The organism is Phaeobacter sp. A36a-5a (genome assembly GCF_037911135.1).
GTDB lineage: Bacteria > Pseudomonadota > Alphaproteobacteria > Rhodobacterales > Rhodobacteraceae > Phaeobacter > Phaeobacter bryozoorum.
Genome location: NZ_JBBLYU010000002.1, coordinates 451756 through 562084 on the forward strand (window position 1 = coordinate 451756; position 110329 = coordinate 562084).

Here is a 110329-nt window from a genome sequence, read left to right on the forward strand (position 1 = left end):
TCACCGGCAGAGGGCGCGCGGGGTTGGCGGCATCTTCATGGATGACCGCAATAGCGGCGACTGGGAGGCGGATTTCGCCCTGACGCAGGATATTGGCCGCGCCTTCCTTCCTGCCTATCTGCCGTTGGTCGAAAAACGCAGGCCGATGGCATTTGGCGCAGCGGAGAAAGACGTCCAGCTGGTCCATCGCGGCCTCTATGCCGAGTATAATCTGGTCTATGACCGCGGCACCAAATTCGGCCTGGAAACCGGCCATGACGCCAATGCCGTCCTGATGAGCCTGCCGCCGATGGCGAAATGGGTCTGATCAAGGCGCGCGATCTCCTGCTGATGGCGCGGGCGCGCTGTCTTGATCATTGCTCTGAACGGGCTGGCGGGCTTTACTGAACCAAAGCGAAAATCGCAGAGATCGGGCAGGTCGGGATGAGCAGATTTTGGTGGGTGCTTGCAGGGATGATGGTCCTTGCCGCTTGTAGCGGCCGAACAACACCGGTTGCGCCACCGACACCGCCAATAGGCCAGCCGGTGCAGCCCGGAGAAACCACCGCCAGCCTTGCCGCGGCGCGGGCGCGGCTGATCACCCACCCTAAATTCGCCGACAGCGATCCGCACCCCTGGGACGGGCGCACGCCATGGTCGTACCCCATCCATGGCATCGACGTCTCACGCTGGCAAGGGGACATCGACTGGCGCCGGGTTCGGGCTGCCGGCATCAGCTTTGCCTATCTGAAGGCAACAGAAGGCGGTGATCTCACCGATCCGAAATTCCGCGATCACTGGCGTTCCGCACGACAGGCGGGCGTCAAACGCGGCGCCTATCATTACTTCTACTTCTGCCGCCCGGCGGCGGAACAGGCGCGCTGGTTCATCCGTCATGTCCCCCGCGACAGCGCGGCCCTGCCGCATGTGCTGGACATGGAGTGGACGCCGCATTCTCGCACCTGCACCAAACGTCCCTCCGGCGCCAAGGTGCGGGCGGAGGCAAAGCGGTTTCTGGACCTTCTGGAAGCGCATTATGGCCAGCGGCCTGTGCTCTACACGACGGTGGATTTCTACCGTGAGACCAGCATCGGCCGCCTGCGGGATACTGAGTTCTGGTTGCGCTCGGTCGCGGATCACCCGCATGTCACCTATCCCGGTGCGCTCTGGCGGTTCTGGCAATATACCGGCACCGGACGCGTGCCCGGGATCACTGGCAACGTCGACCTCAACGTCTTTGGCGGCGGGCCAGAGCGTTGGCTGCGCTGGTCGGGACAAATCTGAGCCGCACCGGTCGGGCCATCTTCTGGCTCAAAAGATCCCGGAGCGCGAGGCAGCGCCTCGCATTCTACTGCCGATCCTGGTGCTTCCAGTCGAAAAAGCCCGCTCCGGCCTGCGCCAGAAGTTTCGCGGCCATCTCGCGGCCCAGCTCCGCACCATCTTCGAGCGCACAGGTCTGATCGTCATTGATCGCTTCCGATCCGTCAGGGCGCAGGACTTCGCCGCGCAGCCTCAGGCTGTTGCCCTCCAACGTCGCAAGACCAGCGATCGGGGTCTCGCAAGAGCCATCCAGCGCGGCAAGAAATGCGCGCTCGGCGGTCAGGCGCAGCCCGGTCTCGCGGTCATGCAGAGCTGCCAGCATATCTCCGATACGGCTGTCGCCCTGCCGGCGCTCAATGCCAATGGCACCTTGGGCGACGGCGGGCAGCATGTCTTCTGGGGGGATGGCGGTTGCCGGAACCTGATCGGCGCCAAGACGGTTGAGCCCGGCCATCGCCAGAAAGGTGCATTCGGCCACACCATCGCGCAGTTTGGTCAGCCGTGTCTGCACATTGCCACGAAATTCCACGACCTTGAGATCGGGACGCCGATGCAGAAGCTGTGCGCGCCGCCGCAGTGAGGAGGTGCCGACAACGGCGCCTTCGCGCAGCTCCGCGATGGATGAGACATTGGCGCAGATGAAAGCATCACGCACGTCTTCACGCGGCAGATAGGTGTCCAGCAGCAACCCCGCAGGCTGCGCTACGGGCATGTCCTTCATGGAATGCACTGCAATGTCGATGGCACCGGACAGCAGGTCCTCTTCGATCTCCTTCGTGAACAGCCCCTTGCCACCCAATGTCTTCAGCGGTTTATCTGCCGCGATCAGCGCCTGATTGTCACCGCTGGTCTTGATCACGACAATGTCGAATGCGTCCTGTGGCAGATCGAAGGCGGCCATGAGCCGGGCGCGGGTTTCATGGGCCTGGGCCAGCGCCAAAGGCGAACCGCGGGTGCCGATTTTCAGGGGCGAAGCGGGGGAGGGGAGATCGATCTGTGTCATATATCGACCCTTAATCGCGACATAATGCCATGACAAGCACCGGTCCTGCTGCCCTTGACAATTTGCCGCCAAGGCTAGACCTCAGATGCAACACAGATATGAGGGTGATCATGGCCGAACAGAAGAAGCTGCTGCGCGCATTGGCGGGCGAGACACAGGATGTGCCGCCGATCTGGATGATGCGCCAGGCGGGCCGCTATTTGCCCGAGTACCGCGCCACCAGGGCTGAGGCCGGCGACTTTCTGTCGCTCTGCTATAATCCAGAACTGGCGACTGAGGTGACGCTGCAGCCGATCCGTCGCTACGGTTTCGATGCAGCGATTCTGTTTGCCGATATCCTCTTGGTGCCGCAGGCACTCGGGGCTGATCTTTGGTTCGTGACCGGCGAGGGGCCGCGCCTGTCGACGGTCACAACGGAGAGCGATTTTGCCAAGTTGGGACCGGTCAGCGACATCCATGAGACGCTGAACCCGATCTATGAAACCGTGCGGCTGCTCTCGGCTGCCTTGCCCCGCGAAACCACGCTGATCGGCTTTGCCGGAGCGCCCTGGACCGTCGCGACCTATATGATCGCGGGACGCGGCACGCCGGATCAGGGGCCTGCGCATCTGCTGCGTCAGGAAAACAATTCGCTGTTTGAGGCGCTGCTGGACCGTATCACTGAGGCGACGATCGAATATCTCTCGATGCAGATCAAAGCCGGTGCTGAAGTGGTCAAGATCTTTGACAGCTGGGCAGGATCGCTCAGTGGCGAGGCGTTTGAGAAATACGCATTGGCTCCCTGCCGCCAGATCACTGCCGCGCTGAAACAGCGCCATCCCGAAATTCCGGTGATCGGTTTCCCGCGTGAGGCGGGGGAAAAATATGTCGGTTTTGCCAGGGCGACGGGTGTCGATTGTGTGGCGCTTGATAACTCCGTTGACCCCGAATGGGCGGCGGCCAATGTGCAGGTTGACGGCTGTGTTCAGGGCAATCTTGCCTCGCGCCATATGGTGACGGGGGGGCAGGAGCTGATTGATGACACCCACCGTATCGTCAAAGCTTTCGGCAAGGGGCCGCATATCTTTAACCTCGGCCACGGGATCACCCCGGATGCCGATCCGGACAATGTGCAACGGATGATCGACGCGGTGCGCGGCAGCTGACCGGGCCGAACAGAGCTGTCCGGCGATCATGTTCGTCTTGCGCGCTGAGGCCAATTGCGGCATCAGCGCGTTTTCCACTCACGCCGAAAGGGCAAGTCGATGGATTACAAGAAATCTGGAGCCCCCAGAATGGGCAAAAACAGCCCGCGTCATCAGGAGCATAATGCCAAGGGCAGCGCCAAGAACCCCTATGGTGCGCGCGAAACCAAAGCCGAACTCCTGGCGCGGATGAAAGCAGCGGCGGAGAAGGCCAAGAAAGACAGCTGATCCTAGCGCTGCCGTTGCCTCAGCTTCGCCAGTATCTCGGAATTGTGCTGGCCACGTGCCGGGGCCGGTGGGACCTCCCAGCTGTCCTGACCAGAGAACCGTGGCGCCGCAGCGGCCTGGAGGCCATTCTCAGCTGTTACCCAGGTCCTGCGCTGGTTCATCGGATGTGCCTCTGCCTCGATGGGTGACAATACCGGTGCCACGCAGGCGTCGCTGCCCTTGAATAGCCTGTCCCAGTGGTCGCGCGGCTGCGCGGCAAAGATACCGGCCAGCCTTGCGCCCAGCACCGGCCAGAGGCTTTTGTCGTGCTGCCGGGCGAATTGGGCATCCTCGCTCAGATCGAGGCGCGACAGAAACTCGGCGTAAAACTGTGGTTCCAGACATTGCACGCTGATGTACCCGCCATCGGCGCAGACATAACAGCGGCTCCAATGCGGCCCATCCAGCAGGCTTTTCCCACGCAGGCTGCTGAACTGTCCGGCCTGCTGCAATGTCATCAACAGGTTCATCATATGGGCCGAGCCATCGTAGATCGCGGCATCGACGACGCATCCGGCTGGCGTGTCGCCGTGACGGGTTTCGCGCCTTACCAGCGCTGCCAGAATACCCGCGACCAGATAAAGCGCGCCACCGCCGATATCGCCCACCAAAGTCGCCGGTGGCTGGGGAGGGGTGCCGGGCGTTGCATCATACCAAAGCGCCCCGGACAGCGCGATATAGTTTAGGTCGTGACCGGCGGTTTCGGCCAAAGGGCTATCCTGCCCCCATCCGGTCATACGCCCATAAATGAGGTCGGGGTTGCGGGCGTGACATGTGATCGGCCCCAGCCCCAGCCGCTCCATAACACCGGGTCGAAAGCCCTCGACCAGCGCATCGGCAGTCTCGACGAGATGCAGCAGCGTTTCGACGTCAGCCGGCGATTTCAGATCCAGCGTGATGGAGCGTTTGCCGCGATCAATGATCGGATGTGCAGGCATCAAACCCGCACCCTCGGCTTTGCGGTGAACGCATATGACATCCGCACCCAGATCCGCCAGCATCATCGCGGCGAAGGGCGCAGGGCCCAGCCCTTCGATCTCGATTACACGAATTCCTGTCAGCATGGCGGGCCTCCTGTCGGGTAATGTCGGATGATGTCGCGACCTTGCTGTCAGCCTAGCGGCTTTCTGCCCGGCCCCAAGAAGACCGTTGCGGCACATCCCGAATACTGCTGTTTTCGGATCAGATTTTTCTGAAGAAAGCGCTTGAAGCTCCAGCTGCTGTAGCAATTACATAAGCAGCCGACACGATGTGATGACAAAAAAGGTGACATTGGAATGGCTAGGGATGCGATTGAGCAGCTGGAGTGGCGGGTAACCGGAATGGACTGTGGGTCCTGCGCGACCAAGGTGCGTGGCGCGGTTGAGCGACTGCCGGGTGTCAGCGGCGTCGAGGTCGCCATGATGTCGGAGCGGCTGCGCCTGGAGCTTGATCCACGCCAAGGCTCGGTGATGGCCGTCGAGAAGGCGGTGCGCGGGCTGGGGTTTGGTGTCACGGCAAGCAGCACTGCACCAGCTGGCACCTCTGCGCCCTGCTGTGGCGGCGTACAGCACGCCGATGCCGCCGATGCAGTGGTCCCGCCTTGGTATCACAGTGCCAAGGGGCAATTACTGCTGGTGACGGGGCTGCTGTTGGCGCTGGCTTGGAGCATTAAGCTGCTGGCATCGCCTACGGTTGGTCTCTGGGCGTTCATGCTGGCGACCCTGATCGGAGTGGCTCCTGTGGCGCGGCGTGCCTTTGCGATGCTGCGGGCGGGGATGCCCTTTACCATTGAAATGCTGATGTCGATCGCAGCGATTGGCGCCCTGTTTATCGGTGCTGCCGAAGAGGCGGCACTGGTGGTGTTTCTCTTTGCCGTGGGTGAGATGCTCGAAGGCCTGGCTGCCAACAAGGCGCGGGATGGTATCCGGGCGCTTGCGGATTTGGTGCCAAAGACGGCGCTGCTTGAAGGTGGTGACACCCTGGAGGAGATCGCCGCAGATCGCCTGCGGGAGGGGCAGATTGTCGTGGTGCGCCCAGGTGACCGCGTGCCTGCGGATGGCGAAGTGATCAACGGTATCTCGGGCGTCGACGAAAGTCCGGTGACGGGCGAGAGCGTGCCCAGCCTCAAGGAACCGGGATCCGAAGTCTTTGCCGGATCAATCAACACCCAGGCGGTGCTGCGGGTGCGGGTGACCCGCGCCGCAGCCAACAACACCATTTCGCGGATTATCCGGCTGGTGGAAGAGGCAGAAAGCGCCCGTGCGCCGACAGAGCGTTTCATCGACCGCTTCAGCCGGATCTATATGCCGATCATCGTGGGTATCGCGCTGCTGGTCGCATTGGTGCCGCCGCTGGTCTTCGCGATGGATTGGGACACATGGATCTACCGCGCCCTTGCCCTGTTGTTGATCGGGTGTCCCTGTGCCCTGGTGATCAGCGTACCCGCCGCCATCGCTTCGGCGCTGTCGTCCGGTGCGCGCCATGGTCTGCTTCTGAAAGGGGGCGCAGTGATCGAGGCCGCCGCCCGCACCACCGAAGTTGCATTCGACAAGACAGGCACGCTGACCCGTGGGCGACCTCAGGTCACGGATATCGTTGTGGTTCAGGGCAGTGAGGGCAGCGTTCTGCAACTCGCCGCAGCGGTCGAGCGGGAGTCGAGCCACCCTCTGGCCGAGGCGATCTATGCTCGAGCTGTCGAAGCCGGGGTAGATATTCCGCCGGTGCAGGAAGCCCACGCGGTGCCGGGGAAGGGGGCCTCTGCCAAGCTCGGGTCGGTTGTCATCACCGTCGGATCGCCGCGCTTTGCCGCAGAAACAGGTGTGATGGCGCAGGCTTCCATGGTGCAGGCTGCCGAGCTTGAAGCCGAGGGGAAGACCGTTGTCGCCCTGTTCAGCGACGAGGTTCTATATGGATTGATCGCGCTCAGGGACGAGCCGCGCGAAGATGCGGTGGAAGCGATGCGCGCGCTCCGACAGATGGGGATCACCGCAACGATGCTGACAGGGGACAATGCCCGCACGGCAGCCGCCATCGCCGGCCAGCTGGGGATTGATCACCGTGCAGAGCTGATGCCGCAGGACAAGGTAGCGGCCCTGCAAGAGCTGACACAGCGCGGTCAGGTCATGATGGTCGGCGATGGGATCAATGATGCGCCCGCGCTTGCGACAGCGCAGGTTGGTGTCGCGATGGGGTCTGGCACGGATGTGGCCCTTGAGACCGCAGATGCCGCGATCCTGCGCAACCGGGTCAGCGATGTGATCGGCATTATTCGCCTGTCGCGCGCCACTTTGACGAATATTCGCCAGAACGTTGCCGTGGCACTGGGGCTGAAAGGCGTGTTTCTCGTGACATCGGTTCTGGGGATCACGGGCCTGTGGATCGCGATTCTGGCCGACACTGGCGCCACGGTCCTGGTGACGCTTAATGCGCTGCGGCTGCTGTCTTTCAGACCCTCGCCAACGTCGAAGGAGAGCTAAGCACAGGCGTGGGCGACAGGCGCCGACTGAGGGAGAGATCAATAATGCGGAGGACGTTCGTCGCCAATGACAACCCCGCCGCCACCGTCCTGCTCGCGTGAAGCTTCCCGCTGAAACAGCATGGCGACACGATGGGTCAGCCGGTCAATCTCGGATTGCTGCCGGTTGACCACATCGCTCAGCTCATCGACGGTGCGCGTCAGGTGGGCGATCTGTTCTTCGAGATGTTGCATCGGTTTCTCCCTTCGGGTCTGCCGCTGTCATAGGGGCAGTTGCGTGCAGGGTCCATGCTCGGTTGTGCCAACGCCGCCGCTTTGGGTTGCATGGAGATCAGGCAACAACGGCACGGCCATAGGGCCTGCGCGCTCTGCCGCCTTGCTGTTGGGCCGCCCTTGGGCTAGACCGCCGGGCGAGTATCTGACCCATTTGACACCCCGAGGAGGCCAAGATGGCCAAAGTCAAGAAACAGCCCCGCCCCAAGGCGATCACGCCGAAGGGCTTCCGTGACTATTTCGGCGAAGAGGTGAGCCAGCGCAGCGAGATGTTGCGGGCCATTGCGGGTGTCTATCATCATTACGGGTTTGATGCGCTGGAGTCTTCGGCGGTGGAAACAGTCGAGGCACTGGGCAAGTTTCTGCCCGATGTCGATCGCCCGAACGAGGGTGTCTTTGCCTGGCAGGAATATGACGAAAGCGGCAACGGCGACTGGATGGCGCTGCGCTACGACCTGACCGCTCCGCTGGCACGGGTCTATGCCCAGCACCGCAATGATCTGCCGACGCCTTACCGCCGCTATGCGATGGGGCCGGTCTGGCGCAACGAGAAACCGGGTCCGGGCCGCTATCGCCAGTTCTACCAGTGCGACGCGGATACCGTTGGAACCGCCTCCATGGCCGCCGATGCCGAGATCTGCGCGATGTTGTCCGACACGCTGGAAACCGTCGGCATTCCGCGCGGTGACTATCTGGTGCGTGTGAATAACCGCAAGGTGTTGAATGGCGTGCTTGAGGCGATGGGCCTTGAGGCGGGCGACAGCAAACGCGACGACGTGCTGCGCACCATCGACAAATTCGACAAGGTGGGCGAGGCTGGTGTCCGCGAGCTGCTGACCAAGGGGCGTCTTGATGCCTCCGGCGCCTTCATTGACGGGGTTGGCCTGTCGGATGACCAAGCGGCGCCGGTGCTGGCGTTCCTGACCTCCAAGGGCGCTGACGCCGCCAAGACCCTTGCCAACCTGCGCGCCGCCATTGGGGGTAGTGCGATTGGCGCGGAGGGGGTCGCCGAGCTGGAGCAGATCGGCGACCTGCTGGCCGCTGGTGGGTATGGCGCCGACCGCATCGATATCGACCCTTCGGTCGTGCGTGGCCTCGGCTATTATACCGGCCCGGTTTACGAGGCCGAACTCACCTTCGAGATTCTGGATGAGAAGGGCCGTAAACGGCAGTTCGGCTCGGTTTCGGGCGGTGGGCGTTACGACGATCTGGTGAAGCGCTTCACGGGTCAGGAAGTCCCGGCGACCGGCGTCTCCATCGGTGTTGACCGGCTCTTGGCCGCGCTGCGCGAGAAAGGCCGGATCGAGGCAAAGACCACCGGTCCCGTTGTGGTGACGGTGATGGATAAGGCGCGTATGGCGGATTACCAGACCATGGTGGCCGAGCTGCGCAATGCAGGCATCCGGGCTGAGGTCTATCTTGGCAATCCCAAGAACTTCGGCAACCAGCTGAAATACGCGGACAAGCGCAACTCGCCCATAGCGGTGATCGAAGGCGGTGAGGAAAAAGATCGCGGTGTGGTGCAGATCAAGGATTTGATCCTCGGCGCGCAGATTGCCGAGAACGCCACCCTCGAAGAGTGGAAAGAGCGTCCGAGCCAGTTTGAGGTGCCACGCGGTGATCTGGTCGCCAAGGTGCGCGAAATCCTTGCAGGGCAGGGCTGAACGATGGGGGATCGTCTGAGCGCTCTGTCGCTGGCCGCGCGGCTGCGCATGAGTTTCGAGGCCGCCGGGGCAAGGGTGGTCGAGCCGCCATTTCTACAGCCTGCCGAAACGCTGCTGGATCTATATGGCGAGGACATTCGCGCCCGTGCCTATGTGACCTCCGATGCGCTGCGCGGGGAACAGATGCTGCGCCCCGATTTCACCGTGCCGGTGGTGCAGATGCACATGAGCCATGGCGCCGAACCGGCGCGTTACACCTATGCGGGCGATGTGTTCCGCCGTCAGGAACATGACGAGGATCGCGCCAATGAATATCTTCAGGTTGGCTATGAGGTATTCGAACGCAACGATGCCGCCGGTTCTGATGCTGAAGTTTTTGCGCTGATTGCGCTCCAGCTTCGTGATTTGCCGGTGCGTGCGGCTACAGGAGATATCGGTATCCTGATGGCTGCGGTGGAGGGGCTCAACACCACCAGGCTGCGCAAGGCTGCGCTCATGCGCCACATCTGGCGGCCGCGCCGGTTCCGGGCGATGCTTGACCAGTTTGCTGGCCGCGTCCCTGTCGCCGAAAGCCGTCGCAAGCTGTTGTCGACCGAAGGCGTTCTGACCGGGCAAGTGCCTGCGATTGGCAAACGCCGCCCGGCGGAGGTGGATGCGCGCGTCGATGCATTGCGTGCGGATGCAGCCGCCCCGCCGATTGCAGAGAACGAGCTGGCCGCGCTTGAGGCGCTGATGGCGGTGCGGGAGACTATCCCCTATGCCTCGGAACAGCTGCGCGATATCGCCGTGGATCTGCCAGCGATCAACCCGGCGCTTGACCGGCTGGACGCCCGGACAGCCGCGATGAAAGCCCGAGGCATCGATGTGGACAGCCTTGATTTCGAAGCCTCCTACGGGCGGACATCAATGGAGTATTACGATGGTTTCGTGTTCGGGTTTTACGCCGATGCGCGACCCGATCTGCCGGTGATTGCCAGCGGCGGTCGCTATGACGCGCTGACACGGCAGCTGGGGCAGGGAGCAGAGATCCCCGCCGTCGGCGGCGTCGTTCGTCCTGATCTGATGCTGCTCTTGGAAGGGGCACAATCATGAGCCTGAAGCTTGGTGTGCCGTCCAAGGGACGGCTGATGGAAAAGACCTTCGAATGGTTTGCCAAACGCGGTATCATCCTGTCGCGTACCGGGTCGGATCGTGAATATGCCGGTGCGGTTGATGGGATCGACGGCATTGATCTGGTGCTGCTGTCTGCCGGTGAGATGCCGCGCGAACTCGCAGCGGGGCGGATTCACCTGGGCGTCACCGGTACTGATCTGGTGCAGGAAAAACTACCGCTCTGGGAACAGCAGGTCGAAGAGATTGCAGGCCTCGGCTTTGGTCACGCTGACCTGATCCTTGCTGTGCCGCAGATCTGGGTGGATGTCGAGACCATCGACGATCTGGACGCGGTCGCAGCGGCGTTTCGGGCCAAACACGGCCATCGGTTGCGGATCGCCACGAAATACCATCGCCTGGTACGGGAATTCCTGATGGATGCCGGTGTCGCGGACTATCAGCTGGTTGATAGCCAGGGCGCGACCGAAGGGACCGTCAAGAACGAGACCGCCGAAATGGTCGCAGACATCACATCAACTGGGGAGACCCTGCGGGCAAACCATCTGAAGCTGATGTCCGACGGGCTGATCCTGCGGTCGCAGGCAACACTTTGGCGCAGCCGCGTGGCGAAATACAGCGCTGGTGAAAAAGCGTCTCTGAGCGAGCTTCTGAAACGTCTGCACGGTTGATTGCGGCACGCCAACGTCGGCGGGCCTATCGGCGGGTTAGAGCCACATGTCTGCACATGCCTCCGAGAGGCCGCCCGCGCACCCCGTGGCGGCCTCTCTGTTCTTTTGTGGTGAGGGTTCGGTTAGGATCGCTTACCGGCGGCGCGACGGCTTGCGCGCCATTGGATCACGCAGATGTGCATCTCCCGCGAGCGGCGCCGCCAACCGCTCATTTGAAAATCTTCTGTCGGCCTCTACCTGAATACCTTGGGCACGGGGGGCGAGGGCCTGTTTGCGTGATCTCAGTATTGTGCATCTCGCCTCTCTTGGTCCGATCAACAGGGAGAGACCGATATGATATCAACCAAAGCCGCTGCCAAAGCGGCACTCACCGCTATTCCGCTGCTTTTAGCTGCCAGCCCGGCGGCACTCGCCCAGGACACCAGCATGAGCTTCTTCGTGACCAGCGTCGGTTCGGGAAAAGGCGGCAATCTGGGTGGGCTTGAGGGTGCCGACGCCCATTGCACCAATCTCGCCGAGGCGGCAGGCGTCACTGGCAAAACCTGGCGCGCCTATCTCAGTACCCAGGAAGAGGGCAAGCGTGGTATCTCGGCACGTGACCGGATCGGAAGCGGCCCCTGGCATAACGCCAAAGGGGTGCAGATTGCCGCCAACCTCGATGAGCTGCACCTCAATCCGAATATCGTCAAATCCACAGGGCTGGATGAAAACGGCAATCTGGTGAACGGGCGTGGTGACAAGCCAAATGTTCATGACCTGCTGACAGGGACCATGGCTGACGGCACGGCCTATTTCCCGTGGATGGAAGGCGACAAAACCTGCAGCAACTGGACCAGCTCCGGCGAGGGCAGTGCAACGGTTGGGCATCATGACCGGCATGGTGGCGGCAATACATCTTGGAATGCGGCGCATGACTCGCGCGGCTGCTCGATGGAGGCGCTTGCGATGACCGGAGGAGCCGGCCTCTTCATGTGTTTTGCGACAAACGGCGGCTGACCTGTTCAGACCCAGCCCGAAAAACATAAAAGGCGCCCCAGGGCGCCTTTATATTTGGTCGGAGCGAGAGGATTCGAACCTCCGGCCCCTGCCTCCCGAAGACAGTGCTCTACCAGGCTGAGCTACGCTCCGACCGTGGCGCGGAATTACACGGCAGCGGCTGGATATGCAAGCCCTATTCCGCCGGTTTCTCCGGGCTTTGCCGTTTCAGCATGAGCGACACATTGGTGCCGCCAGCCGTGTACCCACGGGTCCGGGTGCGCAGAACCGGGGTGTTGTCCGAACGCCCGCCAAACGCTTCGCGCAACACGATGAAAATACCGCTGGCAATAATGATCGCGGCACCGACCAGTGTCATCAAGTCGACCTTTTCATTGAACAGAACCACGCTGAATATCGTTGCCCAGATGATCTGTGAATATTGCATGGGGGCGACAATCGCCGCCTCGCCAATGGTATAGGCGCTGACCGTCAGCAGGGTCGCGCAAAACCCGAACAGAGCGACGACCGCGATCCCGCTGAAGGTCACGCCATCCATGGGGACGTAGACCAGCGGCAGAGCCAGGCCCATAACCGCAAAGGTCATCAGCATCGGGTAGATCATCAATACCACCCGGCGTTCGTCGGCGCTGATTTTACGCAGTACAACCGATTGGAAGGCCGCACAGAGTGCGGCGAAGAGCGCCGCCGCATGACCGAGGCCAAAGCTGGTCGCACCGGGGCGCAAAACCACCATTACGCCGATGAACCCGACCACAACGGCCGCCAGCCGTGGCAAGCCGACACGTTCGCCCAGAATCGGGATCGACAGCAGTGTAATCAGAAGCGGCGTGGCAAATAGCAGGGCATAGGTCTCGGCGAGCGGCAGCTCTGAAAACGCATAAAAGGCGCTGGCCGGAATCACCGCCATCGTCGCCGACCGTGCCGTCATCCACCAGGGGTGGACCGGTCGCAGGTGGCCTTGGGTTGCATCCTTGACCAGCATCAGTACCAGCAGCGGAAATGACAGAAGACTGCTGAAGAACACCAGCTGAATCGGCGACACATCTGCGCCAAGCACCTTTACCACCACGTCGTGGGTTGAAAATATCGCATAGGCCAAAAGAGCAAGCAGGGCGGCTTTTATGTTCATGGGACAATCCGACTAAGCGCAACAGGGCGGGGGAGCTTTTGCACTATAGCGCTAACATTATCAGGAAAATACTAAAACCCGTTCGCGCGCATGGAACCGCACGCCCTAGGTTCGCCGGCCTCCTGCACCGCGGATATGAAGGTCCGGCGAGGGCTGGCTACGGTGCTGCGAGGGCCCGATATGGCCCTCGCGCTGATCAATGGACCGAAACCTTACAGGCTCGCGTCGAGCGCGCCGATGATCGCATCGCCCATGTCCGAGGTGCTGATCGGCGATACGCCTTCTTCGCCCAGCAGGTCGGCGGTGCGGTGGCCATCAGCGAGAACTTTTTCGACCGCCGCTTCAAGACGATCAGCCTCGGCGCCCTGATCAAAGCTGTAGCGCAGCGCCATGGCAAAGCTGAGGATACAGGCGATCGGGTTGGCCTTGCCCTGGCCCGCGATATCCGGGGCGGAGCCATGAACCGGCTCATAAAGCGCTTTTGGACGGCCATTGGCCATCGGTGCGCCAAGGGACGCAGAGGGCAACATGCCCAGGCTGCCGGTCAGCATAGCAGCACAGTCGGACAGGATGTCACCGAACAGGTTATCGGTCAGGATCACGTCAAACTGCTTGGGTGCGCGCACCAGCTGCATGGCGCCATTATCGGCATACATGTGGGACAGCTCGACCTCGGGATAGTCCGCAGCAACGCGGGTCACCACCTCGCGCCACAGGATGCCGGATTCCATCACGTTGGCTTTTTCCATCGAGCAGAGTTTCTTGTTCCGGCGCATCGCCAGTTCGAACGCAGAGCGGGCGGCGCGCTCGATCTCCGACTCCGTATAGCGCTGGGTATTGATGCCGACACGCTCATTGCCCTCTTCGAAGATGCCGCGCGGCTCGCCGAAATAGACGCCGGAGGTCAGTTCGCGCACGATCATGATATCGAGACCCGCGACGATATCCTTCTTCAGCGAGGAGAAATCCGCCAGCGCGTCAAAGCACTGCGCCGGGCGCAGGTTGGAGTAGAGATCCATCTCCTTGCGCAGGCGCAGCAGCCCACGCTCCGGCTTCACAGAGAAGTCGAGATCGTCGTATTTCGGGCCACCCACGGCGCCCAGCAGGACAGCGTCGACCTCTTGCGCCTTTGCCATGGTCTCATCCGCCAGCGGTTTGCCGTGCACGTCATAGGCGGCACCACCGACCAGATCCTCGCTCACATCGAACTGTAGATCGCGCTTTTCGCCATACCAGGTAATGACCTTGCGGACCTCGGCCATGACTTCGGGGCCGATCCCGTCGCCGGGCAGAATCAGAATCGATGGGTTGGACATAGGGATACTCCTTGAAAGCTTGCAGCCGGGGGTAACGGCACATCGCCCGTGGGTCAATGTTCCGGGCGCATATAGCGCGCCATCGCTTTGTTTTTATGGCTGAGAGGGCGGTTCCTGCGCCATCTTGTTGCCGTGACCTTAGTTCTGGATTTGCAAATCTGTCCAGACCAGAGCGTGACGGCTGGCTGGGCGCTCAGAACCGCTATAGCGCTCCGCGATGTCTTCGGCCCATATCAGTCCCGAGGCGACGACCTGCGCAGACTGTGACGGGAGGATGTAGTCTACGCGCATACGGCCGGATCTGCCCCAGTTTACGGTTTCCGCGCCTCCGGTCTGATCCACCGGGCGCGGGTCCTGTAGTCTTGGGTCGCGGAGCAGATCTGCAATGGCCTGCCGATAGCCAGCCCCCCGGTCGGGATCAAGGTTCGCACCGCCCGCGATAACCCAGGGTTCGGCGGGAACGGGGCCAAGCCGGCCATCCAGCAACACCTGCCAGAGCCGGATCTCATCCCGGTTGCGCAACGCGTTACGACCCTCAGGGCCGTCAAACAGCGGCGGTGTCGCCTGAAAGGTCAGGACAGACAGTTCAGAACCATCGGGCAACAGGATCGGGACGATCCAATGGCCGGTGCTTGGCAGGCGCTGGATCGCTAGCGCCTGTGGGCTGGGAAACGGACGACCATCGGGGTGGGCAGGAAGGATGGCTCCGGGAAGATCCCGCCACAGCAGATCGGAGAGATCGCGCGCCTTGGCATGCAGGATAGGAAACCGCGACAGCAACGCAAGCCCGCCCTGTCCGGTGAACCGGCCATAGCCCTGCGCATCCCGGGCGGTCGAAGGCTCCCCGTCTCCGTCCATGTCCAGCCCGGTGTGCAACCCGCTATTGGGACGTGGGGCATAGATGTGATCATAGCGGGGCAGGCGTTTGTCCAGCTGATCGCGCAGTTCGGCGATGGCGTGACCATCGTGATCCCAATCAATGCCCTGCAACAGCAGGATATCAGCCTCTGCCGCACTTAGGCTGTCCAGAATGGCGGTGATTTGTGGATCTTCGCCGCGGCGTAGATCGCGCAGCAATAAACCCGGCCCCTTGCGCGACAGCTCGGTGTTGAAACTGGCGATACGGATCAGTGGCTTGACCTGGGGCTGGGCATGACAAATCAGCGGAAAGAGGGCGGCCAACAGCAGGGTGGCCAGCGCTCTCATGCGGTCTGCAACGCCTCGGAACTGGCGTATGCAGCGCGGCGCTTCTGTGCGATCAGGTCGGAGACGCGCAGCATCGCAAGACCGCGCATCACCATGGAGGCAGGCACAAACGCCCAGGCGGCGACGACCCAGACCAGCGTCTGCGGGGCGGACAAAAGACCGGGATCGACCAGGCCCGAGGCCAGTTTCACAACGGCCGGAAGCGCAAAGGGAAAAAGCACCCCGCCAACAATATTGATGCGCGCATCCCGTTGCAGTCGTTCGACCACATCGCCGCCGGTTGTCGGGTCAAAGAGCGGCAGATTTGTCCAGACGTTGAATGGCCCATTGCCGAGCGGCCAGTCATAAAGCCGGATCGCCAAAGCAAAACCAGTGATCGCAAGCAGTGCAACGATATAGGTCAGCGCTGCCGCTGCCATCACCCGGGTCACCAGTTCAGGCTCCACATGGGCTGGCATCATCAACCCGATAAGCTGGACGGGGGAAAAGGCAAAATCCAGCGTAGTTCCTAACCAGGAGGCCAGCCCATGCACCAGCGACGTCAGGGCTGTTGCCTCGATCGGGTGGCGCGCCAGCAGACTGACCAGGATGACAATCAGCGCCAAGGCGATAAACCGCATTCGGTTCAGCGGCGGGGCTTCGCGAAACTCGACGAAACTGGGGTAGCTTGAGAAATATTCGGCAAAAGTCAGCGCCGCTGCGAGGATCGCAAGAAGGGCAATCACCTCCGGTGATCTGGTTGCCGTATCCGGCAACAACAGCGATGGCATTGCGATCAACAATGCAACAAAGATGCCGCGGATGGCCGCGCCTGTAATCCGTGCAATCACGCTTCGATCCCTTCAAACTGGACTGGCCGGTGCATTGCCGTGCCGTTGTTCCAACTTGATGCTCGGAGTCGTTTCTTGGTGAAACGTTGTTGCCGAGCGCTGCCTCATTTCTGCCTTATTTCTGCCTGTCAGCGGGAATTTGCTCAAGTTTGATGACGTGATTTGGGATCCTTCCGTGTACTTTGGGTTGCAGACTGGTGCCGGTTTGCATCAGTTGCATATCTTGAGTTGCAATGAAAACAACGGCTTATCGACTTCTTCACAAGATATTGTGGAATGTCAGCCGTAAAGGGCTAGCAGAATCGTTTCACGGGACGAGGGGACGCAGCTCAGTCCAGTCAGCGCACTGACAACCGCCGCACCGATCTGACCGGGGGAGCCATGACCAGCGAGATTGCCGCACGTTACACCAGATTCGCGCAGGTGGAGGCTGCAGGTCAGTCGCTGATTTACGAACGGCTTGCATTGCAGGTGGCCCGCTCGCCGCGCTGTCTGGCGTTCCTGTCAGCGCTCCCTGCGGATCGCCAGCAACCGAATCTGCTGTTCGCGGCACTGCGTTCGGTTACAGGCGATATCCCATGCGATGACCGGCTGGATAGGGCAATCCACGAGCAGGGGGATGATATCGCAGCCGTGATGCTGTGCCGGACAACCCAGACGAACGAGCCGGGACGCTGTGCGGTCCTGTTGCCCGTATTGGCCCAGATCACGGGACCGATTGCCCTGATTGAGGTCGGAGCATCCGCAGGGCTTTGTCTGTTGCCGGACTACTATGGCTATGATTGGGAAGGTTATCAGCTGCCGCCGTCGCAGCAAATCGGGGTTCGTGCCCCTGTGATGATCTGCAATGCGTCACCCGGTACACCTTTGCCGCGGGCGCATCCCGAAATCATCTGGCGCGCGGGGCTGGATCTGAACCCGCTTGATGTCAATTGCGAGGCGGATGTCCGCTGGCTCGAACACCTGATATGGCCCGAACATCAGTCGCGCCTCGACAGGCTGCGCGCCGCTATCGCCGTCGCCAGGAAGGCTCCTCCGTCGATTGTCGCCGGGGATCTGACCCAGGATCTGCCTGCTCTAATTGCCAAGGCACCTTCCGAGGCGACGGTTGTCGTCTTTCATACAGCGGTGGTGACTTATGTTGCCGATCAGGGCCAGCGCGACGCCTTCGCGGAAATGATGTTGAACAGCGGGGCGATCTGGATCAGCAACGAGGGTACGCGGGTCTTCCCGCAGTTTGCGGACCGTGCGGGACCGGTGCGGGACAATATGTTTCTGCTGACGCAGAATGGCCATCCGCTGGCCTGGACCGGCCCGCATGGCCAGGCGATCGAGTGGCTGCCAGAAAATCGTTGAAACCTCGAGTTTGCCGATTTTCGCCCGCGATCCGCCTCATTGAAAAAGCCGCCCATGCGGGGCGGCTTTTCTGTGCATAGTCGGTTTGAACCGTCGGGTCAGACCCAGGGGCGCTCCTGCGCGGCCTTGTCTTCAAAGCTGGCGATGGACGCGGATTTTTCCAAGGTCAGGCCGATATCATCCAGCCCGTTCAGCAGACAGTGCTTGCGGTGACCGTCGACTTCAAATGCGACGACTTCGCCGTCGGAGGTGGTGATTTCCTGTGCTTCCAGATCCACGGTCATACGGGCATTCTCACCCTTCTCCGCGTCCTTCATCAGCAGATCAACCTGCTCCTGCGGCAATACGATGGGCAGGATCCCGTTTTTGAAGCAGTTGTTGTAGAAGATGTCCGCAAAGGAGGTCGAGATCACGCATTTGATACCGAAATCCTTGATCGCCCAGGGCGCATGTTCGCGCGAGGAGCCACATCCAAAATTGTCGCCTGCAACCAGAATCTCGGCGTTGCGATACTGCGGCTTGTTCAGCACGAAATCCGCAATCTCAGACCCATCGCGGTTGTAGCGCATCTCATCGAACAGATTCTTGCCAAACCCGGTGCGCTGAATGGACTTCAGAAACACCTTCGGGATGATCATGTCGGTGTCGATATTGACGAGCGGCATCGGTGCGGCGACGCCGGTGAGTTTTTGAAACTTATCCATTGGGCGTATTCCTTACATCAGCTCGCGAATATCGGTCAGCTTGCCGGTCAGCGCGGCAGCGGCAGCCATGGCAGGCGACACCAGATGGGTGCGGCCCTTGTAGCCCTGACGCCCCTCGAAGTTGCGGTTCGAAGTGGCGGCGCAACGCTCGCCCTCGGACAGCTGATCGGGGTTCATCGCCAGACACATGGAACACCCCGCAAGGCGCCATTCAAACCCGGCCTCGGCAAAGATCTCGGCCAGGCCTTCCTCCTCGGCCTGAGCGCGGACCAGACCGGAACCCGGTACGATCATCGCACGCATGCCTTCCTTGATCTTCTTGCCCTTCACCACCTCAGCAACAGCGCGCAGATCTTCGATGCGGCCATTGGTGCAGGAGCCGATGAACACGGTGTCGATTTCGATGTCAGTGAGCTTCTGGCCGGGGGTCAGCCCCATGTATTCGATCGAGCGGCGCGCGGCTTCAACCTTGCCGCCCTCGAAATCCTCGGGGTTCGGCACCACGCCGGTGATCGGCAGCACGTCCTCAGGGCTGGTGCCCCAGGTCACAACCGGCTCGATATCTTCGCCCTTCAGGGTGACGACCTTGTTGAAATGAGCGCCCTCGTCGGTGTAAAGCGTCTTCCACCAGTTCAGCGCCGCTTCCCACTGAGCGCCCTTCGGGGCGTGCGGGCGACCTTTGACATAGTCAAAGGTGGTCTCGTCCGGTGCGATGAGGCCTGCGCGAGCGCCGCCTTCGATTGCCATGTTGCAGACGGTCATGCGGCCTTCCATCGACAGGTCGCGGATCGCTTCACCGCAGTATTCGATGACATAGCCGGTGCCGCCGGCGGTGCCGGTCTCGCCGATCACCGCCAGGGTGATGTCCTTGGCAGTCACACCCGGCTTCAGCTTGCCGGTGATCTCCACCTTCATGTTCTTGGACTTTTTCTGGATCAGCGTCTGGGTGGCCAGCACATGCTCCACCTCGGAGGTGCCGATGCCATGTGCCAGCGCGCCGAAGGCACCGTGGGTGGCGGTGTGGCTGTCGCCGCAGACCACGGTCATGCCGGGCAGGGTCCAACCCTGTTCCGGGCCAACGATATGCACGATGCCCTGGCGAATGTCATCCACCGGGTAGTAATGCACGCCGAATTCGCGGGCGTTCTTGTCGAGCGCCTCGACCTGGATGCGGCTTTCCTCGTTTTCGATGCCTTTGGCACGGTCGAGCGTGGTCGGCACGTTATGGTCCGGCACCGCGATGGTCTTCTCGGGCGCGTGCACCTTGCGGCCCGCCAGGCGCAGGCCTTCGAACGCCTGCGGGCTGGTCACTTCGTGAACCAGGTGGCGGTCGATATAGAGCAGGCAGGTGCCATCCTCTGCTTCATGCGCGACATGCGCATCCCAGATTTTATCGTAGAGCGTCTTGGGGGACATGAGTCCTCTCCCGTAGTTTTTGGAATGTAGCTGGCAAAAGGGCTTGGCGGCAGCCTTATAGCCGCGCCAGAACCGTGCGGGCGGCGCCAAAGAACCGTTCGCGCAGGCGCGCGCGGTCTTGCAGTTCGATATGATGGGCCAAAACGAGCGTCATGAGCGCTGGGATACCGCGCTACGCCACGGCAATCAAGATTCGTTCTGAGCGGTCAGCCCGTCATGACCGCGCCATTCGCCCGGCGCGCGTCGTGCCAATGGCGGTTAATGAAGCTACTGTCGCCGGGTGGGCGGACCTACCGCGTTGCAAAAACAACCAAATCTTTGACAGGCCTGGCCGCGACCCCTTGCTTTTGGCAGGTCTCTATCGGCATCCTGAAAAGCAGGAGGCGCGTCATGGAAGAACTGGAACTGCCAGCAACGGTGGTCACGCTTTGGGATCAGATCCTGCATGTCGTGGAGTTGGGGCTGACGCCCGGCTGGCGGCAGTATCAGATCGCCATCATCATATGTCTCTTCATCGTCGCCTATGTTCTGAGGCTCGTGACGCAGCCGGGCTGGGACCGCTGGGCCAGATCCAGAAGCGGCTGGCCCAAGTGGCGCTTGCGGGTTCTGGTGCAGGTACTGCGGCGCATCACCCTGATTTACTTCGTTATTCTTTGCTGGGGCACCTATGTCGTCATGCAGCAGATGACCTGGCCCTCGCGAAGTTACCTGATCGGTGTTGCGGCAACGCTGGGGGTGGCCTGGCTGATGATCGGGTTTCTGGCCCGATTCGTGCATAACCGGACATTGCGCCGTCTGGTGACATGGTCGCTGTGGATCTACGCCACGCTGGTCGCGCTCAACCTTGTCGATGACGTGGCGCAGTTCCTCGATGGGGTCGCGCTGGATATCGGGTCCATGCACCTGTCGTTGCTTGCGGTCCTGAAAGCCTGTGTTCTGGGGGCGGTGCTGCTGACGATGGCGCGGCTCGGGACGCAGGCCGCAGCCGGTGGCTTGCGCCGGAACGAGGATATCTCGCCGTCGATGCAGGTCCTGATGGGCAAGGCTGTGCAGGTTGTGCTCTATGGTTTGGCTTTGCTGTTCAGCATTCGCGCCATCGGATTCGATCTTACCGGGCTTGCAGTCCTGTCCGGCGCGATCGGTGTCGGTATCGGGTTCGGCCTGCAAAAAGTAGTGTCGAACCTGGTCTCGGGAATCATTATCCTGATGGACCGGTCGATCAAACCGGGTGATGTGATTTCGCTGGGCGAGACCTTTGGCTGGATCAATGCGCTTGGCGCCCGTTACGTATCCGTGGTGACCCGCGACGGGCGTGAATATCTGATCCCGAACGAGGATTTTATCACCAGCCAGGTGGTCAACTGGTCCCATTCGGACCGATTCGTACGGCTCGATCTGAATTTTGGCACCGGTTACAATGATGACCCGCATGAGGTGCGCCGCGTCGCCATCGAGGCCACAAAAACGGTGGGTCGGGTGCTCAGCGGTGGCAAGCGTGCCCCCGTCTGCCACATCGTCGGCTTTGGCGACAGCAGCGTGGATTACGTCCTGCGTTTCTGGATCAGCGATCCGACCGGCGGTCTGACGAATATTCGCGGCAATGTCTATCTGGCGCTCTGGGACGCCTTTAAAGGCGCAGGAATCTCCATACCTTTCCCACAACGGGAAGTGCGCGTCCTGAACGACGCACTGCCGGTCGCAATGCAGGATACGGAGGCACGGCGGGGCGGCGGCACAGTGGATGGTTCGGGGGCAGGCCCAGAAGCCGCCGCGCGGCCAATTCAGGACTGACATCACCCGGCCGCCCGACCATGCGTTTCGCGCTGCTTTCACGCCTGCACAAGACGCATAGCCGCCGACCATCAAGCTTCATTGAAAAACCGCTTGTAGCTTGCTACATTAACTCAACCCCAGCGCCGGGGGACCGGCGGCGCGCTACAAGGAGGACAATGTCCTGTCACCCGAACCTCAGGCGGCCCCAGATGCTGGTCGCGGAGTGGCCGTAATGGCTACCACATCACAGCCAACCAGCGACGAGCTGCTGGCGCGTGTTCTTTCCTCGCTGAATGACGACAAGGCCGAAGATGTTGTGCAGATCGACCTGCGCGGCAAAACGGCTATTGGCGACCATATGGTCATCGCCTCGGGTCGCTCGACCCGTCAGGTGGCGTCGATGGCTGAAAAGCTGGCCGACCGCCTGAAGCAAGACTATGGCATGGTCTGCAAGGTCGAAGGCAAGGACACCGGCGACTGGGTGCTGATCGATACCGGCGATATCATCGTCCATCTGTTCCGCCCGGAAGTGCGCGAATTCTATCAGCTCGAAAAAATGTGGCTGCCCGCAGGCACGTCACCAGCCCAGAGCGAGAACTGATCCAGCGACGGGATCCGGTTCCAAGAGATCGGTCCGCGCAGCTCGTCCTTTGCGTCTGGCGCGGACCCGTATCGAAAGTTCCTCATGCGACTCCATTTCTGTGTGGTCGGGCGCCTCAGGGCCAGCCCGGAAAAGCAGCTGATCGACGATTATTTCGAGCGTTTTGACCGTACCGGTCGTGCGCTGGGTCTGGGTCCCTGCCGGATCGTTGAAGTTGAGGACAAGAAAAACGCAGGCATGGCCGCTGAGGCGGAACTGCTGCGCAAGGCAATCCCCAAGGGGGCTGTCATCTGCGTGTTGGACGAGCGTGGCAAGCTGCTCAGCTCGCCGGATTTCTCCAAACGTCTGTCTGATTGGCGCGATACCGGCCGTCAGGATGTTGCCTTTGTGATCGGCGGGGCGGACGGCATTGATCCGAGCCTGCGCGCCGAAGCCGATTTTTCAATTTCATTGGGCAAGATGGTCTGGCCGCATATGCTGGTGCGGGTGCTGCTGGCAGAACAGGTCTATCGTGCCGCAACCATACTGGCGGGCAGCCCCTATCACCGGGTTTAGCAGGCGCAGAGCGTCTGGTGCGCAGGCACCGGCCACCGCGCGGTGTTCAGCATGAGGTGCAGGTCAGGCGGAGCGTATATGTTGTCTCAGCCCAGCCGTCGACATTGCAGCGCGCCTGAATGAGGACGCTGTCCAGCCCGTCTGGTATCGCCACACCGGCCAGTGATCTGGTGAATGGCTGTTCGTTGACATGCGGATGCGCCAGTTCCCTCAGGCCAAGCACATTCCCGTCTATATCGAGCACCCGCCAGCCGTCGGCATAGTGACCCCAGCCGGTATCGGGGTGGCGCAGGGTGACGCTGATGCGCCAGCTGCCAGCTGTTTGCTGCGCGGCAGCATCAGTTATTTGCGGATCATCGGCCAGCGCCGACGCAGGCAGGCTTACCGCCACGAGCAAGGCGAAGAGTTTTGTCATGGCGCAAGTATAGGTCCGAAGCCTGCCGCGGTAATGTCACAACTCTGTGTTGGCAGCGGATCCTGAGGGTTCGTTTAAGGGTGGGGTCGCGTTTGCCGGGACCCGCTGCAGAATCTGGCGGGACTGCGAGGCAAATTCCCGCCGATAAAGCACCGCAAAGGTCACGATTGTCGCCGCAACCAGCGCCCATGGTCCGATCAGCCATGCGACGGCGGCGAGCGCGAAATAGGTGGACCGCATGGCGCGGTTGAAACTGCGCGCGGCCGTGATGCTCAGGTCTGCTGCCTGTCGCGCGCGGGGATAGGCACGGGGGTCGGCGTCGGTATTGGGCACAGCGGCCATCAGCACAAAACAATAGCCGAACAGACGATGCGCCCAGACATATTTCAGGAACGCATTGGACAACAGCAACAGCACCAACAGGATTTTGACTTCCCAGACAAAGGCAGGCGCGCTCTCCAGACTGAGATCCTGCGCCACACCGGCCAGTTGATCGGTATTGCCGATCAGTGCCAGTCCTCCGCCGATGGCGATCATCGAGGCAGAGGCAAAGAACGCGCTGCCTTGTCGCAGATTTGCGATCAGCTGGGCGTCAAAGATGCGGGGATCACGCTGCACCATCTGATTCATCCAGGCATGGCGGAACTCGGCCATCAGGCCAGAGACCGAGGGATGCTCCGAAGTGGCGTGTTCAATGCGCCAGCCGATGCCGATCCAGCAGAGCATCAACAACAGGCAGGCCGCCAGATCTAGGGGCGAAAACAGGGCGATACGGTCAAGCAGTGTCATGGCTCGACCCTACCTCCGGAACTCGGGGCTTGCCAGATTGGATAATTGGTAATATTAGTTTACCAAATTTAGCAATCCACAGGAGAGCCCCATGGAGATGCCAGCCCCGGATCAGACCGTCCTGTCGCGCAAGGCTGAACTTGTTTCGCGTCTTTCTGCCGTGCTGCCTGCGGATGCGCTGGTCGAAGATCCCGCAGAGACGCGGGCCTACGAATGTGATGCGCTGACCGCCTACAAATGCCCGCCGATGCTGGTGGTGCTGCCGCGGAGCACGCAAGAGGTCTCGGATGTGCTGCGGATCTGCCACGAGGCAGGCGTGCCGGTGGTCCCGCGCGGGGCCGGGACGTCGCTGGCCGGCGGGGCGCTGCCAACGGCCGATTGTGTCCTTCTGGGCGTCGCGCGGATGAACGCGGTGCTGGAAACGGATTACGACAACCGCATTATCCGGGTGCAAACCGGCCGCACCAACCTGAGTGTTTCGGGCGCGGTGGAGGAACAGGATTTCTTCTATGCTCCTGATCCGTCCTCGCAGCTGGCCTGCGCCATCGCCGGCAATATCGCGATGAACTCCGGTGGCGCGCATTGTCTCAAATACGGTGTGACCACCAACAACCTCATGGGTGTCACCATGGTGATGATGGATGGCACCGTGGTCGAGATCGGCGGCGCCCATCTGGATGCGGGCGGGCTGGATCTGCTGGGGGTGATCTGCGGCAGCGAAGGGCAGCTGGGCGTGGTGACCGAGGCGACCCTGCGGATCCTGCGCAAACCCGAAGGCGCGCGCCCGGTGCTGATCGGTTATGACAGCAACGAGGTGGCGGGGGCCTGCGTCAGCGATATCATCAGGGCAGGGGTTCTGCCGGTTGCGATCGAATTCATGGACCGGCCCTGCATCGAGGCCTGCGAGGCCTTTGCCAAGGCGGGTTACCCGATGTGCGAGGCGCTGTTGATCATCGAGGTCGAAGGCAGCGATGCGGAAATTGACCTCCAGCTGAGCCTGATCACCGAGATAGCCCGTTCGCACAATCCGGTGGAGCTGCGCGAGGCGCGTGACAGCGACGAGGCCGCGCGGATCTGGCTGGGCCGAAAATCGGCCTTCGGGGCGATGGGGCAGATCAACGACTATATGTGTCTGGATGGCACGATCCCTGTCACCGCGCTGCCGCTTGTCCTGCGCCGCATTGGGGAAATGAGCCGGGAGTTCGGACTGGACGTCGCCAATGTGTTCCATGCGGGCGATGGCAATATGCACCCGCTGATCCTGTTCGATGCCAACAAGCCCGGCGATCTGGAGACCTGCGAAGCCTTTGGCGCCGAAATCCTGAAGCTCTGTGTGGAGGTGGGCGGATGCCTCACCGGAGAGCATGGCGTGGGGATCGAAAAGCGCGATCTGATGCTGCATCAATACCGGCCCGCCGATATCGAGGCGCAGCTGCGGGTGAAAGATGTGTTCGATCCGAAATGGCTGCTCAACCCGGCGAAAGTGTTCCCGCTGTCCACAACGCAAAGCAGACGCGCGCCCGCAATCGCGGCTCAGTAACAGATGGTAGTCGACAGGCCCCGATGCGGGCATGTTGCGGGGGCCTTGCCCCCACACCCCCAGAGTATTTTTGAAAAGGTGAAATCATGACACCTCAGAGTGAGGCCGAACTGGCCGAGATTATTGCGGGGGCCAAGGGGCCTTTGAGTATCCGAGGCGGCGGCACCCGCGGTATCGCCGACAACGGCGCGCCGCTGTCGGTCGCGGGGTTGAGCGGTGTCACCCTTTACGAGCCGGGAGCGTTGACGCTTGTTGTGCAGGCGGGCACACCGGTTGAGGAGGTGAAGCAGATCCTGGCAGGTGAAAACCAGCGCCTCGCCTTTGAGCCGATGGACCATCGCGGACTGCTTGGAACCGATGGCGCGCCCACTATGGGCGGTGTGTTTGCCGCCAATATCTCCGGTCCCCGCCGCATCCAATGTGGTGCGGCGCGCGATTTCCTGTTGGGGGTGCGGTTTGTGGACGGCCGCGGTGACGTGCTTAGCAACGGTGGCCGGGTCATGAAGAATGTCACCGGCTATGATCTGGTCAAGCTGATGGCCGGTGCCCATGGCACTCTGGGTGTGCTGAGTGAGCTGTCGTTGAAAGTCCTGCCCAAGGCTGAAGCCTGCGGAACCGTAGCGGTTGACGTCGCCGATCTGGCAACAGCAGTGGCGGCCATGTCGGTTGCGCTGGGCTCTCCTTATGATGTGACCGGGGCCGCCTATGATCCGGATGCGCGAAGGGCCTATATCCGGCTTGAGGGGTTTGAGGCCTCCGTTGCCTACCGTGCCGAAGCCCTGGCGAAGGAGTTGGCTGGATTTGGCGCCCCGGAGATCTCTCTTGGTGAGAGCACCGCATTGTGGGAGGGGGTTCGCGATGTGGCAGCTTTCCACGACAAACCGGGCGATGTCTGGCGTATTTCGGTGAAACCCTCCGACGCGGTGGCGCTGGCGCCCGCACTGCGGGCGGAGGCTTTGCAGTTTGACTGGGGCGGCGGGCTGATCTGGGCGCTGGTGCCCGAGGGGACTGACCTGCGGGCGCGGATCGGCGTGCCAGGCCATGCAACGCTGGTGCGGGCGTCTGCTCAAACCCGGCAGCAGCTGGGACAATTTCATCCGCAACCTGCCACGCTTGGCGCGATATCTGCGGGGCTGCGCCAGCAGTTCGATCCGCGCGGCATTCTTAATCCGGGACTGATGGGGTAGATCATGCAAACCACGTTTACCGAAGAGCAACTGCGCGATCCCGGCACCCAGCGGGCCAATGAGATTCTGCGGACCTGTGTGCACTGCGGCTTTTGCACGGCAACCTGCCCGACCTATCAGGTTCTCGGCGATGAGTTGGACAGCCCGCGCGGACGGATCTATCTGATCAAGGACATGCTGGAGAACGAGCGCAAGCCCGACGCCAAGACGGTGAAGCACATCGACCGCTGCCTGTCCTGCCTCGCCTGCATGTCGACCTGCCCGTCGGGTGTGCATTACATGCATCTCGTCGATCACGCCCGTGCCTATATCGAAAAACACTATGACCGGCCCTGGAGCGATCGTGCCCTGCGCTGGCTGCTGGCGCGGATTCTGCCCTATCCCGGCCGCTTCCGGCTGGCGCTCGTCGGGGCGAAGCTGGCACGGCCGTTTCGTGCATTTGTGCCTGACGCGCGATTGCGGGCGATGCTGGACATGGCGCCGAAGCGCATTCCGCCGGTCAGCCGCAACGATGATCCGCAGCGATTTGCACCAATTGGACCGCGCAAGAAACGCGTGGCCCTGATGACCGGGTGCGCGCAGAAGGCGCTCAACACCGATATCAATGATGCCACGATCCGCCTGTTACGCCGTCTCGGCTGCGAGGTTGTCGTCGCCGAAGGGGCGGGGTGCTGCGGGGCGCTGACACATCATATGGGTCGCGAAGACGAAAGCCATGCCACCGCTGCCAAGAACATCCGCGCCTGGTGCACAGAGATGGACTGGAAGGGCCTCGATGCGATTGTGATCAACACCTCCGGTTGCGGCACGACGGTGAAAGACTACGGGCATATGTTCCGAAATGATCCTCTGGCGGCAGATGCGGCGCGGGTGTCGGCCATTGCCATGGACATATCGGAACTGCTGATGCAGCTGGAACTGCCAGAAGGTGAGGACAAGCAGCTGACCGTGGCCTATCACGCGGCCTGTTCACTGCAACATGGCCAGCAGATCAAAACCCACCCCAAGACCCTTCTGAAGCGGGCAGGTTTCTCTATTGTTGAACCGGCGGATCCACATCTGTGCTGCGGGTCGGCCGGAACCTACAATCTGATGCAGCCGGAAATTTCGGCAGAGCTGAAGGCGCGTAAGGTCAAGACGCTTGAGGCGAAGAAACCGGACCTCATCGCGGCCGGGAATATTGGCTGCATGATGCAGATCGGATCGGGTACCGAGCTGCCTATCGTGCACACTGTTGAGCTGTTGGACTGGGCGACAGGCGGCCCCAAGCCGCGCGCGCTCCAGCTGGGCGGTAGCGTCACTGACACACGGGCCGGTGAGATCCCGATCTTGCGCTGACGCGGTCGGCAAGAAGCCGCCGCAGGCGCTAAACTGCCCGGGTGCATTCCACGTCCGCTTGCCGTAATTTTGCCCCAAGCAGTGCTTACCCTCGGAAGCGAGCGATTGGGACATGGGGCGGCGAAATGATGAGCGCGGGAATACGGATCAGGCAGCTGGTGCTGTCGCTCGCAGCTGCGCTGTCGAGCTTAGCTGTGCCCTCGGCAACGCTAGCCGATGACAGCCGTCTCCAGCGCCTCGAAACCACAGAGGCGGGCCGTGACTGGCAGGCGGTTGGTCGGCTGGACGTCAATGGCGAAGGGTTCTGTACCGGTGCGCTGATCGCGCCGGATCTGGTGCTGACGGCAGCGCATTGCCTCTATGATCGCGACAGCCGCACCCGGATCGAGCCGCAGACCATCGAATTTCTAGCCGGGTGGCGCAATGGTCGGGCCTCGGCCTACCGCAGCGTGCGTCAGGCGGTGATCCATCCAAGCTACATCTACGATGGCAAGGTGTCGACCGACAGGGTGCGCAACGATATCGCACTCCTGCAGCTGCAGAGACCGATCCGCAACACCACTGTGACCCCGTTTGAAACCGATCAGCGCCCGGAGAAAGGCGCCCGGATTGGCGTTGTCTCTTATGCGCATGACCGATCGGAGGCGCCGTCGCTTCAGGATGTCTGTGCCGTGATGGCCCGGCAGGAGGGGGTGCTGGTGATGTCCTGCGATGTGGACTACGGCTCCTCCGGTGCGCCGGTGTTTTCCTTTGATGCCGGTCGGCCCAAGATCGTGTCGGTCGTCTCTGCCAAGGCCGAGGTCTCAGGCCAGCAGGTTGCGCTCGGGGCCGCCCTGGCTGAGGAGCTGGCGCTGTTGCGCGCGCAGCTGGCCGGAAGCCGGATCGGTGGCCAGATGCCGCCCGGTGTCGGGCGTGTAACTGTGGGCGAACGGGGTACGACCTCAGGGGCCAAGTTCATCAAGCAATGAGATTTCGCGCCGCTGGCCGCAGCCGGTCGGTAGATCGGCGGTTCAGGCGCATTTCGGCGGCTGTCGGCAACCGGATGAAAGCTGAGAAATTTGTGCGCCCCAGAGGGTGGACGCCCTCTTGAACCGGCAATTCCAGTCCTTATCTCAGTGCTGTTCGGATCGCCGATGAACGGGGTCCGACGCTTCAGACGCCCGTCCCGATTGGGAGGGCAGGTTGAAATCGCTCACTGATGAGGATGACACATGCGTAGTTTTGATTTTGCACCGCTGCACCGGGCCACCATTGGCTTTGACCAGATCGCCGACCTGATGGATCGTGCACTCAGCTCTGATGTCGCGCAGCCGAGCTATCCCCCTTACAATATCGAAAAAACCGCCGCTGATGCCTATCGGATCTCGATTGCCGTTGCGGGCTTCTCCGAAGCCGATCTGGGTGTCGAGGTGAAGGAAAACGCGCTCGTCGTTTCGGCCAAGAAATCCGAGGATGACAGCGACCGCACCTACCTGCATCGCGGTATCGCGACCCGCGCGTTTGAGCGCCGGTTCACCTTGGCCGACCACGTGCGCGTCACCGGCGCCAGCCACTCCGACGGGATGCTGCATATCGACCTGCAGCGCGAGGTGCCCGAGGCGCTGAAACCGCGCCGGATCGAGATCACCTCGAACAAGACCCGCGAATTGGACGCCAAACCGGTCAACTGATCCGCGCTGATCGCTGAGTTCGGTCAATCCAGAAACACAACAGCCCCCCGGATCCGCCGGGGGGCTGTTTGATTTTGTGTCGGGAGTCGGCTCAGTTCACCTTGAGCTGGCTGACCATCCCGATAGAGAAGAACATCGTCTCGCCGGAGGCATCATCGACGCCGTCGTTGTCCGTCACGACAAAGCCTTCTCCCTCGGCAGTGATCGCGAGGCCTTCGACCTTGTCCAGCACGTAGCCACCGGTTGCGGTCAGATCGGGCAGCAGATCGCGGACCAGCTCCTTGCTGACAACCGGCAGATCGCCGCCCAGCGGCGCAGGCTGCATCTCAGCCAGCGGAATGCGGTAGATCTTCTTGGTGATGGCGCGGAAATCATGCTGGTTGTCGCGTTCGATCACATAGACATAATCGCCATGCGCCACGATCTCCGACAGGCCGGTCCAGCCGGTCTGCGGCTCAGCCTTGGGATAATGGACCGCCCCCCATTCCTTGGTTTCCAGATTGTAGGCCACAAGTTTGACGTGGTTCTTGGGATCGTCTTTCCACTCGCGCTGAACCGCCATCCAGAGCGTCTCGCCGATCCTGGTGATGCCTTCAAAGCCAAAGCGTTTTTCAACCGCCATCAGTTCGGCGGGCAGACCGATTTCACCCGTCTTTGCCTTTATCAGACCATCCTTGGAGACGTGATAGATCGCGTGCGGGATGACGCGATCACTGCGGCCTTCGGAGGCCACGTAAAAGCCGCCTGCGCCGTCAAGCGTAATGCCTTCCAGATCCAGTTTCTGGGCGGGGTTGCCGTCCTGCCGATGGATGCGGATCACATCGACGATGCGGGCCGGTGTCTGGCTGGGGTCAATCTTGAAGATCGAGGGCTGGAAGCCATAGAAACTGTCGTTGACCGCGTAGATCATGCCATCGGCATCCGCGACCATGCCCGATAGCGCGCCCCAGCCGATCAGTTCATCCGCCCCGGCAGAGGTCAGATGCGGATAGACCGGCGCGCCATCCTGTAGCGCGTACATCATCACGTGGGCGCGGGGGCCCTTGTCGTCGATCAGGTCCTTTTCATTGGCGGAGACCAGCAGATTGCGCTCAGGCAGTACAGCGTAGCCTTCCGGGCCGACGCCCGAGGGCAAGAGCTGTGTCAGCACCGGGTTGGCCAGATCGCTGACATCGTAGACGCCGACAACAGACGCCCGCTCAGCCCCGACAAATACATAGGGTGTGCCGTCGAACTCCGCGAAGATCACGCTTTCGGGTTCCACTCCTTTGGCGTCAGAGCGTTTGTCAGGGTAGTGGCCGATCTGCACGATTGCATGTTCGAAGGAAGTGCCACTGTCATAGACGACGGTGCCGTCCTTGTTAAAGATCGTCCAGCCACGCGATCCGCCCTGATAGTCGCCTTCGTTTGCGGTGGCGAAATGGGCGTCATCAATCCAGGTCACCGCATCCGGTTCGCGCAGGCGACCCGTCTGGTTCTCCTCAAAAATCAGTGCACCGCGTTCGTCCGTGGCGTCGATACCCTCCAGATCGACAGCCCCTGCCGAGAAATGGTTCACGATCTCGCCGTCCCTGGAGACGATCACCAGATGATTGTTCTCCTGAAGGGTGACGACGGTTTCCCCCAGCCCATTCACAGAGACATACTCTGGTTCCGGGTCCTCGCCTGCGATGTCAGCAAGGCCTGTCAGGCTCACCATCTTCATCGACGCGCAATCAAGGCCTCCCTCGGTGGTATTCACCAGCACCAGATTGCCCGCAGGCATCTGCGGCAGCATACCATCATTCAGATCCTCGTCCCGCTCGTTTTCGATCGCCACGGCGAGGAAGGCGCCATCCTTGGACTTGGCGAGTGAATCCGGCTGACCACCCAGGTCGCAGGATCCGGTTTCAGCGCCTGTTTCCGTGTCAAAGGATGTCAGCAGACCCGAGGGCTGCGTGTAGCTCTCAGAGGTGTTCACGCCCACATAGGCCGTGCTGCCAACAACCGCGACCGATGTCGGCTCACCCGGCAGGGCGATATTGCCCTTGGGGGACGGATTGGACGGGTCGGTGATATCAATCAGCCCCAGCGCGCCCAGCGGGCTGTCGGTATAGACCAGCGTCATGCCATCCGCTGTGACGTCGATGATCTCGGGCGAGGTCTCGCGCGTCTGATCCTCACCGGCGGCCATATTCTGGACAACGGGAAAGGCCGCGACGCGGTTAAAGGATTTCTCTGCCTGGGCGACACCAGCGGTGAGGGCCAGCACAGAAGTCAGGCACATGAGGCGCGGAAACATCTGCTACTCCGAAAGTTGGACAATTGACTGCCCATGCTCCTGCCCGTTCTGCCTAACGGGAATGTGACGGTTCGATGTAGTTTTGATGATGCAAGAAGGCCCCGACAGCGATCTGTCGGGGCCCTATGTTGCGGATCAGACCGACATGCAGATGTATTTCATCTCCAGATAGTCCTCAATGCCATGGTGGCTGCCCTCTCGGCCCAGCCCCGATTGCTTGACGCCGCCAAACGGCGCCACCTCGGTCGAGATGATGCCGGTGTTAACGCCGACAATCCCGTATTCGAGCGCTTCGGCCACCTTGTAGACCCGGCTCAGATCCTTGGCATAGAAATAGGAGGCAAGGCCAAAGATGGTATCATTGGCCATCTCGATCACGTCGTCCTCGGTCTCGAATTTAAACAGAGGTGCCATCGGGCCAAAGGTTTCGTCCTGAGAGAACACCATATCCTGTGTGGCGCCGGTGATGATCGTCGGCTCAAAGAAGGTGCCGCCCAGCTCCGAAGGATTGCCGCCCAGGATCACCTCTGCGCCTTTCTCCTTGGCATCGGCAATATGTGCCTGCACTTTTTCAACAGCTTTCTGGTTGATCAGCGGCCCGAACTGTGTGCCCTCTGTCAGGCCATCACCAACCGTCATCTTGGCCACGGCCTCCTTCAGCTTGGCAGCAAAGGCGTCATAGACACCGGCCTGCACGTAGATCCGGTTGGCACAGACACAGGTCTGGCCGTTGTTGCGGAATTTGCACATGATCGCGCCTTCGACAGCCGCGTCGAGATCGGCATCGTCAAACACGATAAATGGCGCGTTGCCGCCCAGTTCCATCGAACATTTCATGACGGTATCTGCCGCCTGCCGCATCAGGATACGACCAACCTCGGTGGAGCCGGTAAAGGTCAGCTTGCGCACGGCTTTGTTCTCGCAGAACTCCTTGCCGGTCTCAGACGCATTGGAGGAGGGGACGACATTGAACACACCAGCAGGAATGCCGGCGCGCTCCGCCAGAACCGCCAGAGCGGTCGCCGACAGCGGGGTCAGCTCGGCGGGGCGGGAGACAAAGGCGCAGCCAGCCGCCAGCGCCGGGCCCGCCTTGCGGGTGATCATCGCATTGGGAAAATTCCACGGCGTGATGGAGGCTGCAACGCCGATCGGCTGTTTCAGAACGGTGATGCGCTTGTCACGCTGGTGGCCCGGAATAGTCTCGCCATAGATGCGTTTGGCTTCCTCGGCGAAAAACTCGATGAACGATGCGCCATAGGCGATTTCGCCGCGCGATTCCGCCAGAGGCTTGCCCATCTCGGCGGTCAGGATCACCGCCAGATCCTCCTGGTTTGCCATCATCAGGTCGAACCATTTGCGCAGCACGCCCGCGCGCTCCTTGCCGGTCCATTTGGCCCAGTCCTTCTGCGCGGCCTCTGCCTGGGCGATGGCGCCTGCCACCTGGCTGCGGCTGACATCGGCCACCTGCGCGATCACATCGCCACGGGCCGGGTTGATCACGTCGAAGGTGCCGTCGTCGCCATCAACGAACTGGCCGCCGATATAGGCCCGGCTTTCCAGCAGGCTGGGGTCTTTGAGCAGGGATTTCAGATCTGTAGTCGCGTCAAGCATGGCTTGCCTCCCGGATGTCGTTTGCTGGGAATGGAAATCAGCTGTCACTTGATATGTCCAGAAAGAGTGATGAGTCCAGAATTTGATCAAATATACCGGCGGTATGTGGCTCGCTATTGCGCCGCCGGTTGCCGTGGGCCGTTTGACATGTCCGACCCAAGGTAGTCAGGTAGGGCAAATACCAAAAAAGGGGAGGTCCGGCATGGAACTGGACGACGCATATTCCAACGGGGCCTATATTGAGAACGCTGAAAGCTATCCGCCACGCTGGGCGGCCTCGGCCGAGGATTTCCGCAACGCCATGCGGGAGCGGTCGCGTATTGACGTCTCCTATGGGGACAGCGAACGCCAGAAATATGACCTGTTCTTCCCGAAAGGAGAGAGCAGGGGTCTCCTTGTCTTTGTCCATGGCGGCTATTGGCTCGCCTTTGACAAATCCAGCTGGTCCCATCTTGCGGTCGGGGCGCTGGCCCATGGCTACGCTGTCGCCATGCCCTCTTATGACCTCTGCCCCGAGGTGCGCATTGCCGATATCACCCGCCAGATTGCGGCGGCGGTGACGGCCATTGCAGCAGAGGTGCCCGGCCCGATCTCGCTGGCCGGGCATTCGGCCGGGGGGCATCTGGTGGCGCGGATGCTGGACAGGGCGCTGCTGCCCGCCGAGGTGGGGGAGCGCATCCAGACGGTTGTGCCGATTTCGCCTCTTGCGGATCTGAGACCGCTTCTGCGGACCTCAATGAACGACAAGTTCAAGATGGAGGCAGCCAGTGCGGCGGCGGAAAGCCCGGTGGATATGCAGGACCGCTATCGGGCGGAGGTCACCGTCTGGGTTGGCGGTGAAGAACGCCCGGCGTTTCTGGATCAGGCGGTCTGGCTCACCGAAGCCTGGGACGCAGATCACGTGATCGCCTTCGGCAAGCACCATTTCAACGTGGTCGAACCGCTGGCCGATCCTGAAAGCGATCTGGTGAAGCTGCTGACCAGGTAGCCGATCCGAAAGATCGCGATAACCGGGCCGCAGAAATTTGCGGCCCTTATCTTTCCAGGGGGCGTTTCGGCAGCCCGTGTTGAGGTCGCTTTTGGGCGATAGCTGGTGATTTCGAACCAGCGCCGTGGTGGCGCTCGGCCTATCGTGGTGTCACGGGTAAGGCGATGGCGTCGCCGCATGCACAGCATATTGCCCATGATTGATCTCAAAAAACACGTCCTGAACGCCGGGACCTTTCTTGTAAGATGGAAGGGTCGACTATGACTTCACGTCCTGAAATGTATCGTTTTCACAATGGTGAAAAGGCACCGCTGCAATTTGCCGTCTCCGAATATGAGACGCGGATCGCAGGCCTGCGCAAGATCATGGCAGACACTGGTGTGTCCGCCGCGGTCTTCACCTCGATGCACAACATCTCCTACTACTCTGGCTTCACCTATTGCGCCTTTGGCCGCGCTTACGGCCTGGTAGTGACCGCAAGCGAAGCCGTGACCATCTCGGCAGGTATCGACGCGGGCCAGCCCTGGCGTCGTTCGTTCTGCGACAACATCACCTATACCGACTGGCAGCGTGACAATTTCTGGCGTGCCATCAAATCGGTAAGCGGCGAGGGCGTGGTGGTCGGCTATGAGAGCGACCACCTGACCCTGCTGCAGAAGGCCAAGCTGGAGGGCTTCCTGAAGCCGTCACAGCTGGTGGACCTTTATGAGCCGACCATGCGCCAGCGGATGGGCAAATCCGCAGCTGAACTGGAGATGATCCGGGCCGGTGCTGCGGTGGCGGACGTCGGCGGCTTTGCCATCCGCGACGCGGTCAGGGAAGGTGCGCGGGAGATTGACGTGGCGATGGCGGGCCGTGACGCGATGGAGCTGGAGATTGCCAAGCGTTTCCCGGATGCCGAATACCGCGATACCTGGGTCTGGTTCCAGTCCGGCATCAACACCGATGGCGCCCATAACCCGGTGACCGGCCGCACCCTGCAGCGCGGAGATATACTTTCCCTGAATACTTTCCCGATGATTTCAGGATATTACACCGCGCTGGAGCGGACCATGTTTGTAAAGGAGGTGGATGCCGACTCGCTGCGCATCTGGGAGGCCAATGTGGCGGCTCATGAGCTGGGCATCTCGCTCTTGAAACCGGGGGCAAGCTGTGCGGAGATCACTCATCAGATCAATGCCTTCTTTGAGGAGCAGGACCTGCTGCAATACCGCACCTTCGGCTATGGTCACTCGTTCGGCGTCCTGTCGCACTACTATGGTCGCGAGGCCGGGCTGGAGCTGCGCGAGGACATCGACACGGTGCTGGAGCCGGGCATGGTGATTTCTATGGAGCCGATGCTGACCATCGCCGACGGCCAGCCCGGCGCCGGCGGCTACCGTGAGCATGACATCCTGATCATCCACGAGGACGGCAACGAGAACATCACCAAATACCCCTACGGGCCGGAGTTCAACGTCGTCGGCTGACCCCGGCGCTGGATGGGCTGAAATATTATCGGCAGGCGAGTGCTCCCGCCTGCTCCCCGCCTCCCGAAGGGAGGCCGTCCCAGTTGGGCGTGGCACCGTGCAAGGCACGGTGCCACATCGCACTTCCGAAGGTCTCCCCCGATCTGCGAGCGGCGGGGTGCCGCGCGTCTTCGCTGCGGGTGTCGGATGATCCTGCCGTCAGACCGGACCGGTGTGTCGCAAAGATTGCGCTGGCGTCCGGCATGAGGCATATGTGCGCTAAGGCGACATCTGATCCAGCGATCACGCCCGGTTCCCGGCTTATGCGGGGCTGCGGTGGATCCCGGTCGTGAACAAGGACATATCACAGCCATGCACCACCCCCCGGAGAAGCGAAAATCCGAATATGCGCTGATCCAGCTGTTGCCGAACATGATGACCATCGCGGCCATCTGTGCGGGGCTGTCTGCGATCCGCTTTGGGGTGCAGGGCAACTACACGCTGGCGGTTCAGCTGATCCTGGCGGCTGCGATCCTTGACGGGTTTGACGGGCGTCTGGCGCGTATCCTGCGCAGCGACAGCAAGATGGGCGCTGAGCTCGATTCGCTGGCGGATTTCCTCAACTTCGGCGTCGCCTCACCGCTGGTGATCTACTATTGGGCATTGCAGGATATGCGCGGCCTCGGCTGGCTCGCGGTGCTGGTGTTCTCGGTCTGCTGCGTGGTGCGTCTGGCGCGCTTTAATGTCTCCACCAAGTCCGAGCAGAAAGTCACCGCAAAAAGCGTCTATTTCGAAGGCGTCCCATCTCCGGCGGGGGCGCTCCTGGCCATGCTGCCGATGTTCATCTCATTTGCCTTCGCCGACGCGCCGGTGGTCCCGGACATTCTGATTTGCCTTCACATGGTTGTCATTGGATTGCTTATGATCAGCCATGTGCCAACCTGGTCGCTGAAGGCTGTCAAAATTTCGCGCGAAAACGTGAAGTACTTCTTGGTCGGTTTTGCCTTTGCGGGGGCAGCCGTCCTGATTTACGCATGGATTACGTTGGTGATCCTGTGCCTTGGGTATGCCGCGATGGTGGCCTGGGGATTGGTTAAGAGGAAAACGCCGGAGACCGGCGCATAAAAGAGTAAGGGTGGAGAATTGGATATAAAGGCTGTTGAAACGTCGTATGCCCGTTGGGCGCCCGTTTATGACAAGACCTTCGGGGCGATCACCAATGTCGGCCGCCGCCGCGCTGTTGGGTACGTCAACGAACATCGCAGCGGTCGGGTTCTGGAGGTGGGCGTTGGCACCGGCCTCTCTCTGCCGCTCTACAAATCCCACCTGAAAGTCACCGGTATCGACTTCAGCGAAGACATGCTGCGCAAGGCGAAAAAACGTGTCGCCGAAAACAAGCTGCATCATGTCGAGGCACTGCGTCAGATGGATGCGCGCGCGCTCGATTTCCCCGATGCCACCTTCGACACCGTTTCTGCCATGCATGTCCTGTCGGTTGTGCCCGATCCAGAGAAGGTGATGGGCGAGATTGCCCGTGTCCTCAAACCCGGGGGCAAGGTTGTCATCACCAATCATTTTCTGCGCGAACAGGGGGTGCTGGCCTTCATTGAACGGGTTTCGGCGCCCTTTGCCAATGTGCTGGGCTGGCATTCGGATTTTGAACTCGACACGATCCTCGGTGAAGATCATCTGTCCGTGGAGCATCATCAGCCCTTGCCGCCCTTTGGCCTGATGACGTTTCTGGTGCTGTCCAAAATTCAGTCCGTCTGAGCCGCCGTGCCGCACGGTGGGGGCGTCATCTGACGGCAAAGACCGATCGGGGAGCCGGTCGGTCTTTTCATTGCGGGGTGGCTCTGCAAAACTATCGCCAACCGGCCTGATGTCTGGTGCCTGATGACGGCACGGCAGTCGGGTTTTCTTTATCCGGGGGATGTAAATTATGTTCACATTCCCCATATGACACATAAGGCATTGCAGAAAGGGCACTTTATGAGCCAATCACAATTTGACGAGATGGTACGCGCCTCCCAGGACAAGGTGCGCGAGTCGCAATCCAAGATCGAGGCGCTGACCTCGCGCATCGAGGTGGCGCGTAGCAAGATCGAGGCGGGCGAGGATGCCAGCATCGACATCGAAAACGCGACGCTGGAGGATGTTCACGCCCACACTGAGGTGATGAACGCCAATATCGCCGAGCTGATCATGGGCCTCGACGATGTGACAACAGCCTTCTCCAGAGATTTCGACGAGATGCGCTCGAAAACCGGCTGGGAGAGCTTTGTCGGCTTCTTCTCCAAGGGCAAATCGGACTCGATGCGCCAGGAGCGGATGCGCACCGCCAGTATCGACGACAAGCTTCAGGATCTGATCGCCAAATCCGACGTCATCGTGAAACTCTTGGAGGGCCAGCTGGCCACTCTGGAAGAGCAGCGCGAGAAGGTACAGGTGAACCTCTCGGCCACTCTGGACGACCGCGAGTTGACGGTGCAGGAGTTGGAAGGCGTGCGTGCAGAGATTGTGGCGCTGGACCCGCAGATCATCGAGCTTGAGAACAAAATCTCTGTTGAGCAGGACGCTGCGGCACGCACCAAGCTGGAGACAGAGTTGGCGGAGATCAACGCAAAATACAACGCGATGGTGCAGGACGAGCAGGTAAAACTGGCGAAATCCCAGACGCTGGAGCGCTATATCGAGAAGGGCAAGACCTGGGTCGACTCCCTGCAAAACCAGGCAGCGACGCAGATGGTGCTGATCAACAAGCTGCAGACGGACACCCAGCAGCGGGTGGTGCTGTATGACGCGCTGACCAAATCGCTGAAGACCGCACAGCAGCAGGATGTGGCGCACCGGATCAACGAGATCGGCGTGCAGACCGACAAGGAAGCCCAGACCGCGATGGCCGCAATCGGCACCGCCACCAACCAGAAGATGGCTGACATGCTGGAAAGCCACGAGGACAACATGGTGTTTGCCCGCGACGTGCTGGAGAAGAAGGCGAAGGCCGATGAACGCTTTGCTCGCCGGTTTGCGGCGATTGTCGAGAAGCACGACAAGAACCTGTATGGGGGGTGATGTACCGAAGACGGTCTCTGCTAGGTGATGCCAGACCGGGTTCCCGGGAAACGCGGCTGAAAAAGCGATTTCTGATCAGCGCCGTCGTGACCGGTTTTGCTGCGGCGTGCTTCTTTCTCGTTGGTTTCATCCGATTTGGAAGCTGGAGCCTTTGGTTAACTATTGGCCTATTGGGGTCTTTGGAGCTGTTGCGGGGAATAAGGTATCTGCTGCGAGTGTTCAGCTTTTGGATGCCGGGCCTGTCTATTTGGTACGCGCGATATGAAAGTTGGATGGATGAAAAGATTCAGCCGTGAGTTTCATGATAGAGGACTGAGCGCGGCAGCGGGTGGGGGCGTAGCGCCCGCCGTTTTGCCCGGGGCAAACCTTCGGTTTGATGGGGGCGGCCGGGCGCTGTCCGCGCCGCAAGCGGTATGTCCGGAAAGGGTGTGCGCATGACCGATCCCTCGCATGATCACGCCGGCCTCAGCGATACCTTCGCCTCACGCCGGTATTTCAAGAAGTTCGAGACCATTATCCGGCACCTAACCCGGGTGTCGGCAGCGATGCAGGCGGAGGGGCGGCTATCGAAATCCGATGTGAAGGTGCTGACCGCCTACCTGATGCGGCTGAACTTCACCTTCCGCGCGCTGTCGATGAAATACCTGATGGCGGGGCGCGACACGGGCCGCTTTTTTGGTAGCCTGGCGATGGACAAGCGCGACAGCGGATTTCCCGTCGCCGCCGAGTTGATGACCATGGCCAATGACGCCCAGCAGGCGGAGCGGCACCTGGCCAATATGGCCAGTGAGGCGCAGCTGAAAGACGATATGGTGCGCACCATCATCTCGGAGCGCACAACGCCATCAAAACTGCAATTCGCTCTGTCGCAACGGCTTTATTATCAGGAGCTCATGAAGGGGCAGCTGTTCTGGACCCAAAATGATCCGGTCTGCGAATGGCTGGAAAACCTTGGCCCGCGCCGTCGGCGCTTCCTCTTGCATTGGGCAGCCTACGACAGCCAGGTGAACCTGCCGGCGATCTACCTGATGGAGCTGGAGGACAGCGGCAAGGTGGCCCTGCCGAAGGACGAACGGCGCTGGCCCGAGGTGCAGGCGCATCTGATGGCGCAGGCCTTGGCGGGGCTGAAGCTGGTGACCATTGCCAAGGGGTTTGATGAGGATTTCGACGACCTCCACCCCAAGCATCTGCGCCGCTACCACGTCGGGCCGATGTATTCCTCTGCCTATACCGAACAGTCAGGCCCGCTGCACCGGGTGCTGGAGGAGGCGGAGGCGCCCGCGGGCCAGGACTGGGCCTTGGCCTGGACGCTGGAGGAGCTGGAGAGCGAAGACGTGCGCGAGGAGCGCGCGGGCTGGTTCGGCACCGTGGAGCGGGAGATCTTTGCGCTTGACCCCTTTGGCGGGCGCGGCGCGGATACCGGCGCGACCCGCACCCAGCGCGCCATCATCCTGCCGCAGCGCCCGTTCCAGGTGCTGGCAGAGCTGGATCCGCCGGGATTTTCCGACGTGCAGAAGTTTGTGGTGAGCGACACTGGGCAGGTGCTGCGGTATTGACGCCTGCGCGTGTCGCTGGGGCGGGAGCCTCCGGCGGGGATATTTTATGGCCAGAAGAAGCGCGGGTTGGATTTTATGCCCGCAAGCGACGGATTGAGAGGGTGAGATGAGCATTTCAGGCAATCAGATGGAACTGCGGGAAGAGGATATCCGCAAGCATTACGCGGCTGCGGCAGCGATGCTGGAGGGGTTTGACCACACCCCGCGCATTGCCAAGCCTGCGATCGAGGGCAAGGCGCCGGAGCGCTCAGCCGGGATTGGCACGCGGCGGCGTTTCCGCTCCACCACGCCGGGGCTGGTCACACGCTCCACCGCGCGCCCTGAGGGTGTGCATCTGATTGCCCGCATCGAGGCGGCGGATGACGATGATCCGCTGACCTCGCCGCTGCAGGCGACCTTGCAGCACGCCTTGCGCCGGGCGCTGGCGGTCTCATTGGCGATGGGGGAGGCCTATGCGGATGTGTCCGGATTGGCGGAACTGAAGCGGGCCAATCTGGCGGGGTCGCTGGACGCGGCGCGCAAGGGGGAGTTCACCGAACTGCTGGCCGCCGAGGCGCTGATTGCGGCACATGTCTTTGCCAATGCCGCGGCCTATCTGCTGGCACCGCACGGGTCCGAGGCGCAGGCCGAGGTGGGCGAGGCGGAGGAGCTTTTGACCGATAATGCGCCGCAGGCTTTGCACGGGGCGCTGTGGGAGCTGGACCAGAAGCTGGCGCTGCACGCGCCCGATGATGCGCATCTGATTGCGGCCACGGCGGCTTATGCCGAGCAGCTGATGGAGAAGGCCGCCCTGCGGGCGCAGAACGCGCCGCGGCTGGGGGCCTTTACCGCTGCCGCCTGGCGGGTGGAGGCGGATGACCTGACCCTCAGCGGCTTTGAGCCTGCGGCCAAGGCGAAATCCACCACGCTCACCATGGCGTTCAAGAAACCTCATGAGGTGGTCGGCAACCATATCGCCAAATACCAGGCGATGCGGCTGGCGAAGATGCTGATGGCCTATGATTTCACCCGCCGCCTGAACCCCTTTGCTGAAATGGGCGGGTTCATCTTCACCTTCATGGGCGACGGCAAGCCGGGGACCGGTAAGACGACCCTGATCCAGATGATGGCCGGTCTGATCCATGAGTATTGCCAGAATGCGGGCTATGCCTTCCGCTACCAGAACTTTGGCATCGACAATATCGACAGCTATCAGGGCAAGTCAGGGCAGAACGCCAAATCCTTCATCCAGAATGTGATCGACCCGCATGTCATCGGCTTTGGCACCATCGACGACATCGACCAGATCGCAGGCAAGCGCGGCGACCGGCAGTCCAGCGCGGGCCAGCAGGAGGTGACGGCGGTGTTCATGGAGGCCTTTGCCGGCGCCAATACCGTGGTGCGCGGCAACTGCACCTTTGGCATGTTCTCCAACTACCCGGAAAATGTGGACGACGCCCTGCGGCAGCGGGCCGGCGCGCGGTTCCTGGTGGACGGGCCGCAGACGCGGGAGGATTACATCGACATCCTGACCCTTCTGATGGGCAAGAACCATGCGATCCCGCTGGGCGAGCATGATCTGTACGGTGCGCAGGAGATCAAGAAGGCGGTCGCGCGGTCGTTCGAGGCGCACAACCGCCCGCAGGAGCCGGGGCTGATGGAGGTCTTTGGCCGGGTGCATGACCAGATCGGCGAATTGGACAGCCTTGCCAAGCTGGGCACCTATCTGAAGGCCATCCAGCAGGCCGATGAGCGGTTTACCGGCCGCGCTATCAAGAACATCACCGATGCGGTCAAGGTCCGGGCGATGGATTTCGAGCTGCCGGACGACTGGATGGAGAATCCGGAGCTGTTCCTGTTCAAGGATTACGAGACCAAATCCGCGATGATTGGTGAACTGCGGGTGCCGATCACAGTCGACATGGTGGTGCAGGAGATCAACCGCTACGCCGACAGCGAGTTCCGCTATGCTGACAAGTCGGATGAGGTGGCGATTGAGAACATGGTGCGCGATTTCGGGCGGCAGGAAGAGGCCAAGCGGCGGTATCTGGAGGGGAAGGGGTGAACTACGCTTCATTGTTATTGGCGATGGGGCTGGGACGCTCGTGCCTATCGCAACTTGGTTCCTGGTGCCTGCCGTGAGGCAGCAGCTGGTGGTGCATGGACTGCTGTCAGCTTTGCTGGTGCCTGCTGTTGTTCTGATCGGCCTATCTGGTCTGCAATGGTCTGGAAGTTTGTCGACCGACAGCGCGCCTTTGTGGCCAATGGCAGTGAAAGCCTCCGCCTATGCGTCCCCGGTGGTTATTGCTGTGATAGTCAGAGCACACAGAAAAGGTCGAAGTTCGTGACAGTTGAGCACAACATGAGGGCAGAGCCTGTCCGCGGGCGGAAGCGGAGCGCCCGCCCGTTTTGCCGGAGGCAAACCTTCGGTTTGACGGGGCGGATGGGCGCAGCCCGAGCCGTAAGCGCCTCGGGCGGGGAGATTTTACAGAGTTTCAGGAGGTTTCCAAGTGATTGAGTGGGCTGCAAATCACTGGCGCTCGATTCGAAGCGGTTTGAAAAGTGACCGTCCAATGGACGTGGGTAAGGCGATCACAAAGGCTTTTCTGACGTTGGTGGCCGCATTGGCTCTGTTGCCGCAATTTACGAGTGACGGTGGTTGGCAGTTGCGCGTCTGGGCGTTGATCACGTCTCCGCCAAATGAGATTGGTGATACCTTTGCCGGCATTGCCGGAGTCCTTGCCTTCTTGTGGATCATTATAACAGTCTGGTTGCAGAGCCAAGAATTGGCAGCGCAACGAGAGGAGCTTGCCGCTACACGGTCTGAACTAAAGCTGGCTCGCGAAGCTCAAGAACAGCAAGTCGCAGTGATGAAAGAGCAGGCTGAAGTCTTTCGTGGCGAACAAGCACAACGCCGGGAGCATCGTGCTAAGGAACTCTTGGAACGGCGTCTTGAGCATATCGAAGCTATTATGAAAAGAGGCTCAGATCTCCATTTGATCTTTGGTCTACGAAAAAACGGGAACTCTCAACCAGAGAGGGTCGACTTGTCTAGCGGGCTGACGAGTGAGATCAACACCGATGTTTTTCTCAGCCGTGTGATTGAGCGTTTCTTGCAAGCCTCGAGACACTGGCGAGGGCAGGTAGCCAATGGTTGGGAAGTTACCAACCGGAAGTTTGAGAAAAGCCGCTTCGACAAAATGGCAGAACTTCTAGCTCGGGTTGTTGAGGATTCAGCAAACTTATCCGAGGCTGAGCAAGAACGTTTGCAGGCAATGCAGTTGGACCAGTTTTTAGTGGAAATAAAGTGGATGTACTATGGGGAGGCCACCCAATGAAACGCCTCATCCAAAACGGCCTGATGTTCGGCAATCTCTTCCATGTGGCCTCGCCCGCGCTGGTGGAGCGTTATAACCGCGCGCTGAAGCATCTGACCGGCAAGACAACGGCTTTGACGGATTTCCACGTCGATATCTCTGGCTACTCGCCGGAGGTGGGTGATGAGCTGGGCGATAATCACTATCTGAACCATGCGGGCGTCAACCGGCAGTTCATCCTGCTCAGCACCGAACAGAAGCGCTGCCCGCTCCTGAATGTGAAATTCTCCACCAGCCGGGACATTCTGCGCCGGTTCATTGCCGCCAATGAAAGCCAGCTTTTTGCACTGACGGCCACGGATGCGGTGGCGGGCGAGCTGGTGAATTCGGTCTTCGAGGTCACGACCCCGGCCAAATTGTTCGATATCCGTCAGGTGCGGATCGAGGCCGACACCACGCGGGCCACGCTGCGGCAGGCGGATCGGCTGGCGGAGCTGGTGGAGCGGTTCAAGAGTGAGGAAGACGGCTGGTTCGATGACGCGCTGATCGCCGAGATGATCGAGACGGCGGAAAAAACCGGCGATGTCACCCGCAACCCGGTGCGGCTGAAGCATGAGGTGTTTGAGCAGCAGAATTTCTGGACCGCGCATTTCGGCGGGCTTTACGTGTTTCAGAGGGTGGAGCACCCGGCGGTGATCGCCAGCGGCGCCAAGCCCGAGGGCGTGCCGCTGGACCATGTGTTCGACCTTGGCCAGAAGAACGCCATTGCCAAGTTTCTGGAGCTGAACGGGCTGGTGGAGCCGATCATCCGCGCACGCGGCGTCGATGGCGCGGCCATCCTGCGCCAGAAGATGGGATTTCTGGCGATCAGTGTTCTGGCGGATAAGGGCATGGACCTCTCGGGCCTGTCGCGCAGCGATCTGCGGCGGCTGGCAGCGCGTCACGCCAGTGATCTGCCTGCGGAGTTCGAGGGCATGGCGGCCATGGTCCGCTGGGCAGATAGCGGCGGCGCATGGCCCCTGATCAAATCGGACCATCCCGCCTATTTCTATTGCCTGCGGGCAACCAATACGCCGGATCGCGATCTGGTCAACATGCTGCTGGCAGAGCTGACCCCGCTGGATTTCCGCCAGCTATTCATCTGCCACAAGGAGGCGTTCTATCAGCAGTATCGCGGCTGGCCAGAGAACAAGAAGGATCACGTCGTGACCTTCCTTGCGCGGGAATATGCCGTGGACAAGGCCGGCGCGCGGGCTGCTCTCTTTGGCCATGAGCCGGATATGAGCGGTCGCAGCCCTGCGGTCGAGGCCCGCCGTCGGGGGGGCGAGCAGGCGCCTTCCCCGGATCGTCTGGTCGAGCGGGTCGGCCCCTGGGGGGTGGTAGGTCGCCGGGGCAATACGCGGGGGCGGCGCTGATGTTTGCCTTCATTCGCCTGATGGCGATCCTTCTTGTGGTGCTGACGGTGATCTATGCCCTGGTGTCGCTCTACTCGCGCGAGGTACGCCGGGCCAAGCTGAAACGCCGCTGGACCGAGAAGGGGTTGACCGGAGACCGTTCCGCCTTCATCCAGCGCGGGCTGCACCAATATGACCGCTCGCTGCGGCGCAGGCTGATCCTGCTGGTCTATATCGTGCCGCTGGGGGCCATTGGGCTTCTGGTTTATGTCATGAATTTCATGTGAGGTCGCTGATGCGTTACGTAAAATGGGTGTTCATTCTCACCTTCTGGCTGCTGGCGGGGGCCTTTCTGCATTACACGCTGCCGCAGAACGACGTGGTGCGCGTGGTCAAGACAGAGGTGCGCCGGGTCGATTTCGGCGAGAACTCGATCTTCTGGGCACAGCAGGATACCGCGCAGGAAAGCGCGACCAGCGTCAACCGCGACGTGCGTTTTGTCGAGGCTTTCTTTCCCAATGGTCGCCCCATCGTCTATCGCAACGAGGACACCGGCTGGGGCTGGCCGCCGTATTTCAAGCTGGATAGCTCCAATCTTCAGGCCGAGCTGACCGATCTCGCGTCCACCAAATCAGACCCGCAGTGGGTGCTGGTCCGCCACTATGGCTGGCGCAATGAATTCCTGTCGATCTTTCCCAACGCGGTTGCGGTCAAACCGGTTGACGGCCCGGATCATACCCAGGTGAACTGGTTCAACATCATCTTCCTCACGCTGCTGGCAGCGGTGGTCTGGGCGATATATGTGCGCTGGCGCCGTTTCCGCCGGGCGCGCATCGACCCGATGGTCGAGAATGTCGAAGACAGCCTTTATGCTGCCGGCGATGCGCTGTCGGAACGCCGTGGCCGGTTGCGCCGCTGGCTGGACAGCTGGAAGCAGAAATAGCGCAGGACAAGCGGGGCTGCCGACTGCGCAGCCCCAGATGGCCCCCTAGTCAGAGAACAGATGCTCGGTCCGGGCAAGGCTCAATGCGGCGTCATGGTCCAGCGCCAGAAACGGCATCAGCTGTTCGGCGATCTGCTCGTCACTGTCGCTTTCGCGGATCAGGCTGAGGTGATCAAATCCCACATCGCGGATGCGGTCGGATTCATGCTGGATATCGTTGCGGATCGTCGGCAGCAGCCGCTCCAGTGCGGCGGCTGAGGTTTGTTGACCGGCCAGACCAATGCGTTCGGCATGACCGGTGAGATAATCGTCGCTCAGGTAGCATTCGATCTGTAGCAGACGTGTCACCGCCCGGTCCGCGCAGAAATCCTGCATCAGCTCCAACGCCGAAGGGTCAAGGCAGATCACCAGCCGGTCGGTCTCATAATAGTCAAACAGCATCCGAACCAGCGCGCGGCGGTGGCGGGTGCGTTTCCATAATGTCGCCTCGATACCGCCGAGGTCGGGCATCTCGGTGCCTTCTTCGTCAAACAGATAGGCGAGCGCCGGGATGTTGCTGACCTCACGCAGCCGCTCGATCAGGCGTTTGGCCACATGCCATTTCTTGCAGGTGATGATCAGCAATTCGCGGTTGCGCCCGAGCGTGCTTTCGGTTTCCCAGAAACGGGGGGCAAAGCGCAGCCCGTTGCGTCCGCGTTTGGTCAGAAACTCATAGAGGTTACGACCCTCGTTGGAGATCTGAAACTCAACCCCCTGTGCGGCATAAAGCGCGCCGAGCCGGGATTTCAGCTCCTGTGCCTCGGGGCTGATCTTGCGGGCAAAGAGAAAATCCTGCCCCATCAGCATGTCGTAATGGTCGTTGTAGAACTGGACCGGCATTCCGTAGTCAGAGAACATCAGCAATGTCAGCGTGCGGCTCTCGATCTCCCTGGCGGGAACCAGATGGCGCACCAGGGTCTGAAAGAAGGTCTCATCCGGGATCCAGGTGGTGCGAAAGAACCGCAGCACATCGCGGCGGTCCTTCAGGAACGCCAGGATCCATTCCACGGTGCGGCGGCGCAGGCACCACCACTGGCTGCCGATCTGGATCTGCATATCCTCGGGCAGGACGCGCGTCAGGCCCAGCCGTTTCTGCACCATGTGGCTCAGATCAAAGAGGCGTTTGTTCCTGCGTTCGTTGAAGATATGGCGATAGATCAGCCGGTCTTCCTTCATGCCGGTCTTGATCCAGTCGCTTTCAAAAAAATCGAAGCTCTCGATGTAATCGCAATCCTGCGCGTCCAGCAGCTGGCGCGCGTATTCGGCCGTCTTGATCGCCATGCAGTCGCCGGACACCATGTAGAAATGCGTCGCCCGAGGGAAGGTGGCGACGGCGCTTTCAAGCGCGTGGAGCGTCGCCTGAACCAGAGACCATTCGCCCCAGCCGCATTTGACCCGCTTGCGGGCAAAGCAGACATTCGGGTTGTCCTTCAGCGCGGCTCGGATCTGCTGGAAATCACGCGTCGGAGACCGGCCATCGAAGTGGATCGCCATGTAATCCCCGGCGGCAGTCAGTTGCTCTGCCTGCTGGATAATCGCCTCCGGGTCCTTATGGCACAGCAGAACATATGCGATTTTTGCCATGACGACGCCCCGGGGTCTTATTTTGATTGATTGTTTCCTTGATACTGACGAATTCTCACTGAATAAACCGCATTATTTAGCTTTTAACGACTAGGCTGGCAGATGGCGCCTATTGCAGCGCATCGGACTGGGAGAGCAAGAATGGGATTTCCGGGCACTTGGATGACAGAGAGCGAAAGCGTGGTCTACCGCGTGGTGCCCAAATGTGCCTGCTCGACCATTGGTCAGATCATGTATTACTCAGATCATGGCCGGTTCTTCGATGGCGATATCCATGATGCCACCAGCGGGCTGCATAAATGGGCTCTGCTGGACAGCCAGCCGCTGATTACCGGCAATGTGCAGTCGCAGAAATCCTATGCGTTCACCTGCGTGCGCAACCCTTACACGCGCGTGCTGAGTTCCTTCTTCGACAAGATTTGCGGCATCCAGCGCAATGGCAAACGCTACCGGGGCAATCTGGTGCCGCAGCTCACCTATGACTACGGGATCGAAGTGGGCGGTGACGATGGCAAGCAGCCCTTTGACCAGATCAAGAGCTTTCGCCGTTTCCTGCTGTTTGTCCGCGACACGGTGAAGTTTCGCCGCCCGATGGATCCCGATATCCACTGGTCCGCAACCTCGGGCCATGTTTCCACCTTCATCTGCAACGGCGGGCGCTACGACAAGGTGATCTGGACCGAAGCCTTCAATGAGGGCATGCAGGATGTACTGGACGCCATCGAGACGCCGCATCAGGTCGATCTGGCGCAGATCCCGCGCTTCAACGAAAGCGAAGGTCACGGTCCCAAGCGGGCTCATCCGGTCGAGGAGTACTTTGACGATCTGTCGATGCATCTGGTCTATGAGATCTACAAGCGCGATTTCGAGGTGTTCAAATACGATTTTGAAAACCCCGCCAACAAGATGCCCATCGGCGAGATCGACCTCGATGAGGTGCATGCCAAACTGGGCGAGTAAGTCACACCCGACCATCAGCTCCCGCCCGAGCTGCAATCATTGGTATGATCTTGTCCCGGTTGGGCGTGGCGCCGCTTGCGCGGCGCGCCTCCGGCGGGAGTATTTCGGGAAGGGTGAGGGGTTTTGTGCCTTATGGGCGGGTCGTGGACCCCAGATCTTGCAGCTGGGCTTGCAATCCGGTTGGAAACAACTCAATCCCGCCAGTCTCCAGCGCATCGGGATGCACCCATCTGGCAATAGATTTCAGGCCGTTGTCTTCGTAGAACTCAATCGTATCGCCTGCCAGATGCCGGGTCTCTGGCCAGGTGACCTGCGCGGCGAAGATGATTTCATGGCCGGTCTGGCCTTCGTGCCGATAGATGTTTTCCAGCACCACCGGCGCGCCGATGATGGTGATTTCCACAGCGAGCTCCTCCTGAAACTCCCGTCGCAGCGCCTGTTGCCAGGTTTCACCAAATTCAACGGTGCCACCCAAGGGGCGGACGCCTTTGGTCCGGCCGCTGTCATCGGGCACCTCCGCCGCGAGGAAACGGCCATCGCGCCAGGGCAGACCAATGGTTTTCACGCGAATGGACTGGGCCGGGCGCCAAATGGTCATGTCGGATCTCCTGCGGTGCCGCGGTGGGTCGAGTAGGGCTGGATCTCTATGAAAGAAAAAGCCCCGACATCCAAGATGCCGGGGTCTTCAAAAGCGGACTCACTGACAGCGCTGATTATTCGTCGTCGGGCAGGGCGCGCACGGCGCCTTTTGCGGCGGAGGTGGCCAGCAGGGCATAGGCCTTGAGCGCGGTGGAGACCTTGCGTTTGCGCGGCTTCACCGGTTTCCAGCCTGCTGCGTCCTGGGCGGCGCGCCGTGTCGCCAGCTCCTCGTCGGAGACCGCCAGGTGGATGGAGCGGTTGGGGATGTCGATCTCGATGGTATCCCCCTGCTGAACCAACCCGATGGTGCCGCCTTCAGCTGCCTCAGGCGAGACATGGCCGATCGACAGCCCGGAGGTGCCGCCGGAAAAACGCCCGTCGGTCAGAAGCGCGCAGGCTTTGCCCAGCCCTTTTGATTTCAGATAGGAGGTCGGGTAGAGCATTTCCTGCATCCCCGGACCGCCGCGCGGGCCCTCATAGCGGATCACCACCACGTCACCCTCCTTGACCTTGCCGGTCAGGATGTCGTTCACCGCCTGATCCTGGCTTTCGCAGACATAGGCCGAACCGGTGAATTTCAGGATGTTTTCATCCACCCCTGCGGTTTTCACGATGCAGCCGTCGCGGGCGATATTGCCAAACAGCACCGCCAGACCGCCGTCCTGGCTGAAGGCATGTTCCTTGGAGCGGATCACCCCGCCTGCACGGTCGGTGTCCAGCTCCTTGTAGCGGTTGGACTGCGAAAACGCTTCGGTGGTGCGCACGCCGCCGGGGGCGGCCTTGAACAGCTCTTCGGCCTCGGGGTTGTTGGCAACCTTGATGTCCCATTTGGCGATTGCCTCGCCCATGGAGCTGGAGTGGACGGTGGCGCAATGGTCATGCAACAGTCCCGCGCGGCTGAGTTCACCCAGGATGGAGAAGATGCCACCGGCGCGGTGGACGTCTTCCATATGAACGTTTTCGGTGTTCGGTGCGACCTTGCACAGGCACGGCACCTTGCGCGACAGGCGGTCCATATCGGTCATGGTGAAATCGACCTTGCCTTCATTGGCGATGGCCAGGAGGTGCAGCACCGTATTGGTCGACCCTCCCATGGCGATATCGAGGCTCATGGCGTTTTCAAACGCATCAAAGGTGGCGATTTCGCGCGGCAGCAGGCCTTTCTCCTCGCCCACGTAGTGGCGCTTGGTGATGTCGACGATCTTGCGGCCCGCCTCAAGGAACAGGTGTTTGCGGTCGGCGTGGGTGGCCAGTGTCGAGCCATTGCCCGGCAGCGCCAGACCCAGCGCCTCGGCCAGACAGTTCATCGAGTTGGCGGTGAACATGCCGGAGCAGGAGCCGCAGGTGGGGCAGGCGTTTTCCTCGATATGCTGCACCTGCTCATCGGTGAGGTTCTCGTTGGCCGCCGCAACCATCGCATCGACGAGGTCGATCTTCTTGGCGTCGAGATCGGCAATGTCGATCTTGCCCGCTTCCATCGGTCCACCGGAAACGAAGATCGCCGGGATATTCAGCCGCATCGCTGCCATCAGCATGCCGGGAGTGATCTTGTCGCAGTTGGAGATGCAGACCATGGCGTCGGCGCAATGGGCGTTGACCATATATTCGACGGAATCCGCGATCACCTCGCGCGAGGGCAGCGAGTAGAGCATCCCGTCATGGCCCATGGCGATACCGTCATCCACCGCGATGGTGTTGAACTCCTTGGCGACGCCGCCGGCCGCCTCGACCTCGCGGGCGACCATCTGGCCCAGATCCTTGAGGTGGACGTGGCCGGGTACGAACTGGGTAAAGGAGTTGACGATGGCGATGATCGGCTTGCCGAAATCATCGTCCTTCATCCCTGTGGCGCGCCACAATCCGCGTGCGCCCGCCATATTGCGGCCATGGGTGGAAGTTCTGGATCGGTACATTGGCATCTGGCTGGTTCCCTTGTCTTTGCCCCTCAGGGACACGATTTACGCAACAAAGGCAACATGTCGGGGCGGTCTTCGGTAATTATCTGGTGGTTTCTGCCGGTTTTCGCCGGCTTTGGCGGGGCGGAGTGGCGAACCGGGCGGTCAGGATCGGCATCCGGGACATCAGCGACAGGCCGAGGCTGTTGAGCCCCATGCCCACACCGATGCCCATAACCAAGACCAGAATCCAGCTGTCGGCCTGCGCCAGACTGGCGCCGGGGGCGTCGCTGGCCTGAGCGATGATCACGACAGATCCGGTGTAGCCCAGCAGCACGGCAACAGCGCCGGCAACACTATGCGACAGTTTCAAGGGGCTGAGCATCCGGGTTTTCCTGAGCTGGCGGATCCGCTAGAGATCGCAGGTCTGTGCGTTATAGCGCACAGTAGCGTTTGTGCGTTATAACGCACAAGAGGTTTTTGAAGCGCGGCATGAACCAATCCGCATCAGGCGGACCAGCAACGGGCAGCAGGCATGAGCGAAGATAGCATCACTCTGAATTTGCGGGACATTCGCCAGGGCGCAGGGCTAAGCCTGTCACGGGCTGCCGAGGTCACCGGCGTCAGCAAGGCGATGCTGGGCCAGATCGAGCGCGGCGAATCAAGCCCGACGATTGCCACCCTGTGGAAAATTGCCAAGGGGTTTCATCTGCCGCTCAGCGCGCTGATCGGCGAGGCGGCAGCCCCGGATCTGGCCGCCAGCGGCGAGCGGCTGTTCCGCTCGGTCCAGTTTCCCGGTTCGATCGCGGTGAAGATGGTGTTTCCCTTTGATCCCGCGCTTGCGGCCGAGACCTTTCACGTGAGCCTGCGTCCCGGCCAATGCCACCTGTCCCAGCCCCATGACAGCGGCGTGACTGAAGAGGTCTTCGTGCTGGAGGGCGCGATGGAGGTGTTGCGGGGCGACGATTGGGTGGCGCTGGATACCGGGCAGGCGCTGCGCTTTGCGGCGGATCAGCCACATGGCTATCGCAGTGGCGACAGCGGTGCTGCGTTCTTGAACATGCACCACTACCGCCGCGTGGCCTCTCGCGGCTAGCGGCAGCCGGATCAATTGGCCGCAGCGGGGCGGCTTGTCGCCGGGGCAGAGGATGCCTAATGCTGGTGGCATTGATGACGAGGCGCCAGACCCTCCGGGGTGCGCGCGTCTTTCCCCTGTTTCCATTGACCTATTGCCGGAGAGTTTTCCACCGGCCTTATTACGAAAGCGATCTGATCCATGGACACTCTGCGCGGCAGTCTCCTGATGGTGCTCGCTATGGCCGCCTTTGCGCTGGAGGATATGTTCATCAAATCCGCGGCCCGAAGCCTGCCGGTCGGGCAGATCCTGATCCTGTTCGGGGCCGGGGGCATGGTGATCTTTGCCATCATGGCGCGTGCACAGGGGCACCGCCTGTGGACCCCGGTGTTCTGCACGCGCGCGCTTGTGCTGCGCTCTGTCGCCGAGGTTGCAGGGCGGCTGTGCTACACGCTGGCAATTGCGCTGACGCCGCTTTCTTCGGCCTCCGCAATCCTGCAGGCGACGCCGCTGGTGGTTGCTGCCGGCGCGGTGGTCTTCTTTAACGAGCATGTGGGCCTGCGCCGCTGGCTGGCGATTGCGGCGGGTTTTGTCGGCGTCTTGATGATCCTGCGCCCGGGGGCCAGCGGGTTTGAGCTGGCCTCGCTCTTTGCGGTGGCGGGAACGCTTGGCTTTGCAGGCCGCGATCTGGCCACCCGCGCGGCTCCGGCCGGGCTGTCGAACGCGCATCTCGGGCTGGTCGGATTTGCCATGCTGATCGTCGCGGGGGTCTTGGCGCAGCCCTTTGGCGCGCCGATGGTGATGCCGGATCTCGCCACCGGGGCCGGTCTGGTGGCTGCAACCGTGGTGGGGGTGGTGGCCTATCACGCCCTGACCGGCGCCATGCGGAGCGGCGAGATTTCGGTCATCGCTCCCTTCCGCTACACCCGGCTGGTGTTTGCCATGGTGCTTGGGGTGGTGGTCTTCCACGAGCGCCCCGACCTCTGGACCCTGATGGGCAGCGCGGTCATCGTGATCAGTGGCGGCTTTACCCTGATGCGCAGCCGTCGCCGTCAGCCTACCTGAATCCGGTCGGTGGGGCGGGGGCCAATCCTCCGCTGCATCACCATCTTGCACCTCTCCCCCCGGCAGCTTACATCTGCGCCCATGGCCAAGCAAAAATCAGACCCGAATTACAAAGTGATCGCAGAGAACCGCCGCGCGCGGTTTGACTATGCGATCGAGGACGATCTGGAATGCGGGATCCTGCTGGAAGGATCCGAGGTCAAATCCCTGCGCGCGGGCGGTACCAATATCGCCGAGAGCTACGCGACGGTGGATGATGGCGAACTCTGGTTGGTGAACTCCTATATCGCGCCTTACGAGCAGGCGAAGATGTTCAAGCATGAGGAGCGTCGTCGCCGCAAGCTGCTGGTGTCGCGCAAGGAGTTGTCGAACCTTTGGAATGCAACCCAGCGCAAGGGGATGACCCTGGTGCCGCTGGTGATGTATTTCAACCATCGCGGTCTGGCCAAGGTGAAGATCGGCATCGCCAAGGGCAAGAAGAACCACGACAAGCGCGAGACCGAGGCCAAACGCGATTGGTCGCGCCAGAAGCAACGCCTGCTGAAAGACCACAGCTGAGTGCGACGCATTGCAGCTGCGGTGGGACAGGGCCACGTCTGGATCTGCCACCGGGCCTGCGCCGGACCTACGACCGTCGCTTCCCGGCCACCCTATCCTGCCCGGCAGTTGCACCGGGTAACGCGTGGCCATTGCAATAACTGACTAAATAAGTCAGATAAGCCCAACCCAGCAGACACATCCCTCGGTCAGGCCCGGCATCTTCTGTTTTCCTCCCTGTGACAAGGATGATGCCGATGCCTGAGGCCCTTTCTGATTCGCGACCTCTGACCCCTGCGCCCGCCGCTGACATGCCAACTATGCCCGCAGAAACCGCGCTTGCGGAACTGGGGCTTGATCCGTTTGAGGTCGCGCTGCTGCCACAGCTGCGCCATTTCACCACCTGCCTGCGAGAGCCGCAGAGCCAGGCCTGGCAGCACGCCTGTTGCAGCGCGGCTGAGCGCTGGGGTGAGAGTTTCGGCCTGGGGGTCGCGCATGCGCTGTTCAAGGTGGTGCGCTGCCTGCATGACCTGCGCGGCGAGCTTTATCAGGGGCATGACGCGCTGACCCTCTCGACCCGAGCCAGTGTCACCGCGGATGAAGCGGCTTGTCTGCGGATGCTGCATCACATGCGCCGCGACAACACCCCAGCGGCCCGCGACGCCGTAGCCGATCTGACCGGCGGCTGGATGGACCCGCATGTGATCCGCGCGGCGCTGTCCTTTGCCCATCGCTTCCCGGCGGGCAAGACGGATCCGGCCCCTCGGTCACAACCTGCCACCGAATCCGCGCGCCCTCGGCTGCGGATTGTCCGCTGACAGGGAGTGCAGATGCCCGGCGCAGCGCCTCCGATCCGGCCCGGTGGGACAGATTGTTGCGCTGCAGGCCTGGCCTCCCTTGCGACTCTGTCCGCGCGGTTGTACGGATGCCTCAGCACATATGAGGGGAGGCGGTAACGTTGGATGATCCTAAAACGCTTGTGTCGACAGACTGGCTTGCTGCGCATCTGAAGGACCCTGATCTGCGGCTCCTTGATGCCTCGTGGTACATGCCGCACGAAGGGCGAGACGCCAAGGCGGAGTATGACGCAGCTCATATTCCCGGCGCGCGCTTCTTTGATATCGACGATATCGCCGACAATCGCTCCGAGCTGCCGCATATGGTTCCCCCGGTGGAGAAATTCATGTCCCGCCTGCGCGCGATGGGGGTTGGTGACGGCCATCAGGTTGTGGTCTATGACGGCACTGGGCTGCGGTCGGCGGCGCGGGTGTGGTGGCTGTTCCGCCTGATGGGGCAGACCAATGTTGCGGTGCTGGACGGTGGTCTGCCGAAATGGCAGGCCGAGGGCAACCCGGTCGAAGATCTGCCGCCGGTCATCCGCGACCGCCATATGACCGTGCGGGTGCAGAACCATCTGCTGCGTGATGTGACGCAAGTGTCCTCCGCCGCCAAGCTTGGTGATCACGAGATCATCGACGCCCGTGCGGCCGCGCGGTTTCAGGGCACGGTTGCCGAACCCCGCGAAGGTCTGCGGTCGGGTCATATCCCCGGCTCCAAGAACCTGCCCTATACCGAACTGCTGAACGCTGATCAGACGATGAAAGCGCCGGACGCGCTGCGTGCCGCCTTTGAACGAGCTGGTGTCGATCTCAGCAAGCCTGCCATCACCACCTGTGGGTCAGGCGTGACCGCCGCAGTCCTCAGCCTCGCCATGGAGCGGATCGGCAAGACCGATCATTCGCTTTATGACGGCTCCTGGACTGAGTGGGGCGCCTTCCCAACCCTTCCCGTTGCAACCGGAGAGACCTGATGTTCGAAACCCTGAAACCCCAGCCGGCGGACAAGATCCTGATGCTGATGCAGACGTATCGCGACGACCCACGCGATGACAAGATCGACCTTGGCGTCGGCGTCTACAAGAACGCCGAAGGGGTGACCCCGGTGATGCGCGCCATCAAGGCGGCAGAACATAAACTGTGGGAAGAGCAGACCTCCAAATCCTACGTCGGCCTGGCCGGTGATCCGGCCTATTCCGACGCGATGATCAAGCTGATCCTTGCGGATAGCGTCGAGCGGGGCAATGTCGCGGCAGCCGCCACCCCCGGTGGCACCGGTGCCGTGCGTCAGGCGTTTGAGCTGATCAAGATGGCCAACCCGGGCGCGCGGGTGTTCGTGTCGAACCCGACCTGGCCAAACCACATCTCGATCCTGAACTATCTGCACATCGAAACCGTCGCCTATCGCTATTTCGACCGCGAGACCTGCGGCGTTGATTTCGATGGCATGATTGAAGATCTGAAAACCGCCAACAAAGGCGACGTGGTGCTGCTGCATGGCTGCTGCCACAACCCGACCGGTGCCAACCTCAACATCGTGCAGTGGCAGGAAGTGGTGGCGCTGCTGAACGAACGCGGTCTCATTCCGATGATCGACATTGCCTATCAGGGCTTTGGCGATGGTCTGGAAGAGGACGCGCAGGGCGTGCGCTACGTGGCGGCCAACACGCCGGAATGTCTGATCGCGGCCAGCTGTTCAAAGAACTTCGGCATCTACCGCGAACGCACCGGCCTGCTGATGGCAGTATCGCAGGATGCAGGCGCACAGGGGCTGAACCAGGGCACGCTGGCGTTCCTGAACCGGCAGAACTATTCCTTCCCGCCGGATCATGGCGCGCGTCTGGTGACCATGATCCTGAATGACGACGCGCTGCGCGCCGATTGGGCGGCGGAACTGGAAGAGACCCGCCTTGGCATGCTGAAACTCCGCCAGCAGCTCGCGGATGAGCTGCAGCGCCTGACCGGGTCTGACCGCTTTGCCTTCCTGGCCCAGCATCGCGGCATGTTCTCACTGCTCGGCACCACGCCTGAAATGGTCGAGAAGATGCGCGCCGACAGCGGCATCTACATGGTCGGCGACAGCCGCATGAATATCGCAGGTCTGAACACCCAGACGGTGCCGATCCTCGCCCGGGCGATTGTCGACGCTGGCGTCTGATCCTGCCTGGCTGATCCCGCCTGTCTGATTCAGGCTGTCAGAACCGATGATCACGCCCCGCTTCGGCGGGGCGTTTTGCGACGGCTCACCAGACTTTCTCAATTCGTCTGGGCAAAAGCCTTCAAAGACTTTTGGCTGCCACCCGGGGGGCACCCAAATGAAAACGCGGCCCCCGGAGGCACCGGGAACCGCGTTCAGTTTCAAGCCGGGTTCGGATCAGCTGGGGGAAAATTCGGGATAGGCTTCCATACCCAGTTCCGCCATGTCCAGACCGTTGACTTCGTCCTCTTCGCCAACCCGGATACCGGTCACCGCCCGCAGGATCAGCCAGACCACGGCGGAAGAGATAATGACGAAGAGCGCGACAACCACGATCCCGGTCAGCTGTGTGATCAGGCTCGCTTCGGGGTTGGTCAGCACAACCGCGATGGTGCCCCAGATACCGGCCACCAGGTGAACCGGGATGGCGCCGACCACATCGTCGATTTTCAGCTTGTCCAGCAGTGGCACCACAAAGACCACGATGATGCCGCCAGCAGCCCCGATCAGCGTTGCCATGCCCAGACCGGGCGTCAGCGGTTCTGCGGTGATCGACACCAGACCCGCCAGCGCGCCGTTCAGGATCATGGTAAGATCGGGCTTCTTGAACAGCAGCTGCGTCAGGATCAGCGCGGCCACGGCGCCGCCAGCTGCGGCTGCGTTGGTATTGGCAAAGATCCGGCTCACGTCCGCGACATCCCCGACAGTGCCCATCGCCAGCTGCGAGCCACCGTTAAAGCCGAACCAGCCCAGCCACAGGATGAACGTCCCAAGGGTGGCCAGCGCCAGGTTGGATCCGGGCATCGGGACGGTCTTGCCGTTCTTGTACTTGCCAATGCGCGGGCCAAGGATCAGCGCGCCGGTCAGAGCCGCCCAGCCCCCAACGGAATGCACCACGGTGGAGCCTGCAAAGTCGAGGAACCCCATCTCGTCCAGGAAGCCGCCGCCCCATTTCCAGCTGGCCTGCAGCGGGTAGATCACTGCGGTCAGCACGATGGTAAAGGCGAGAAAGGGCCAGAGTTTCACGCGCTCGGCGAGGGTGCCGGAGACAATGGAGGCCGTGGTTGCACAGAACATCAGCTGGAAGAAGAAATCCGATCCGGTGGAGGCATAGGAGTAATCATCCGCCTGCTCGGCGGTGATGCCCACCGCCTCCAGAACGCCCGGACCCCAGACACCGGAGAGGACGCCCTCAATCGACCAGGTGCCCAGCGGATACATCAGGTTATAGCCGATCAGGTAATAGAAGATGGCCGCCAGAGAGAACAGCGCAACGTTTTTTGTCAGCTGCATGGTGACGTTTTTCGACCGCACCAGACCCGCTTCCAGCATGGCAAAACCGGCCGCCATCCAGAACACGAGGAAGCCGCCGACCAGAAACAGCAGCGAGTTGAGGATAAACACCGTGTCGGTGGCTGCCGCTCCGGGCGCCGGGGCCGCAGCGGCGGTCTCCTGGGCGAGGGCGAGGCCGGGCAGGGCCAGCGTCGCCACCGCTGCAAGGGAAAGGGTTGATTTACGCATAACTGATTTCCTTCCTTTGCGCGTTTTCACAGCGCGTCGTGATTGGTTTCGCCGGTGCGCACGCGGATCGCCTGCTCAACGTCGAGAACAAAAATCTTGCCGTCACCGATCTTGCCGGTGCGGGCGGTCTGGGTGATGGTGTCGACGACCTGATCGGCCAGCCCCGAGGGCACCACCAGATCCAGCCGCATCTTGGGCACGAAATTCACCTCATATTCCGCCCCACGATAGATCTCCGTATGGCCAGACTGGGCGCCGAACCCCTTGATTTCCGTGACCATCAGCCCGGACACGCCGATGGATGTCAGCGCCTCGCGGACCTCCTCCAGCTTGAACGGCTTGATGGTTGCTATGATCATTTTCATGCCCGACCCCCTGTGATGATGGCGGCGCGTGGTGACAGCGCCTGAACTGTTTGCAGATGCAGCAAATCCGCAGAGCCGAGTCGGTGGAACGTTTCGGGCCGGGTTTTGAGGGCGGTTGCGGCGGGACGGCTAAAAAATAGGCGATCTTTTGCCAGTCCGCCTAAAAAACACCCGGCTTTCAGAGGGGAAATGTCGTGAAACTGCCCCTCAACAAACCGTCGCAGACACGGTATGGTCCGCAAAACGGGCAAACCGGGCAGGATCTGGAAGATGGCACAAGGACCGCGGCGCCGACCTCTGGTCGCAGACAAGCGCTACGCGACAGCGGGGCGCGGCACGCAGGGCAAAGCGCCCGCGCGCAAGGCCAAACCACGGCCGAAATCAACCGCAAGGCCGCGTAAATCGGGCTGGCTTGGCCTGTTCGGCGGCGGTCGCAAAACGGGTGGCACCGGGGGCGGCGGCAGAGGCCCGCGCAAACCGCAGAAACCAAAGACCCTGCTGGGCAAGATCCTCGCGCTGCTGCTGGCACCATTTCGCTGGGCGTTCCGGCTGGCCTGGGGATTTGCCTGGCGGATCGGCATGATCTCGACCGCGCTGGTGGCGCTGGCGGTGGGCTACCACTACATGAAACTGCCCGAGGTTGCTGAACTGTTGGACGGGCGCGCGCGCGGCTCTGTCACGCTCACCGATCGCAACGGCGAGGTCTTTGCCTGGCGGGGGGATCAATTCGGCGGCGTGGTCACCAGCGAAACCGTCTCGCCCTACCTGAAGAACGCCATCGTCGCGACAGAGGATAAACGGTTCTACCGCCACTTCGGTGTATCGCCGCGCGGCGTTGCCAGCGCTGTCCGCATCAACCTGAGCGAAGGGCGCGGCCCGCTGTCCGGCCATGGCGGCTCCACCATCACGCAGCAGACCGCCAAGCTGCTGTGCCTCGGCGTGGTCTATGATCCGACCGAATGGGAGAGCGAGCGCGCCTATGAACGCGACTGCCGCCAGGGGTCGCTGTGGCGCAAGGCCAAGGAAGCCATCTTCGCGATGGCGATGGAGGCCAAATACACCAAGGATGAAATCCTCTCGATCTATATGAACCGCGCCTATCTGGGCGGTGGCGCCTATGGGGCCGAGGCCGCAGCGCAGCGCTATTTCGGCAAATCCGCCAATCAGGTGGATGCCGCAGAGGCGGCGATGCTGGCGGGTCTGCTGACAGCCCCTTCGACGCTGGCACCGACCAATAATCTGCAACGCTCGCAGGATCGCGCCGCCACCGTGCTGCGCCTGATGCAGGAGCAGGGGTATCTGACCACCGCTGAAATGCGCGCGGCGCAGAATACCCCTGCGGTCCTGAGCGAGGCCGCCGCCGCCCGCGCCGGTGGCTATTTCGCCGATTGGGTGATGGACACCATCCCGGATTTCTTTGGCAATGAGACAACCGAGGATGTGGTGATCCGCACTACCATCGACCAGCGCCTGCAACGCGCAGCCGAAGATGCGCTGAACCATGTCTTTGACACCAAGGTCCGCGAAGGCTCCAAGGCGCAGGCCGCCATTGTGGTGATGAGCGCGGATGGCGCGGTCCGGGCCATGGTGGGTGGGCGCAAATCCCGTGTCTCCGGTGTGTTCAACCGCGCGACCCAGGCCAAGCGTCAGACCGGCTCGGCCTTCAAACCCTTTGTCTATGCCACGGCGCTTGAGCTGGGGTATTCGCCGCTCGACCGGGTGCTGGACGCGCAATATTGCCTTGATGTTCCGGGGTCCGGCCAGTGGTGCCCAAAGAACTATACGCGGAAATTCTATGGCGAGGTCACCCTGTCGCAGGCCCTGCGGGATTCGCTGAACGTCCCGGCTGTGAAAGTGTCCGAGGCGGTGGGTCGCGATCTGGTGCGTCGCGTGGCCGGTGATTTCGGACTGGACAGTGAGCTGGCCGCCGGCCCGGCGCTGGCGCTGGGTGCCTCCGAAAGCACGCTGCTTGATATGACCGGAGCCTATGCGGGCATTCTCAATGGTGGCTCCTCGGTGACCCCATATGGCGTGACGGAGCTGACGATCATTGGCGACAACACCCCTCTGATGGGCGCCAGCGGCGGTCTGGGCGAGCGGGTGATCCAGACCAAGGCGGCGCGGGAACTGATCTGGATGATGGAACAGGTGGTGTCGCAGGGCAGCGGTCGGCGGGCGCAGATCCCCGGCTGGCAGGCGGCAGGCAAGACCGGCACGACACAGGCGGCCCGTGATGCCTGGTTTGTGGGCTTCACTGCCGATTATGTCGCGGGCGTCTGGATGGGTTATGATGACAACACGCCGCTCTCCGGCGTGACCGGTGGCGGTCTGCCCGCCGATATCTGGCGCGAGGTCATGGAGCGGGTGCATGACGGTCTGACACCCAAACCGCTGCCGATGATCGCACCGCAGCCCATCGCACCACCGCCACAACCGCAGCCACAGCGTCGCCAGCGGCCCAACGTCGGGCAGGAACTGGGGCGCGCGGTGGACGGTCTGCTGCGTGACATCTTCGGCAACCGATAGCGCATCACGCCGGACCAAGCCGGGCCAATATGGGTCATATTCCCGCATGTCTCTGCGCTGTCACCGTGCAGCGTTCCGGCGCGGTCGTCGGCGGTCAGTCACTCCGTTTGGTGACCGCCGGTAGCCCCGTGTGGTGTCGCACCGCGCTGGGGATCATCGCGCGACCTTATGCGCGCTGACCGGGCGCGGCGCACAAACTGCAATCCTGAAATAGAAAAAGGGGCCGTCTGGCCCCTTCTTCGTGATCTGTCTGACGCTGCGGTGGCTGAACTCAGCTCAGCCGCTTCAGCTCGGCGATCAGCTTGTTGATATCACCCTTGTTGCGGTCAAGGATGGCCCCGATCTCGGTGCGTTCGGTCAACAGCAGGTTCACGCCTTCGATGAACATGTTGTAGAATTTGTCGCGACCGGATTTATCGGACACGAGGAAGGTCACCTCAAACGGGGCCTGACCTTTCAGCTTGGCCAGCGATTTGATCTCATAACCCGCCTTGATCTTGCGCGCGGATTGCACCTCGACCGAACCGCCGATGAACTCGCGGAACCGCTTGCCGTATTTGCGGGAGATATAGCCCTGGAACGCATCGGCAAAAGCGTTCATCTGCGCGCCCGAGGCGCGGCGGGCATCCACACCCAGCGCATAGCGTGCCATGATGTTCACATCCGCATAGCGCACGAAAATCTTCTCGAAATCACGGATCATCGCGCCTTCGGACTTGCCGGAGGCGATGACCTTGTTGATGTCGCCAACGACGCTGCCGACAAGGCTGCGCGCGGCGGCTTCACTCAGGGCAAGCACTTTACCGGGCAGGGCGGCCAGCCCGAGAAAGGCAACGCCAGTGGCCAGGAAACTGCGGCGGGTCAGAAAATTACTCGGCATAGATGTCCTCATACGGATCTGAATAGGGATCGCCATAGACCCCTTCGTATTCACTTTGATCGCCGCCCAACTCGAAGCGGCGGTTCTGAAGGTAGATCAGCCGCGCCTGCGCGTAGCTGTCGGCGCTCTCATACAAAATCGAGTCGATGGTGTCGGAATATGTGCCACGATCCCCCAGACGACGCACCACCTCGGCATAGATGCCGATGTTGTCGGCTGGATTATGCCGAGCGTAGCTGATCGGATTGGTGAAGAAATCCACCACGATGCCAGCCCCGTCGCGGGCGGTGGAGGGGCCAAAGAACGGCAGCTCGACATAGGCGCCTTCGCCAACACCCCAGACATGCAGCGTCTCGCCGAAATTGGTGTCCACACGCGGCACGTTGAAGTCAGAGGCCGGATCGCCAAGGCCGCCGATGCCGAAGATCGTATTGATCACAAAGCGCGATACAGCGATGCCCGATTCCTTGAAATTGCCCTGCAACAGCGCATTCACCGCCTGACCCGGCATCGACAGGTTCTCGGCAAAGTTGTTGAAACTGGTCACCATATCCGGCGGCACAATCGCGACATAACCCTTGGCAGCGGGGCGAAAGGCAAAGCGGTCAACACCACGGTTGAAATTGTGAATGGACCGGTTGGTGTTCTCGTAAGGATCGAACACCTCACCCGACGCGCGCGAGACACTATCTTGGGTTGCGCAGCCTGCCAGTGTCGACGTAACAGTTACCAGGGCCATAATCAAAAAAGGTCGCAGCGGGAAGGTCATTCGCTTCGGTGTCCAATCTGTCTGCTGTGGGCGCGTTGGACCCACTTAGGGTGTTTCTCAGCTCTGCCTAGTCAGAGACTGGGCTTGTTTACACAGTTGTGGCAGATTTGGAACATATGTGGTCCGGTTTTCTGCGCGCGTGGCTGATACATAGGGCATATTGACAGGGAATTGCAGACCTCTCATGACGAAAACTACTAATAAATCCGGCTTCGATGAGCTGCGGGCGCATCGTCGCCGCAGTCGTGGTCTCTATTGGTCGGTCGGTATCTTCAGCTTCTTCGTGAATATGCTGATGCTGACGGGACCGCTATACATGATGCAGGTCTATGACCGGGTGCTGGGCAGCCGGTCGGTGGCGACGCTGATCGCGCTGTCACTGCTGGTGGTGTTTCTCTACGGCACCATGGGTATTCTGGATTATGCGCGCGGTCGCATTCTGTCGCGGGCCGGGGCGCGGTTTCAGGCCGGGCTGGACCAGCGCGTGTTCGATGCCATGATCCGCCGTTCCGCGGTGGCTCAGGATCCGGTGGCGCAGACCGGTCTCAGCGATTTGGAATCGGTGCAACGTCTGATCGCCTCGCCGGTGCTCGGTGCCGCATTCGATCTGCCCTGGACGCCGATCTTCCTGTTTGGCATCGCTCTGTTCCACCCCTGGCTCGGGCTGCTGGCGCTTGGCGGTGGCGCGGTTCTCATCGCCATCGCGGTGCTGAACCAGTTCCTGTCGCGCCGCCCGCAGATGCAGGCGGGCATTTCCGGCCACCGGGCCAATCTGATGTCCGAGGAAATCCGCACCGAAGCGGAGATGATCCAGTCGATGGGTATGCGCCGCGCCGCGTTTCAGCGCTGGAAAGCGGGCCGCGATGCCGCACTGGTGGACAGTGTCGCCGCCAGCGACGTTGGCGGCGGCTTCACCACATTGACCAAAACCCTGCGCCTGTTCCTGCAATCGGCGATGCTGGGTCTGGGCGCCTATCTGGTGCTGCAGAACGAGGTGACCGCCGGCGCGATGATCGCAGGCTCGATCCTGATGGGCCGGGCGCTGGCGCCTATCGAACTGGCGCTTGGTCAATGGGCGATGGTGCAGCGCGCGCTGAAGGGCTGGCGCAATCTCGCCGAGCTGCTGGAGAAAGTCCCGGAAGAGCCGCAGCGCACCGAATTGCCCAAACCCTCCGCCAATCTCGAAGTACAGGCGCTGGCGGTGGTGCCGCCGGGGGACAGCCGTCCGCAGCTGCGCAATGTCAGCTTCCGGGTGCAGCCGGGTCAGGCCATCGGCGTGATCGGCCCCTCAGGCTCCGGCAAATCCACCCTCGCGCGGGCACTGACCGGCGCCTGGCGCCCGGCGGCGGGCACGGTGCGGCTGGATGGCGCCTCGCTGGAGCAATACGCCCCCGAGGTGCTGGGCCAGAACATCGGCTACCTGCCGCAGCGCGTGCAGCTGTTCGAAGGCACCATTGCCCAGAACATCGCCCGGCTGGCGTCCAACCCGGATTCCGAAAAAGTCGTCGCCGCCGCGAAAAAGGCTGCGGCCCATGATATGATCGTGCATCTGCCCGATGGCTATGACACCCGGATCACGGCTGGGGGTGGGCGGCTCTCCGGCGGTCAGATGCAGCGTGTCGCCCTGGCGCGCGCGCTTTATGACGATCCGGTGATCGTCATTCTGGATGAGCCGAATTCGAACCTCGACAACGACGGGTCGGTGGCGCTCAACCGGGCGATCAAACAGCTCAAGGCCGATGGCAGATCGGTGCTGATCATGGCCCATCGCCCGGCGGCCATTCAGGAATGTGACCTTTTGCTGGTCATTGATCAGGGGATCCAGACCGCCTTTGGCCCCAAGGACAAGGTCCTGCGGGAAATGGTTTCGAACCACCAGAGCATTCAACAGGCAGCGCCAGGAGGTGTGCGATGAACCAGACCGATACCGGGGCCACATCCTGGTCCGCCCGCCGTCCGCTGCTGATCGGCCTGTTCGGCGTTGTGATCCTGCTCGGGGGCTTTGGCACCTGGTCGGTTGCCACCTCCATCGCCGGTGCCATTGTGGCCTCGGGCCGGATTGAGGTCGACCGCAACCGGCAGGTTGTGCAGCACCTCGACGGCGGCATCGTGCAGGACATTCTGGTGGAAGAGGGCGACACCGTGGCCGAGGGCGCGGTGCTGCTGCGGCTGGATGCCAAGGAGCTGTACTCGCAACTGGTCATCACCGAAGGTCAGCTGTTTGAACTGATGGCACGCCGCGCGCGCCTTGATGCCGAGCGGGACAGTGCCGAGACGGTTGAGTTCGACGCCGAGCTTTCCGAACTGGCCGAAACCCGGCCAGAGGTGGCCGATCTTATGCAGGGCCAGCTCCGCCTGTTTCAGGCGCGCAAGGATTCAGTGGCGCGCGAAATCGACCAGCTGGAAAAACGGCGCTCGCAGATACAGGATCAGATCAAAGGCGTTCTGGCGCAGCAGGCCTCGCGCCGCACCCAGCTCGAGCTGATCGAGGAGGAGCTGGCAAACCAGCAGTCGCTGCTGGATCGCGGGCTGGCGCAGGCCGGAACGGTTCTGAACCTGCGCCGGACCGAGGCCGACCTGCAAGGTTCGCTGGGCGAGCTGATTGCCACCGAGGCCCAGGCCGAGGGGCGCATCACCGAAATCGACATCGAAATCCTCAAACTGGGCACCCAGCAGCGCGAGCAGGCCATCACCCGGCTGCGCGATCTGCGCTATCAGGAGCTGGAACTGGCCGAGACCCGCCGCGCGCTGAAGGAACGTCTGGCGCGGCTCGATATCACTGCACCGGTCTCCGGCATCGTCTATGGTCTGCAGGTCCATACGCCGCGCTCGGTGATCCGGGCGGCGGAGCCGGTGCTTTATCTGGTGCCGCAGGACAGGCCGCTGGTGATTGCCGCGCAGGTGGCCCCCACCGATGTCGATCAGATCTATGTCGGTCAGCCGGTGACCCTGCGCTTCCCGGCTCTGGATCAGCGCCTGACGCCGGAACTTTTCGGTACGGTGAAACAGGTCTCTGCCGATGCGTTTGAGGATCAGGCGAGCAAGCTCTCCTACTACCGCACCGAGATCGAACTGGATCCCGGCCAGCTGGAAACCCTGCCCGAGGGCACGGTGCTGATCCCCGGTATGCCGGTCGAAGGATACATCCGCACCGCCGAGCGCACGCCGCTGGCCTATCTCGTGAAACCCCTTGCCGACTACTTCGTCAAAGCCTTCAGGGAAAGCTGACGGGGCCGAGCAGCGCGAAGCCGCGGACACGTCGCAAAACCGCCCCACCCGGGGCGGTTTTTTGCTTTCCGCCCTGCCGCTTCCCGGTTAGCGTTCCGCAAAACCTGATGCAAAGGACTGCACCCATGGATATCGAAGCCAAACTCAAAGAACTGGGCATTCAGCTGCCGAGCGCACCGGCCCCGGCTGCCAATTACGTCCCCTATGTCGTGGTCGGCGATATGGTCTACATCTCCGGCCAGATCTCGGCCGGCCCCGAAGGGCTGATCACCGGCAAACTGGGCGCCGACATGGATGTGGCCGCAGGTCAGAAAGCCGCCCGCCAATGTGCCATCGCGCTGCTGGCGCAGCTGAAAGCCGCCTGTGACGGCGATCTCAATCGCCTGAAGCGCGTCGTCAAACTCGGCGCTTTTGTGAATTCCACCGACAGTTTCACCGACCAGCCGCAGGTGGTGAACGGCGCTTCCGATCTGATGGTCGAAGTGCTGGGCGATGCCGGCCGTCATGCCCGTGCCGCCGTCAGTTCGCCTTCGCTGCCGCTGGGGGTCGCTGTGGAAATCGACGGCGTGTTCCAGATCTCATGAGAGCTGACCTGCCTGCCGCACTCCTGCGCCAGCCCATAACCCATCGCGCGCTGCATGATGTGCGCGATGGCCGCCCGGAAAACAGCCGCGCCGCCATGCGCGCCGCGATCGAGGCTGGCTATGGTATCGAAATGGATTTGCAGCTGTCCTCGGACGGCTGCGCCATGGTGTTTCACGATTACGCCCTGGACCGGCTGGCCGAAGGCACCGGTCTGGTGGCGGATCACACCCGCGATCAGCTGCGCGCGATCCCGCTCAAGGGCGGTGACGGTGAATGTATCCCCGATCTGGCCGAGATCCTTGATCTGGTGGCAGGCCGTGCGCCGCTGCTGATCGAGCTGAAGGATCAGGACGGCGATATGGGCCCCAACATCGGCGCGCTGGAGGCAGACACCCTGCGCCAGTTGCAGGGCTACAAGGGCGATGTCGCCCTGATGTCCTTCAACCCGCATTCCGTGGCAGAGCTGGCACGGCTGGCGCCCGAGGTGCCGCGCGGACTGACCACTAGCGCCTATGATCCGGTCAGCTGGCGCGAATTGAGCACGCCGACCTGCGACCACCTGCGCGCGATCCCCGATTTCGACCGCGTCGAAGCCAGTTTCATCAGTCACGAGGTGCAGGACCTCGGCCGGGATCGCGTCACGCAGCTGCGTGATCAGGGAGTGCCGATCCTGTGCTGGACGGTGACCTCTGCCGCGATGGAAACCGAGGCACGCAAAATTGCGCATAATGTCACCTTCGAGCGCTATCTTTCTGATATTCCGGGTTGAACCCGTCCGCGACGGACACAGATACTGTCTGTCGCGGAGGCATTGAATGGAACAGGCGCAGATCGAAATCGAAGTGCTGGCTGCGCTGTCGCAGCTGGAGGCTGCGGAATGGGACGCCTGCGCCTGTCCCGAGGCGGCTGATGGCGGCCCACCGCTCGACCCCTTTACCACCTACCGGTTCCTGTCGGCGCTGGAGGACAGCGGGTCGGTGGGGCGGGGCACCGGCTGGCAGCCGCAGTATCTGACCGCGCGGCGCGACGGCCTGCTGATTGCCTGCGCCCCGATGTATGTGAAATCCCACAGCCAGGGCGAATATATCTTCGACCACAACTGGGCCCATGCCTATGAACGCGCAGGCGGGCATTACTATCCCAAACTTCAGATCGCGGCCCCCTTTACCCCCGCGACAGGCCGCCGCTTTCTGGTCAGGCCCGGGTATGAAGGCGTGGGCCAGTCCGCGCTGGTACAGGGCGCCGTGCAGCTTGCCGCCAATAACCGCGTCTCCTCGCTGCATGTCACCTTCTGCACCGAGGATGAGGCCGCCATGGGCGCCGAAATGGGTCTGATGGCGCGGGTCACCCAGCAGTTTCACTGGCTGAACGACGGCTACCGCAGCTTTGACGATTTCCTCGCCGCGCTAGCGTCGCGCAAACGCAAGACCATCCGCAAGGAACGCGCTCAGGCGCAGGGCTTCGGCGGCGAGATCCGCTGTTACCACGGCAGCGATCTGCGCCGCGAACACTGGGATGCCTTCTGGACCTTCTATCAGGACACCGGCGCGCGCAAATGGGGCTCGCCCTATCTCAGCCGCGCGTTCTTTGACATCGCCCATGACACCATGGCCGACGACATGCTGCTGATTCTTGCCGAACGCGACGGGATACCGGTGGCCGGTGCACTGAATTTCCTAGGCCGTGAGACGCTTTACGGTCGCTACTGGGGGTGCACCGAACACCACCCCTGTCTGCACTTCGAACTGTGCTACTATCAGGCTATTGAACACGCGATTGCGCGTGGTCTGACGGCCGTCGAAGCAGGCGCGCAGGGCGAACATAAACTGGCGCGCGGCTATCTGCCCCGGCAGACCCACAGCCTGCATTGGGTGGGCGATCCCGGCTTTGCCGATGCAATTGCCCGCTATCTGGACGCCGAACGCGGCGCCATCGAGGAAGAGATCGAGATCCTGACGGACTACGGTCCGTTCCGCAAACCCCATGTGGAGGAGCAACAATGACCGAGAAACTTTCTGAAGCCACCCGTGGCCCGCTGCTGGACCCGCTGTTCAGCGCCGGATGGGAGGTGGTCGAGGGCCGCGACGCCATCACCAAGACCTATAAATTCGCCAGCTTCGTCGATGCCTTTGGCTGGATGACGCGGGCTGCGATCTGGGCCGAAAAATGGGACCACCACCCGGAATGGAGCAATGTCTACAATACCGTTACAGTGACCCTGACCACCCATGACGTCGGCGGTATCAGCGCGCTGGACGCCAAGCTGGCGCGCAAGATGGAGAGCCTTGTCTGACAGGCGCCGTCTTCATCCCCGGTAGAATGACAAGAGAGGCACGGGTATCCGCGCCTCTCTTGGTGTTTCTAGCGCCCCGATCTTGGTCTGGGGCAGGGGCTCAGCCCATCGCCTCCAGCAGGGCCTCGCCTGCCGACAGCTCACATTTGCCGGGCGAATCCTCGGCATTCATGATCTCGACCTTGCCGTCGCGGGCCAGCATCGCATAGCGCAGAGAGCGCCCGACCAGCCCCGCCGCAGGCGCGTCCAGCCGCATCCCGATCGCATCGGTAAAGCCGCATTCGGCGTCCGACAGCATGGTGATCCCCGCTGCACCGGCACCGGTCGCCTCTGACCAGGCCTGCATCACAAAGGGATCGTTGCCCGCAATGCAGATGATTTCATCCACGCCCTTGGCCGCCAGCGCCTCGGCGTTGCGCACGAAACTGGGCACATGGGCGGAATGGCAGGTCGGCGTAAACGCACCCGGCACCGCAAAGATCGCCACCGTGCGCCCCTTTGTCAGATCGCTGATCGCGACCTGCTCCGGCCCGTCCTTGCCCATCCGCGTCAATGTCGCCTCCGGCAGGCTGTCCCCTTGTGAAATCATGCTGTGTTCCTCTCCGTGCTGATTGTGTTTTATGTTCCCCCACATATAGGGTTCGGCAACAGCCTGACCAGCACGCAAACTGGCAATGGCATTTCCGAAAGACAGCAGAAGGCACAATAGCAAATGACCCATTTTGTCGTGATCGGGGCAGGCCAGGCGGGGGCCTCGCTGGTGGCGCAGCTGCGCAAGCAGGGTTTTGACGGAGAGATTACGCTGATTGGCAGCGAACCCGTTGTGCCCTATCAGCGCCCGCCTCTGTCAAAGGCCTATCTCCTGGGGGAGATGGGGATGGACCGCCTGTTCCTGCGGCCCGAGAGTTTTTATGCCGAGGCCAATATCACCCTGAAACTCGGCCATCAGGTGCAGGCCATCGACCCGGCGGAGAAAACCGTGACGCTGGCGGATGAGGTGCTGCACTACGATCAGCTGGCGCTCACCACCGGCTCCACCCCCCGCCGCCTGCCTGCGGCCATCGGCGGCGATCTGGGCGGGGTCTACGTCCTGCGCGATCTGGCGGATGTGGATGCCATGGCCCCGGCGGTCACGGATGGCGCGCGCACACTTATCGTCGGCGGTGGCTACATCGGGCTGGAGGCCGCAGCCGTCTGCGCCAAACGCGGGGTTGCCGTGACGCTGGTCGAGATGGCGGAGCGCATCCTGCAACGGGTCGCAGCTCCCGAAACCTCGGATTATTTCCGCGCGCTTCACACGGGCCACGGTGTTGATCTGCGCGAAGGCGTGGGTCTTGTGCGGCTGGAAGGCGAGGGCGGCGCCGTCAAACGCGCAGTGCTCAGCGATGGCAGCACGGTCGAGGTGGACTTCGTCATTGTCGGCGTCGGCATCACCCCGGCCACCGATCTGGCAGAGGCGGCAGGCCTCGCGCTGGAGAATGGCATCCGGGTGGATGAACAGGGCCGCACCTCGGATCCGTCGATCTGGGCGGCGGGCGATTGTGCGTCCTTCCCCTATCGCGGCAGCCGCATCCGGCTGGAAAGCGTGCCCAACGCCATTGACCAGGCCGAAGTCGCCGCCCGCAATATGCTCGGCGCGAATGAAACCTATGTGGCCAAACCCTGGTTCTGGTCCGATCAATACGACGTCAAACTGCAGATCGCGGGCCTCAACACAGGCTACGACAACGTGGTCAGCCGCACCGGCAGCGATGGCACCATGTCGTTCTGGTACTATACCGGCGATCAGCTGGTGGCGGTGGACGCAATGAATGATCCGCGCGCCTATATGGTTGCCAAACGTCTGATCGAGGCCGGGCGTACCGCTGACAAATCCGTCGTGGCGGACGCTGACGCGGATCTGAAGCCGCTGCTGCGCACATGAGGATCATCGCCGGCGAGTTTCGTGGCCGCGCGCTCACCAGCCTGGGCAAGGGCGACGCGGGCGCGCATCTGCGCCCCACCACCGACCGTGTGCGCGAAAGCCTGTTCAACGTGCTGGGCCATATCGTCGATTTCGACGGCGCGCGGGTGCTGGATCTGTTTGCAGGCACAGGTGCCCTGGGGCTTGAGGCGCTGTCGCGCGGCGCGGCCGAGGCCGTGTTTGTGGATGATGGCCGGGTGTCGCAGGGGCTGATCACCAAGAACATCGACCTGCTGCGCATCAAGGATCGCGCCCGCCTCATCCGCCGTGATGCCACCCGCCTGCCGGTCAATGACGCTGCGCCTTACGATGTGGTCTTTCTCGATCCGCCTTACGGCAAGTCGCTGGGGCAAAAGGCGCTGGCGGCGGTGACAAAAGGCGGCTGGCTGGCCGAGGAGGCGCTGGTCGTCTGGGAAGAAAGCAGCCCCATGCAGCCCCCCGAAGGATTCACTCTGCACGACAGCCGCAAATACGGGGACACCCATGTCACCCTTCTGTGGCGCGAGAGCTGAGCATCAGCCCAAAAGGACAGCACCATGCCGATTACATATCCCACGCCGAAACTGGTGATTTTTGATTGCGACGGTGTGCTGGTCGATAGTGAAACACTTAGCAATCAGGTGCTGGTCGACAATCTTGGACGGTATGGTCTGCAACTGTCGTTGGCGGAGTGCATGGACCTCTTTGTTGGTGGCACCATGGCGGATGTCCGAACCAAGGCCATCGCGCGCGGTGCGGATCTGCCCGAGAACTGGGTGGCGCAGGTCTATGATGAAACCTACGCAAGGCTGCGGCAGGGTGTGGATCTGGTGCCGGGTATCCCGGATCTTTTGGCACTGTTGCAAGTCCGCGGCATCGCCTTCTGCGTCGCCTCCAACGGCAGCGAGGAAAAGATGCGGATCACCCTTGGTCAGAACGGCCTCTGGGACCTGTTCCATCCCCATGCCATGTTCTCGGCCCAGACGCTGAAGACCGGCAAACCCGATCCGGATCTGTTTCTTGCGGCGGCCTGTCATTTCGACGTGCAGGCGCGCGACTGTCTGGTGATCGAAGACAGCGAAAACGGCGCCCTCGCCGCCGCCCGCGCCGGGATGCGCTGCCTTGGCTTTGACCCGCAGGGCAACGCCAGCCGCCTGACCCGCCACAACGCCGAACATATCACCGCCATGTCAGAGGTTCCGCGCCTGATTGGACATATTCCCTAAAGGCACCCTCAGGTAGAGTGCGACATTTTCACAGCAATCTAAACGCTTTGTTCAGCGGAACACCCCACGATCCACCCGCAGGATTTACACCGTTCGATGCAGGCAATATCCGGCCTGTGAAACGGACGATCAATCGTTTCGTTCAGCACTTCATTTCAGATGCTCAAAATTGACGTAGGACACAATATGAAATTCAATCTCCGTATTGGCCTGGCACTCGCCAGCGCCTTGGCCCTGTCGGCCTGCGTGTCGCCTGATGTTGTCACCAAAACGCAGGTGGGGGATGCCAAGCTGACCTGCACCGAAATCGCGGTGCAGCTGAACCAGCTGGAAGAGATCCGCAAAGAAGCCAAGAAGGGCAAGAGCATGTCCGGCGAGAATATCGCCGCCGCGCTGTTGTTCTGGCCGGCTGTTATCGGCAACCATTCCAACGCCAAGCAGGCGCTAGAAGCCGCGAACGAGCGTCACGAGGTTCTGGTAGCCTTGGCAGAGCGCAAACGCTGCAAGCTGTGATATCGGTACGGGGCAACCCGTATCGCAGAACGACAAAGGGGCGCGCCACAAGGCACGCCCCTTCTTTGTTAAATGATACGGCATCAGCCGTAGGTCGGGTGAAACTTCCCGCCGGGCGACAGGGTAAAGATCTCGGCCCCATCAGCCGTAACGCCAACCGAATGCTCGAACTGCGCGGACAGCGATTTATCGCGGGTAACAGCGGTCCATTCGTCCGCCAGGATCTTGGTTTCCGGTCGGCCAAGGTTCACCATCGGCTCGATGGTGAAGAACATGCCTTCCTCCAGCACCGGGCCGGTGCCCGGGCGGCCATAATGCAGCACATTGGGCGGCGCGTGGAACACCTGACCCAGACCATGGCCGCAGAAATCCCGCACCACGCTCATGCGCTGCGCTTCCACATAGGATTGGATCGCATGGCCAATGTCGCCAAAGGTGTTGCCGGGTTTCACCGCCTCGATCCCCTTCATCAGGGAGTCATGGGTCACCTGGATCAGCCGCTCGGTCTTGCGCGACAGCTTGCCTGCCACATACATCCGGCTGGTGTCGCCGAACCAGCCATCGACGATGACGGTGACGTCGATATTCAGGATATCGCCATCCTTCAGCTTCTTGTCGCCGGGAATCCCGTGACAGACCACATGGTTCACGCTGATGCAGCTGGCGTGCTGATAGCCCTTGTAGCCGATGGTGGCTGAGGTCGCGCCTGCGTCCTCCACCATCTGGGTGATCAGCCGGTCCAGCTCGCCGGTGGTCTGACCGGGGACGACATGGGCAGCGATATCGTCAAGGATCCGTGCCGCCAGCGCCCCGGCAGCGTGCATTCCGGCAAAATCGCCGGGCTCATAAATGCGAATGCCGTCTTTGGTGGTGCGGCCGTCTTTCGATCTCATCAGATGAGGCTCCATCGGGTGTCTTTGACATAGCTATCTACGCGCTCCGCGCCAAAAGGGCCAGAGCCGGCACCACCGCCTGCCGGGAACTTTTTGCCACCCGGATGCGTTCCCCTCCCTGACGAATTGCAATCGCACCACGGAGGAACCCGCAGCCATGGACAGCATGAATGCCCTGATGCAGACCGAAATCTACAACGGAAAAGCGCTGGCCGATCTGATCACGCTGGAATTTCTGGCTCAGGCCATGGGCAGCGTGCTCGCCGCCATGCTGATCCTGATGGCTGGCTTCATCGTCGCGGGCTGGGTCAAACGACGGATCGTTCAGATCGGCGACAGCCATGCCAGCCTTGATGTGACGCTGTTCCACTTCCTCGGCAATCTGGCACGCTATGTGATCCTTGCCTTTGCGGTGCTCTTTGTTCTCAACACCTTCGGGGTCCAGACCACCTCGATCATCGCGGCCATCGGTGCCGCGGGTCTGGCCATCGGTCTGGCCATGCAGGGCGCGCTGTCCAATGTGGCAGCTGGCATCATGCTGATCCTGTTCCGCCCGTTCAAACTGGGTGATTTCATCGAAGTGGACGGCGAAATGGGCACGGTCAAGGAAATCACCCTGAACAACACGGTGATCGCCGACCTGTCGAACCTCAAGGTGATCATCCCCAACTCCGAAGTCTGGGGCAACACGATCACCAATTACTCCGAATATGACACCCGCCGCGCGGAATGGACCTTCGGCGTCGGCTACGGGGCCAACCTTGCCACCGCCGAGCAGGTCATCCGCGACGCCATCATGTCCGACAGCCGCTCGCACGCAGAGCCGGAACCCTTCATCCAGGTCAATAATCTCAACAGCAGCTCGGTGGATTTCCTGGTCCGTGTCTGGGTCGATGCGGCGGAATATTTCCAGTATCAGGCGGATATGAAACGCCGGGTGAAGGAAGCACTGGACGCGGCCGGAATCGATATTCCCTTCCCGACCCGGACGCTGGTGCAGGCCAGCCCCGACAGCTCGGACAGCTCGGACAGTGCCGAGCAGAGCAAAAGTGGCGCCACCGACACGCAGAGCGAAGCAGCCTGACAGGCGCCCCGCAGCGCTCAGCCCGCGCCTGCGCCAATCGCGCCCGCAATTGCAACACCCTCCGGGGTGATGCGGGTGGCGATCACCAGCCGCTCCACCCCCGCAGCCGCCGCCGCATCCCAGGCGGCGGCATAGGTCGGGTCGATATCGCCGGCGATCTGAAACCGCTCACAATCACCGCGCTGCACCAGATAGAGCAGCACCGCCCGGTGACCGGACCGGCACATGTCGGCCAGGTTGCCCAGATGCTTGGCCCCGCGCGCGGTCACGCTGTCGGGGAACTCCGCCAGACCGGGCTGGCGTGACAGCGTCACGCTTTTGACCTCAACATAGCAATCGGGCAGGCCGGGCTGGCTCAGCAGGAAATCAATGCGGCTCTTCTCGGCATATTTCACCTCGGCCCGGACCGTTTCATAGGCCGACAGCGCTGCGATCTGGCGCGCCTCCAGCGCCGATTTCAGCGCGCGGTTCGGCACCGATGTATCCACACCCACCAGGGTGCCACCGGCAACCTCGACCAGCCGCCAGCCGTATTTCAGCTTCTTCTTCGGATCGTCATTCGGCTCCAGCCAGACCGTGCTGCCCGGGTCCGCCAGCCCCATCATCGAGCCGGGATTGGCACAATGCGCGGTTATTTCGCGCCCATCCGGCAACTGACAGTCCGCCAGAAACCTCTTGTAGCGTCGGATCAGCGTGGCGGGCAGCAGAGGGGTTTGAAAGCGCATGTGACAGGGCCTATACCTGCGCTATCATTGGTTCAAGAGGAGGAGCGCAGATGGCCACCCCAACCGGCGCCATGCCAACCGCAGCGATGCTTGTCATCGGTGACGAGATTCTGTCCGGGCGCACCCGCGATGCCAATATGTACTACCTCGCCGGCGAGCTGAGCAAACATGGCATCGACCTGCAGGAAGTGCGCGTCGTCAGCGACAATGAGGCCGCGATCATCGCCGCCGTCAGGGCGCTCTCGGATGGTTTTGACCATGTCTTTACCAGCGGCGGTATCGGCCCCACCCATGACGACATCACCGCCGATTGCATCAGCAAGGCCTTTGATGTGCATCTGGACGTGCGCGAGGATGCGCGCGCGCTGTTGCAGGCCCATTACGACAAATCCGGGCAGGAGCTGAACGCGGCCCGCCTGCGCATGGCCCGGATCCCCGATGGTGCGACGCTGATCGAAAACCCGGTCTCCACCGCGCCCGGCTTCACCCTGCGCAATGTGCATGTGATGGCCGGGGTGCCCAGCGTGTTTCAGGCCATGGTCGCCTCGGTCCTGCCGACGCTCACCGGCGGTGCGCCGCTCTTGTCGCAGACCCTGCGAGTGCAGCGGGGCGAGGGCGACATTGCCCCTATCCTGACCGCCATTGCCGAGGCCTATGATGACCTCTCCATCGGCTGTTACCCGTTCCAGCAGAATGGTGCGTTTGGCGCCAATGTGGTGGTGCGCGGTGCCGATGGCGCGCGGGTGGATGCGGCGATTACCGCGCTGGCGCGGGATCTTGATCTTTGACTGCCACGCCGTCGCTGACCGACCCGAAATACTATGACGTCACCGACCACACCTGGCCTGCCGCCGAGGTCCGCCAGCTGGGTCCGGTCACCCTGCGCCGGGGCGATGGCGGCGGCAGCCGGGTCTCCGCAGCAACCGTCACCACAGGCCACGCAAGCGAGGCAGAAATCACCGCCGCCGAACAGGCCATGTCGGAGATGGGGCAGGATCATCTGTTCATGATCCGCGATGGTCAGCAGGCACTGGATGCCCAGCTGGCGGCACGCGGCTACGTGATCAAGGATCCCGTGGTGCTCTGGACCTGTCCTGTCGAACAGCTCTGCCATGTTGAAATCCCGCCCGTGACCGCCTTCTGCGTCTGGGAACCCCTTGCGATCCAGCATGAAATCTGGGCCGCCGGTGGCATCGGTCCCGAGCGCTTTGCGGTCATGCAGCGCACGGCGGGGTCCAAGACCTCGCTGCTGGGCCGCTGTGATGATTCCCCCGCGGGCACCGGCTTTGTGGCGATCCACGACGGCACCGCCATGGTGCACGCGCTGGAAATCCTGCCGCACCAGCGGCGCAAGGGCATGGGCGTCTGGCTGATGCACCGCGCTGCGCAATGGGCCGCCGATCAGGGCGCGCGCGAACTGGCGGTTCTCTGCACCGAAGCCAACGCCGGCGCAAACGGTCTATATGCCTCACTTGGCATGCTGCGCGCCGGGCGTTACCACTATCGCCACAACCCAGAGGGAGTGTAACCGATGACCCGCGACGCTGATGCCCCAACCGCATTGGACCTGCCGATGGTGGACCCGCTGCCGCCGGAGACGCAGAAATATTTCGACATCTGCCAGGACAAACTCGGCATGGTGCCCAACGTGTTGCGGGCCAATGCCTTCGATATCGACAAGCTCAACGCCTTTACCGCGATGTATAACGACCTGATGCTGGCGGACAGCGGCCTGTCAAAGCTGGAGCGCGAGATGATCGCGGTGGTGGTCTCCGCCATCAACAGCTGTTTCTACTGCCTCGCAGCCCATGGCGCTGCGGTGCGTCAGCTGTCGGGCGATCCCAAGCTGGGCGAAATGCTGGTGATGAACTACCGGGTTGCTCCGTTGGAGCCGCGCCAGCGCGCCATGCTGGATTTCGCGGCCAAGGCGACCAAGGCCAGCGCCGAAATCGAAGAGGCCGACCGCCAGACCCTGCGCGACCATGGCTTCAGCGACCGCGATATCTGGGATATCGCCAATGTCACCGGCTTCTTTAACATGTCCAATCGGGTTGCCAGTGCCACCGGCATGGTCCCCAACGACGCCTATCACGCGCAGCACCGGTGATCCGTCGCGCTGTCCTTGCCGCCGCCCGGCGGCTGACGCCTGCGGTGGCGGGGCTGCTCTGTGCGGCCCTGCCGTCCCTTGTGGCAGCCCAGGGTATCGAGCTGCCGCCCGGCGCGCGCCAGCTGGCCGAACGGCCAACCGCCCTTGGCAGCTACGCGGTACCGCTAGGTGCGGCCAGCGACGACGGCGTGCCCGAACGCCAGGTTGAAGGTCAGATTCTGCGCCGCAGCTGGCGAATTTCCGGCGATTCCACGGTTTTGCAGGTGCTGGCGCCATTGCGCGCGCAGCTGGTCGATGCCGGTTATGACGTGCTGTTTCAATGTCCGGCGCGCAGCTGCGGCGGCTTTGATTTCCGCTTTGATATCGAGGTGATCCCGGCGCCGGATATGACGGTGGATGTCAGCAACTTCAGCTTCCTCTCTGCCGAACATCCCGACGGGCGGATCGTCACCCTGCTGGTTTCCCGCTCCGGCAATGCAACCTTTGTGCAGATGATCGAAGTCCGCCCCGCGGAAACCGCCAGCGCGGCACCGCGCGACGACACCGCCGCCATCGCCAGCCAGCCAGACGAGGCGCCGATCGTGGCACCGCCGCTGGTGGGCGCGGCAGAGCTGATCGAGCGCCTGCGCCGCAATGGGCGCGCGGTGCTGGCGGATCTCGAATTTGAAACCGGCGCGGTGGCGCTGGGGGCCAAACCCTATGCCAGTCTGGCGGCGCTGGCAGAGTTCCTCAGCCAGAACCCCGACTATTCCGTGCTCTTGGTGGGCCATACCGATACCGTCGGCAGTCTTAGCCAGAATATCGCGCTCTCCGAACGGCGCGCCGATGCGGTGCGGACCCGTCTGCTGGAGGAGGGCGATCTGGAGCCTGGTCGCGTGTCGGTGGCAGGTGCGGGCTTCATGGCGCCGCTGACCAGCAACCTCAGCCCCGAGGGGCGCGAGGCCAACCGCCGGGTCGAGGTGGTTCTGATCGCCCGCTGACAGGCCGCTGACAGGACGCCCACAGGAAGCCCGCAGATCTCCCATGGCCACCGCCCAGAGGCCCGGAACGGGAAAACCCGGCACAATGGCCGGGTCCTCTCCAGTTCCAACGGGGCGCGCGGCTCACCAGGTGATGCCATCCTTATCGGCAAAGGCCTCAGCGAGAAAGTCGATGAACGCCCGCACCTTGGGCTGGGTAAAGCGGCCAGGAGGGTAGACCGCATAGATGCCTTGGGTTTCCATCGGCAGCGAGGGCATGACGTCCTCGACCAGCCCCTCGGCCATGGCATCTGAATAGAGATAGCTTGGCAGATAGGCGATCCCGAGGCCTGAAATGGCCGCATTCAGCAGCGACTGCCCGTCATTCACCGACAGCCAGCCAGAGGTCCGCACCTGCCGTTTTTCGCCCGACGGCGCGGTGATCTTCCACATGCTGCCGCTGGACTGGTTCGAATAATGCAGCAGCTTGTGCATGTTGAGATCGTCGATCTTCTGTGGACGACCGAATTTCTCCAGATAGGCGGGGGAGGCGATCATCCGCTTGGTGGTTTCGGTCAGCTTGCGCGCACGGAGAGAGCTGTCTTCCAGCTCGCCGATCCGCAGCGCCATATCAAACCCTTCGGAGATCAGCTCCACATAGCGGTTGTTCAGCACCATGTTGACGGTGATATCGGGATAGTCGCGCAGGAAGTCCGACAGCACCGGCGACAGGTGATTGACGCCGAAATCCGTCGCCACTGAAATCCGCAGCAGCCCCGATGGCGCCGATTGCATGGAGGTGACCAGCGCATCCGCCTCACCGGCATCATTCAGGACACGGCGGGCGCGGTCATAGTAGGCCAGCCCAATTTCTGTGGGCGAGACCCGCCGCGTGGTCCGGTTCAGCAGCCGCGCGCCCAGACGGGCCTCAAGGCTTGAGACATGTTTGGACACCGCCGATTTGGAGATCCCCATCTTCTTTGCCGCATCGGTGAATCCGCCCTGGTCCACCACATTGGCAAAGGCCTCCATTTCGGTCAGTCGGTCCATAGCACTCGCGTCCTTGTTTACCCGTGTTGCCTCAAATGTCGCGGGCAAATCGGGCAAGAACGGGGCGAGGATGGGATAATTGCAGGGTTATTCACCCATAGTTTACCAGCTGGAAACACCTGCGGCTCGGCCCGAAGATCGCAATAGCAGTCAAAGCCACTATGTTGAGAAGGGCTTACATCAATGGGAGGACAACTTATGACTGCGATCATCAGATTCACGATGAGAACCACGCTGGCGGCCCTCGTCGCCTGTGCCCTGCCGGTTTCCGCGGCCCTGGCCGGCGGCGAAACCCCGGCACCGGAGGGGGCGGAGGTCTACTTCGTGATGCCCAGGGATGGCGATACCGTCTCATCCCCGGTCACCGTGGTCTTTGGCCTGCGCGGCATGGGGGTGGCCCCGGCGGGCACCGAAAAGGAAAACACCGGTCACCATCACCTGCTGATCGACCGCCCGCCGCTGGGCGAGGGCGAGGATGGCGCGGATGAGCTGTCCTACGGTCTGCCATCGGATGAAAACCACATCCATTTTGGCGGCGGCCAGACCGAAACCACGCTGGATCTGGCACCGGGCGAACATACGCTGCAACTGGTGATGGGCGATTACGGCCATGTGCCGCATTCCACCCCGGTGGTATCGCAGGTGATCACCATCACGGTCGAATAGGCGAGGTAACGGGCGGCGATACTTCGGCGCAGGGCGAAGCATCGCCGTCGGGCCGGCTGCTAGATCAGGGGCGTATTTCTCAACGAAGGACGCCCCATATGCTCACCTGTGTCATCCGCTACCATATCGACCCCACCAAACGTGAGGATTTCGCCACCTACGCCCGCAACTGGGGGCAGGCGATCCCCCGCTGCGGCGCCGATCTGATCGGCTATTATGCCCCGCATGAAGGCTCATCAACGCTGGCCTATGGCATCTATGATGTGGCAAACCTTGCCGCATACGAAGCCTACCGCGCGCGTCTCGCAGCCGACCCACTGGGCCGCGAAAACTACGCCTTCGCCCAGGAGCGCCGCTTCATCCTGCGCGAGGATCGCACCTGGCTGAAAAAAGTTTCCGACCCAGAAGGATCCACAGGATGATCGCAGTCATATTCGAGGTTGAAATCAAGGATGGCGCCAAGGACCGCTATCTTGAGATCGCAGCCAGTCTGAAGCCGCTTCTGGAACAGATCGAAGGCTTCATCTCCGTCGAACGGTTCCAGAGCCTCACCACGCCGGGCAAACTCCTGTCGCTGTCCTTCTGGGAGAGCGAGGAAGCCGTGGCCAACTGGCGCCAGCTCAGCGCCCACCGCGCGGGGCAGAAAGAGGGCAGGGACCATGTGTTCAGGGATTACCGCCTGCGGGTGGCAGGCGTGCTGCGCGACTACGGCATGGAGCGGCGCGACGAAGCCCCCGCCGATGCCCGCGCGGCCCACGACCCTGTTGCCACGTGAAACACGAGGGGCGCAGGCTACACCTCTGGGGCTGTGCCGTGATCGGTATGGTCCTCTTCACCTCTCTTGTTGGGGCGGAAGAGGCGCGAATACCCGGCGCGGCGATCCTGTCGCCCCGAGATGGCGATATCGTCGCGTCGCCCATCACAGTTGGTATCCGCGTACCCGCAAAGGGCGCATATCACCTCCATGTCGATGGCGACCCTGTCGGTTCCGATGGGTTGCCCATGGGCGACATCCGCCTGACATTGGATGTGCCAACAGGGGTCCACGAACTCGACGTGCGCCAGATGGGCGCCGCCGTCAGCGGTCAGGCTATAACCGTGCTTGTTGACCGGATCACCTTGCCGGACGACAAGAACTGCCTCGCCTGTGGCGGTTTGCGCCGCCCTTGATCGTTACGTCAAAGACCCCGGTTGCGAACCGGGGCCGTTGTGGAAATAGACACATTGACCGGTCGCAGCTTCAGCGCGGGTGGCGGCCTTCTTCGATCTCTTCCACGATCTTGCCGACAAATGCCTTCAGATCATCGGGGTTGCGGCTGGTCACGATCCCGTTGTCCGCGACGACCTCCGCGTCCTGCCAATCAGCCCCCGCGTTGATCATGTCGGTCTTGATCGACTGAAACGATGTCATGGTGCGGCCCTTGACCAGACCGGCCTCGATCAGCAGCCAGGGCGCATGGCAGATTGCGGCGACAACCTTGCCCTGATCGTAGAAACCGTTGATCAGCTCGATCACATCGTCATTGATGCGCAGCAGATCCGGGTTGATCTGGCCGCCGGGCAGGACCAGCGCGTCGTACTCCTCGACACGGATCGCCTCCAGCGCCAGATCCGCCTTGGCCTCACGGCCCCAGTCATCGCCTTCCCAGCCCTTGATCGCCTTGCCATCGAGGCTGGCGACAGAGACCTCAGCGCCCTTGACCCGCAGCTGATCGCGCGGGAATTCCAGTTCGGACTGCTCGAACCCATGGGTGGCAATCATCAGGATCTTGGCGTCGGTGATACGGGGCATGAAACTCTCCTGTCTGTCGTGGCGGTAATCGCGCCACCGGGGCGGCGCCGTTCACAGACAAAACGCCACTGGGCGCCGGAGGTTCCACAACCGCAAACGACCCCCGCCACCACAGGCGGCGAGGGTCGCAAGATTTACACAGCGGCGAGACGGTGCCGGATCAGAGGCTGGCCGCCAGCCGTGTACCCTGATTGATGGCTCGTTTGGCGTCCAGTTCGGCCGCCAGATCGGCGCCGCCGATCACGTGGCAGGATGTGCCCTGTGCCTCCAGCGCATCCGCCAGCGACCGCTCCGACAGCTGGCCAGAGCACAGAACAACGGTATCCGCCGCGATCACGGTTGGATTCTCGCGCGCCTCGCCAAAGCTGACATGCAGCCCGTCGTCGTCGATCTTCTCATAGTTCACGCCGCCGACGAAATTCACATCCTTCATCTTCAGCGTGGCGCGGTGGATCCAGCCGGTCGTCTTGCCCAGCCGCTTGCCGTGGCGCTCCGCCTTGCGCTGCAACAGCGTCACCTCGCGGGCCGGGGCCTCGGGCTGCGGGCCTTCGGGGGCCAGACCGGCGCGATGCTCGGCCGGGTCCGCAACGCCCCATTCCTTCATCCACAGGGGCAGGTTCTCCGTGGCGCTTTCACCTTCGTGCAGCAGGAATTCCGACACATCAAAGCCGATGCCGCCTGCGCCGATCACCGCCACCCGCTTGCCCACCTTGGCCTTGTGGCGCAGCACGTCGATGTAATCGACCACATTGTCGCGGTCCTGACCGGGGATCTGCGGATCGCGCGGCACCACGCCGGTGGCAATCACCACCTCGTCAAAGCCCTTGAGATCGCCCGCCGACACATCGCGGTTCAGCTCCAGCGTCACATCGCTCTGGGCCAGCATGGTGCGATACCAATCGACCAGCCCCCAGAATTCTTCCTTGCCCGGCACCTGCTTGGCCATGTTCAGCTGGCCGCCGATCTCGCTTGCGCGATCAAACAGCGTCACCTTGTGGCCACGTTCCGAGGCCGCCAGCGCGGTGGACAGACCCGCAGGACCCGCGCCGACAATGGCGACGGTCTTCACGCTCTCCGCAGGCGCCAGCACCAGTTCGGTCTCATGGCAGGCGCGCGGATTCACCAGGCAGGAGGTCAGCTTGCCGCTGAACGTATGGTCCAGACAGGCCTGATTGCAGGCGATGCAGGGTGCGATCTGATCGGCCTTGCCCTCCGCTGCCTTGGCGACAAAATCCGCATCCGCCAGCATTGGCCGCGCCATCGACACCATATCGGCGCAGCCCTCGGACAGCACCTGCTCGGCGACCTCCGGCGTGTTGATCCGGTTCGATGTGATCACCGGAATGCCAACCTTGCCCATCAGCTTTTTGGTGACCCAGGCAAAGGCCGCGCGGGGAACAGATGTGGCAATCGTCGGAATGCGCGCCTCATGCCAGCCAATACCGGTGTTCAGGATGGTGGCACCGGCCTTCTCGATCTCCTGCGCCAGTTCGACCACCTCGTCATAGGTGGAGCCATTGGGCACAAGGTCGATCATCGACAGGCGGTAGATGATGATGAAATCCGTCCCCACCGCCTCACGGGTGCGGCGCACCACCTCGATCGGCAGGCGCATCCGGTTCTCATAGGACCCGCCCCAGCGGTCCTCGCGCTTGTTGGTATGGGTGACGAGGAACTGGTTCAGGAAATAGCCCTCCGACCCCATGATCTCAACGCCATCATAGCCCGCCTGCTGTGCCAGCACGGCGGCATTCACGATGTCGGAGATCTGCTTCTCGATACCCTCTTCATCCAGCTCCTGCGGCGGGAAGGGCGAGATCGGCGATTTTATCGGGCTGGGCGCCACGCATTTCGGACCATAGGCATAACGCCCGGCATGCAGGATCTGCATCGCGATCTTGCCCCCGGCCTCATGCACGCGGTTTGTGACGATGCTGTGGTTGGCCACATCCTGCTCGCTCGCCATCATCGCCGCCCCCGGCAGAACCGATCCTTCAAGGTTCGGACCAATGCCACCGGTGACCATCAGCGCCACGCCACCGCGCGCCCGGTCGGCATAGAATTCGGCCACCCGGTTCCAGTCCTTGGTTTCCTCAAGCCCGGTGTGCATGGATCCCATCAGCACGCGGTTTTTCAACGTGGTAAAGCCGAGATCCAGCGGCGCCAACATTTTCGGGTACGCAGTCATGACACTCTCCCTGGTAGTTCTCTGATAAGTCTTTGGTCTTCGTTTGCGCGAAAATGGCCCGGCCTGAAAGGGATTGTCACTTTGGACGCGGCGTCAACCTCTTGCACGACGCTGGGGCACAGGTGCACAAGGGGTGCATCCAACCAAGGAGAGACTGGATGACCCCCGAAGATATCGCAACCCTGCCGTACCGGCCCAATGTCGGCGTGATGCTGGTCAATGCAGCGGGTGAGGTCTGGGTCGGCCAGCGCATGGACCGGCACAAGGACGCCTGGCAGATGCCCCAGGGTGGTATCGACGCAGACGAAGATCCCAGGCTGGCGGCGCTGCGCGAACTGGAGGAAGAAACCGGCGTCACCGCCGATCTGGTCGAGATCATCGCCGAAAGCAACGGCTGGCTGCCCTATGATCTGCCCGCCGAGGTGGTGCCGCATTTCTGGGGCGGCAAGTATCGCGGGCAGGAACAGAAATGGTATCTGATGCGCTTTCTCGGGCGCGACGATCAGATCAATATCGCCACCGACCACCCGGAATTCTCCGCCTGGTGCTGGCAGCCGGTCGATCAGCTGGTCGGCAAGATCGTGCCATTCAAACGGGAGGTTTATGAACGGGTTATTCAGGAGTTTCAGGACCATCTATGATGGTTCGGACTGTCCCCCGTCTGACAAAGGATGTCCTGATGTCGCCGCTTTGCACGCTTTTTCTGCCCGTTGCCCTCCTGTCTGCGCTGGCCGGTCCCGCATCCGCTCTCAGCTGCCTGCCGTGGGGACCGTCGGACGCCTATCTGGAGGCGGTGAAATCCGACAAAAACTACGTCGTGGTCGAGGGTAAGCTCAGCTTTGATGAAACCGCCCTGCCGAAACCGCCGCAGGACAATCCCAATGATGCGCCGCCGCGCAGCCTGATCCCCGCGCGGATCAACGGTAAGGTGATGACCCCGGACGGCTTTTCAAAAGACGTCGATCTGGACATCACGCTGGAACTCCTCTGCTTTGGGCCGTGGTGTGCTGGCGCTGCGGATGGCGTGGACTATCTGGCCTTTCTGGAGCAGCGCGCAGGCGATTACGTGCTGCGCATGGATCCCTGTGGCGGCTTTGGCTTCGGGGGCACCGATGGTGCCGCCCGAGAGGAGGTGCTGGCCTGCCACGCGGGCACATCCTGCACCCCTTGGTCTGAACGCTAACCCGGTCCCGGTTTGGGAGACTAGATGCTAGCCACCCGCCGCCTGCGCCAGCGCAATCCGCTTTGCCCCAGCCACAGGCTGAACAGCGCAAGGCCCGCGCCAATCGCCTGTTTCGCCGTCAGCACCTCGCCGAGGAACACCCAGCCGAGCACCACCGCTGATAGCGGGCTGAGCACCCCGAGAAGCGACACCACCGATGGCTCCAGCCGGGCGATGCCGCGAAACCACAACACATAGGTCGCAGCGCCGCCGATCAGGCTCATGTACGCCAACCCCAACAGGTTCTCGGCACTCAGCTGCGGCAGCGATGGCAGCGACCACAGGGTGACCGGGATCAGCAGCAGCCCGCCCGCCGTCAACTGCCAGGCGGTGAAGGTCAGCAGGGACACAGGCGGCTGCCACTTGCGGCTCAGCACCACGCCGGCTGCCATCGCAATGGCCCCGGCGAGCCCCGCCAGAACACCGATCCCGTCCAGCTGCGCACTCGGCGTCAGCACCAGCAGCGCCACGCCCAGAATGCTCAGGGCCGCCGCCAGCACTGCCGCCGTGCGCACCGGCGTCTTCAGCATCAGCGCCGACAGGAACACCACCACCAGCGGCTGCACCGCGCCAAGGGTCGCAGCAACCCCGCCGGGCAGGCGGTATGCGGCCACAAACAGCAGGCTCCAGAAGATCGAGAAGTTCAGCGCCCCCAGCACCAACAACCGCGGCACCCAGCTCAGCGGCGGCAGTTGCCGCACCATCAGCATCAGCAACAGCCCCGCAGGCAGCGCGCGCAGCAGTGCCACCAGCAGCGGCGACTGCCCCGGCAGCAGGGTGGTGGTGACAATATAACTGCTGCCCCAGATCACGGGGGCCAGCGCGGTAAGGATCAGATCGCGGCTTTGCATGGCAGAGTTTCCTTTATTTCTCGACATCAAGATATATCGGTTTTTCTTGACGTCAAGATATCAGGCGATAAAACCTTCCCACATGGACCATGTGGATTTTGTGACCCAGCAATGGGAGCGAGAGCGCCCCGACCTTGATGTATCGGCGATGGCCGTCATCGGGCGGGTCGGACGATTGGCGCAAGCCTATCAGAAGGAAATGCAGAAAACCTGGGCGCGCTATGATCTGAACGCGGCTAAGTTCGACGTGCTGGCCACCCTGCGCCGCGCCGGTGCGCCCTATCGGCTGTCACCGGGCGATCTGTTGCAGGCCACCATGGTCGCCTCCGGCACCATGACCAACCGCATCGACCGGCTGGTGGACGCCGGTCTGGTGGCGCGCAGCGTCAACCCCGAGGACAGCCGCGGCTTCCTGATTGAGCTGACGCCAGAGGGGCTGAAGCTGATCAACGAGGTGGTCGAGGCCCATGTCGCCACTCAGGCCCGCCTGCTCGGCGATCTGTCGGATACCGAACAGCGCAGCCTGACACAGCTTCTGTCCAAGGCGCTGAACGCGGCAGAAACCGCCTGAAGCCCCCCGCGACCGTCAGGGTCGATCACCGATGAAAAAAGCCGCCCCCGATTGCTCGGGGACGGCTGTGCAATAGTGGCTGCGGGCACGGCCCCGGCTCAGATCAGCCCTTCGCGGCGCAGCACCTGATTCATCACCGCCTTGGGGCGGGGGCCGATATGGCTGATCACCTCGGCGGCGCAGACATTGCCGATCCTGGCGCAGGTCTCGATGTCCAGCCCCTTGGCCATGCCGAACAGGAACCCGGCCGCAAATTGATCGCCGGCCCCGGTGGCATCCACCGGCACCACCCGCTCAACCGGCACTGTCACGCGGGTGTCGCCCTCAACCACGGTGACGCCATCGCCGGAGCGGGTGCAGACCACCAGCGGGCAGATGGCGGCTGTCTTGGCCAGCGCCTCTTCCAGATCGTCGGTTTCAAACAGCGATTTGATCTCGGCCTCATTGCCGATCACGAAATCGAGGTCGTGTTCGATCAGCGACAGGAAGTCGGCCCGGTGGCGTTCCACACAGAAGGGATCGGAAATCGCGATGCCGCATTTGCCGCCGCAGTTGCGGCAGTCCCGCGCCGCTTCCATAAAGGCGCTCTTGCCCTTGTCTTTGTCGAACAGATAGCCCTCAAGGAACATCAGCTGCGCCTTGCCGGCCACCGTGTCCGGCACATCCGACGAGGACAGCTCGGAGGAGATGCCCAGATAGGTGTTCATCGACCGCTCGCCATCGCCGGAGACAAAGATCATCGACCGCGAGGTCGGCAGCTCGCCGCCCGCAACCGGCGGGTTCACAAAATCCACGCCGTCATCCGCCATCGCCTTGGCGTAGAACCGTCCCAGCGCATCGTCATGCACCCGCCCGATAAAGGCCGCATCCAGCCCCAGTGCACCCGCGCCCGCAATGGTATTCGCCACCGAACCGCCGGGCGTCTGCACCCGTTCCTGCATCGCCGCATAGAGCACCTCGCCGCGATCACGTTCGATCAGCTGCATAATGCCTTTCTCGATGCCCATATGCTCCAGAAAGCTGTCGTCACATTGGCTGATCACGTCCACAACGGCATTGCCGATCCCGACGAGCTGGTAGGTTTTCATAGAGTCTTGTCCTCAAACTGGCAGAGATCGCGGATGATGCAGGTGGGGCACATCGGCTTGCGAGCCTTGCAATGGTATCGTCCGTGCAGGATCAGCCAATGATGGGCATGAAGCTGGAAATCCGCCGGAATATTGTCTTCGATGGCACGTTCGACCGCATCGACATCCTTGCCCGGCGCAATGCCCGCCCGGTTGCCAACGCGAAAGATATGGGTGTCCACCGCCTGTGCGGGCTGGCGCCACCACATGTTCAGCACCACATTTGCGGTCTTGCGCCCGACACCGGGCAGGGATTGCAGCGCCGCGCGGGAATTGGGCACGATGCCGTCATACTCCTCGACCAGAATCCGCGACATCTTGATCACGTTCTTGGCCTTCTGGCGATATAATCCGATGGTCTTGATATGCTCGATCAGACCTTCTTCGCCCAGATCCAGCATCTTCTGCGGGGTGTCGGCAATCTTGAACAGCTCGCGTGTTGCCCGGTTCACGCCCGCATCGGTGGCCTGCGCCGACAGCGCCACCGCCACCACAAGCGTATAGACGTTGACGTGATCCAGTTCGCCCTTCGGCTCTGGATCCGCTGTCTGAAACCGCGTGAAGATCTCACGCAGCGTGTGATAATCGAGTTGCTTTGCCATCGCGGCCCTTAATGCCGCGCAGGAACAGTCGGCGCAAACAGAAAAGCGGGTCAGGGTGAGCGAAGCGTTACACTGCGGCTTGCCGGTCTCGCGCAGGCCCTTCGCGCAAGATCCGGGTCGCACTGCCCGGCCAGCGCCATATACTGGAGCACAGGACCACAGGCGGGAGTGCGACCCATGACATTGCAGACGCGCGAGGAGAGCTATCATTACGGCGTCATGCGCCGGGCGATTGCGCTGATTGACGATGGCGGCGAGGATCTGACGCTGGCCGAACTCTCTGCCGCGATGGGGATGAGCCCCTCGCATTTCCAGCGGCTGTTTTCGGCCTGGGTCGGCGTCTCCCCCAAACGCTACCAGCAATATCTGCGGCTGGGCCATGCCAAGAGCCTGCTGGAGGATCGCTTCACCACGCTGGAGGCCGCCCATGCCGTGGGTCTTTCGGGCAGTGGCCGGCTGCACGATCTGTTCCTGCGCTGGGAGGCGATGAGCCCCGGAGAATACGCCCGCAAGGGGGCCGGTCTGACAATCCACTGGGGCTGGTTTGACAGCCCTTTCGGTCTGGCGCTGGTGATGGGCACGCAGAAAGGCATCTGCGGGCTGGCCTTCGCGGCGGAAACCGGGCCGGAGGCGGCGATGGCGGATATGCGGTCACGCTGGCCTCATGCCGCGTTTGCCGAAACCCCGGAGCTGTTGCGGCCGCAGGCGGAGGCGATCTTTGCACAGCGCGGCGAGGCGGCCCTGCATATGATCGGCGCCCCCTTGCAGATCAAGGTCTGGGAGGCGCTGCTGCGCATCCCGTCCGGGCAGGTCACCACCTATTCCGAGATCGCCCAATCCATCGGCGCGCCGCGGGCGGTGCGCGCCGTCGGTACGGCGGTGGGGCGCAACCCGGTCAGCTGGCTGATCCCCTGCCACCGCGCCCTGCGCAAATCCGGCGCTCTTGGCGGCTACCACTGGGGGCTGCCGGTCAAACGCGCGATGCTGGCCTATGAGGCGGCGCGAGAGGAGGGGCAGCAGGACGGCGCGGCCTGATCCGCGCGCACCCTGTCTTGACCCGCGCGCCGCGCAAACAGCCGCCGCAGCAGGGCGGGGCGCTTGCCACCCGGCGTGATCTCGGCCCGCGCTGCGGCCATTGCGGCGGCCTTTGCCGCGCCCCGGATCTGAGCGGCCTCCCGCTCCACTTCGTAGGATTTGGAAAACTGGCGCTGCGCCTCCCATTTGTCTTTGCCCAGCGTGATCAGAACAATCCAGTCATAGGTCAGCATGGTGTTTCTCCTTCTGTCTGAAGTCAGAACACCACAACGCTGCTGACACGCTTTGTCAGCGGCCTGTGCTAAGATGTCAGCAGCCTGTCAGCGGAGAGAGATCATGGAGCGCACCGGCCGCCTGTTCGAAGTCATCCAAATTCTGCGCGCCGCCTCCGCCCCGATCCGGGCGGAGGATCTGGCGGAAAAGCTGGAGGTCTCAAAACGCACCGTCTACCGCGATATCGCCGCGCTTCAGGGGATGCGCACCCCGATCGAGGGGGAGGCGGGCATCGGCTATGTGCTGCGCAAGGGCTATGATCTGCCGCCGCTCAACTTCGACGAAGAAGAGCTGGAGGCGCTTTACGTCGGCCTGTCCCTGTTGATGCGAACCGGCGACGGCGCCTTGCAGGAGGCGGCCAAAAGGGTCTGTCGCAAAGTCATGGAATGCCGCTCGCCCGGAGATCGGTTGCAGGTGGCCCCCTGGGGCGGCGCGCCGCTGGATGATCCTGAGCGGGGCTGCGTGTCAAAGGGGCTGCTGCGACAGGCGGTCCGGGAAAGCCGCAAACTGCGGCTCACCTATCTCTGTCCCGACAGCGGCGAAACCCTGCGGGTCCTGCGCCCGCTGGCGCTGATCTACAACGTCGAAACCACGCTGCTGGCGGCCTGGTGCGAATTGCGCGGCGGCTTTCGCCATTTTCGCGCCGACCGGATGCTCTGCGCCGATCTGCTGGCGGACAGCTTTGCGGCAGAGGCCGATCTGCTGCGCAAACTCTGGATGGAACAGGGCGGCGGACTTGAGGAGGATGCGGCCCGGATCACCTCAGCCTAAAGCAGAGCTTGGGCAGGTTTTCGCCGAGCCAAAAAGACGTTACCTTGTGATGACGGCACCGCAACACGATATTCTCCGCAGCACGGGCCCCGCCCGGATTGAGCAAGCAAAAGGCAGATTTTTGATGATGCAGATGAAACTTACCACCGCCGCCATCCTGGCCGCAGGCCTGGGCCTGACCGCCTGTACCGATCCCGCAACCGTCGGCACCCCCGGCAGCAAGACCCAGAGCGGCGCTCTGATCGGGGGCCTGATCGGCGCGGGCGTTGGCGCTGCTGCCAATGATTCCGACCGGGGTCTGGGTGCTGTCACCGGCGCGCTGGTCGGTGCCGCCGCCGGCAGCGTCATCGGCAACCAGCTGGACGCGCAGGAGCGCGAGCTGCGCCAGTCGATCTCCAATGATGGCATCTCCATCGTCAACACCGGCGACCGTCTGATCGTGTCGCTGCCCAATGACCTCACCTTTGCCACCGACAGCGCGGCGATCTCGCCCGCGGTGCGCTCTGACCTGAACAAGGTTGCCGCCAGCCTGGTGCGCTACCCCAACAGTCAGGTTCAGGTGATCGGCCATACCGACAGCGATGGCGATGCTGCCTATAACCAGGGCCTGTCGGAGCGTCGCGCCAATGCGGTCGCCGATCAGATCCAGGCCGGTGGTGTGCCCTACAACCGCGTGCAGATCATTGGCCGCGGCGAAAGCCAGCCGGTGGCGTCGAACCTCACACCCGATGGCAAGGCGCGCAACCGCCGCGTGGAAATCGTCGTGATCCCGCAGGGCGCCTGAGCCTCCTGACGCAGCCATATCCGGGGTGTTGCCCCGTCCAAGCAGAAAGACCGCGCCGCAGGGTGCGGTCTTTTTTCTGCGCAGTTATGTAACTATTCCAGACTGCGTGGCGTTGTGTGGATGACTGCACATCGGCTGCGCAGGCGTCGGGGTTTTCTCACCGGCCTGACGGCATAGGTTTGTCCGAGACAGAAATTCAAAACCGAAAGAGGCATCACACCATGTCCGACCCCAAAATCCTGACCATCTCCGGTTCGCTGCGTGCGGGCGCCACCAACCGTAAACTGCTGGCCGAGGCCCTGCGCCTGTTCGGTCCCGCCGAGGTGAGCGAGGCCGATCTCAATCTGCCGCTTTATGACGGTGACGACGAACAGGCCAATGGCATTCCCGCAGCGGTTCAGACACTTGCGGATCAGATCGAGGCGGCGGATGCGGTGATCATCTCCACCCCGGAATATAACGGCGCGCCCTCTGGCGTGTTGAAGAACGCTCTCGACTGGGTCAGCCGCACCAGCAACAAACCGTTTCAGGACAAACCGGTGGCCGTCATGTCCGCCGCTGCGGGCCGCGCCGGCGGGGAGAAGTCGCAGATGCTGCTGCGCACATTCCTGGTGCCGTTTCAGCCCCGCGTGCTGACCGCACCGCAGGTGCATGTGGCGGCATCGCAGTCCGAATTCGACGAAGGCGGCCGCCTAAAGGGCGAGATGTATGTCAAAACGCTGGAAACGCTGATGACGGCGCTGCGGGCCGAAATCGCGCGCTGAGCGGACCCAGACCAGAGATCAACCAGACCAGAGATCAACCAGCCCCGCAGCGCAATCACCGCTTCGGGGCTGTCTTTGTGTCGGCGTCTGCCGCGTTGATCACCCGTCGCGGCCCGGCTCGTCGGGAGAGTTGGAAAACAGCGCGATCTTATTGCCGTCAGGGTCGCGCAGATAGCCGACATAAAACCCGGCGCTATAGGCCGCGCGAAACCCCGGCTGGCCGTCATCAGATCCGCCCGCCGCAACCGCCGCCGCGTGCAGGTCGCGCACCTGCTGCTGATCGCGGGCCTGAAACGCCACCATCACGCCATTCCCAGCCGAGGCGGCAGCGCCATCAAACGGCGGCTTCACATAGAAATCGGGCAGGGTCGGCAGCTCTCCCTCCGGCACTGGCAGGGCAAAGCTCAGCCCTTCCGGCCCCTCGCTGAGACCATAGCCAAGCACCGGCAGAAACGCGGTGTAAAAGGCCTTCGCCTTTGCCATGTCATTGGCACCGATGGTGATATAGGCGATCATTGCTCTGCCCCTTCGCCTGACATTCAGAAGTTATCTTCGACCCGGAACCCGTCCGGGATATCGTCGTTTCCGTCCAGAACCAGATCTGCCATTGTCCCGGCCACCTTTGGCGCCATGCCAAAGCCGATCTTGAAGCCGCCATTGGCAATGAAATGACCATTCCTGCCGGGCCAGCCGCCCAGCATCGGCGCGCGTGAGCGGGCGCGGGGCCGCACCCCGGCCCAGCGTTCGATCACCTCGGCACCATGCAGCACCGGCAAGGCGGCGCAGGCGCGCGCGATCACATCGTCAAGCTGGCTGTCGGTGCTGGTCGGGTCGTCAAACCTGCGTTCACTGGTGGAGCCAATCGCGAGGGTGCCATCGGCATGGGGAATGATGTGCAGCCCGTCGGCATATAGCTGCGGCACATCCCCCTCGGCAAAGCGCAGCAGCGCCGCCTGACCCTTGACCCCATTGCCCAGCGTCTTGCCCTCGGCCACGCCGCCGGGGCCTGCCAGCCTGTCGTTCAGCTCCAGCAGTCCTGCATAGCCCTTGGCATGGATCACCTGTCCCTGATCGGCGCCCTCTGCCTGCACCTCGATCCCCATGACGGACAACCCTGCCACCAGCGCGGCACAGGCGCGGCGCGGGTGCATCCGGGCGCTGAGCGTATCGTGGATGACATATCCGCTGGCGCTGGGCGGCACCCATGGCCCTGCGTCGGCGGCGGCGATGACGGACCAGCCCGCCAGTCCCCGCCACAGCGTCCGGGCGCTTTCTGCGCGGTCATGGGCCAGATCCAATGTCCGCTGATCATTGATCGGTTGCAGCCGCCCGGTGCGCCCATAGCCGGGAGACACCCCGCCGGTTGCCTCAACCTCGGCCCAGAAGGCGTCGGCCATCAGCAGGCTTTCCAGCTGATATTGTTTCTTTGGGTTCCAGTTCTCCGGCACATGCGGCGCCAGCGCGCCGACCAGACCGCCGCTGGAGCCTGACCCGGCGCCAAAGGGATCAATGATCTGGACCTTGGCGCCGCGCCGTGCGCAGGCCCAGGCAATCGACAGGCCAAAGATCCCGGCCCCGCGTATGGTGATATCCGCCATTGCCATTCCTGCACCCTTTCGCCAGTGTCGCGTCGTTCACCACATCACTTAGGGGATTATAGCATGGCAGACCAGCAGGCCCGGCTCAGCTGGCGGGATGGCAGCATTCCGGTGTCGGATCAGTTCGACGATCCCTATTTCTCCATCCATGATGGGCTGGCCGAGACGGAGCATGTGTTTCTGGGCGGCAATGATCTTTCTAATCGCTTTACCGCTGCGGCGGAGGCGGGTGCGGATTTCCATATTGCCGAACTCGGCTTTGGCACCGGTCTGAACCTGCTGGCCGCCTGGCGGGCCTGGGAGACGGCGCAGGCTGAACATGACACCGCAGCGGTGCTGCATTTCACCAGTTTCGAGGCCTTTCCGATGGCCACGGACGATATGGCCCGTGCGCTTCAGGCCTTTCCCGAGGTGGCGCCCTGGGCCGAACGGTTTCTGGCGGTCTGGGGCGGGGCGGGCGTCTGCGATCTCGGCAACCTGCGTGTCACTGTCCTCACCGGCGACGCCCGCGTGTCGCTGCCGGAGTGGACAGGCAAGGCGGATGCCTGGTTCTTGGACGGGTTCTCCCCGGCAAAGAACCCGGAGCTGTGGCAGGACGACCTGCTGGAAGAGGTTGCCCGTCACACGGCGGCAGGCGGCACGGCGGCGACCTACACGGCGGCGGGATTTGTCCGCCGCGGGCTGGAGGCTGCCGGATTTGACGTAACACGCAAGCCCGGTTTCGGGCGCAAGCGGCATATGACAAAGGCAATATTGCGATGACCATGCGCCCCGACGCCAAGATGCTGGAGCCTCATCCGCCCCGGATCATCCAGCAGAACAACGTCACCGCCGGCGTGCTTCTGATGATTGCGGCAACCATTGTGTTTGCCTTGCAGGATGGCATCTCGCGGCATCTTGCGGGGCAGTACAACACCTTCATGGTGATCATGGTGCGTTACTGGTTCTTTGCGCTGTTTGTGATTGCACTTGCGGCGCGCGCACCGGGAGGTATTCGCGCCACGGCCCGCACCGATCAGCTGGGGTTGCAGGTCTTTCGCGGCGTGCTGCTGGTGGCGGAAATCTGCGTGGCTGTCTATGCCTTCACCGTGCTTGGGCTGGTCGAAAGCGTGGCGGTGTTTATCTGCTATCCGCTGCTGGTCGCGGCCCTGAGCGGGCCGGTGCTGGGCGAGAAGGTCGGCTGGCGGCGCTGGGCGGCGATCTCGGTGGGGCTGATTGGCGTGCTGATCATCCTGCAACCGGGCGTCGGTGTCTTTGATCCGCTGGCGATCATCCCGTTTGTCTCGGCGCTGATGTTTGCGCTTTATGGTCTGATCACCCGCTATGCAGCGCGGCGCGACAGCACGGCGACCAGTTTCTTCTGGACCGGGGTTGCGGGCATGGTGGCGATGACCCTTGTCGGCATCTGGTACTGGGAGCCGATGAGCCAGGGCGACTGGATGTGGATGGCCGTCCTGTGCCTCACGGGTGTGACCGGGCATTGGCTGCTGATCAAATGCTATGAGATGGCCGAGGCCAGCGCGGTGCAGCCCTTTGCCTATTTCCACCTGATCTGGGCCGCGGCACTTGGGGTGGTTGTCTTTGGCGAGGTGATCCGCACCAATGTCGCCATCGGTGCGTCCATTATCGTGGCAGCCGGCCTGTTCACCCTATGGCGCGAACGCGTCAAGAGTTGATCCGGCCAGTTCCTTGGAAAACGGCACCGGCAGCGGCGGTTTGCCAAGGCGCGCGCGATAGATCGGCAGGCTCTCGGTGACGCGCATCACGTAGTTGCGCGTCTCGTTGAAGGGGATGTGTTCGATCCAGTCGACAATCCCCGGCGTGCCATCGCGCGGATCGCCGTAGCGTTCCATCCAGGCCTTGGGGCGATGGGGGCCTGCGTTATAACCTGCGGCCATCATCACCACATTGCCTTTGAACTCGCCCGCCAGATCGGCCAGGTAATTGCTCCCCAGAAGCGCGTTATAGGACCAGTCGGAGATCAGCCGCCCGGTGGTGTGATCGGCCAGAAGACCCATGTTCGAGGCCACCAGCTTGGCGGTGGCGGGCATCACCTGCATCAATCCGCGCGCGCCGGCATGGCTGATCACGATGGGGTCGAATTCGCTCTCGCGGCGGGCAATGGCAAGGGTCATCTCCCGCGCCATCGGCAGATCTTTCTCGGCCACGGGATGCAGCGGAAAATAGGCCGCTTCCAGCTCTTCGCCGGTCTGTGCGGCGCGTTTGGCGATCATCACTGCCAGATGCGGTTCGTTCATGGCCACCGCCATCTCGCCCAGCTGCCGCGCCTCGACCGGGCCCAGCCCCTCAACCAGATGGGTGAGGAAGCGTTCCGCCAGGGCCAGATCGCCAGCCTGCAACAGCAGCAGGCCGGCCTCTGCGACGGTGGAGTTCAAAAAGCTGGCCGCGCGCCAGTCGGGCAGCTGCGGCGGGGTGATCAGATCGGGATCAAAGGGGCGGCCCAGAACCTCTGCCGCCAGCAACCCGTAGAAAGACGTCTGATAATCTGCCGCCTTGGCATAGGCGGCATGGGCTTTTTCGATATCGCCGTGGGCACCATAGGCCTGACCCAGCCAATAGCCGCCGCGTCCGATTGAGATCGGGCTTTCGACCGAGGCGAGGAAGCGTTCGAAGTGATAGGCGGCCAGCTCGGGGTCGTTGAGCTTGCGCAGGGCGATATAGCCGGCCAGCCATTCGCAGTCGGAATAGCCATAGCCTGCATCCGCCGTGGCAAAGTGATGGGCGGCCAGCTGATAGGCGCGTTCGTGGTTGCCGTCGCGCATGTCCTGCCGCGCCAGATCCCGGCGGCGGCGCAGCCATTTTTCGGGCTGTCCCAGTTTCTTGGCCGAGGTGCTGCGGTCCATCATCAGGCTGATGGCATCCTCCTGCCGCCGCTTGCGGTCGCGCCAGGCAAAGCGGTCATAGGCGAGACCCGCGTCATCCTTCAGCGCGTCGGGGACGGCGGCGATTTTGCCGTCAACGCCCGGCTCGCCGTCTTGCAGGGCGAGGCGCGCCTCCGCCAGCCTGCGCTGATCGGCGCTGACCAGGGACAGCATCTGCCGCGCGCTGACCTTGTGATTGTCCCACAACATCTGGTCGAGCCGGGCCGCGTGATGCGCTGAGAGCAGCTTGGCGTGGTCTTTCAGATAGTCGTCCTGGATCACCGACCCCATCGGCATTGTACGCCAGGCCAGCACCAGCTCGGCCTCGCCTTCGCCCTTTTGCCCGGCCCCGATCAGCGCACGCCCATAGCTCAGCGCGCCCTCGGCGGTCTGCGGGCGATGGTCGCGGTAATAGGCCAGAATGGTGTCGCGGCTGGCTTCGGCGATCTGCGGCTCGTGCTTGCGCCGCAGAAGGTCCAGCCCCGGCCAGTCGGCACGCCGCGCCAGAAAGGCCACAACATCAGAGACCGACCCCATGCCCTCCCGCAGGCGGTGCCATTCGATGACGTCGCGGGCCACGGTGGTTTCGCGCCCGGCACTGCGCCCCGCCTCGCTCCATTTTTCCGAGCGCATCAGCTCCAGCGCGCGACCAAGGTCGGCCGCCATGGCAGGTTGGCCGCTCAGGCTGGCGGAAATGAGGGCAATGAGGGCCAGAATGCGTGTCATCTCTTGCATTTTCCAACGTTCCGGGGATAGAGCCAATGACGATAATCCGTGACCTGCCGGTATCAACTCAAATCCCCGGCATGTCCATCACCCAAGGCGGCGCAATCGCGCCTGCACGAACAGCAAAGGGAGCGTGCCCATGTTCAAAGGTTCTATGCCAGCCCTCGTCACCCCGTTTTCCAACGGCGAGCTGGATCTGGATACGCTCAAACGCTTGGTCGAATGGCATATTGACCAGGGCTCAACTGCGCTGGTCCCGGTCGGGACCACCGGTGAAAGCCCGACGCTGACCCATGAAGAGCATGAAACCGTGATTGCCGAGGTGGTGAAAACCGCCGCTGGCCGGGTGCCGGTGATTGCCGGTGCGGGCTCCAACAACACGGTTGAGGGCAAGCGGTTTGTGCAGTTTGCAGCCGAGGTCGGTGCCGATGCCGCGCTGGTGGTGACGCCGTACTACAACAGGCCGACTCAGCGCGGGTTGATTGCGCATTTCACCGAGCTGCATGACTGCGCCGATATTCCGATCGTGATCTACAATATCCCCGGTCGCTCGGTTGTCGATATGACCCCCGCCACCATGGGCGAACTGGCCAAGCTGGAGCGCATCATCGGCGTGAAGGATGCAACCGGCGATATCGCCCGTGTGTCGCAGCAGCGCGCCTCCTGTGGTGCGGATTTTGTGCAGCTGTCCGGCGAGGATGCCTCGGCGCTGGGGTTCAACGCCCATGGCGGCGTCGGCTGCATCTCGGTGACGGCCAATGTGGCGCCGAAGCTCTGCGCGGAATTCCAGGCGGCGACGCTGGCGGGTGACTACGCATTGGCGCTGGAGTATCAGGACAAACTGATGCCGCTGCATGAGGCGATTTTCATTGAGCCGGGTCTGGTCGGAGCGAAATACGGCCTGTCGAAACTGGGTCTGTGCAGCGAGGAGATCCGCCTGCCGCTGACCGGTCTGACCGACAGCACCAAGGCCGCGATTGATGCCGCGATGGTACACGCGGGCCTGCTGTAAGCGCAGAACACCGACCATAGACATGGTTTTTCGGACCGGGACGCTGCTGCGTTCCGGTCTGTTTCGTTTGGGCTGTCTTCTGTCTCTAACTGGCGGTTCAGGGTCACATCCCCAGCGCCAGATCCGTCGAGAATAAAAAGGCGGCGCCGCCCCGAGGAAGGATCCCGGGAAAGGCTGGAAGCTGCGGGGCGCGTCACTGCCCCGGTGCCAAACTGTTTTGCACGGACCCCGGCGGCATTCCTGCCAGCGGGGCCGGTTTCCATGGTGTCCGGGGTCGTAAATCCCGGAGCAGATCGCGATCCCCAGCAGCTTAGCCAATCAGCGTGCAGGCCCGGTAAACGCTGCGCGCGCCGCCGGGCAACGGGGGGCTAGCCATCACGGCAGAGCCGCCGCCAGATGCCGGGTCTTGTCCGGGTTGCGGGTGACATAGATGCGGGCAATCCGGCCGTCGCGAATATCCAGAGAGGTGGCTTGCAGGATGCCGTCCTCGGCCCGGGTCAGCATCGCAGGCAACCCGTTCAGCTGGCACAACCGCCATTGTTCGGGGGCTGTCTGATTGCTCTTGCGGGCAAGCCCCGCCAGCAGCCGCAGCACCTTGTCGCGCCCGTAGATCGGGTTGAGCGCCGCAGTCGCCTTGCCACCGCCATCGGAAATCAGCTGCACATCTTCGGTCAGCAGCCTGGTCAGGGCGGCGGTGTCACCGGTCTTGGAGGCGCGAAAGAACGCCTCGGTCAGCGCGCGCCCTTCATCCGGGTTGCCGGGGCGCTGGGGGCGCAGCGCCTGCACCTTGCGGCGGGCGCGGGTGGCGAGCTGGCGGCAGGCCTCGGGCGAGCGGTTCAGGGCGGCGGCCACATCCCCGTAAGAGCTGTCGAAGATATCATGCAGCAGAAAGGCCGCGCGTTCGAGCGGCGACAGCGCGTCCAGTGCCAGGAGCAGCGCAATCGAGACGTCATGGTCCAGCTGCTCTGTGGCGTCATCGGTGAGCACCGGTTCCGGCAGCCATTCACCGGGGTAGGTCTCGCGCCGTTTGCGGGCCGATTTCAGTTGATCAAGGCACAGCCGCGTGGTGATCCGCATCAGATAGCCGGTGGTATCCAGAATCTCGCCCTGGGGTGCGGATTGCCAGCGCAGATAGGCATCCTGCAAGACGTCCTCGGCGTCCGTCACACTGCCGAGCATCCTGTAGGCGGCCGCAAACAATCGCGGCCGCGCGGTCAGGAACGCATCGGTTCCTGTGTCTTTCATCTGTGCAGTCACGCGGCGTTGGCCCCTGTGGTCTGGTCCTCGCTCACAGGGTGGGCGCTGCGAAAGCCGATTGCAATGCGGTTCCAGCTGTTGATGGCGCCAATCAGCAGCGTCAGCAGCACCTGTTCGCGCGGCTCAAACAGGTCTGCCATGGCGTCATAATCGGCATCCGGTGCGGCGGTGGCCTCCACCCGCGTTAGTGCCTCGCACCACGCCAGGGCGGCGCGTTCGCGGGGCGTGTAGAGCGGCGATTCACGCCAGGCGTTCAGCAGATGCATCCGATCCTCGCTCTCACCGTGGGCGCGCATCTCATGGGTGTGCATGTGGATGCAGAAGGCGCAGCCGTTGATCTGCGAGGCGCGCAGCTTCACCAGCTCCACCACGCTGTATTCCAGCGTGCTGTTCTTGAACAGATTCTCCTGCTCCAGCATCGGTTTGAAGAGATCACCGGCGACGGAGAAATAATCGAGACGTTGGGTCATGGGTTTGGTCCTTTCTGATGGGTTCAGAAACAGGACGAGGCAGCGGGCGGGTTTGTGACATGACCGGCGCGATTTTTTGAAAAAGGATGCGCATTCAATGAAAAAAGGGCGCCTCTGGGGCGCCCTGATCGTGGTCTTTGGTGGTGATCAGCGTTTGCCGTAATAAAGCCCGACCACATGTTCGGCCTGGGCAAAGAACAGCCAGCGCGACACGGCAATACCGGCGATATGCAGCAGCACGGCGACGCCTGCGAGCAGGTGTTTGAGCATCAGACCCTCAACTGGCAGGATCAGGCAGATCAAGGGCAGCGCAAAGCCAAGGGCAAAGGCAATGACCCGCAGTTTCTGCGCGTGTTTGCGCCCGACAACATGCACGAATTCGCGCAGCAGATAATTGGAGCCGGTATGGGGCGGCTCAAACGCGCGCACGGTGCCGCGATCGCCAAGGCCGGTGGCGGTGCCCATATTGGTGCCAGAGGTAGCAAAGGCCTGATCGCCCTTGGCCCAATAGGCCAGCTGCACCGAGCCTGCGATGGCCAGAAGCCAGGGCGCCAGCGCTTCCGCTCCAGCCAGCAGCGATCCGCCCGCAAGGCTGAAGGACAGGAACATCACCGGCGTCAGGGACATGTTCCAGCGCGGGATGGTCTTCAGCTGGGTGTAGATCATCGAGGTGGTAAAGACCGTTGCCAGCGACAGCGCCGCACCGAGCCAGCCAAGCGCCCACCAATGGGTGTCCAGAAACACCGCGCCAAAGGCAAAAAGCCCCATCACGATGAGGGCTGCAACCGCGCAGATGCCCTCACGGCTGAGCCAGCTGGTTTTCCACTGGGTGAAGGCGCGCCAGGCCCGTTCCGGTCGGCCGAGGTGAAACGTCGAAGCCAGAAGCCCGCCCACCGCAAAGCCAAAGGCGATGGCATAGAACACAAAGGCAACCCAGCCGGTGACCTCGGGCTTGCCGAGGCCAAGGAAGGTCAAAAGCCCAAAGCCCAGACCGGAGAGAGTGGTGAAGATGATAACGGATGGTGCCGGATGCATCAGCTCGCCCCCCCTGTGGTCTGTCCCGGAAGCTTATCAAGCGCCTTGTCCAGCCAGCCAAGGAAGCCTTTGGGATCTTCGGCGACGGGGGCCAGCAGCGGGGCGAGGATGTCGATCTGATCCTCGATCTGGTCCTTGGGGCGGGGCGGCAGGTATTTGTTCACCGGTTTGGTGCCCATTTCCGGCATCAGATCCATGCCGCCGCGCGCGGCCACCAGTTTGGAGACATCGCTGTCAGGATCCCCCAGATCGCCAAAATGGCGCGCGCCTGCCGGGCAGGTGCGCACGCAGGAGGGCACACGGTCCACCTCCGGCAGGTTCTCATTGTAGATCCGGTCGACGCAGAGGGTGCATTTCTTCATCACCCCTTCGGCCAGATCCAACTCGCGCGCGCCATAGGGGCAGGACCAGGCACATAGGCCACAGCCGATGCAATTGTCCTCGTTCACCAGCACGATACCGTCTTCCACCCGCTTGTAGCTGGCGCCGGTGGGGCAGACGGTGACGCAGGGGGCGTCCTCGCAGTGCAGGCAGGATTTCGGGAAATGCACCAGCTGGGCGTGACCTTCGGGCGGCTGCACCTCATAGGAATGCACACGGTTGAGGAAGGTGCCGGATGGATCAGCGCCATAGGCGTTCTGATCGCTGAGCGGCGCGCCATAGTTTTCGGTGTTCCAGCCCTTGCAGGAGATCACACAGGCATGGCAGCCGACGCAGGTATCAAGGTCAATGACCAGACCCATCTTGCGGTCGGTCCTGGTGGGAAGCTCGGTCATTGCATACCCTCAGTACAAGTTGCGGAACCAAGAAGACGGGTATTTTCTTGGCAATTTTCTTCGAAGAAAATTGGGTCGATCATTTGCCCACCTTCCATGTGAGGTCTTTGGGGCCGGTGCCCACCGGCGAGGCCTGCGCCGGGATGGCGGGTTGGCTTTCGCTCAGATCGTCCGGCGCGGCGGCTTTCTCGATCTTCACCTTGAGGTCGAACCATGCGGCCTGACCGGTGATCGGGTCGGAGTTGGCCCAGCGGAGGCCGTCGCCCTTGGGCGGCAGCAGCTCGTGAATCAGATGGTTCAGCAGGAAGCCCTTGGTCGCTTCTGGGGCGTTTTCCTCCAGTGCCCAGGCGCCCTTGCGCTTGCCGATGGCGTTCCAGGTCCAGACGGTGTTTTCATTGAGCGCGGCCATCTCCATCACCGGAACGGTGATTTCGCCATGGGGGGAGGTGACCTTGGCCCAGTCGCCATCGCTGAGATTGTTTTGCCGCATCAGTTTGGTCGGCACATAAAGCGGGTTGCGCCCGTGGATCTGGCGCAGCCAGGCGTTTTGGGTGCCCCAGGAGTGATACATCGCCATAGGGCGCTGGGTGAGCGCATTGACGGTGTAGCCCTCGTTGCCCTGCTGGTCGGTTTCGTACCAGATCGGCAGCGGGTCCATGGTCTGGCGAATACGGTCGCGCAGATGCTCGGGCGGTTGGCGTTCGCCGTGACCTTCGGCGGCCAGCTGGAATTTGCGCAGCGGTTCGACATAGAGCTGGAATAGATAGGGCTGTGGGCTGTCGAACAGGCCGAGCTTCACCGCCCAGTCCTGATAGGCCATGTTCCAGGGTTTGAAATAGCTGGCCTCCGCCGGGATATGTTCGACAAAGAAACCGCCGTTTTCGATGTATTTGTTCAGCTGTTCGGGATTCACCTCGCCCCGGCCAACCTTGTCGCCATTTTCACCACGAAACCCAGCCAGCGGGCCGATGCCTGGCTTGCGTTCATGGTTCACGATATAGTCGGCATAGTCCTGCCATTTGGCGGTGCCGTCTTCATGGGTGAAGCCGGGCAGCTTCATCTTATTGGCAAGCTGCACCAGCACGGTCTGGAAACCCCGCACATCGCGGTCTGGTTCGACCACAGGCCAGCGGATCGCATCGGCTGCGCCATCGGCTTCGCAGATGGGACGGTCCAGCAGTGAGATGCAGTCGTGGCGTTCCAGATAGGTGGTGTCGGGCAGGATCAGATCGGCATAGGCCACCATCTCCGAGGAATAGGCGTCCGAATAGATGATCCGGGGGATCACATAGTCGCCGTTGTCATCGGTGTCGGTCAGCATCTCCATCACGCCGCGCGTGTTCATCGAGGAGTTCCACGACATATTCGCCATATACATGAACAGCGTATCGATCTTGTAGGGATCGCCGGCATGGGCGTTGGAGATCACCATATGCATCAGCCCGTGGCTGGACATCGGGTTTTCCCAGGTGAAGGCCTTGTCGATGCGGGCCGGACTGCCGTCGGTTTTCAGCGCCAGATGTTCCGGTCCGTGGACAAAGCCCAAATGCGGGCCATCCAGCGGTTTGTTCGGGGTGACGCGGCAATGGGGCGCGGGATGCGCCTCTACCGGTTTGGGATAGGGCGGTTTGAAGCGGAAACCGCCGGGGGCCTCGACCGTGCCCAGCAGGATCTGCAACACATGCAGGGCACGGCAGGTTTGAAACCCGTTAGCATGGGCGGACACGCCGCGCATGGAGTGCATGGCGACGGGGCGGCCCTTCATCGTTTTATGGGTTTCGCCACGGAAATCGGTCCATTCCTGATCCAGCTCAAACGCCTCATCAAAGGCGACGCGGGCCAGCTCGGATGCGATTGCGCGGATGCGTTTGGCGGGGATGCCGCAGCGGTCGGCCACGGCTTCTGGGGCGTAGTCGTCGCTGAGATAGCGCTGGGCCATTAGCTGGAACACGGAGACATGGGTGATGCCATCCAGCTCAAATGAGCCGCCCAGGTCGGGACGTACGCCGCGCATGTCAAAGGGGGCGAGCTTGCCTGTGGTACGGTTGATCACAAGTGGTGCGCCGTGGTCATCACGCAGGAATAAGCCATAGTCGGGGCTCTTGGGGTCCTGATTCACCAGAACCGGCGCATTGGTGAACTGGCCGAGGTAGTCTAGGTCGATCTTGCCGGCCTTCATCAGCACATGCACCAGCGCCAGGATAAACAGCCCGTCGGTGCCCGGCGTGATGCCGACCCAATCGTCAGCCACCGCATTATAGCCAGAGCGGATCGGGTTTACGCCGATGACCCGCGCGCCACGCGCTTTGATCTTGCCGATGCCCATCTTGATGGGGTTGCTGTCGTGATCCTCGGCGACGCCGAACAGCAGGAACAGCTTGGTATGGTCCCAGTCGGGCTGGCCGAATTCCCAGAACGCGCCGCCCATGGTGTAGATGCCGGCGGTGGCCATATTGACCGAGCAGAAACCGCCATGGGCTGCATAGTTGCAGGTGCCGAAGTTCTGCGCCCAAAAGCTGGTGAAGCTCTGGGACTGGTCGCGGCCGGTGAAAAACGCCAGCTTTTCGGGGTTATCCTCGCGGATCGGTTCCAGCCAGCCCGCAGCGATGTCCAGCGCCTCGTCCCAGGAGATTTCCTCGAACTTGCCGGAGCCGCGCGGGCCGACGCGTTTCATTGGCGCACGCAGACGCGAGGGCGCGTTGTGCTGCATGATGCCGGCGGAGCCTTTGGCGCAGAGCACGCCCTTGTTCACCGGGTGATCGCGGTTGCCTTCGATATAGGCGACTTTCTTCTGGCCGTCCTCGCCGGTTTTCATGTGGACGTTGATGCCGCAGCGGCAGGCGCACATGTAGCAGGTGGTCTGGCGGATCTCGTCCGACACGGGCGGCGAGGTGTCTAGCTGGGGCTGGGTATGTGCCATGGTGTCCCTGTTTGATGATGCGCCGGGCCTGCATGGGCCGGGCGGCGTTATGTGATATGGCGCGGAGTGTCGCGGATCAGCGCGTATTTATCGGAATATAGGCGCGGGGTTCCGGCCCGTTGTAAAGGGTCAGCGGGCGGATCAGGATATTGCCGCGCTGCTGTTCGATGCACTGGATGATCCAGCCGGGCATCCGCCCGATGGCAAAGATCGGCACGTAGAGATCCATCGCGATACCATGCAATTGGTAGATCACGCCGGAGTAGAAATCGACATTCACGTTGAGACCATGGCGCGCGTAGGGCTGCATCGTCTCGACCACGGCTTGCAGGATTTCATACCATTCCGGCGCGCCCATTTCCGCACCCAGCTGGCGCACGCCGTCGCGCATGTGCCGCGCGCGGGGGTCTTCCTTGCGGTAGACGCGGTGGCCAAATCCGGTGACGGCCTCCTTGGCGGCGCGTTTGGCCTTCACGTAGGCGGCGGCTTTGTCGGGGGTGCCGATCTCATGCACCATCTTCATCACGTCTTCGGCAGCGCCGCCATGGGCCGGACCTGCAAGGGTAGAGAGCGCGGTGACAATGCCGCCGTGCAGATTGGTTTCGGTCCCGATGGTGACGCGCGCGGCAAAGCTGGAGGCATTGGCGCCATGTTCGGCGTGCAGGATGAAATCCACATCCGCCAGCCGGGTGGCCTCGGCTGTGGGTTTTTCACCCTTCAGCATCCACAGCCAGTTGCCCGCATGGCTGAGATCCATGTCGGGCGCGACCACTTCGCGGTTATTTCGGATCGCGTCATGGGCGGCGATGATGATCGGCACCTGCGAAATCAGCCGGATGCCGTTTGCAACGAAGGCGTCTTCGCCCACCTGCTGGCTGTCTGGTTCGAGCGCGGCGAGGGCGGAGACGGCAGTGCGCAGCACGTCCATCGGATGGCCATCCTTGGTGGCGCGGATGATATCGAGCACCGCCGACGGCAGCACCCGCGCGGATTTCAGCGCGGCGTCAAAACCGGCCAGTTCCTCGGCAGTGGGCAGCTCGCCGTGGATCAGCAGGTAGCAGACTTCCTCGAAGGTGGAGTGGGTGGCGAGATCGTGAATCGAATAGCCGCGATAGCTCAGCTCGCCCTTGGCGCCATCAATGTCGGAGACCCCGGAGCGTTCGAAGTAGATCCCCTTCAGGCCCCGGTTGATCTTGACGTCATCGCTCATTGCTGGCTCCTTTCCCCGCAAGGGAGATAAAAATGACTGTACTTGAAAAGGCATATGCGCACGCCCGCAACCGCAAGGCGCGGGTGGTGTTCCCCGAAATGGACGATCCCAGAGTGGCGGCCGCCGTCGACCAGCTGACCCGCGAGGGGCTGGTGGAGGCGGTGCCTTTGGCGCCGCTGTCTGACGCGCATGTGGAGGTGCTGGTGGCCGCGCGCGGCATGAAAGAGGGGATTGCCAAGCGGATGCTCGCAAAACCCTTGTACCGTGCGGCCGCGATGGTTTCTGCGGGCGAAGCGGATGCGATGGTGGCGGGTGCGGATGTGCCCACGCGCCGGGTGATCGAGGCGGCGAGCATCGGCATCGGGCTGGATGCAGGGGTCAGCACCGCCTCGTCGTTTTTCCTGATGATCTTTCCCGATGGGCGCGAATTGGTGTTTGCCGACTGTGCCGTCAACGTGGCGCCGGATGCCGCGCAACTGGCTGATATTGCACGGGCTTCTGCGCGCTCTGCCGAGGCGCTCTTGGGGGCTGCGCGGGTTGCGATGCTGTCGTTTTCCACCGGCACCTCAGGCGATGGCGACAGTGTGGCGCTGGTGCGCGCGGCGGCAGAGGCCAGCGGGTTTGCAGGTCCGGTGCAGACGGATGCGGCGCTCAATCCTGCGATTGCCGAGAAGAAGGGCATCGCCCCGGTTAAGGCCAATGTGCTGATCTTCCCGACGCTGGATGCGGGCAACATCGGATACAAACTCTGCCAGGAATTGGGCGGCGCGCAGGCGCTGGGGCCGTTCTTGCAGGGCTTTGCCAAGCCGGTCTGCGATCTGAGCCGGGGCGCCTCGGTCGAGGATATCGTGGCGGCGACCGTTCTGACGGTGGCGCAGATCTGATCCGGCGCGTGAGATGGCAGGAGGGCGGGGGCGGCGATCATGGCGTCCCCATCAGGGTCTGGGCATCCATGGCGATCTGGCGCTCTTCCTCGGCCTCGACCACCCAGATCGCCACCTTGGAGCTGGCCGCATGCAGGCGCGATTTGCGGGCGTGGTTGGCATCCACATCCATCCGCGCGCCGATCCATTCCAGACCGCGCAGGATGCGGGCACGCACACCCACCGCGTTTTCGCCGATGCCGCCGGTGAAGGCGATGGCATCAAGCCCCTCCATTGCGGCAATCAGACTGCCCGCATGACGCAGGCTCCAATAGCAGAAATGTTCGATGGCAAAGGCGCTGTCAGCACTGGGGTCGAGCATCAGGTTGCGCATGTCGGATTTGCCACCTGACAGGCCGAGCAGGCCGCTTTCATTGTTGAGGATCGCTTTGGTGCGGTCGAGGCCGTTGTCCTCGACCAGGCGCAGCACCGCATTGGCGTCGATCCCGCCTGACCGTGTGCCCATGGTGAGGCCATCCAGGGGCGAATAGCCCATGGTGGTGGCAACGGACTGGCCATTGCGGATCGCACAGAGCGACGCGCCATTGCCGAGGTGAAACGCCAGCAGGCGCGAGGGCAGGGCGGCGCCGGAAATCTCCGGCAGGCGCCGCACCAGCGAGGCGTAGGACAGACCGTGAAACCCGTAGCGGCGGATGCCCTTGGTCTCTTCCACGCGGGGGATCGCATAGCGCGTTGCGACCTCGGGGTTGGTGGCGTGAAACGAGGTGTCAAAGCTGGCAAACTGCGGCAGATCGGGTGCGGTGGCGGCCATGGTGTCGATCGCGGCAAGGCTATGGGGGTTATGCAGCGGGGCAAGCGGCGTGCAGTCGGCGATCTCGGCCCGGATATCGGCGGTGATCCGCACCGGCTTGGTCAGCTTACGCCCGCCATGCACCACCCGGTGGCCCACGGCGGCCAGATCTGCGGGATCAATGCCATGGTCCGGCAGCGCCGCCAGAATGGCCGCCAGCGCCTCGGCATGGGTGGGGAACTGGCTGTCCCGGCTGTCGCCCGCGATGCGCAGGCGCGATTGCGGCGTGCCGATCCCCTCGGCCAGACCGGCGAGCCGCTGAGTGAGGTCGGCGTCGAAGATCGCGAATTTGATCGAAGAGGATCCTGCATTGAGGATCAGGATATCAGCGGCGGATCGGGGGCTCATAGCGCAACCTTCGCGATATTGAGGGCGGCCAGAGCCGCCAGCAGGGTGACGACATAGCGACGAAACAGATGCGGCGCGGCGAGCGCAAAGCCGCGTGAACCAACCCAGACGCCCGCGCCAAGGATCGGAAAGGCAAGGAGAACCCCCCAGAGCGTGTCCGGCCCGGTCAGCCCATGGGCGGACATCACCGGCAGGGCCATCAGGTCGATGCCGGTGAGAAACACGATCATCGTGGCGCGAAACACCGCAGGCGGGATCGGCTGCGCGGTCATGAAGGCGGCGGCGGGTAGACCGCCGACACCTGCGCTGTTGGCCATGCCGGAGGCCATGCCCACAGTGACATGACCGGTAGTGCCGATGGGCCGCGCGAGGCTCCAGCCGCTGAGCAGGAGCAGGCTGAGCGCAAAGATCAGCACCGAGATCACCAGCCGGGCCTGATCCGGGCCAAGGCGCGCCATCACGGCCACGGCGGGCAGGGTGGCAACGGCGGCACCTGCCAAGAGGGCCGCCGATCTGCGCCAGTCGATATGGGGGCGGATGCCGCGCGCCTGAAAGACGGTCATCGCAATCTCGCAGGCAAAGACCACAGGGATCAGCGGCAGCGGGTTGGTGATGAGAGCGGCAAGGATGATGAAGATCGCGGAAAAGCCAAAGCCGGAGTAACCGCGGATAAAGGCCGCCGCAAACAATGCGGCGGCCAGAAAGGCGCCCGCGCCCATTGAGAGATCAAAAGGCAGGGGCATTTGCGTCAGACCTGCTGTTCGCGCATGTCGGCCTTGTCGATGCCTGCCACGCGGACCGGCTTCTTCATGGCGTCACGGCGGAACGGTTCCCCCAGTTCCTGGTTGATCATGGCTTCGATCAGGGTGGTCTTGCCGTTTTTCTGGTCCTCGATGGCCTGCGCCAGCGCCGAGGTCAGCTCGTCCATGGTGCGGGCCACAACGCCGTTGAGACCACAGGCCTTGGCGATGCCTGCATAAGAGACCTGCTCGTCCAGCTCGGTGCCGACGAAGTTGTCGTCAAACCACAGGGTGGAGTTCCGTTTCTCCGCGCCCCACTGGTAGTTGCGGAACACGACATGGGTGATGGCGGGCCATTCCTCGCGGCCGATGGCGGTCAGCTCGGTCACGGCGATGCCGAATGCGCCGTCGCCGGAGAAGCCGACGACAGGGGTGTCCGGGCAGCCGATCTTGGCGCCGATGACAGCGGGCAGACCATAGCCGCAGGGGCCGAACAGGCCGGGGGCGAGGTATTTGCGGCCTTCGTCAAAGGAGGGGTAGGCGTTGCCGATGGCACAGTTGTTGCCGATGTCGGAGGAGATGATCGCCTCACGGGGGAGGGCCTGCTGGATGGCGCGCCATGCCATGCGCGGGCTCATCCAGTCGGGTTTGTCGTCGCGGGCGCGCTGGTTCCAGGTGGTGCCCGGATCGTCGTCCTCGTGGGTCATTTCAGTCAGCTGCTGGGCCCAGCGGGATTTGGTTTCCGCGATGCGGTTCCTGCGCTCGTCGCGGCCCGCGTCACCGGCGGTGTCGCTCAGCTGCGCCAGAATGCCATTGGCCACTTTGGCGGCATCGCCGATGATGCCGACGGAGACTTTCTTGGTCAGGCCGATGCGGTCGGGATTGATATCGACCTGAATGATCTTGGCATTGGCCGGCCAGTATTCCATGCCGTACCCCGGCAGGGTGGAGAACGGGTTCAGACGGGTGCCGAGGCAGAGGACGACGTCGGCGTCCTTGATCAGCTCCATGCCGGCCTTGGACCCGTTGTAGCCCAGCGGACCTGCAAACAGCGGGTGGTTGCCGGGGAAGGCATCGTTGTGCTGGTAGCCCACGCAGACCGGAGCATCCAGACGCTCGGCCAGTGCTTTCGACGCGGCGA

The 110329-nt window shown here is 62.3% G+C and carries 111 protein-coding genes and 1 tRNA gene (2 of these 112 running past the window's edge); 67 read left to right on the plus strand and 45 right to left on the minus strand.

Translation table 11 applies throughout. The features are described 5' to 3' along the window. Nucleotides 1-307, plus strand: partial view of an oxygen-dependent coproporphyrinogen oxidase gene (gene hemF / locus WLQ66_RS12820; protein ID WP_340546731.1) — the end only. Its footprint begins 587 nt before the window's first position; 307 of the gene's 894 nt are visible here — the last part of the coding sequence; its start codon lies off the left edge, out of view; it ends in the stop codon at nt 305-307. 116 nt (nt 308-423) lie between these two features. Next, nucleotides 424-1263, plus strand: coding sequence for a glycoside hydrolase family 25 protein (locus tag WLQ66_RS12825; protein ID WP_340546732.1), 840 nt, complete (start codon nt 424-426; stop codon nt 1261-1263). Between the two features lie 64 nt (nt 1264-1327). On the opposite strand, the gene hemC is transcribed toward WLQ66_RS12825, so the two are convergent. Further along, nucleotides 1328-2302: a hydroxymethylbilane synthase gene (gene hemC / locus WLQ66_RS12830; protein ID WP_340546733.1), complete on the minus strand. Its 975-nt coding sequence runs from the start codon at nt 2300-2302 to the stop codon at nt 1328-1330. A gap of 110 nt (nt 2303-2412) precedes the next feature. Here hemC and hemE point away from each other — a divergent pair, with 110 nt between their 5' ends. Further along, nucleotides 2413-3447 (plus strand): uroporphyrinogen decarboxylase, encoded by a 1035-nt coding sequence (hemE, locus tag WLQ66_RS12835; RefSeq protein WP_340546734.1) that lies wholly within the window; start codon nt 2413-2415, stop codon nt 3445-3447. A 129-nt stretch (nt 3448-3576) separates the two neighbouring features. Continuing rightward, complete coding sequence (locus WLQ66_RS12840; RefSeq protein WP_340546850.1) at nt 3577-3714, plus strand: hypothetical protein; 138 nt, start codon at nt 3577-3579, stop codon at nt 3712-3714. Between the two features lie 2 nt (nt 3715-3716). On the opposite strand, the gene WLQ66_RS12845 is transcribed toward WLQ66_RS12840, so the two are convergent. Next, nucleotides 3717-4817, minus strand: coding sequence for a CaiB/BaiF CoA transferase family protein (locus WLQ66_RS12845; protein WP_340546735.1), 1101 nt, complete (start codon nt 4815-4817; stop codon nt 3717-3719). A 213-nt stretch (nt 4818-5030) separates the two neighbouring features. Between WLQ66_RS12845 and WLQ66_RS12850 the strand changes: the two genes are divergently transcribed. Next, on the plus strand, nt 5031-7211 hold the full coding sequence (locus WLQ66_RS12850) for a heavy metal translocating P-type ATPase (RefSeq protein ID WP_340546736.1): 2181 nt from the start codon (nt 5031-5033) through the stop codon (nt 7209-7211). A gap of 38 nt (nt 7212-7249) precedes the next feature. Here WLQ66_RS12850 and WLQ66_RS12855 read toward each other — a convergent pair whose 3' ends face one another. Then, nucleotides 7250-7444, minus strand: coding sequence for a SlyX family protein (locus WLQ66_RS12855; protein WP_340546737.1), 195 nt, complete (start codon nt 7442-7444; stop codon nt 7250-7252). 215 nt (nt 7445-7659) lie between these two features. On the opposite strand from WLQ66_RS12855, the gene hisS reads away from it, so the two are divergent. From hisS to WLQ66_RS12875, 4 genes are all read left to right on the plus strand, one after another. Continuing rightward, a complete protein-coding gene (gene hisS, locus WLQ66_RS12860; protein WP_340546738.1) occupies nt 7660-9147 on the plus strand; it encodes a histidine--tRNA ligase in 1488 nt (495 codons plus the stop codon). A gap of 3 nt (nt 9148-9150) precedes the next feature. Beyond that, entirely contained in the window at nt 9151-10239 is a 1089-nt protein-coding gene (locus WLQ66_RS12865) for an ATP phosphoribosyltransferase regulatory subunit (RefSeq protein ID WP_340546739.1), read from the plus strand. Next, nucleotides 10236-10928, plus strand: coding sequence for an ATP phosphoribosyltransferase (gene hisG / locus WLQ66_RS12870; protein ID WP_340546740.1), 693 nt, complete (start codon nt 10236-10238; stop codon nt 10926-10928). The genes WLQ66_RS12865 and hisG overlap by 4 nt, the downstream gene beginning before the upstream one ends. Before the next feature lie 333 nt (nt 10929-11261). After that, nucleotides 11262-11924: a hypothetical protein gene (locus tag WLQ66_RS12875; RefSeq protein ID WP_340546741.1), complete on the plus strand. Its 663-nt coding sequence runs from the start codon at nt 11262-11264 to the stop codon at nt 11922-11924. A gap of 55 nt (nt 11925-11979) precedes the next feature. On the opposite strand, the gene WLQ66_RS12880 is transcribed toward WLQ66_RS12875, so the two are convergent. The 5 genes from WLQ66_RS12880 to WLQ66_RS12900 form a co-directional block, all read right to left on the minus strand. Then, nucleotides 11980-12056 (minus strand) — tRNA-Pro (locus WLQ66_RS12880). Nucleotides 12057-12099: 43 nt separating this feature from the next. Next, nucleotides 12100-13056, minus strand: coding sequence for a DMT family transporter (locus WLQ66_RS12885; RefSeq protein ID WP_340546742.1), 957 nt, complete (start codon nt 13054-13056; stop codon nt 12100-12102). A gap of 212 nt (nt 13057-13268) precedes the next feature. Beyond that, complete coding sequence (gene leuB, locus WLQ66_RS12890; protein ID WP_340546743.1) at nt 13269-14372, minus strand: 3-isopropylmalate dehydrogenase; 1104 nt, start codon at nt 14370-14372, stop codon at nt 13269-13271. Between the two features lie 138 nt (nt 14373-14510). Next, on the minus strand, nt 14511-15578 hold the full coding sequence (locus tag WLQ66_RS12895) for an endonuclease/exonuclease/phosphatase family protein (RefSeq protein WP_340546744.1): 1068 nt from the start codon (nt 15576-15578) through the stop codon (nt 14511-14513). Next, on the minus strand, nt 15575-16408 hold the full coding sequence (locus WLQ66_RS12900; protein WP_340546745.1) for a hypothetical protein: 834 nt from the start codon (nt 16406-16408) through the stop codon (nt 15575-15577). Before WLQ66_RS12900 ends, WLQ66_RS12895 begins: the two co-directional genes overlap by 4 nt. Nucleotides 16409-16789: 381 nt before the next feature. On the opposite strand from WLQ66_RS12900, the gene WLQ66_RS12905 reads away from it, so the two are divergent. Further along, nucleotides 16790-17764: a DUF2332 domain-containing protein gene (locus WLQ66_RS12905; protein ID WP_340546746.1), complete on the plus strand. Its 975-nt coding sequence runs from the start codon at nt 16790-16792 to the stop codon at nt 17762-17764. A 98-nt stretch (nt 17765-17862) separates the two neighbouring features. Here WLQ66_RS12905 and leuD read toward each other — a convergent pair whose 3' ends face one another. Genes leuD through WLQ66_RS12920 form a run of 3 tightly spaced genes read right to left on the minus strand, consistent with a single transcriptional unit; the run spans nt 17863 to nt 20038 of the window. Next, a complete protein-coding gene (leuD, locus tag WLQ66_RS12910) occupies nt 17863-18468 on the minus strand; it encodes a 3-isopropylmalate dehydratase small subunit (protein WP_340546747.1) in 606 nt (201 codons plus the stop codon). A gap of 12 nt (nt 18469-18480) precedes the next feature. Next, the gene (gene leuC / locus WLQ66_RS12915) at nt 18481-19884 is read right to left on the minus strand and encodes a 3-isopropylmalate dehydratase large subunit (RefSeq protein ID WP_340546748.1); all 1404 of its coding nucleotides are present in this window, start codon (nt 19882-19884) and stop codon (nt 18481-18483) included. Between the two features lie 55 nt (nt 19885-19939). Next, nucleotides 19940-20038 (minus strand): isopropylmalate isomerase, encoded by a 99-nt coding sequence (locus WLQ66_RS12920; protein ID WP_241770621.1) that lies wholly within the window; start codon nt 20036-20038, stop codon nt 19940-19942. Between the two features lie 236 nt (nt 20039-20274). Here WLQ66_RS12920 and WLQ66_RS12925 point away from each other — a divergent pair, with 236 nt between their 5' ends. The 3 genes from WLQ66_RS12925 to rlmH all read left to right on the plus strand — a co-directional run bounded on the left by WLQ66_RS12925 (nt 20275) and on the right by rlmH (nt 22813). Continuing rightward, nucleotides 20275-21675, plus strand: coding sequence for a mechanosensitive ion channel family protein (locus WLQ66_RS12925; RefSeq protein WP_340546749.1), 1401 nt, complete (start codon nt 20275-20277; stop codon nt 21673-21675). 214 nt (nt 21676-21889) lie between these two features. Beyond that, nucleotides 21890-22258, plus strand: a complete 369-nt coding sequence (gene rsfS, locus WLQ66_RS12930; protein ID WP_340546750.1) for a ribosome silencing factor — start codon at nt 21890-21892, stop codon at nt 22256-22258. An 84-nt stretch (nt 22259-22342) separates the two neighbouring features. After that, nucleotides 22343-22813, plus strand: a complete 471-nt coding sequence (rlmH, locus tag WLQ66_RS12935; RefSeq protein ID WP_340546751.1) for a 23S rRNA (pseudouridine(1915)-N(3))-methyltransferase RlmH — start codon at nt 22343-22345, stop codon at nt 22811-22813. 46 nt (nt 22814-22859) lie between these two features. Here rlmH and WLQ66_RS12940 read toward each other — a convergent pair whose 3' ends face one another. After that, on the minus strand, nt 22860-23228 hold the full coding sequence (locus WLQ66_RS12940) for a hypothetical protein (protein ID WP_340546752.1): 369 nt from the start codon (nt 23226-23228) through the stop codon (nt 22860-22862). A gap of 36 nt (nt 23229-23264) precedes the next feature. Beyond that, a complete protein-coding gene (locus tag WLQ66_RS12945) occupies nt 23265-24017 on the minus strand; it encodes a DUF599 domain-containing protein (RefSeq protein ID WP_340546753.1) in 753 nt (250 codons plus the stop codon). Nucleotides 24018-24108: 91 nt separating this feature from the next. Between WLQ66_RS12945 and WLQ66_RS12950 the strand changes: the two genes are divergently transcribed. From WLQ66_RS12950 to WLQ66_RS12970, 5 genes are all read left to right on the plus strand, one after another. Then, the gene (locus tag WLQ66_RS12950) at nt 24109-25557 is read left to right on the plus strand and encodes an FAD-linked oxidase C-terminal domain-containing protein (protein WP_340546754.1); all 1449 of its coding nucleotides are present in this window, start codon (nt 24109-24111) and stop codon (nt 25555-25557) included. An 86-nt stretch (nt 25558-25643) separates the two neighbouring features. Beyond that, the gene (locus WLQ66_RS12955) at nt 25644-26744 is read left to right on the plus strand and encodes an FAD-binding protein (RefSeq protein WP_340546755.1); all 1101 of its coding nucleotides are present in this window, start codon (nt 25644-25646) and stop codon (nt 26742-26744) included. 3 nt (nt 26745-26747) lie between these two features. Beyond that, nucleotides 26748-28082: a glycolate oxidase subunit GlcF gene (gene glcF, locus WLQ66_RS12960; protein WP_340546756.1), complete on the plus strand. Its 1335-nt coding sequence runs from the start codon at nt 26748-26750 to the stop codon at nt 28080-28082. A gap of 128 nt (nt 28083-28210) precedes the next feature. Further along, nucleotides 28211-29050: a trypsin-like serine peptidase gene (locus WLQ66_RS12965; RefSeq protein WP_340546846.1), complete on the plus strand. Its 840-nt coding sequence runs from the start codon at nt 28211-28213 to the stop codon at nt 29048-29050. Between the two features lie 243 nt (nt 29051-29293). Beyond that, on the plus strand, nt 29294-29752 hold the full coding sequence (locus WLQ66_RS12970) for an Hsp20 family protein (RefSeq protein ID WP_340546757.1): 459 nt from the start codon (nt 29294-29296) through the stop codon (nt 29750-29752). Between the two features lie 91 nt (nt 29753-29843). On the opposite strand, the gene WLQ66_RS12975 is transcribed toward WLQ66_RS12970, so the two are convergent. Then, the gene (locus WLQ66_RS12975; RefSeq protein WP_340546758.1) at nt 29844-32033 is read right to left on the minus strand and encodes an esterase-like activity of phytase family protein; all 2190 of its coding nucleotides are present in this window, start codon (nt 32031-32033) and stop codon (nt 29844-29846) included. Between the two features lie 135 nt (nt 32034-32168). Further along, complete coding sequence (locus WLQ66_RS12980; protein WP_340546759.1) at nt 32169-33644, minus strand: NAD-dependent succinate-semialdehyde dehydrogenase; 1476 nt, start codon at nt 33642-33644, stop codon at nt 32169-32171. A 202-nt stretch (nt 33645-33846) separates the two neighbouring features. Between WLQ66_RS12980 and WLQ66_RS12985 the strand changes: the two genes are divergently transcribed. The 11 genes from WLQ66_RS12985 (at nt 33847) to WLQ66_RS13035 (ending at nt 46341) form a co-directional block, all read left to right on the plus strand. Beyond that, nucleotides 33847-34632: a hormone-sensitive lipase gene (locus WLQ66_RS12985; RefSeq protein ID WP_340546760.1), complete on the plus strand. Its 786-nt coding sequence runs from the start codon at nt 33847-33849 to the stop codon at nt 34630-34632. A gap of 260 nt (nt 34633-34892) precedes the next feature. Next, nucleotides 34893-36101 (plus strand): aminopeptidase P family protein, encoded by a 1209-nt coding sequence (locus WLQ66_RS12990; RefSeq protein ID WP_340546761.1) that lies wholly within the window; start codon nt 34893-34895, stop codon nt 36099-36101. 351 nt (nt 36102-36452) lie between these two features. Continuing rightward, nucleotides 36453-37205: a CDP-alcohol phosphatidyltransferase family protein gene (locus WLQ66_RS12995; RefSeq protein ID WP_260079953.1), complete on the plus strand. Its 753-nt coding sequence runs from the start codon at nt 36453-36455 to the stop codon at nt 37203-37205. Between the two features lie 18 nt (nt 37206-37223). After that, nucleotides 37224-37850, plus strand: a complete 627-nt coding sequence (locus tag WLQ66_RS13000) for a class I SAM-dependent methyltransferase (RefSeq protein ID WP_340546762.1) — start codon at nt 37224-37226, stop codon at nt 37848-37850. A gap of 219 nt (nt 37851-38069) precedes the next feature. Next, complete coding sequence (locus tag WLQ66_RS13005) at nt 38070-39152, plus strand: coiled-coil domain-containing protein (protein ID WP_340546763.1); 1083 nt, start codon at nt 38070-38072, stop codon at nt 39150-39152. Between the two features lie 434 nt (nt 39153-39586). Beyond that, nucleotides 39587-40708 carry a hypothetical protein gene (locus tag WLQ66_RS13010; protein WP_340546764.1) on the plus strand — a complete coding sequence of 374 codons (1122 nt, stop codon included), beginning with the start codon at nt 39587-39589 and terminating at the stop codon, nt 40706-40708. A gap of 106 nt (nt 40709-40814) precedes the next feature. After that, entirely contained in the window at nt 40815-42752 is a 1938-nt protein-coding gene (locus tag WLQ66_RS13015; RefSeq protein WP_340546765.1) for an AAA family ATPase, read from the plus strand. A 445-nt stretch (nt 42753-43197) separates the two neighbouring features. Beyond that, nucleotides 43198-44025, plus strand: a complete 828-nt coding sequence (locus WLQ66_RS13020; protein ID WP_340546766.1) for a hypothetical protein — start codon at nt 43198-43200, stop codon at nt 44023-44025. Then, on the plus strand, nt 44022-45419 hold the full coding sequence (locus WLQ66_RS13025; protein WP_340546767.1) for a DUF6638 family protein: 1398 nt from the start codon (nt 44022-44024) through the stop codon (nt 45417-45419). The genes WLQ66_RS13020 and WLQ66_RS13025 overlap by 4 nt, the downstream gene beginning before the upstream one ends. Next, nucleotides 45419-45685, plus strand: a complete 267-nt coding sequence (locus WLQ66_RS13030; protein WP_340546768.1) for a hypothetical protein — start codon at nt 45419-45421, stop codon at nt 45683-45685. The genes WLQ66_RS13025 and WLQ66_RS13030 overlap by 1 nt, the downstream gene beginning before the upstream one ends. 8 nt (nt 45686-45693) lie before the next feature. After that, entirely contained in the window at nt 45694-46341 is a 648-nt protein-coding gene (locus WLQ66_RS13035) for a DUF1523 family protein (RefSeq protein ID WP_340546769.1), read from the plus strand. A gap of 45 nt (nt 46342-46386) precedes the next feature. Here the strand turns inward: WLQ66_RS13035 and WLQ66_RS13040 are convergent, their stop codons facing one another. Next, nucleotides 46387-47964 carry a DUF5928 domain-containing protein gene (locus WLQ66_RS13040; RefSeq protein ID WP_340546770.1) on the minus strand — a complete coding sequence of 526 codons (1578 nt, stop codon included), beginning with the start codon at nt 47962-47964 and terminating at the stop codon, nt 46387-46389. A 141-nt stretch (nt 47965-48105) separates the two neighbouring features. Here WLQ66_RS13040 and WLQ66_RS13045 point away from each other — a divergent pair, with 141 nt between their 5' ends. Further along, on the plus strand, nt 48106-48924 hold the full coding sequence (locus WLQ66_RS13045) for a sulfotransferase family protein (RefSeq protein ID WP_340546771.1): 819 nt from the start codon (nt 48106-48108) through the stop codon (nt 48922-48924). 130 nt (nt 48925-49054) lie between these two features. On the opposite strand, the gene WLQ66_RS13050 is transcribed toward WLQ66_RS13045, so the two are convergent. The 3 genes from WLQ66_RS13050 to WLQ66_RS13060 all read right to left on the minus strand — a co-directional run bounded on the left by WLQ66_RS13050 (nt 49055) and on the right by WLQ66_RS13060 (nt 51843). Next, nucleotides 49055-49522 (minus strand): NUDIX hydrolase, encoded by a 468-nt coding sequence (locus WLQ66_RS13050; protein ID WP_340546772.1) that lies wholly within the window; start codon nt 49520-49522, stop codon nt 49055-49057. 115 nt (nt 49523-49637) lie between these two features. Continuing rightward, nucleotides 49638-51482 (minus strand): dihydroxy-acid dehydratase, encoded by a 1845-nt coding sequence (gene ilvD, locus WLQ66_RS13055; protein WP_340546773.1) that lies wholly within the window; start codon nt 51480-51482, stop codon nt 49638-49640. A 79-nt stretch (nt 51483-51561) separates the two neighbouring features. Next, a complete protein-coding gene (locus WLQ66_RS13060) occupies nt 51562-51843 on the minus strand; it encodes a benzoate/H(+) symporter BenE family transporter (protein ID WP_444739779.1) in 282 nt (93 codons plus the stop codon). Between the two features lie 150 nt (nt 51844-51993). On the opposite strand from WLQ66_RS13060, the gene WLQ66_RS13065 reads away from it, so the two are divergent. The 6 genes from WLQ66_RS13065 to WLQ66_RS13090 all read left to right on the plus strand — a co-directional run bounded on the left by WLQ66_RS13065 (nt 51994) and on the right by WLQ66_RS13090 (nt 57129). Further along, on the plus strand, nt 51994-52554 hold the full coding sequence (locus WLQ66_RS13065) for a helix-turn-helix domain-containing protein (RefSeq protein ID WP_340546774.1): 561 nt from the start codon (nt 51994-51996) through the stop codon (nt 52552-52554). A gap of 180 nt (nt 52555-52734) precedes the next feature. After that, nucleotides 52735-53598, plus strand: coding sequence for a DMT family transporter (locus tag WLQ66_RS13070; RefSeq protein ID WP_340546775.1), 864 nt, complete (start codon nt 52735-52737; stop codon nt 53596-53598). Nucleotides 53599-53679: 81 nt separating this feature from the next. Continuing rightward, the gene (smpB, locus tag WLQ66_RS13075) at nt 53680-54156 is read left to right on the plus strand and encodes an SsrA-binding protein SmpB (protein ID WP_340546776.1); all 477 of its coding nucleotides are present in this window, start codon (nt 53680-53682) and stop codon (nt 54154-54156) included. A gap of 236 nt (nt 54157-54392) precedes the next feature. Further along, nucleotides 54393-54953, plus strand: coding sequence for a hypothetical protein (locus WLQ66_RS13080; RefSeq protein ID WP_340546777.1), 561 nt, complete (start codon nt 54393-54395; stop codon nt 54951-54953). Nucleotides 54954-55093: 140 nt separating this feature from the next. Next, the gene (sseA, locus tag WLQ66_RS13085) at nt 55094-55945 is read left to right on the plus strand and encodes a 3-mercaptopyruvate sulfurtransferase (RefSeq protein WP_340546778.1); all 852 of its coding nucleotides are present in this window, start codon (nt 55094-55096) and stop codon (nt 55943-55945) included. Next, complete coding sequence (locus WLQ66_RS13090) at nt 55945-57129, plus strand: amino acid aminotransferase (protein ID WP_340546779.1); 1185 nt, start codon at nt 55945-55947, stop codon at nt 57127-57129. The genes sseA and WLQ66_RS13090 overlap by 1 nt, the downstream gene beginning before the upstream one ends. 216 nt (nt 57130-57345) lie before the next feature. Here WLQ66_RS13090 and amtB read toward each other — a convergent pair whose 3' ends face one another. After that, on the minus strand, nt 57346-58689 hold the full coding sequence (amtB, locus tag WLQ66_RS13095) for an ammonium transporter AmtB (protein WP_340546780.1): 1344 nt from the start codon (nt 58687-58689) through the stop codon (nt 57346-57348). Between the two features lie 26 nt (nt 58690-58715). Continuing rightward, a complete protein-coding gene (locus tag WLQ66_RS13100; protein ID WP_024095995.1) occupies nt 58716-59054 on the minus strand; it encodes a P-II family nitrogen regulator in 339 nt (112 codons plus the stop codon). 270 nt (nt 59055-59324) lie between these two features. Between WLQ66_RS13100 and WLQ66_RS13105 the strand changes: the two genes are divergently transcribed. Further along, nucleotides 59325-61580, plus strand: a complete 2256-nt coding sequence (locus WLQ66_RS13105) for a transglycosylase domain-containing protein (RefSeq protein WP_340546781.1) — start codon at nt 59325-59327, stop codon at nt 61578-61580. A gap of 271 nt (nt 61581-61851) precedes the next feature. Here the strand turns inward: WLQ66_RS13105 and WLQ66_RS13110 are convergent, their stop codons facing one another. Together WLQ66_RS13110 and WLQ66_RS13115 are read right to left on the minus strand one after the other, a co-directional pair. Then, nucleotides 61852-62460 (minus strand): MlaC/ttg2D family ABC transporter substrate-binding protein, encoded by a 609-nt coding sequence (locus tag WLQ66_RS13110; RefSeq protein WP_340546782.1) that lies wholly within the window; start codon nt 62458-62460, stop codon nt 61852-61854. After that, on the minus strand, nt 62450-63229 hold the full coding sequence (locus WLQ66_RS13115) for an MlaA family lipoprotein (protein ID WP_374015516.1): 780 nt from the start codon (nt 63227-63229) through the stop codon (nt 62450-62452). The genes WLQ66_RS13110 and WLQ66_RS13115 overlap by 11 nt, the downstream gene beginning before the upstream one ends. A gap of 184 nt (nt 63230-63413) precedes the next feature. On the opposite strand from WLQ66_RS13115, the gene WLQ66_RS13120 reads away from it, so the two are divergent. The 6 genes from WLQ66_RS13120 (at nt 63414) to WLQ66_RS13145 (ending at nt 69335) form a co-directional block, all read left to right on the plus strand. After that, nucleotides 63414-65144, plus strand: coding sequence for a type I secretion system permease/ATPase (locus WLQ66_RS13120; protein ID WP_340546784.1), 1731 nt, complete (start codon nt 63414-63416; stop codon nt 65142-65144). After that, nucleotides 65141-66457, plus strand: a complete 1317-nt coding sequence (locus WLQ66_RS13125) for an HlyD family type I secretion periplasmic adaptor subunit (protein WP_340546785.1) — start codon at nt 65141-65143, stop codon at nt 66455-66457. Before WLQ66_RS13120 ends, WLQ66_RS13125 begins: the two co-directional genes overlap by 4 nt. Before the next feature lie 125 nt (nt 66458-66582). Then, nucleotides 66583-67041 (plus strand): RidA family protein, encoded by a 459-nt coding sequence (locus WLQ66_RS13130; protein WP_340546786.1) that lies wholly within the window; start codon nt 66583-66585, stop codon nt 67039-67041. Further along, nucleotides 67038-67811 carry a glycerophosphodiester phosphodiesterase family protein gene (locus WLQ66_RS13135; protein WP_340546787.1) on the plus strand — a complete coding sequence of 258 codons (774 nt, stop codon included), beginning with the start codon at nt 67038-67040 and terminating at the stop codon, nt 67809-67811. Before WLQ66_RS13130 ends, WLQ66_RS13135 begins: the two co-directional genes overlap by 4 nt. A 46-nt stretch (nt 67812-67857) precedes the next feature. Beyond that, on the plus strand, nt 67858-69045 hold the full coding sequence (locus WLQ66_RS13140) for a GNAT family N-acetyltransferase (protein WP_340546788.1): 1188 nt from the start codon (nt 67858-67860) through the stop codon (nt 69043-69045). Next, nucleotides 69042-69335 carry a 4a-hydroxytetrahydrobiopterin dehydratase gene (locus tag WLQ66_RS13145; protein ID WP_340546789.1) on the plus strand — a complete coding sequence of 98 codons (294 nt, stop codon included), beginning with the start codon at nt 69042-69044 and terminating at the stop codon, nt 69333-69335. Before WLQ66_RS13140 ends, WLQ66_RS13145 begins: the two co-directional genes overlap by 4 nt. Before the next feature lie 100 nt (nt 69336-69435). Here WLQ66_RS13145 and WLQ66_RS13150 read toward each other — a convergent pair whose 3' ends face one another. Further along, on the minus strand, nt 69436-69924 hold the full coding sequence (locus WLQ66_RS13150) for a peroxiredoxin (protein WP_340546790.1): 489 nt from the start codon (nt 69922-69924) through the stop codon (nt 69436-69438). A 123-nt stretch (nt 69925-70047) separates the two neighbouring features. Here WLQ66_RS13150 and WLQ66_RS13155 point away from each other — a divergent pair, with 123 nt between their 5' ends. The 4 genes from WLQ66_RS13155 to WLQ66_RS13170 all read left to right on the plus strand — a co-directional run bounded on the left by WLQ66_RS13155 (nt 70048) and on the right by WLQ66_RS13170 (nt 73016). After that, the gene (locus WLQ66_RS13155) at nt 70048-71259 is read left to right on the plus strand and encodes an NAD(P)/FAD-dependent oxidoreductase (RefSeq protein ID WP_340546791.1); all 1212 of its coding nucleotides are present in this window, start codon (nt 70048-70050) and stop codon (nt 71257-71259) included. Next, nucleotides 71256-71810: a 16S rRNA (guanine(966)-N(2))-methyltransferase RsmD gene (rsmD, locus tag WLQ66_RS13160; protein ID WP_340546792.1), complete on the plus strand. Its 555-nt coding sequence runs from the start codon at nt 71256-71258 to the stop codon at nt 71808-71810. Before WLQ66_RS13155 ends, rsmD begins: the two co-directional genes overlap by 4 nt. A 24-nt stretch (nt 71811-71834) precedes the next feature. Next, nucleotides 71835-72503 (plus strand): HAD family hydrolase, encoded by a 669-nt coding sequence (locus WLQ66_RS13165; RefSeq protein ID WP_340546793.1) that lies wholly within the window; start codon nt 71835-71837, stop codon nt 72501-72503. 186 nt (nt 72504-72689) lie between these two features. Beyond that, nucleotides 72690-73016: a hypothetical protein gene (locus WLQ66_RS13170; RefSeq protein WP_040181163.1), complete on the plus strand. Its 327-nt coding sequence runs from the start codon at nt 72690-72692 to the stop codon at nt 73014-73016. Nucleotides 73017-73099: 83 nt separating this feature from the next. On the opposite strand, the gene map is transcribed toward WLQ66_RS13170, so the two are convergent. Next, nucleotides 73100-73909, minus strand: a complete 810-nt coding sequence (map, locus tag WLQ66_RS13175) for a type I methionyl aminopeptidase (protein WP_340546794.1) — start codon at nt 73907-73909, stop codon at nt 73100-73102. Between the two features lie 157 nt (nt 73910-74066). Here map and WLQ66_RS13180 point away from each other — a divergent pair, with 157 nt between their 5' ends. Then, nucleotides 74067-74993, plus strand: a complete 927-nt coding sequence (locus tag WLQ66_RS13180) for a mechanosensitive ion channel family protein (RefSeq protein WP_340546795.1) — start codon at nt 74067-74069, stop codon at nt 74991-74993. 17 nt (nt 74994-75010) lie between these two features. Here WLQ66_RS13180 and sfsA read toward each other — a convergent pair whose 3' ends face one another. After that, a complete protein-coding gene (sfsA, locus tag WLQ66_RS13185) occupies nt 75011-75718 on the minus strand; it encodes a DNA/RNA nuclease SfsA (protein WP_340546796.1) in 708 nt (235 codons plus the stop codon). 50 nt (nt 75719-75768) lie between these two features. On the opposite strand from sfsA, the gene WLQ66_RS13190 reads away from it, so the two are divergent. The 4 genes from WLQ66_RS13190 to WLQ66_RS13205 are packed head-to-tail and all read left to right on the plus strand — an operon-like array spanning nt 75769 to nt 78805. Next, nucleotides 75769-76506 carry a competence/damage-inducible protein A gene (locus tag WLQ66_RS13190; RefSeq protein WP_340546797.1) on the plus strand — a complete coding sequence of 246 codons (738 nt, stop codon included), beginning with the start codon at nt 75769-75771 and terminating at the stop codon, nt 76504-76506. Beyond that, nucleotides 76503-77246 carry a GNAT family N-acetyltransferase gene (locus WLQ66_RS13195; protein WP_340546798.1) on the plus strand — a complete coding sequence of 248 codons (744 nt, stop codon included), beginning with the start codon at nt 76503-76505 and terminating at the stop codon, nt 77244-77246. Before WLQ66_RS13190 ends, WLQ66_RS13195 begins: the two co-directional genes overlap by 4 nt. A 3-nt stretch (nt 77247-77249) precedes the next feature. Beyond that, the gene (locus WLQ66_RS13200) at nt 77250-77825 is read left to right on the plus strand and encodes a peroxidase-related enzyme (RefSeq protein WP_340546799.1); all 576 of its coding nucleotides are present in this window, start codon (nt 77250-77252) and stop codon (nt 77823-77825) included. Beyond that, a complete protein-coding gene (locus tag WLQ66_RS13205) occupies nt 77822-78805 on the plus strand; it encodes an OmpA family protein (protein WP_340546800.1) in 984 nt (327 codons plus the stop codon). The genes WLQ66_RS13200 and WLQ66_RS13205 overlap by 4 nt, the downstream gene beginning before the upstream one ends. Nucleotides 78806-78928: 123 nt before the next feature. On the opposite strand, the gene WLQ66_RS13210 is transcribed toward WLQ66_RS13205, so the two are convergent. Further along, nucleotides 78929-79834 carry a LysR family transcriptional regulator gene (locus tag WLQ66_RS13210; RefSeq protein ID WP_340546801.1) on the minus strand — a complete coding sequence of 302 codons (906 nt, stop codon included), beginning with the start codon at nt 79832-79834 and terminating at the stop codon, nt 78929-78931. Between the two features lie 222 nt (nt 79835-80056). Here WLQ66_RS13210 and WLQ66_RS13215 point away from each other — a divergent pair, with 222 nt between their 5' ends. From WLQ66_RS13215 to WLQ66_RS13230, 4 genes are all read left to right on the plus strand, one after another. After that, nucleotides 80057-80500: a DUF4399 domain-containing protein gene (locus WLQ66_RS13215; protein ID WP_340546847.1), complete on the plus strand. Its 444-nt coding sequence runs from the start codon at nt 80057-80059 to the stop codon at nt 80498-80500. Between the two features lie 98 nt (nt 80501-80598). Beyond that, nucleotides 80599-80922, plus strand: coding sequence for an NIPSNAP family protein (locus tag WLQ66_RS13220; RefSeq protein ID WP_340546802.1), 324 nt, complete (start codon nt 80599-80601; stop codon nt 80920-80922). Continuing rightward, complete coding sequence (locus WLQ66_RS13225; protein WP_340546803.1) at nt 80919-81275, plus strand: antibiotic biosynthesis monooxygenase family protein; 357 nt, start codon at nt 80919-80921, stop codon at nt 81273-81275. The genes WLQ66_RS13220 and WLQ66_RS13225 overlap by 4 nt, the downstream gene beginning before the upstream one ends. Nucleotides 81276-81322: 47 nt before the next feature. Next, entirely contained in the window at nt 81323-81670 is a 348-nt protein-coding gene (locus tag WLQ66_RS13230) for a hypothetical protein (RefSeq protein ID WP_340546848.1), read from the plus strand. 70 nt (nt 81671-81740) lie between these two features. Here WLQ66_RS13230 and WLQ66_RS13235 read toward each other — a convergent pair whose 3' ends face one another. Next, entirely contained in the window at nt 81741-82292 is a 552-nt protein-coding gene (locus WLQ66_RS13235) for a type 1 glutamine amidotransferase domain-containing protein (protein WP_340546804.1), read from the minus strand. Between the two features lie 160 nt (nt 82293-82452). Continuing rightward, nucleotides 82453-84480 (minus strand): FAD-dependent oxidoreductase, encoded by a 2028-nt coding sequence (locus WLQ66_RS13240; RefSeq protein ID WP_340546805.1) that lies wholly within the window; start codon nt 84478-84480, stop codon nt 82453-82455. A 158-nt stretch (nt 84481-84638) separates the two neighbouring features. Between WLQ66_RS13240 and WLQ66_RS13245 the strand changes: the two genes are divergently transcribed. Together WLQ66_RS13245 and WLQ66_RS13250 are read left to right on the plus strand one after the other, a co-directional pair. Continuing rightward, nucleotides 84639-85121 carry an RNA pyrophosphohydrolase gene (locus WLQ66_RS13245; RefSeq protein WP_340546806.1) on the plus strand — a complete coding sequence of 161 codons (483 nt, stop codon included), beginning with the start codon at nt 84639-84641 and terminating at the stop codon, nt 85119-85121. Nucleotides 85122-85159: 38 nt separating this feature from the next. After that, on the plus strand, nt 85160-85663 hold the full coding sequence (locus WLQ66_RS13250; RefSeq protein WP_340546807.1) for a hypothetical protein: 504 nt from the start codon (nt 85160-85162) through the stop codon (nt 85661-85663). A 20-nt stretch (nt 85664-85683) separates the two neighbouring features. Here the strand turns inward: WLQ66_RS13250 and WLQ66_RS13255 are convergent, their stop codons facing one another. Then, complete coding sequence (locus WLQ66_RS13255; protein ID WP_340546808.1) at nt 85684-86553, minus strand: EamA family transporter; 870 nt, start codon at nt 86551-86553, stop codon at nt 85684-85686. Nucleotides 86554-86635: 82 nt separating this feature from the next. Here WLQ66_RS13255 and WLQ66_RS13260 point away from each other — a divergent pair, with 82 nt between their 5' ends. Continuing rightward, complete coding sequence (locus WLQ66_RS13260; RefSeq protein WP_260082048.1) at nt 86636-87124, plus strand: MarR family winged helix-turn-helix transcriptional regulator; 489 nt, start codon at nt 86636-86638, stop codon at nt 87122-87124. Nucleotides 87125-87222: 98 nt separating this feature from the next. Here the strand turns inward: WLQ66_RS13260 and WLQ66_RS13265 are convergent, their stop codons facing one another. Then, the gene (locus WLQ66_RS13265; RefSeq protein ID WP_340546809.1) at nt 87223-88212 is read right to left on the minus strand and encodes an adenosine kinase; all 990 of its coding nucleotides are present in this window, start codon (nt 88210-88212) and stop codon (nt 87223-87225) included. Then, the gene (gene nth, locus WLQ66_RS13270) at nt 88209-88853 is read right to left on the minus strand and encodes an endonuclease III (RefSeq protein WP_340546810.1); all 645 of its coding nucleotides are present in this window, start codon (nt 88851-88853) and stop codon (nt 88209-88211) included. The genes WLQ66_RS13265 and nth overlap by 4 nt, the downstream gene beginning before the upstream one ends. A gap of 177 nt (nt 88854-89030) precedes the next feature. On the opposite strand from nth, the gene WLQ66_RS13275 reads away from it, so the two are divergent. Further along, nucleotides 89031-89888 carry a methylated-DNA--[protein]-cysteine S-methyltransferase gene (locus WLQ66_RS13275; protein ID WP_340546811.1) on the plus strand — a complete coding sequence of 286 codons (858 nt, stop codon included), beginning with the start codon at nt 89031-89033 and terminating at the stop codon, nt 89886-89888. Here the strand turns inward: WLQ66_RS13275 and WLQ66_RS13280 are convergent. Continuing rightward, nucleotides 89843-90121, minus strand: a complete 279-nt coding sequence (locus WLQ66_RS13280; protein ID WP_340546812.1) for a hypothetical protein — start codon at nt 90119-90121, stop codon at nt 89843-89845. The genes WLQ66_RS13275 and WLQ66_RS13280 overlap by 46 nt on opposite strands. Before the next feature lie 103 nt (nt 90122-90224). Between WLQ66_RS13280 and WLQ66_RS13285 the strand changes: the two genes are divergently transcribed. The 3 genes from WLQ66_RS13285 (at nt 90225) to WLQ66_RS13295 (ending at nt 92480) form a co-directional block, all read left to right on the plus strand. After that, complete coding sequence (locus WLQ66_RS13285; RefSeq protein WP_340546813.1) at nt 90225-90932, plus strand: helix-turn-helix transcriptional regulator; 708 nt, start codon at nt 90225-90227, stop codon at nt 90930-90932. A gap of 124 nt (nt 90933-91056) precedes the next feature. Next, nucleotides 91057-91716, plus strand: a complete 660-nt coding sequence (locus WLQ66_RS13290) for a YiaD family glycine zipper/OmpA-like lipoprotein (RefSeq protein ID WP_340546814.1) — start codon at nt 91057-91059, stop codon at nt 91714-91716. A 221-nt stretch (nt 91717-91937) separates the two neighbouring features. Continuing rightward, nucleotides 91938-92480: an NADPH-dependent FMN reductase gene (locus WLQ66_RS13295; protein WP_260101076.1), complete on the plus strand. Its 543-nt coding sequence runs from the start codon at nt 91938-91940 to the stop codon at nt 92478-92480. Between the two features lie 99 nt (nt 92481-92579). Here WLQ66_RS13295 and WLQ66_RS13300 read toward each other — a convergent pair whose 3' ends face one another. Together WLQ66_RS13300 and WLQ66_RS13305 are read right to left on the minus strand one after the other, a co-directional pair. Beyond that, nucleotides 92580-92996: a VOC family protein gene (locus tag WLQ66_RS13300; RefSeq protein ID WP_260101075.1), complete on the minus strand. Its 417-nt coding sequence runs from the start codon at nt 92994-92996 to the stop codon at nt 92580-92582. A 23-nt stretch (nt 92997-93019) separates the two neighbouring features. Beyond that, nucleotides 93020-94084 (minus strand): NAD(P)/FAD-dependent oxidoreductase, encoded by a 1065-nt coding sequence (locus WLQ66_RS13305; RefSeq protein ID WP_340546815.1) that lies wholly within the window; start codon nt 94082-94084, stop codon nt 93020-93022. Nucleotides 94085-94141: 57 nt separating this feature from the next. Between WLQ66_RS13305 and mnmC2 the strand changes: the two genes are divergently transcribed. Together mnmC2 and WLQ66_RS13315 are read left to right on the plus strand one after the other, a co-directional pair. Beyond that, entirely contained in the window at nt 94142-94840 is a 699-nt protein-coding gene (gene mnmC2, locus WLQ66_RS13310) for a tRNA (5-methylaminomethyl-2-thiouridine)(34)-methyltransferase MnmC2 (protein ID WP_340546816.1), read from the plus strand. Continuing rightward, the gene (locus WLQ66_RS13315) at nt 94837-95754 is read left to right on the plus strand and encodes a DMT family transporter (RefSeq protein ID WP_260093550.1); all 918 of its coding nucleotides are present in this window, start codon (nt 94837-94839) and stop codon (nt 95752-95754) included. The genes mnmC2 and WLQ66_RS13315 overlap by 4 nt, the downstream gene beginning before the upstream one ends. Here WLQ66_RS13315 and WLQ66_RS13320 read toward each other — a convergent pair. Further along, entirely contained in the window at nt 95728-97686 is a 1959-nt protein-coding gene (locus WLQ66_RS13320; RefSeq protein WP_340546817.1) for a lytic transglycosylase domain-containing protein, read from the minus strand. The two genes, WLQ66_RS13315 and WLQ66_RS13320, sit on opposite strands and share 27 nt — an antisense overlap. A 139-nt stretch (nt 97687-97825) precedes the next feature. On the opposite strand from WLQ66_RS13320, the gene dapA reads away from it, so the two are divergent. Continuing rightward, nucleotides 97826-98698 carry a 4-hydroxy-tetrahydrodipicolinate synthase gene (gene dapA / locus WLQ66_RS13325; protein ID WP_340546818.1) on the plus strand — a complete coding sequence of 291 codons (873 nt, stop codon included), beginning with the start codon at nt 97826-97828 and terminating at the stop codon, nt 98696-98698. A 375-nt stretch (nt 98699-99073) separates the two neighbouring features. Here the strand turns inward: dapA and sigJ are convergent, their stop codons facing one another. The 6 genes from sigJ to WLQ66_RS13355 all read right to left on the minus strand — a co-directional run bounded on the left by sigJ (nt 99074) and on the right by WLQ66_RS13355 (nt 106366). Continuing rightward, the gene (gene sigJ / locus WLQ66_RS13330; protein WP_374015521.1) at nt 99074-99943 is read right to left on the minus strand and encodes an RNA polymerase sigma factor SigJ; all 870 of its coding nucleotides are present in this window, start codon (nt 99941-99943) and stop codon (nt 99074-99076) included. 8 nt (nt 99944-99951) lie between these two features. Next, nucleotides 99952-100425 (minus strand): carboxymuconolactone decarboxylase family protein, encoded by a 474-nt coding sequence (locus WLQ66_RS13335; RefSeq protein WP_260099135.1) that lies wholly within the window; start codon nt 100423-100425, stop codon nt 99952-99954. Nucleotides 100426-100572: 147 nt separating this feature from the next. Further along, a complete protein-coding gene (locus WLQ66_RS13340; RefSeq protein ID WP_340546820.1) occupies nt 100573-101460 on the minus strand; it encodes a dimethyl sulfoxide reductase anchor subunit family protein in 888 nt (295 codons plus the stop codon). After that, nucleotides 101460-102236, minus strand: coding sequence for a 4Fe-4S dicluster domain-containing protein (locus WLQ66_RS13345; RefSeq protein WP_340546821.1), 777 nt, complete (start codon nt 102234-102236; stop codon nt 101460-101462). Before WLQ66_RS13345 ends, WLQ66_RS13340 begins: the two co-directional genes overlap by 1 nt. 79 nt (nt 102237-102315) lie before the next feature. Continuing rightward, nucleotides 102316-105156 (minus strand): molybdopterin oxidoreductase family protein, encoded by a 2841-nt coding sequence (locus tag WLQ66_RS13350; protein WP_340546822.1) that lies wholly within the window; start codon nt 105154-105156, stop codon nt 102316-102318. Nucleotides 105157-105232: 76 nt separating this feature from the next. Next, nucleotides 105233-106366 (minus strand): citrate synthase, encoded by a 1134-nt coding sequence (locus WLQ66_RS13355; RefSeq protein WP_340546823.1) that lies wholly within the window; start codon nt 106364-106366, stop codon nt 105233-105235. Nucleotides 106367-106398: 32 nt separating this feature from the next. Between WLQ66_RS13355 and WLQ66_RS13360 the strand changes: the two genes are divergently transcribed. After that, a complete protein-coding gene (locus WLQ66_RS13360; RefSeq protein ID WP_340546824.1) occupies nt 106399-107250 on the plus strand; it encodes a phosphate acyltransferase in 852 nt (283 codons plus the stop codon). Nucleotides 107251-107287: 37 nt separating this feature from the next. Here WLQ66_RS13360 and WLQ66_RS13365 read toward each other — a convergent pair whose 3' ends face one another. The 3 genes in view from WLQ66_RS13365 to xsc are tightly spaced (at most 5 nt apart) and all read right to left on the minus strand, a layout consistent with a single transcriptional unit that may run on beyond the window. Further along, on the minus strand, nt 107288-108448 hold the full coding sequence (locus tag WLQ66_RS13365; RefSeq protein ID WP_340546825.1) for an acetate/propionate family kinase: 1161 nt from the start codon (nt 108446-108448) through the stop codon (nt 107288-107290). Beyond that, the gene (locus WLQ66_RS13370) at nt 108445-109191 is read right to left on the minus strand and encodes a TSUP family transporter (RefSeq protein ID WP_340546826.1); all 747 of its coding nucleotides are present in this window, start codon (nt 109189-109191) and stop codon (nt 108445-108447) included. Before WLQ66_RS13370 ends, WLQ66_RS13365 begins: the two co-directional genes overlap by 4 nt. A gap of 5 nt (nt 109192-109196) precedes the next feature. After that, nucleotides 109197-110329, minus strand: partial view of a sulfoacetaldehyde acetyltransferase gene (gene xsc / locus WLQ66_RS13375; protein ID WP_340546827.1) — the 3' portion only. It continues 643 nt past the right edge of the window; only the last 1133 of its 1776 coding nucleotides appear in the window; its start codon lies off the right edge, out of view; its stop codon occupies nt 109197-109199.

What these genes read in the sequence shown, in the direction of transcription:
- WLQ66_RS12825 (WP_340546732.1), top strand. Translation starts at nt 424, where the DNA reads ATGAGCAGATTTTGGTGGGTGCTTGCAGGGATGATGGTCCTTGCCGCT.
- hemC (WP_340546733.1), bottom strand. Translation starts at nt 2,302, where the DNA reads ATGACACAGATCGATCTCCCCTCCCCCGCTTCGCCCCTGAAAATCGGC.
- hemE (WP_340546734.1), top strand. Translation starts at nt 2,413, where the DNA reads ATGGCCGAACAGAAGAAGCTGCTGCGCGCATTGGCGGGCGAGACACAG.
- WLQ66_RS12840 (WP_340546850.1), top strand. Translation starts at nt 3,577, where the DNA reads ATGGGCAAAAACAGCCCGCGTCATCAGGAGCATAATGCCAAGGGCAGC.
- WLQ66_RS12845 (WP_340546735.1), bottom strand. Translation starts at nt 4,817, where the DNA reads ATGCTGACAGGAATTCGTGTAATCGAGATCGAAGGGCTGGGCCCTGCG.
- WLQ66_RS12850 (WP_340546736.1), top strand. Translation starts at nt 5,031, where the DNA reads ATGGCTAGGGATGCGATTGAGCAGCTGGAGTGGCGGGTAACCGGAATG.
- WLQ66_RS12855 (WP_340546737.1), bottom strand. Translation starts at nt 7,444, where the DNA reads ATGCAACATCTCGAAGAACAGATCGCCCACCTGACGCGCACCGTCGAT.
- hisS (WP_340546738.1), top strand. Translation starts at nt 7,660, where the DNA reads ATGGCCAAAGTCAAGAAACAGCCCCGCCCCAAGGCGATCACGCCGAAG.
- WLQ66_RS12865 (WP_340546739.1), top strand. Translation starts at nt 9,151, where the DNA reads ATGGGGGATCGTCTGAGCGCTCTGTCGCTGGCCGCGCGGCTGCGCATG.
- hisG (WP_340546740.1), top strand. Translation starts at nt 10,236, where the DNA reads ATGAGCCTGAAGCTTGGTGTGCCGTCCAAGGGACGGCTGATGGAAAAG.
- WLQ66_RS12875 (WP_340546741.1), top strand. Translation starts at nt 11,262, where the DNA reads ATGATATCAACCAAAGCCGCTGCCAAAGCGGCACTCACCGCTATTCCG.
- WLQ66_RS12885 (WP_340546742.1), bottom strand. Translation starts at nt 13,056, where the DNA reads ATGAACATAAAAGCCGCCCTGCTTGCTCTTTTGGCCTATGCGATATTT.
- leuB (WP_340546743.1), bottom strand. Translation starts at nt 14,372, where the DNA reads ATGTCCAACCCATCGATTCTGATTCTGCCCGGCGACGGGATCGGCCCC.
- WLQ66_RS12895 (WP_340546744.1), bottom strand. Translation starts at nt 15,578, where the DNA reads ATGAGAGCGCTGGCCACCCTGCTGTTGGCCGCCCTCTTTCCGCTGATT.
- WLQ66_RS12905 (WP_340546746.1), top strand. Translation starts at nt 16,790, where the DNA reads ATGACCAGCGAGATTGCCGCACGTTACACCAGATTCGCGCAGGTGGAG.
- leuD (WP_340546747.1), bottom strand. Translation starts at nt 18,468, where the DNA reads ATGGATAAGTTTCAAAAACTCACCGGCGTCGCCGCACCGATGCCGCTC.
- leuC (WP_340546748.1), bottom strand. Translation starts at nt 19,884, where the DNA reads ATGTCCCCCAAGACGCTCTACGATAAAATCTGGGATGCGCATGTCGCG.
- WLQ66_RS12920 (WP_241770621.1), bottom strand. Translation starts at nt 20,038, where the DNA reads ATGACGCTCGTTTTGGCCCATCATATCGAACTGCAAGACCGCGCGCGC.
- WLQ66_RS12925 (WP_340546749.1), top strand. Translation starts at nt 20,275, where the DNA reads ATGGAAGAACTGGAACTGCCAGCAACGGTGGTCACGCTTTGGGATCAG.
- rsfS (WP_340546750.1), top strand. Translation starts at nt 21,890, where the DNA reads ATGGCTACCACATCACAGCCAACCAGCGACGAGCTGCTGGCGCGTGTT.
- rlmH (WP_340546751.1), top strand. Translation starts at nt 22,343, where the DNA reads ATGCGACTCCATTTCTGTGTGGTCGGGCGCCTCAGGGCCAGCCCGGAA.
- WLQ66_RS12940 (WP_340546752.1), bottom strand. Translation starts at nt 23,228, where the DNA reads ATGACAAAACTCTTCGCCTTGCTCGTGGCGGTAAGCCTGCCTGCGTCG.
- WLQ66_RS12945 (WP_340546753.1), bottom strand. Translation starts at nt 24,017, where the DNA reads ATGACACTGCTTGACCGTATCGCCCTGTTTTCGCCCCTAGATCTGGCG.
- WLQ66_RS12950 (WP_340546754.1), top strand. Translation starts at nt 24,109, where the DNA reads ATGGAGATGCCAGCCCCGGATCAGACCGTCCTGTCGCGCAAGGCTGAA.
- WLQ66_RS12955 (WP_340546755.1), top strand. Translation starts at nt 25,644, where the DNA reads ATGACACCTCAGAGTGAGGCCGAACTGGCCGAGATTATTGCGGGGGCC.
- glcF (WP_340546756.1), top strand. Translation starts at nt 26,748, where the DNA reads ATGCAAACCACGTTTACCGAAGAGCAACTGCGCGATCCCGGCACCCAG.
- WLQ66_RS12965 (WP_340546846.1), top strand. Translation starts at nt 28,211, where the DNA reads ATGAGCGCGGGAATACGGATCAGGCAGCTGGTGCTGTCGCTCGCAGCT.
- WLQ66_RS12970 (WP_340546757.1), top strand. Translation starts at nt 29,294, where the DNA reads ATGCGTAGTTTTGATTTTGCACCGCTGCACCGGGCCACCATTGGCTTT.
- WLQ66_RS12975 (WP_340546758.1), bottom strand. Translation starts at nt 32,033, where the DNA reads ATGTTTCCGCGCCTCATGTGCCTGACTTCTGTGCTGGCCCTCACCGCT.
- WLQ66_RS12980 (WP_340546759.1), bottom strand. Translation starts at nt 33,644, where the DNA reads ATGCTTGACGCGACTACAGATCTGAAATCCCTGCTCAAAGACCCCAGC.
- WLQ66_RS12985 (WP_340546760.1), top strand. Translation starts at nt 33,847, where the DNA reads ATGGAACTGGACGACGCATATTCCAACGGGGCCTATATTGAGAACGCT.
- WLQ66_RS12990 (WP_340546761.1), top strand. Translation starts at nt 34,893, where the DNA reads ATGACTTCACGTCCTGAAATGTATCGTTTTCACAATGGTGAAAAGGCA.
- WLQ66_RS12995 (WP_260079953.1), top strand. Translation starts at nt 36,453, where the DNA reads ATGCACCACCCCCCGGAGAAGCGAAAATCCGAATATGCGCTGATCCAG.
- WLQ66_RS13005 (WP_340546763.1), top strand. Translation starts at nt 38,070, where the DNA reads ATGAGCCAATCACAATTTGACGAGATGGTACGCGCCTCCCAGGACAAG.
- WLQ66_RS13010 (WP_340546764.1), top strand. Translation starts at nt 39,587, where the DNA reads ATGACCGATCCCTCGCATGATCACGCCGGCCTCAGCGATACCTTCGCC.
- WLQ66_RS13015 (WP_340546765.1), top strand. Translation starts at nt 40,815, where the DNA reads ATGAGCATTTCAGGCAATCAGATGGAACTGCGGGAAGAGGATATCCGC.
- WLQ66_RS13025 (WP_340546767.1), top strand. Translation starts at nt 44,022, where the DNA reads ATGAAACGCCTCATCCAAAACGGCCTGATGTTCGGCAATCTCTTCCAT.
- WLQ66_RS13030 (WP_340546768.1), top strand. Translation starts at nt 45,419, where the DNA reads ATGTTTGCCTTCATTCGCCTGATGGCGATCCTTCTTGTGGTGCTGACG.
- WLQ66_RS13035 (WP_340546769.1), top strand. Translation starts at nt 45,694, where the DNA reads ATGCGTTACGTAAAATGGGTGTTCATTCTCACCTTCTGGCTGCTGGCG.
- WLQ66_RS13040 (WP_340546770.1), bottom strand. Translation starts at nt 47,964, where the DNA reads ATGGCAAAAATCGCATATGTTCTGCTGTGCCATAAGGACCCGGAGGCG.
- WLQ66_RS13045 (WP_340546771.1), top strand. Translation starts at nt 48,106, where the DNA reads ATGGGATTTCCGGGCACTTGGATGACAGAGAGCGAAAGCGTGGTCTAC.
- WLQ66_RS13050 (WP_340546772.1), bottom strand. Translation starts at nt 49,522, where the DNA reads ATGACCATTTGGCGCCCGGCCCAGTCCATTCGCGTGAAAACCATTGGT.
- ilvD (WP_340546773.1), bottom strand. Translation starts at nt 51,482, where the DNA reads ATGCCAATGTACCGATCCAGAACTTCCACCCATGGCCGCAATATGGCG.
- WLQ66_RS13060 (WP_444739779.1), bottom strand. Translation starts at nt 51,843, where the DNA reads ATGCTCAGCCCCTTGAAACTGTCGCATAGTGTTGCCGGCGCTGTTGCC.
- WLQ66_RS13065 (WP_340546774.1), top strand. Translation starts at nt 51,994, where the DNA reads ATGAGCGAAGATAGCATCACTCTGAATTTGCGGGACATTCGCCAGGGC.
- WLQ66_RS13070 (WP_340546775.1), top strand. Translation starts at nt 52,735, where the DNA reads ATGGACACTCTGCGCGGCAGTCTCCTGATGGTGCTCGCTATGGCCGCC.
- smpB (WP_340546776.1), top strand. Translation starts at nt 53,680, where the DNA reads ATGGCCAAGCAAAAATCAGACCCGAATTACAAAGTGATCGCAGAGAAC.
- WLQ66_RS13080 (WP_340546777.1), top strand. Translation starts at nt 54,393, where the DNA reads ATGCCTGAGGCCCTTTCTGATTCGCGACCTCTGACCCCTGCGCCCGCC.
- WLQ66_RS13090 (WP_340546779.1), top strand. Translation starts at nt 55,945, where the DNA reads ATGTTCGAAACCCTGAAACCCCAGCCGGCGGACAAGATCCTGATGCTG.
- amtB (WP_340546780.1), bottom strand. Translation starts at nt 58,689, where the DNA reads ATGCGTAAATCAACCCTTTCCCTTGCAGCGGTGGCGACGCTGGCCCTG.
- WLQ66_RS13100 (WP_024095995.1), bottom strand. Translation starts at nt 59,054, where the DNA reads ATGAAAATGATCATAGCAACCATCAAGCCGTTCAAGCTGGAGGAGGTC.
- WLQ66_RS13105 (WP_340546781.1), top strand. Translation starts at nt 59,325, where the DNA reads ATGGCACAAGGACCGCGGCGCCGACCTCTGGTCGCAGACAAGCGCTAC.
- WLQ66_RS13110 (WP_340546782.1), bottom strand. Translation starts at nt 62,460, where the DNA reads ATGCCGAGTAATTTTCTGACCCGCCGCAGTTTCCTGGCCACTGGCGTT.
- WLQ66_RS13115 (WP_374015516.1), bottom strand. Translation starts at nt 63,229, where the DNA reads ATGACCTTCCCGCTGCGACCTTTTTTGATTATGGCCCTGGTAACTGTT.
- WLQ66_RS13120 (WP_340546784.1), top strand. Translation starts at nt 63,414, where the DNA reads ATGACGAAAACTACTAATAAATCCGGCTTCGATGAGCTGCGGGCGCAT.
- WLQ66_RS13125 (WP_340546785.1), top strand. Translation starts at nt 65,141, where the DNA reads ATGAACCAGACCGATACCGGGGCCACATCCTGGTCCGCCCGCCGTCCG.
- WLQ66_RS13130 (WP_340546786.1), top strand. Translation starts at nt 66,583, where the DNA reads ATGGATATCGAAGCCAAACTCAAAGAACTGGGCATTCAGCTGCCGAGC.
- WLQ66_RS13135 (WP_340546787.1), top strand. Translation starts at nt 67,038, where the DNA reads ATGAGAGCTGACCTGCCTGCCGCACTCCTGCGCCAGCCCATAACCCAT.
- WLQ66_RS13140 (WP_340546788.1), top strand. Translation starts at nt 67,858, where the DNA reads ATGGAACAGGCGCAGATCGAAATCGAAGTGCTGGCTGCGCTGTCGCAG.
- WLQ66_RS13145 (WP_340546789.1), top strand. Translation starts at nt 69,042, where the DNA reads ATGACCGAGAAACTTTCTGAAGCCACCCGTGGCCCGCTGCTGGACCCG.
- WLQ66_RS13150 (WP_340546790.1), bottom strand. Translation starts at nt 69,924, where the DNA reads ATGATTTCACAAGGGGACAGCCTGCCGGAGGCGACATTGACGCGGATG.
- WLQ66_RS13155 (WP_340546791.1), top strand. Translation starts at nt 70,048, where the DNA reads ATGACCCATTTTGTCGTGATCGGGGCAGGCCAGGCGGGGGCCTCGCTG.
- rsmD (WP_340546792.1), top strand. Translation starts at nt 71,256, where the DNA reads ATGAGGATCATCGCCGGCGAGTTTCGTGGCCGCGCGCTCACCAGCCTG.
- WLQ66_RS13165 (WP_340546793.1), top strand. Translation starts at nt 71,835, where the DNA reads ATGCCGATTACATATCCCACGCCGAAACTGGTGATTTTTGATTGCGAC.
- WLQ66_RS13170 (WP_040181163.1), top strand. Translation starts at nt 72,690, where the DNA reads ATGAAATTCAATCTCCGTATTGGCCTGGCACTCGCCAGCGCCTTGGCC.
- map (WP_340546794.1), bottom strand. Translation starts at nt 73,909, where the DNA reads ATGAGATCGAAAGACGGCCGCACCACCAAAGACGGCATTCGCATTTAT.
- WLQ66_RS13180 (WP_340546795.1), top strand. Translation starts at nt 74,067, where the DNA reads ATGGACAGCATGAATGCCCTGATGCAGACCGAAATCTACAACGGAAAA.
- sfsA (WP_340546796.1), bottom strand. Translation starts at nt 75,718, where the DNA reads ATGCGCTTTCAAACCCCTCTGCTGCCCGCCACGCTGATCCGACGCTAC.
- WLQ66_RS13190 (WP_340546797.1), top strand. Translation starts at nt 75,769, where the DNA reads ATGGCCACCCCAACCGGCGCCATGCCAACCGCAGCGATGCTTGTCATC.
- WLQ66_RS13200 (WP_340546799.1), top strand. Translation starts at nt 77,250, where the DNA reads ATGACCCGCGACGCTGATGCCCCAACCGCATTGGACCTGCCGATGGTG.
- WLQ66_RS13210 (WP_340546801.1), bottom strand. Translation starts at nt 79,834, where the DNA reads ATGGACCGACTGACCGAAATGGAGGCCTTTGCCAATGTGGTGGACCAG.
- WLQ66_RS13215 (WP_340546847.1), top strand. Translation starts at nt 80,057, where the DNA reads ATGAGAACCACGCTGGCGGCCCTCGTCGCCTGTGCCCTGCCGGTTTCC.
- WLQ66_RS13220 (WP_340546802.1), top strand. Translation starts at nt 80,599, where the DNA reads ATGCTCACCTGTGTCATCCGCTACCATATCGACCCCACCAAACGTGAG.
- WLQ66_RS13225 (WP_340546803.1), top strand. Translation starts at nt 80,919, where the DNA reads ATGATCGCAGTCATATTCGAGGTTGAAATCAAGGATGGCGCCAAGGAC.
- WLQ66_RS13230 (WP_340546848.1), top strand. Translation starts at nt 81,323, where the DNA reads ATGGTCCTCTTCACCTCTCTTGTTGGGGCGGAAGAGGCGCGAATACCC.
- WLQ66_RS13235 (WP_340546804.1), bottom strand. Translation starts at nt 82,292, where the DNA reads ATGCCCCGTATCACCGACGCCAAGATCCTGATGATTGCCACCCATGGG.
- WLQ66_RS13240 (WP_340546805.1), bottom strand. Translation starts at nt 84,480, where the DNA reads ATGACTGCGTACCCGAAAATGTTGGCGCCGCTGGATCTCGGCTTTACC.
- WLQ66_RS13245 (WP_340546806.1), top strand. Translation starts at nt 84,639, where the DNA reads ATGACCCCCGAAGATATCGCAACCCTGCCGTACCGGCCCAATGTCGGC.
- WLQ66_RS13250 (WP_340546807.1), top strand. Translation starts at nt 85,160, where the DNA reads ATGTCGCCGCTTTGCACGCTTTTTCTGCCCGTTGCCCTCCTGTCTGCG.
- WLQ66_RS13255 (WP_340546808.1), bottom strand. Translation starts at nt 86,553, where the DNA reads ATGCAAAGCCGCGATCTGATCCTTACCGCGCTGGCCCCCGTGATCTGG.
- WLQ66_RS13260 (WP_260082048.1), top strand. Translation starts at nt 86,636, where the DNA reads ATGGACCATGTGGATTTTGTGACCCAGCAATGGGAGCGAGAGCGCCCC.
- WLQ66_RS13265 (WP_340546809.1), bottom strand. Translation starts at nt 88,212, where the DNA reads ATGAAAACCTACCAGCTCGTCGGGATCGGCAATGCCGTTGTGGACGTG.
- nth (WP_340546810.1), bottom strand. Translation starts at nt 88,853, where the DNA reads ATGGCAAAGCAACTCGATTATCACACGCTGCGTGAGATCTTCACGCGG.
- WLQ66_RS13275 (WP_340546811.1), top strand. Translation starts at nt 89,031, where the DNA reads ATGACATTGCAGACGCGCGAGGAGAGCTATCATTACGGCGTCATGCGC.
- WLQ66_RS13280 (WP_340546812.1), bottom strand. Translation starts at nt 90,121, where the DNA reads ATGCTGACCTATGACTGGATTGTTCTGATCACGCTGGGCAAAGACAAA.
- WLQ66_RS13285 (WP_340546813.1), top strand. Translation starts at nt 90,225, where the DNA reads ATGGAGCGCACCGGCCGCCTGTTCGAAGTCATCCAAATTCTGCGCGCC.
- WLQ66_RS13290 (WP_340546814.1), top strand. Translation starts at nt 91,057, where the DNA reads ATGATGCAGATGAAACTTACCACCGCCGCCATCCTGGCCGCAGGCCTG.
- WLQ66_RS13295 (WP_260101076.1), top strand. Translation starts at nt 91,938, where the DNA reads ATGTCCGACCCCAAAATCCTGACCATCTCCGGTTCGCTGCGTGCGGGC.
- WLQ66_RS13300 (WP_260101075.1), bottom strand. Translation starts at nt 92,996, where the DNA reads ATGATCGCCTATATCACCATCGGTGCCAATGACATGGCAAAGGCGAAG.
- WLQ66_RS13305 (WP_340546815.1), bottom strand. Translation starts at nt 94,084, where the DNA reads ATGGCAATGGCGGATATCACCATACGCGGGGCCGGGATCTTTGGCCTG.
- mnmC2 (WP_340546816.1), top strand. Translation starts at nt 94,142, where the DNA reads ATGGCAGACCAGCAGGCCCGGCTCAGCTGGCGGGATGGCAGCATTCCG.
- WLQ66_RS13315 (WP_260093550.1), top strand. Translation starts at nt 94,837, where the DNA reads ATGACCATGCGCCCCGACGCCAAGATGCTGGAGCCTCATCCGCCCCGG.
- WLQ66_RS13320 (WP_340546817.1), bottom strand. Translation starts at nt 97,686, where the DNA reads ATGACACGCATTCTGGCCCTCATTGCCCTCATTTCCGCCAGCCTGAGC.
- dapA (WP_340546818.1), top strand. Translation starts at nt 97,826, where the DNA reads ATGTTCAAAGGTTCTATGCCAGCCCTCGTCACCCCGTTTTCCAACGGC.
- sigJ (WP_374015521.1), bottom strand. Translation starts at nt 99,943, where the DNA reads ATGAAAGACACAGGAACCGATGCGTTCCTGACCGCGCGGCCGCGATTG.
- WLQ66_RS13335 (WP_260099135.1), bottom strand. Translation starts at nt 100,425, where the DNA reads ATGACCCAACGTCTCGATTATTTCTCCGTCGCCGGTGATCTCTTCAAA.
- WLQ66_RS13340 (WP_340546820.1), bottom strand. Translation starts at nt 101,460, where the DNA reads ATGCATCCGGCACCATCCGTTATCATCTTCACCACTCTCTCCGGTCTG.
- WLQ66_RS13345 (WP_340546821.1), bottom strand. Translation starts at nt 102,236, where the DNA reads ATGACCGAGCTTCCCACCAGGACCGACCGCAAGATGGGTCTGGTCATT.
- WLQ66_RS13350 (WP_340546822.1), bottom strand. Translation starts at nt 105,156, where the DNA reads ATGGCACATACCCAGCCCCAGCTAGACACCTCGCCGCCCGTGTCGGAC.
- WLQ66_RS13355 (WP_340546823.1), bottom strand. Translation starts at nt 106,366, where the DNA reads ATGAGCGATGACGTCAAGATCAACCGGGGCCTGAAGGGGATCTACTTC.
- WLQ66_RS13360 (WP_340546824.1), top strand. Translation starts at nt 106,399, where the DNA reads ATGACTGTACTTGAAAAGGCATATGCGCACGCCCGCAACCGCAAGGCG.
- WLQ66_RS13365 (WP_340546825.1), bottom strand. Translation starts at nt 108,448, where the DNA reads ATGAGCCCCCGATCCGCCGCTGATATCCTGATCCTCAATGCAGGATCC.
- WLQ66_RS13370 (WP_340546826.1), bottom strand. Translation starts at nt 109,191, where the DNA reads ATGCCCCTGCCTTTTGATCTCTCAATGGGCGCGGGCGCCTTTCTGGCC.